100 protein-coding genes and 1 tRNA gene (2 of these 101 cut by a window edge) are annotated in these 115,343 nt (G+C 55.0%); 49 read left to right on the top strand and 52 right to left on the bottom strand.

The window, feature by feature from the left end; translation table 11 throughout:
* A protein-coding gene (locus J0A66_RS01615) for an ArsR/SmtB family transcription factor (protein ID WP_206572013.1) crosses the window boundary here: on the bottom strand, positions 1-284 show its 5' portion. Its footprint begins 43 nt before the window's first position; 284 of the gene's 327 nt are visible here — the first part of the coding sequence; the start codon lies at positions 282-284; its stop codon lies off the left edge, out of view.
* Between the two features lie 179 nt (positions 285-463).
* Positions 464-829: a hypothetical protein gene (locus J0A66_RS01610; protein WP_206572012.1), complete on the bottom strand. Its 366-nt coding sequence runs from the start codon at positions 827-829 to the stop codon at positions 464-466.
* 646 nt (positions 830-1,475) lie between these two features.
* On the opposite strand from J0A66_RS01610, the gene J0A66_RS01605 reads away from it, so the two are divergent.
* The 3 genes from J0A66_RS01605 (at position 1,476) to J0A66_RS01595 (ending at position 4,304) form a co-directional block, all read left to right on the top strand.
* Entirely contained in the window at positions 1,476-3,263 is a 1,788-nt protein-coding gene (locus tag J0A66_RS01605; protein ID WP_206572011.1) for a thiamine pyrophosphate-requiring protein, read from the top strand.
* Positions 3,264-3,376: 113 nt separating this feature from the next.
* Positions 3,377-3,793 carry a VOC family protein gene (locus tag J0A66_RS01600; protein ID WP_206572010.1) on the top strand — a complete coding sequence of 139 codons (417 nt, stop codon included), beginning with the start codon at positions 3,377-3,379 and terminating at the stop codon, positions 3,791-3,793.
* Positions 3,794-3,797: 4 nt separating this feature from the next.
* On the top strand, positions 3,798-4,304 hold the full coding sequence (locus J0A66_RS01595; protein ID WP_206572009.1) for a GNAT family N-acetyltransferase: 507 nt from the start codon (positions 3,798-3,800) through the stop codon (positions 4,302-4,304).
* A gap of 173 nt (positions 4,305-4,477) precedes the next feature.
* On the opposite strand, the gene J0A66_RS01590 is transcribed toward J0A66_RS01595, so the two are convergent.
* A complete protein-coding gene (locus tag J0A66_RS01590; RefSeq protein ID WP_206572008.1) occupies positions 4,478-6,610 on the bottom strand; it encodes a TonB-dependent siderophore receptor in 2,133 nt (710 codons plus the stop codon).
* Between the two features lie 473 nt (positions 6,611-7,083).
* Here J0A66_RS01590 and J0A66_RS01585 point away from each other — a divergent pair, with 473 nt between their 5' ends.
* Positions 7,084-9,216 carry a TonB-dependent siderophore receptor gene (locus J0A66_RS01585; protein ID WP_206572007.1) on the top strand — a complete coding sequence of 711 codons (2,133 nt, stop codon included), beginning with the start codon at positions 7,084-7,086 and terminating at the stop codon, positions 9,214-9,216.
* A gap of 199 nt (positions 9,217-9,415) precedes the next feature.
* Positions 9,416-10,666: a glycoside hydrolase family 18 protein gene (locus J0A66_RS01580; RefSeq protein WP_206572006.1), complete on the top strand. Its 1,251-nt coding sequence runs from the start codon at positions 9,416-9,418 to the stop codon at positions 10,664-10,666.
* 18 nt (positions 10,667-10,684) lie between these two features.
* Here J0A66_RS01580 and J0A66_RS01575 read toward each other — a convergent pair whose 3' ends face one another.
* From J0A66_RS01575 to J0A66_RS01560, 4 genes are all read right to left on the bottom strand, one after another.
* Positions 10,685-12,190: a tryptophan halogenase family protein gene (locus tag J0A66_RS01575; protein ID WP_206572005.1), complete on the bottom strand. Its 1,506-nt coding sequence runs from the start codon at positions 12,188-12,190 to the stop codon at positions 10,685-10,687.
* 16 nt (positions 12,191-12,206) lie between these two features.
* A complete protein-coding gene (locus J0A66_RS01570; RefSeq protein WP_206572004.1) occupies positions 12,207-13,223 on the bottom strand; it encodes a cupin-like domain-containing protein in 1,017 nt (338 codons plus the stop codon).
* Between the two features lie 51 nt (positions 13,224-13,274).
* Positions 13,275-14,777 (bottom strand): tryptophan halogenase family protein, encoded by a 1,503-nt coding sequence (locus J0A66_RS01565; protein ID WP_206572003.1) that lies wholly within the window; start codon positions 14,775-14,777, stop codon positions 13,275-13,277.
* A 416-nt stretch (positions 14,778-15,193) separates the two neighbouring features.
* On the bottom strand, positions 15,194-18,460 hold the full coding sequence (locus J0A66_RS01560) for a TonB-dependent receptor (protein ID WP_206572002.1): 3,267 nt from the start codon (positions 18,458-18,460) through the stop codon (positions 15,194-15,196).
* Positions 18,461-19,050: 590 nt separating this feature from the next.
* Here J0A66_RS01560 and J0A66_RS01555 point away from each other — a divergent pair.
* Together J0A66_RS01555 and def are read left to right on the top strand one after the other, a co-directional pair.
* Complete coding sequence (locus tag J0A66_RS01555; RefSeq protein WP_206572001.1) at positions 19,051-19,935, top strand: TolB-like translocation protein; 885 nt, start codon at positions 19,051-19,053, stop codon at positions 19,933-19,935.
* A 114-nt stretch (positions 19,936-20,049) separates the two neighbouring features.
* A complete protein-coding gene (gene def / locus J0A66_RS01550) occupies positions 20,050-20,589 on the top strand; it encodes a peptide deformylase (RefSeq protein WP_206572000.1) in 540 nt (179 codons plus the stop codon).
* A gap of 85 nt (positions 20,590-20,674) precedes the next feature.
* Here def and J0A66_RS01545 read toward each other — a convergent pair whose 3' ends face one another.
* From J0A66_RS01545 to J0A66_RS01535, 3 genes are all read right to left on the bottom strand, one after another.
* The gene (locus J0A66_RS01545) at positions 20,675-22,378 is read right to left on the bottom strand and encodes a protein adenylyltransferase SelO (protein ID WP_206571999.1); all 1,704 of its coding nucleotides are present in this window, start codon (positions 22,376-22,378) and stop codon (positions 20,675-20,677) included.
* Positions 22,379-22,507: 129 nt separating this feature from the next.
* On the bottom strand, positions 22,508-23,248 hold the full coding sequence (locus J0A66_RS01540) for a TSUP family transporter (RefSeq protein WP_206571998.1): 741 nt from the start codon (positions 23,246-23,248) through the stop codon (positions 22,508-22,510).
* A 31-nt stretch (positions 23,249-23,279) separates the two neighbouring features.
* Positions 23,280-25,421 (bottom strand): TIR domain-containing protein, encoded by a 2,142-nt coding sequence (locus J0A66_RS01535; protein WP_206571997.1) that lies wholly within the window; start codon positions 25,419-25,421, stop codon positions 23,280-23,282.
* A gap of 258 nt (positions 25,422-25,679) precedes the next feature.
* On the opposite strand from J0A66_RS01535, the gene J0A66_RS01530 reads away from it, so the two are divergent.
* A complete protein-coding gene (locus J0A66_RS01530) occupies positions 25,680-26,930 on the top strand; it encodes an aspartyl protease family protein (RefSeq protein WP_206571996.1) in 1,251 nt (416 codons plus the stop codon).
* Between the two features lie 60 nt (positions 26,931-26,990).
* Here J0A66_RS01530 and J0A66_RS01525 read toward each other — a convergent pair.
* Positions 26,991-27,077 (bottom strand) — tRNA-Leu (locus J0A66_RS01525).
* A 358-nt stretch (positions 27,078-27,435) separates the two neighbouring features.
* Between J0A66_RS01525 and J0A66_RS01520 the strand changes: the two genes are divergently transcribed.
* The 3 genes from J0A66_RS01520 to J0A66_RS01510 all read left to right on the top strand — a co-directional run bounded on the left by J0A66_RS01520 (position 27,436) and on the right by J0A66_RS01510 (position 29,492).
* The gene (locus J0A66_RS01520) at positions 27,436-28,359 is read left to right on the top strand and encodes an SMP-30/gluconolactonase/LRE family protein (protein WP_241263944.1); all 924 of its coding nucleotides are present in this window, start codon (positions 27,436-27,438) and stop codon (positions 28,357-28,359) included.
* A 41-nt stretch (positions 28,360-28,400) separates the two neighbouring features.
* A complete protein-coding gene (locus J0A66_RS01515) occupies positions 28,401-28,916 on the top strand; it encodes an RDD family protein (RefSeq protein ID WP_206571995.1) in 516 nt (171 codons plus the stop codon).
* A 126-nt stretch (positions 28,917-29,042) separates the two neighbouring features.
* Complete coding sequence (locus J0A66_RS01510) at positions 29,043-29,492, top strand: c-type cytochrome (RefSeq protein WP_206571994.1); 450 nt, start codon at positions 29,043-29,045, stop codon at positions 29,490-29,492.
* 16 nt (positions 29,493-29,508) lie between these two features.
* Here J0A66_RS01510 and lptG read toward each other — a convergent pair whose 3' ends face one another.
* Together lptG and lptF are read right to left on the bottom strand one after the other, a co-directional pair.
* Positions 29,509-30,570 (bottom strand): LPS export ABC transporter permease LptG, encoded by a 1,062-nt coding sequence (gene lptG, locus J0A66_RS01505; protein ID WP_206571993.1) that lies wholly within the window; start codon positions 30,568-30,570, stop codon positions 29,509-29,511.
* On the bottom strand, positions 30,567-31,688 hold the full coding sequence (gene lptF, locus J0A66_RS01500) for an LPS export ABC transporter permease LptF (protein WP_206571992.1): 1,122 nt from the start codon (positions 31,686-31,688) through the stop codon (positions 30,567-30,569). Before lptF ends, lptG begins: the two co-directional genes overlap by 4 nt.
* Positions 31,689-31,927: 239 nt before the next feature.
* Between lptF and pepA the strand changes: the two genes are divergently transcribed.
* From pepA to J0A66_RS01485, 3 genes are read left to right on the top strand one after another with little or no spacing between them, the layout of a single operon-like run.
* A complete protein-coding gene (gene pepA, locus J0A66_RS01495; RefSeq protein ID WP_206571991.1) occupies positions 31,928-33,436 on the top strand; it encodes a leucyl aminopeptidase in 1,509 nt (502 codons plus the stop codon).
* Positions 33,437-33,460: 24 nt separating this feature from the next.
* Positions 33,461-33,925: a DNA polymerase III subunit chi gene (locus tag J0A66_RS01490; RefSeq protein ID WP_206571990.1), complete on the top strand. Its 465-nt coding sequence runs from the start codon at positions 33,461-33,463 to the stop codon at positions 33,923-33,925.
* Positions 33,918-36,689 (top strand): valine--tRNA ligase, encoded by a 2,772-nt coding sequence (locus tag J0A66_RS01485; RefSeq protein WP_206571989.1) that lies wholly within the window; start codon positions 33,918-33,920, stop codon positions 36,687-36,689. Before J0A66_RS01490 ends, J0A66_RS01485 begins: the two co-directional genes overlap by 8 nt.
* 64 nt (positions 36,690-36,753) lie before the next feature.
* Here the strand turns inward: J0A66_RS01485 and J0A66_RS01480 are convergent, their stop codons facing one another.
* The 3 genes from J0A66_RS01480 to J0A66_RS01470 all read right to left on the bottom strand — a co-directional run bounded on the left by J0A66_RS01480 (position 36,754) and on the right by J0A66_RS01470 (position 40,842).
* Positions 36,754-38,739, bottom strand: a complete 1,986-nt coding sequence (locus J0A66_RS01480; RefSeq protein ID WP_206571988.1) for an alpha-amylase — start codon at positions 38,737-38,739, stop codon at positions 36,754-36,756.
* A 165-nt stretch (positions 38,740-38,904) separates the two neighbouring features.
* Positions 38,905-39,855 (bottom strand): GlxA family transcriptional regulator, encoded by a 951-nt coding sequence (locus tag J0A66_RS01475; protein ID WP_206571987.1) that lies wholly within the window; start codon positions 39,853-39,855, stop codon positions 38,905-38,907.
* Between the two features lie 3 nt (positions 39,856-39,858).
* Complete coding sequence (locus J0A66_RS01470) at positions 39,859-40,842, bottom strand: DJ-1/PfpI family protein (protein ID WP_206571986.1); 984 nt, start codon at positions 40,840-40,842, stop codon at positions 39,859-39,861.
* Between the two features lie 253 nt (positions 40,843-41,095).
* On the opposite strand from J0A66_RS01470, the gene J0A66_RS01465 reads away from it, so the two are divergent.
* From J0A66_RS01465 to J0A66_RS01450, 4 genes are all read left to right on the top strand, one after another.
* Positions 41,096-43,210: a TonB-dependent siderophore receptor gene (locus J0A66_RS01465; RefSeq protein ID WP_206571985.1), complete on the top strand. Its 2,115-nt coding sequence runs from the start codon at positions 41,096-41,098 to the stop codon at positions 43,208-43,210.
* Between the two features lie 30 nt (positions 43,211-43,240).
* Positions 43,241-44,401 (top strand): PepSY-associated TM helix domain-containing protein, encoded by a 1,161-nt coding sequence (locus J0A66_RS01460; protein ID WP_206571984.1) that lies wholly within the window; start codon positions 43,241-43,243, stop codon positions 44,399-44,401.
* Positions 44,402-44,458: 57 nt separating this feature from the next.
* Positions 44,459-44,806: a RidA family protein gene (locus tag J0A66_RS01455; RefSeq protein ID WP_206571983.1), complete on the top strand. Its 348-nt coding sequence runs from the start codon at positions 44,459-44,461 to the stop codon at positions 44,804-44,806.
* Between the two features lie 72 nt (positions 44,807-44,878).
* The gene (locus tag J0A66_RS01450) at positions 44,879-45,331 is read left to right on the top strand and encodes a host attachment protein (RefSeq protein WP_206571982.1); all 453 of its coding nucleotides are present in this window, start codon (positions 44,879-44,881) and stop codon (positions 45,329-45,331) included.
* Positions 45,332-45,374: 43 nt separating this feature from the next.
* Here J0A66_RS01450 and J0A66_RS01445 read toward each other — a convergent pair whose 3' ends face one another.
* Positions 45,375-46,601 carry a threonine/serine exporter family protein gene (locus J0A66_RS01445; RefSeq protein ID WP_206571981.1) on the bottom strand — a complete coding sequence of 409 codons (1,227 nt, stop codon included), beginning with the start codon at positions 46,599-46,601 and terminating at the stop codon, positions 45,375-45,377.
* 288 nt (positions 46,602-46,889) lie between these two features.
* Here J0A66_RS01445 and J0A66_RS01440 point away from each other — a divergent pair, with 288 nt between their 5' ends.
* Entirely contained in the window at positions 46,890-47,597 is a 708-nt protein-coding gene (locus J0A66_RS01440; RefSeq protein WP_206571980.1) for a helix-turn-helix domain-containing protein, read from the top strand.
* A 9-nt stretch (positions 47,598-47,606) separates the two neighbouring features.
* Here J0A66_RS01440 and J0A66_RS01435 read toward each other — a convergent pair whose 3' ends face one another.
* Positions 47,607-48,200, bottom strand: coding sequence for a YdeI/OmpD-associated family protein (locus J0A66_RS01435; protein WP_206571979.1), 594 nt, complete (start codon positions 48,198-48,200; stop codon positions 47,607-47,609).
* A 134-nt stretch (positions 48,201-48,334) separates the two neighbouring features.
* On the opposite strand from J0A66_RS01435, the gene J0A66_RS01430 reads away from it, so the two are divergent.
* Positions 48,335-49,813, top strand: a complete 1,479-nt coding sequence (locus J0A66_RS01430; protein WP_206571978.1) for a sensor domain-containing diguanylate cyclase — start codon at positions 48,335-48,337, stop codon at positions 49,811-49,813.
* On the opposite strand, the gene J0A66_RS01425 is transcribed toward J0A66_RS01430, so the two are convergent.
* Complete coding sequence (locus J0A66_RS01425) at positions 49,806-50,363, bottom strand: YSC84-related protein (protein WP_206571977.1); 558 nt, start codon at positions 50,361-50,363, stop codon at positions 49,806-49,808. The two genes, J0A66_RS01430 and J0A66_RS01425, sit on opposite strands and share 8 nt — an antisense overlap.
* 142 nt (positions 50,364-50,505) lie before the next feature.
* Between J0A66_RS01425 and J0A66_RS01420 the strand changes: the two genes are divergently transcribed.
* From J0A66_RS01420 to J0A66_RS01405, 4 genes are all read left to right on the top strand, one after another.
* Positions 50,506-51,366: an SPFH domain-containing protein gene (locus tag J0A66_RS01420; protein ID WP_206571976.1), complete on the top strand. Its 861-nt coding sequence runs from the start codon at positions 50,506-50,508 to the stop codon at positions 51,364-51,366.
* A gap of 9 nt (positions 51,367-51,375) precedes the next feature.
* Complete coding sequence (locus tag J0A66_RS01415; protein ID WP_206571975.1) at positions 51,376-51,579, top strand: DUF4177 domain-containing protein; 204 nt, start codon at positions 51,376-51,378, stop codon at positions 51,577-51,579.
* A 9-nt stretch (positions 51,580-51,588) separates the two neighbouring features.
* On the top strand, positions 51,589-51,792 hold the full coding sequence (locus J0A66_RS01410) for a hypothetical protein (RefSeq protein WP_206572328.1): 204 nt from the start codon (positions 51,589-51,591) through the stop codon (positions 51,790-51,792).
* A 77-nt stretch (positions 51,793-51,869) separates the two neighbouring features.
* Positions 51,870-52,058, top strand: coding sequence for a hypothetical protein (locus J0A66_RS01405; protein WP_206571974.1), 189 nt, complete (start codon positions 51,870-51,872; stop codon positions 52,056-52,058).
* A 202-nt stretch (positions 52,059-52,260) separates the two neighbouring features.
* Here J0A66_RS01405 and rraB read toward each other — a convergent pair whose 3' ends face one another.
* Both rraB and J0A66_RS01395 read right to left on the bottom strand, forming a co-directional pair.
* Positions 52,261-52,608, bottom strand: a complete 348-nt coding sequence (rraB, locus tag J0A66_RS01400; protein WP_206571973.1) for a ribonuclease E inhibitor RraB — start codon at positions 52,606-52,608, stop codon at positions 52,261-52,263.
* Positions 52,609-52,641: 33 nt separating this feature from the next.
* On the bottom strand, positions 52,642-53,367 hold the full coding sequence (locus tag J0A66_RS01395; protein WP_206571972.1) for a 1-acylglycerol-3-phosphate O-acyltransferase: 726 nt from the start codon (positions 53,365-53,367) through the stop codon (positions 52,642-52,644).
* 323 nt (positions 53,368-53,690) lie between these two features.
* On the opposite strand from J0A66_RS01395, the gene J0A66_RS01390 reads away from it, so the two are divergent.
* Positions 53,691-54,842 (top strand): HD domain-containing phosphohydrolase, encoded by a 1,152-nt coding sequence (locus tag J0A66_RS01390; protein ID WP_206571971.1) that lies wholly within the window; start codon positions 53,691-53,693, stop codon positions 54,840-54,842.
* Between the two features lie 55 nt (positions 54,843-54,897).
* On the opposite strand, the gene parC is transcribed toward J0A66_RS01390, so the two are convergent.
* Both parC and J0A66_RS01380 read right to left on the bottom strand, forming a co-directional pair.
* The gene (gene parC / locus J0A66_RS01385) at positions 54,898-57,207 is read right to left on the bottom strand and encodes a DNA topoisomerase IV subunit A (RefSeq protein WP_206571970.1); all 2,310 of its coding nucleotides are present in this window, start codon (positions 57,205-57,207) and stop codon (positions 54,898-54,900) included.
* Between the two features lie 110 nt (positions 57,208-57,317).
* Positions 57,318-58,442, bottom strand: a complete 1,125-nt coding sequence (locus J0A66_RS01380) for a PQQ-dependent sugar dehydrogenase (RefSeq protein ID WP_206571969.1) — start codon at positions 58,440-58,442, stop codon at positions 57,318-57,320.
* A gap of 147 nt (positions 58,443-58,589) precedes the next feature.
* Between J0A66_RS01380 and J0A66_RS01375 the strand changes: the two genes are divergently transcribed.
* Positions 58,590-61,706, top strand: a complete 3,117-nt coding sequence (locus J0A66_RS01375; RefSeq protein WP_206571968.1) for a hybrid sensor histidine kinase/response regulator — start codon at positions 58,590-58,592, stop codon at positions 61,704-61,706.
* Positions 61,707-61,733: 27 nt separating this feature from the next.
* On the opposite strand, the gene J0A66_RS01370 is transcribed toward J0A66_RS01375, so the two are convergent.
* Positions 61,734-62,453, bottom strand: a complete 720-nt coding sequence (locus J0A66_RS01370; RefSeq protein WP_206571967.1) for a DUF2982 domain-containing protein — start codon at positions 62,451-62,453, stop codon at positions 61,734-61,736.
* 324 nt (positions 62,454-62,777) lie between these two features.
* On the opposite strand from J0A66_RS01370, the gene folE reads away from it, so the two are divergent.
* Positions 62,778-63,332: a GTP cyclohydrolase I FolE gene (gene folE, locus J0A66_RS01365; protein WP_206571966.1), complete on the top strand. Its 555-nt coding sequence runs from the start codon at positions 62,778-62,780 to the stop codon at positions 63,330-63,332.
* Positions 63,333-63,357: 25 nt separating this feature from the next.
* Here the strand turns inward: folE and J0A66_RS01360 are convergent, their stop codons facing one another.
* From J0A66_RS01360 to J0A66_RS01300, 13 genes are all read right to left on the bottom strand, one after another.
* A complete protein-coding gene (locus J0A66_RS01360; protein WP_206571965.1) occupies positions 63,358-63,585 on the bottom strand; it encodes a DUF4287 domain-containing protein in 228 nt (75 codons plus the stop codon).
* Positions 63,586-64,035: 450 nt separating this feature from the next.
* Positions 64,036-64,776 carry a ZIP family metal transporter gene (locus J0A66_RS01355; protein ID WP_206571964.1) on the bottom strand — a complete coding sequence of 247 codons (741 nt, stop codon included), beginning with the start codon at positions 64,774-64,776 and terminating at the stop codon, positions 64,036-64,038.
* A gap of 40 nt (positions 64,777-64,816) precedes the next feature.
* On the bottom strand, positions 64,817-65,215 hold the full coding sequence (locus tag J0A66_RS01350) for a nuclear transport factor 2 family protein (protein ID WP_241263943.1): 399 nt from the start codon (positions 65,213-65,215) through the stop codon (positions 64,817-64,819).
* A 141-nt stretch (positions 65,216-65,356) separates the two neighbouring features.
* Entirely contained in the window at positions 65,357-65,800 is a 444-nt protein-coding gene (locus J0A66_RS01345) for a nuclear transport factor 2 family protein (RefSeq protein WP_206572326.1), read from the bottom strand.
* Between the two features lie 118 nt (positions 65,801-65,918).
* Positions 65,919-66,257 (bottom strand): thioredoxin family protein, encoded by a 339-nt coding sequence (locus J0A66_RS01340; RefSeq protein ID WP_206571963.1) that lies wholly within the window; start codon positions 66,255-66,257, stop codon positions 65,919-65,921.
* A 599-nt stretch (positions 66,258-66,856) separates the two neighbouring features.
* Positions 66,857-67,399 (bottom strand): GNAT family N-acetyltransferase, encoded by a 543-nt coding sequence (locus J0A66_RS01335; RefSeq protein ID WP_206571962.1) that lies wholly within the window; start codon positions 67,397-67,399, stop codon positions 66,857-66,859.
* A gap of 45 nt (positions 67,400-67,444) precedes the next feature.
* Positions 67,445-67,732 (bottom strand): YciI family protein, encoded by a 288-nt coding sequence (locus J0A66_RS01330; RefSeq protein ID WP_206571961.1) that lies wholly within the window; start codon positions 67,730-67,732, stop codon positions 67,445-67,447.
* A gap of 105 nt (positions 67,733-67,837) precedes the next feature.
* Complete coding sequence (locus J0A66_RS01325) at positions 67,838-68,242, bottom strand: DUF1801 domain-containing protein (RefSeq protein WP_206571960.1); 405 nt, start codon at positions 68,240-68,242, stop codon at positions 67,838-67,840.
* An 8-nt stretch (positions 68,243-68,250) separates the two neighbouring features.
* On the bottom strand, positions 68,251-68,850 hold the full coding sequence (locus tag J0A66_RS01320) for a hypothetical protein (RefSeq protein ID WP_206571959.1): 600 nt from the start codon (positions 68,848-68,850) through the stop codon (positions 68,251-68,253).
* A complete protein-coding gene (locus J0A66_RS01315) occupies positions 68,843-69,400 on the bottom strand; it encodes an RNA polymerase sigma factor (protein WP_241263942.1) in 558 nt (185 codons plus the stop codon). Before J0A66_RS01315 ends, J0A66_RS01320 begins: the two co-directional genes overlap by 8 nt.
* 8 nt (positions 69,401-69,408) lie before the next feature.
* Positions 69,409-70,056: an energy transducer TonB gene (locus J0A66_RS01310; RefSeq protein ID WP_241263941.1), complete on the bottom strand. Its 648-nt coding sequence runs from the start codon at positions 70,054-70,056 to the stop codon at positions 69,409-69,411.
* Between the two features lie 67 nt (positions 70,057-70,123).
* Positions 70,124-70,759, bottom strand: a complete 636-nt coding sequence (locus J0A66_RS01305; protein ID WP_206571958.1) for a UPF0149 family protein — start codon at positions 70,757-70,759, stop codon at positions 70,124-70,126.
* Positions 70,743-71,633: a kinase gene (locus J0A66_RS01300; protein WP_206571957.1), complete on the bottom strand. Its 891-nt coding sequence runs from the start codon at positions 71,631-71,633 to the stop codon at positions 70,743-70,745. The genes J0A66_RS01305 and J0A66_RS01300 overlap by 17 nt, the downstream gene beginning before the upstream one ends.
* A gap of 185 nt (positions 71,634-71,818) precedes the next feature.
* Between J0A66_RS01300 and J0A66_RS01295 the strand changes: the two genes are divergently transcribed.
* Complete coding sequence (locus J0A66_RS01295; protein WP_206571956.1) at positions 71,819-74,050, top strand: TonB-dependent receptor; 2,232 nt, start codon at positions 71,819-71,821, stop codon at positions 74,048-74,050.
* A gap of 177 nt (positions 74,051-74,227) precedes the next feature.
* Positions 74,228-75,421: an HD domain-containing phosphohydrolase gene (locus tag J0A66_RS01290; protein WP_206571955.1), complete on the top strand. Its 1,194-nt coding sequence runs from the start codon at positions 74,228-74,230 to the stop codon at positions 75,419-75,421.
* Between the two features lie 25 nt (positions 75,422-75,446).
* Here J0A66_RS01290 and J0A66_RS01285 read toward each other — a convergent pair whose 3' ends face one another.
* Entirely contained in the window at positions 75,447-76,862 is a 1,416-nt protein-coding gene (locus J0A66_RS01285; RefSeq protein WP_241263940.1) for an alpha/beta hydrolase, read from the bottom strand.
* 172 nt (positions 76,863-77,034) lie between these two features.
* Between J0A66_RS01285 and J0A66_RS01280 the strand changes: the two genes are divergently transcribed.
* The 5 genes from J0A66_RS01280 to J0A66_RS01260 all read left to right on the top strand — a co-directional run bounded on the left by J0A66_RS01280 (position 77,035) and on the right by J0A66_RS01260 (position 82,743).
* Entirely contained in the window at positions 77,035-78,516 is a 1,482-nt protein-coding gene (locus J0A66_RS01280) for a LytR/AlgR family response regulator transcription factor (protein ID WP_206571954.1), read from the top strand.
* A 16-nt stretch (positions 78,517-78,532) separates the two neighbouring features.
* Complete coding sequence (locus J0A66_RS01275; protein WP_206571953.1) at positions 78,533-79,150, top strand: DUF1569 domain-containing protein; 618 nt, start codon at positions 78,533-78,535, stop codon at positions 79,148-79,150.
* A 157-nt stretch (positions 79,151-79,307) separates the two neighbouring features.
* Positions 79,308-79,979, top strand: coding sequence for a DUF4097 family beta strand repeat-containing protein (locus J0A66_RS01270; protein WP_206571952.1), 672 nt, complete (start codon positions 79,308-79,310; stop codon positions 79,977-79,979).
* Positions 79,980-80,019: 40 nt separating this feature from the next.
* The gene (locus J0A66_RS01265; protein ID WP_206571951.1) at positions 80,020-81,417 is read left to right on the top strand and encodes a winged helix-turn-helix domain-containing protein; all 1,398 of its coding nucleotides are present in this window, start codon (positions 80,020-80,022) and stop codon (positions 81,415-81,417) included.
* Positions 81,418-81,522: 105 nt separating this feature from the next.
* Positions 81,523-82,743 (top strand): outer membrane protein assembly factor BamB family protein, encoded by a 1,221-nt coding sequence (locus J0A66_RS01260; RefSeq protein ID WP_206571950.1) that lies wholly within the window; start codon positions 81,523-81,525, stop codon positions 82,741-82,743.
* 139 nt (positions 82,744-82,882) lie between these two features.
* Here J0A66_RS01260 and J0A66_RS01255 read toward each other — a convergent pair whose 3' ends face one another.
* The gene (locus tag J0A66_RS01255; RefSeq protein ID WP_206571949.1) at positions 82,883-83,032 is read right to left on the bottom strand and encodes a hypothetical protein; all 150 of its coding nucleotides are present in this window, start codon (positions 83,030-83,032) and stop codon (positions 82,883-82,885) included.
* 95 nt (positions 83,033-83,127) lie between these two features.
* Between J0A66_RS01255 and J0A66_RS01250 the strand changes: the two genes are divergently transcribed.
* Positions 83,128-84,060: a LysR substrate-binding domain-containing protein gene (locus tag J0A66_RS01250; protein WP_206571948.1), complete on the top strand. Its 933-nt coding sequence runs from the start codon at positions 83,128-83,130 to the stop codon at positions 84,058-84,060.
* A gap of 8 nt (positions 84,061-84,068) precedes the next feature.
* Here J0A66_RS01250 and J0A66_RS01245 read toward each other — a convergent pair whose 3' ends face one another.
* The gene (locus J0A66_RS01245) at positions 84,069-84,218 is read right to left on the bottom strand and encodes a hypothetical protein (protein WP_206571947.1); all 150 of its coding nucleotides are present in this window, start codon (positions 84,216-84,218) and stop codon (positions 84,069-84,071) included.
* 351 nt (positions 84,219-84,569) lie between these two features.
* Between J0A66_RS01245 and J0A66_RS01240 the strand changes: the two genes are divergently transcribed.
* Entirely contained in the window at positions 84,570-85,307 is a 738-nt protein-coding gene (locus J0A66_RS01240) for a substrate-binding periplasmic protein (RefSeq protein ID WP_206571946.1), read from the top strand.
* A 398-nt stretch (positions 85,308-85,705) separates the two neighbouring features.
* Here the strand turns inward: J0A66_RS01240 and J0A66_RS01235 are convergent, their stop codons facing one another.
* Positions 85,706-86,521, bottom strand: coding sequence for a LysR family transcriptional regulator (locus J0A66_RS01235; RefSeq protein WP_206571945.1), 816 nt, complete (start codon positions 86,519-86,521; stop codon positions 85,706-85,708).
* Between the two features lie 142 nt (positions 86,522-86,663).
* Here J0A66_RS01235 and J0A66_RS01230 point away from each other — a divergent pair, with 142 nt between their 5' ends.
* The 5 genes from J0A66_RS01230 to J0A66_RS01210 all read left to right on the top strand — a co-directional run bounded on the left by J0A66_RS01230 (position 86,664) and on the right by J0A66_RS01210 (position 93,861).
* On the top strand, positions 86,664-87,839 hold the full coding sequence (locus J0A66_RS01230; protein ID WP_206571944.1) for an acyl-CoA dehydrogenase: 1,176 nt from the start codon (positions 86,664-86,666) through the stop codon (positions 87,837-87,839).
* A 21-nt stretch (positions 87,840-87,860) separates the two neighbouring features.
* Complete coding sequence (locus J0A66_RS01225; protein WP_206571943.1) at positions 87,861-90,107, top strand: dehydrogenase E1 component subunit alpha/beta; 2,247 nt, start codon at positions 87,861-87,863, stop codon at positions 90,105-90,107.
* Positions 90,107-91,147: an ACP S-malonyltransferase gene (locus tag J0A66_RS01220; protein ID WP_206571942.1), complete on the top strand. Its 1,041-nt coding sequence runs from the start codon at positions 90,107-90,109 to the stop codon at positions 91,145-91,147. The genes J0A66_RS01225 and J0A66_RS01220 overlap by 1 nt, the downstream gene beginning before the upstream one ends.
* A gap of 88 nt (positions 91,148-91,235) precedes the next feature.
* Complete coding sequence (locus J0A66_RS01215; protein WP_338143851.1) at positions 91,236-92,792, top strand: amidase; 1,557 nt, start codon at positions 91,236-91,238, stop codon at positions 92,790-92,792.
* 238 nt (positions 92,793-93,030) lie between these two features.
* A complete protein-coding gene (locus tag J0A66_RS01210; RefSeq protein ID WP_206571941.1) occupies positions 93,031-93,861 on the top strand; it encodes a PEP-CTERM sorting domain-containing protein in 831 nt (276 codons plus the stop codon).
* 58 nt (positions 93,862-93,919) lie between these two features.
* Here the strand turns inward: J0A66_RS01210 and J0A66_RS01205 are convergent, their stop codons facing one another.
* The 8 genes from J0A66_RS01205 to J0A66_RS01170 form a co-directional block, all read right to left on the bottom strand.
* Entirely contained in the window at positions 93,920-94,972 is a 1,053-nt protein-coding gene (locus tag J0A66_RS01205; protein WP_206571940.1) for a peptidase M42, read from the bottom strand.
* A gap of 168 nt (positions 94,973-95,140) precedes the next feature.
* Complete coding sequence (locus J0A66_RS01200; protein ID WP_241263939.1) at positions 95,141-97,507, bottom strand: zinc-dependent metalloprotease; 2,367 nt, start codon at positions 97,505-97,507, stop codon at positions 95,141-95,143.
* 132 nt (positions 97,508-97,639) lie between these two features.
* Positions 97,640-98,566, bottom strand: a complete 927-nt coding sequence (locus J0A66_RS01195) for a chemotaxis protein CheV (protein WP_206571939.1) — start codon at positions 98,564-98,566, stop codon at positions 97,640-97,642.
* A gap of 251 nt (positions 98,567-98,817) precedes the next feature.
* Positions 98,818-99,618, bottom strand: a complete 801-nt coding sequence (locus tag J0A66_RS01190; protein ID WP_206571938.1) for a DUF1338 domain-containing protein — start codon at positions 99,616-99,618, stop codon at positions 98,818-98,820.
* 225 nt (positions 99,619-99,843) lie between these two features.
* A complete protein-coding gene (gene astD, locus J0A66_RS01185) occupies positions 99,844-101,313 on the bottom strand; it encodes a succinylglutamate-semialdehyde dehydrogenase (RefSeq protein ID WP_206571937.1) in 1,470 nt (489 codons plus the stop codon).
* Positions 101,314-101,315: 2 nt separating this feature from the next.
* Entirely contained in the window at positions 101,316-102,344 is a 1,029-nt protein-coding gene (gene astA, locus J0A66_RS01180; RefSeq protein ID WP_206571936.1) for an arginine N-succinyltransferase, read from the bottom strand.
* A 101-nt stretch (positions 102,345-102,445) separates the two neighbouring features.
* Positions 102,446-103,651, bottom strand: coding sequence for an aspartate aminotransferase family protein (locus tag J0A66_RS01175; RefSeq protein ID WP_206571935.1), 1,206 nt, complete (start codon positions 103,649-103,651; stop codon positions 102,446-102,448).
* 286 nt (positions 103,652-103,937) lie between these two features.
* Positions 103,938-105,107, bottom strand: a complete 1,170-nt coding sequence (locus tag J0A66_RS01170; RefSeq protein WP_206571934.1) for an HDOD domain-containing protein — start codon at positions 105,105-105,107, stop codon at positions 103,938-103,940.
* Positions 105,108-105,597: 490 nt separating this feature from the next.
* Between J0A66_RS01170 and J0A66_RS01165 the strand changes: the two genes are divergently transcribed.
* Genes J0A66_RS01165 through J0A66_RS01140 form a run of 6 tightly spaced genes read left to right on the top strand, consistent with a single transcriptional unit; the run spans position 105,598 to position 111,796 of the window.
* The gene (locus J0A66_RS01165) at positions 105,598-106,794 is read left to right on the top strand and encodes a 3-dehydroquinate synthase (RefSeq protein WP_206571933.1); all 1,197 of its coding nucleotides are present in this window, start codon (positions 105,598-105,600) and stop codon (positions 106,792-106,794) included.
* Positions 106,791-107,675: a UbiA family prenyltransferase gene (locus J0A66_RS01160; protein WP_206571932.1), complete on the top strand. Its 885-nt coding sequence runs from the start codon at positions 106,791-106,793 to the stop codon at positions 107,673-107,675. Before J0A66_RS01165 ends, J0A66_RS01160 begins: the two co-directional genes overlap by 4 nt.
* Positions 107,676-107,683: 8 nt before the next feature.
* Positions 107,684-108,331, top strand: a complete 648-nt coding sequence (locus tag J0A66_RS01155; RefSeq protein WP_206571931.1) for an EboA domain-containing protein — start codon at positions 107,684-107,686, stop codon at positions 108,329-108,331.
* 16 nt (positions 108,332-108,347) lie between these two features.
* A complete protein-coding gene (locus tag J0A66_RS01150; protein ID WP_206571930.1) occupies positions 108,348-109,232 on the top strand; it encodes a TatD family hydrolase in 885 nt (294 codons plus the stop codon).
* Positions 109,229-110,404 (top strand): metabolite traffic protein EboE, encoded by a 1,176-nt coding sequence (gene eboE / locus J0A66_RS01145; protein ID WP_206571929.1) that lies wholly within the window; start codon positions 109,229-109,231, stop codon positions 110,402-110,404. Before J0A66_RS01150 ends, eboE begins: the two co-directional genes overlap by 4 nt.
* A 6-nt stretch (positions 110,405-110,410) precedes the next feature.
* Entirely contained in the window at positions 110,411-111,796 is a 1,386-nt protein-coding gene (locus J0A66_RS01140) for an alkaline phosphatase family protein (RefSeq protein ID WP_206571928.1), read from the top strand.
* A gap of 14 nt (positions 111,797-111,810) precedes the next feature.
* Here J0A66_RS01140 and J0A66_RS01135 read toward each other — a convergent pair whose 3' ends face one another.
* Positions 111,811-112,416, bottom strand: coding sequence for an anthranilate synthase component II (locus J0A66_RS01135; protein WP_206572320.1), 606 nt, complete (start codon positions 112,414-112,416; stop codon positions 111,811-111,813).
* Positions 112,417-112,597: 181 nt separating this feature from the next.
* On the opposite strand from J0A66_RS01135, the gene J0A66_RS01130 reads away from it, so the two are divergent.
* Positions 112,598-113,290: a hypothetical protein gene (locus J0A66_RS01130; protein WP_206571927.1), complete on the top strand. Its 693-nt coding sequence runs from the start codon at positions 112,598-112,600 to the stop codon at positions 113,288-113,290.
* A gap of 14 nt (positions 113,291-113,304) precedes the next feature.
* Here J0A66_RS01130 and trpS read toward each other — a convergent pair whose 3' ends face one another.
* Together trpS and rpe are read right to left on the bottom strand one after the other, a co-directional pair.
* Entirely contained in the window at positions 113,305-114,309 is a 1,005-nt protein-coding gene (trpS, locus tag J0A66_RS01125) for a tryptophan--tRNA ligase (RefSeq protein ID WP_206571926.1), read from the bottom strand.
* Positions 114,310-114,328: 19 nt separating this feature from the next.
* Complete coding sequence (gene rpe, locus J0A66_RS01120; protein ID WP_206571925.1) at positions 114,329-115,006, bottom strand: ribulose-phosphate 3-epimerase; 678 nt, start codon at positions 115,004-115,006, stop codon at positions 114,329-114,331.
* Positions 115,007-115,329: 323 nt separating this feature from the next.
* Here rpe and J0A66_RS01115 point away from each other — a divergent pair, with 323 nt between their 5' ends.
* Positions 115,330-115,343: the start of a TorF family putative porin gene (locus tag J0A66_RS01115; protein ID WP_206571924.1), read on the top strand. The gene runs 664 nt beyond the window's last position; 14 of the gene's 678 nt are visible here — the first part of the coding sequence; it begins with the start codon at positions 115,330-115,332; its stop codon lies beyond the right edge, outside the window.

The raw sequence follows: 115,343 nt of genomic DNA, 5'->3' as shown, positions 1-115,343 counted from the left end.
CGGCGATGCCAGAACCCGGCCATTTGGGTGGTCCAGTCAAGCAATGGCTCCAGGGCATCTGGCTGGGCTCGGTAGTGGGTCTGGCGGCCCTGGTGATGATCGCGTACCAGGCCCGCCTGTTTGAGAATGCCCAAATGCTTGGAGACGGCAGGTTGTGATACGCCCGCGTCGGCGGTCAGCGCGCCCACGGTCAGTTCCCCGTCACGACAAAGCCGTTCGAAGAGGGCCCGCCGGGTGGGATCGGCCAGGGTTTTAAACAAGATATCTTGGGTTTGGGTTATCATAATCCATAACTCGTTGGTTATTGATTTATTTATAACCCAATAGTTATGAATTGGTCAACAGTCTGTTTGGGACGGGTATCACAGGCTGGGATGGTCTGCACCTTTGTGCGCTGCAAACTCAGATCCATAAGCGAATAACTGACAACGGCCATTAGCCCATGGTTATTGGCGTCCCGCGCTCAGGCGTAGGCACCGTAGAACGTCGCCAGCCCAATGGCAATAAACACCGGCCAGGCCAGATGCCGGCCTTTGGAGCCGAGCAGCGCCACCAGCCCGTGCAAGCAAAAGGTAATGCCCACTATGGTAGCGATGGCGCTTGCGTTGCTGGTATCTGTGGCCAGACAGAGCAGAATAGAGGCAAACCCAAACCACGCCAGCGTTGTGAGGTGCCAGGCAAAACGCAGGGTATTGCGGGTAAATTCTGTGCCGCCGAATAGTTTGGGCAGGTTATCCCGGCGAAACAGACGAATAAGAATGTAACGTTCCCCAAGATAGGAATGGGCCACCCCCACGACGACTAACAATATGGCTGCAATGTAGTACAAGAGAACCTCTCCCTGGCAAGACGCTGATCACACAATGATTCTAATATGATTCGGGAATGTTTTGCTCGTTAACAGATGTAACTCTTTTTCAACCTGGCATTTTCTTCCCGCGGGTTGCATTCGACCAGTAGTTTCCCTGCTGTCATTCAGCCATCAGTAACCAGTTTTTAGTTATATGTCTATCGGTCTTGTCGTAATTGACTGATTAACAAAAGGGCGCGCCACGGCAGACCAAAGGGGAAAAAGCCCCTGCCGTTGGCTTCCACGGAGCCAGACCGCCGAACACTCAGCCATTACGCCGGGAAGACTCTCTGATTGCCAGGCCAGACAAAACCCACTGGCCGGCTGATACGACCTTTACCGCAATAGGCTGCCATGCCGGGCGGGATCCAGGCGCACCTTATTTAGCTGTTTTCAAGCTGACTGACACCGCCCGACTGCCGTCAGGCGCAGACAGGTAATTTTTGCCCGCCGGCAAGAATATTTGTCTCCCTTTTTGCGCTACCCAACAGGTCAGTGTTACTGACAGAAACTGAGCCGAAGCCCGGCGCTGATCACACCTGAGGGCTGGCTGCTACCCCCCGCTAACTCGCTGGTATGGATGCTGCTTTGTAACCGGCATCCACACCAGTACATGGAGGCAATGATGAGCAAATCAGTGGCAGACTTTCTCGTGGAACGCCTGACCAAATGGGGCGTTAACCGCGTTTTCGGCTATCCGGGCGAGGGCATAAACGGCATTCTTGGTGCACTTGATAAACACCAGGACAGCATCCGGTTTATTCAGGCCAGACATGAGGAAATGGCTGCCTTTATGGCCTGTGCCCACGCCAAGTTCACCAGCCAGGCCTCTGTCTGTGTGGCCACTTCGGGAGGGGGTGCGGTGCATTTACTCAACGGTCTGTATGATGCCGCCAAGGATCATCAGCCCGTGGTGGCCATAGTCGGTCAGCAAAGCCGCAATGCGCTGGGTGGCACATACCAGCAGGAAATCGATCTGCCTGCCCTGTTTAAGGACGTGGCCGCCTACGTGCAGATGGTGGTGGCCCCTGCCCAGATGCGCCATGTCATCGATCGGGCCATGCGTATTGCCCAGGCGGAACGGACGGTCACCTGCGTCGTTATCCCCCTTGATGTGCAAAGCATGGAGGCGGTGGAAACCCCGCCCAGAGAGCACGGCACGGTACATTCGGGAGCAGGCTACCAGCCGCCCAGGACTGTGCCCGCCGCTGCGGACCTGCAACGGGCGGCCGATATCCTCAACCAGGGTGAGAGAGTCGCTATGCTGGTAGGCGCCGGCGCCCTGGGAGCTGGGGACGAAGTGCTGCAGACCGCAAACCTGCTCGGGGCAGGGATTGCAAAAGCGTTGTTGGGTAAAACGGTCGTTGCGGATGATGAACCCAATGTTACCGGCGCCATCGGATTGCTGGGCACCAAGCCCAGTTGGCAATTGATGAAGGAATGCGACACCCTGTTGATGGTTGGCTCAGGCTTTCCTTACTCGGAATTTCTGCCGGAAGAGGGCCAGGCCAGGGGCGTACAGATTGATATCGAGCCCCGCATGCTTAACCTGCGCTATCCCATGGAGGCGAGCCTGGTGGGGGACAGCAAGGCCACCCTCAGGGAACTTATCCCTTTGCTGGAACACAAGGAGGAGCGCGCCTGGCAGGAGCAAATCAAAGAGAATGTCAGAGACTGGTGGAAAATACTCAAGGCCAGGGCGATGAAATCCGCCAATCCCATCAATCCCCAACGGGTGTTCTGGGAGCTGTCTTCCCGTCTGCCGGACAACTGCATCATCACCACAGATGCCGGTTCAGCGGCCAACTGGTACGCCCGGGACCTGAAGGTCCGGCCCACTATGATGGCTTCCCTGTCAGGAGGACTGGCGAGTATGGGATCTGGCGTACCCTATGCCATTGCAGCCAAATTCGCTCATCCGGAGCGTCCCGTTATCGCCCTGGTGGGAGACGGTGCCATGCAGATGAACGGTAATGCTGAGCTGGTCACCGTACAGAAATACTGGCAGAGCTGGCAGGATCCTCATTTCGTGGTGCTGGTCCTCAACAATCGCGACCTTAACCAGGTGACATGGGAGCAAAGAGTGCTGGCCGGAGACCCAAGGTTCAAGGATTCCCAGGCGTTGCCGGATTTTCCTTATGCGGACTACGCGAAGCTGCTGGGTTTTGAGGGTATCCTTGTGGACGATCCGGAAAAGTTAGGCTCCGCCTGGGACCAGGCCCTGAATGCACGGCGGCCCGTCCTTATTGAAGCCCGCACCGACGCCGATGTACCCCCTCTTCCTCCGCACCTGACGCTGGAGCAGGTAAAGGCCTACCTGTCGGCTTTACTCAAAGGCGACCCTGATGCGGCTGGGGTCATCGCCTCCTCGATCAAACAGGCTTCGGGAAACTGGCTGGGGAAAAATACCTGACAGACTGGCAAAAAGAGTCACCGGGAGTGGCGGATTTTGGTTGTGGCAGCAAGTTGATGGCTTCATTATCTTCGTCAGAACATGTTAATCAGCAATATGTAAAGTATATCAATATGACCGTTACCCTAAATCACACTATCGTCGTCACCCGGGACAAGCAGGCAACGGCGAAGTTTTACACTGAGATTTTTGATTTAGCACCACATAAGATGCTGGGGCATTTCGCCGTGGTGCAGGTCGATGACACCTCACTGGATCTGGTCGAGACGGATGACGAGATTGACCAACGCCATTTCGCTTTTCTTGTGAGCGAGGCGGAATTCGATGAGATTTTCCGACGCATCAAACAAAGAGGCTTGACCTACTGGGCCGATCCGTTTCGCAAACAACCTAACATAATCAATCATTGGGATGACGGACGGGGTGTCTATTTCGACGATCCCAACGGTCATCTGCTTGAGATCATTACCCGCCCATATGGGGCAGGCGGCCTCGATGCAGAGCATCCCAATCCGCTGCTGACGAGGTGAAGCAATGACTAGGGAGGAAACCAAAGGTTCAGGCCGTATAACGATTCGCGACGCAAAGGATTCCGACATCCCAACCCTGGCCCAGATCTGGTTTGACGGATGGCAAGATGCCCATGCTGAAATATTACCGTCCGGGTTGGCGCGCCACAGAACACTTGAATCCTTTGCCGAACGGTTAGTCCACGCACTGAAAAGCGTGCGTGTTGCCGACTCAGCAAATGGCTTGTTAGGCTTTAGCATGGTCAAAGACGACGAGTTGTATCAACTCTACGTGGCAGCCCCGGGGCGCGGTGCGGGGGTAGCAGCAAGCCTGAATGCTGACGCCCTGAGCCGGATAAAAGAGCAAGGTTTTCAGCTCGCGTGGCTTGCTTGTGCCATTGGTAATGCACGGGCCGCACGATTCTACCAAAAGTCGGGCTGGAATCGGACCGGCACCATGATCAGTGAGCTGGAAACGCCTGAGGGAATATTTCACCTTGAGGTATGGCGATATGAGATTCAGTTGTCCTGAAGCATGCACAGCCTTAACACAGTTGCATCCGCATTTGCGGACAGCCCTTTACACCTTCCCAGTTCCTGAAGGGTAAACGCCCGTTATACCAATCGGATTAAGACACCGGGCGTTTTGAGTCCAAGCCAGCCGGCTCAGCGCTGCGGGGGCGCAACGCTGATGCAGGACAGAGGTTAATAGTCCCAGTTCAGGGTCAGGCTGTAGTTAGTGGGTGAACCGTAGAATGCCTGCTCGGTTCTGACCGAGCTGAGGTACTCTTCGTCTGTGACATTATCCAGGTTCAGACTCAGGGAAAGCTGCTTATTGAAACGATACTGAACATAGCCGCCGAGCAATCCGTAGCTGCCCTGAGAGATGCGTCCGTACGCGGAATCAAAATAGATTTCACTTTGCCAGCGTAGCGAAACACCCAGGTTCAGTTTCTCTTGCCAGTCAGGGGAATAGTCCGCCAGCAGCTTGAAGGTTCTGCGTGGAATGAAGGTCCGGGCGTCCTCACCGTTTTTGTCGTCCATGGTCAGCAGGGTTAAACCACCCTGCAGCGACCATTCGGAGGTTATTTTCCCTGACACTTCAAGCTCGATGCCGTTCGAATCCACCGTTACCCCCTGGTAAAGGGCGTAATCGAAGTCATCCGAATAGTCATCGTCCTCGACACCATCGCCGTCACCGTATTCGATAAACTCATACAGGTTTTCCTGTTCGGTTCTGAACAGGGCCAGGCTGACCAGGAAATTGTTGGCAAAACGCTTCTTCACGCCCACCTCAAGGCTGCTTCCTTGCGCAGACCCTAAAGGCTCAAGATCTTCGTTCAGATAGTACTGAGGCTGGTAAATGTCGCTGTAACTGCCGTAGAGATTAACATCCTCCGTGACCTCCCAGGTGAAGCCCAGATAAGGGCTGCTGCCGTCTTCTGTTGTCGACGTAGAGGCTCCCCAGGCCTCCCCCTCGTTTTCATAATCAACGAAGCTTGCCCCCAGCACCAGATCGACATTTTCCGACACGGCCAACTGCACTGCACCATAGAAACGGTTCAGGGAAATATCAGTAAAGCCGGCTTCATAGGGTTCGGCCCAGGCCGGCCTTGCCACTTCATTACCCACCCAGCCGGGGAAAGGGGGCATGACATCGAAACCGCTTAACGCACCTGAATCTAGGTCGCTGGTTTTAGAATCTGCCAGGCTGATGCCGAGGTTGAATGTATGCAGCCTGCCCCAGCCCTCAAAGGTGCCCTGAAGGGTATTGTCCCAGATTAGCGTTTCGTCCTCCGCCGAGAACTTACCCGGGTAGCCAAGCATGCCCAGCCCGGTTTGCCGCTCCAGGCCGGTGTTTGAGTAGGTATAAAATAACTCAGACTGATCTTCGTACCGGATATGGTTCAGCTTACTGGTGAAATTGAGGTTGTCATTGATGTACCAGCTCAGCTCTGCGAAGGCCGTCTGGTTCAAAGTATCCCAATAAGTCCAGTCCATCGCCGTAGTGGTGGAGACAGAAAAATCCAGCTGCTTGCCGTCAGAATAAATTAACGGCACCGCTCCCCAGGTCACCCCGTCACTGTTGTTGTCCTGATGGCTATAGCCAAAGGTCAGCGTTACCGAATCACTCACCTGCCCATCGACTACACCGTAGAGGACGGTTCTGTTATTTTCGTAAAGATTCAGCCAGCTTTCCTTGTCCTGATGAACCACCACTGCCCGTGCAGCCCAACTGCCCGATTCGGTTAAGGGGGTTGAGACATCGGCAACCGCCCGCACGTTTGACCAGCGCCCCAGGGTTAACGCGATACTTGCCTGCGTGTCGTTGCCCGGGCGTTTTCTGACGTAGTTGACCGTTCCTGAGGGGTTTCCTAACCCGGTAATCAGTCCGTTGGAGCCACGAATGAACTCGACTTTTTCATAGATAGCGGTATCCAGATCGCCCACAAAAATGTCACCAAAAGGTATGCCAGAACCATCAATGTGCATACTCGTAATGTCAAAACCCCGGGCATTGAAATAAGTACGATCGGTTTCGCTTTGGTCAACATTGATACCCGTGACCTGTTTGAACAGGCTGTTGATGTCACTGAGGTTGTAGTTGGAAATGGTTTCCTGTTCAAGAATCGACAGGGATTGAGGGGTGTCGAAACTATCAAGGCCCAGACCCGTCGCCCCTGAGCTGAAGCGCTGGGTGCGGCTTTCGACAATACGGATGACTTCCATTTCCTGGTTGTCCGCCTGGGTCGCCGCTTTGTTAGCTGGTTGTGCATGGGCATGAACGGCAAACGCCAACATTACAGGGGATAACGCAAAGAGCGGCTTGTTGGTCATAATGTGTTCTCTGATGGTTTAGTGTGTTTGAGCAAGGCGACATTATAAAGATCACAAGTCTAACTTCAAATAGTAATTATTATCATTTGTCATTCGTAACGGATTCATCTCACATACCACCCTCCCGTTCCTTCTGCCTAACCAACCTCGGTTAATCAGCTTCTCAGATCGGGTTTGGTCACTCCTAGACACAGACAGGTTTCAACAGGAAGTGGCAGCACGTGGTTAACGCGAGGGCTGAAACGTATCGCAACAGGCTCGAGGCTTGGTAATCGATCTGTCACTTATCACGCACAAAAAGCAGACCCGTATGAATCGTATACATGTGGCGCCTTCCCTATTGAAGCTCAGTTAGAGACAAACATTTTTAATCTGCCGGAAACACAGGAAAGCGGAGAACAATCAAAATATTTGAAAATAGAAATTATTATCATTAGCATGTGTGGCACAAAAATGCTCACATCAGGCTATAGATGAACACATTCGCTAGACACCTTATCGGCTTGGCGGTTGGCGCTGCATTGCTACCGTCAATTGCATGGGCTCAAACTCATGACAATGAAAACAAAGACAACGAAGTTAAAGAAAAGATATTTGACCATATCGAAGTAACGGCCAGTCCCCTCGACCGCGCAACAACAGCAACCGGCCTACCGTTAACGTTGCGTGAAACCCCACAGTCTATTTCCGTTATCGACAGAACCTTCATTGACAGTTTCTCCCTTGATACTGTTGCTGACGTTATGCAGTTCGCCCCGGGGATCCAGGCGCAACAGGCAGAAACTGATCGATTCTTTTTCCGGGCCCGTGGCCGGGATGTGACGAACTTCCAGTTTGATGGCGTTCCCATTGGCTACAACAGTTTCTTCAGTGAAGCGCTGGCAGATTCAATCGTGTTTGAGCGGGTGGAGGTGGTGCGTGGTGCCACCGGCTTGCTAACCGGCGCGGGCGAACCCTCAGCGGCAATCAACCTGATTAGGAAGAGGCCGCGCATTGAGGATAGCGGCTTCGCCAGCGCCAGTGTCGGCTCCTGGAATAACACTCGTGTGGAGGCGGATCACTCACAAACACTCACCCAAAACGGGTATATAAAGGGCCTGGTGGCGGTAGCACATGAACAGGGCGACAGTTATGTGCATTTGTCAGAGAAGGACAATACGCAAGTTTATGCCGTCATTGCGGCCGATTTGACATCACAAACCCGGGTGACGGCTGGGGCGGACTACAGTGAGCGAAATCCGAAAGGCAGTATGTGGGGCGCCTTGCCCTTGTTCTATTCCGATGGCACTCAAACCGATGATTTACCTGTCAGTACGACCACTGCCTCCCCATGGAACACTTGGACCCGCAAGAGCACCAATGTGTTTTTACAGTTGGAACATGCCTTCGATAATGGCTGGGACATACAAGTTGATGTGGAGCACCGTGAAGGGGAAATGGACGGCTATCTGTTGTATTTCTCGGGCTTCCCGGATAAAGAAAGCGGTGAAGGACTGGGCGCCTCCCCTAACCATTATGTGTCCGACCGCGAGCAGACCTCTTTCAGAATTTTAGCCTCCGGCCCGTTTGAATTATTTGGCCGTGAGCACCAACTAACCGCCGGCGCGCTGTATGCGAAGCAGGACGTGGATGCCGCTTCCTACGGTACAAATGATACCATTATGGTGCCCAGCCTGTATGAATGGGGCAACGGGGTGCCCGCACCGAACTTCAGCGCTACACCGCAATATTCCACCACAGACTCCCATTCACAAAAAGGCATATACGCGGCGGCTAAATTGAACCTGACGGATAATCTGACCGCCATTCTGGGTAACCGCATTACTGACTACGAGACCCGGGCTACTGCACCCTGGACCAGCAGTGAGTATGAAAACAATAGCGTCAATACTCCCTATACTGGTGTGGTGTACGCCATTACCGACCTCATCTCTGCCTATGCCAGCTACACTGAAATTTTTCAGCCTCAGGACGCGCGGGATAGGAATAACCGGCTCATCGGTCCCATTGAGGGGGCAAATGCGGAACTGGGTATTAAGGGCGACTTCTTTAATGAAGCCTTAAGCGCAAGTTTTGCCGTATACGAAGTGGAAGAGGGCAATTTAGCCATCCCCGACCCTGACAATACTGATCCGCTTCCTGGCACCACCCTTTTCCCGTCTATTGGCGTAGAAGGCGCGAAAAGCAAGGGTTTCGAAGCAGAATTGACCGGCAAGCCAACGAAGCGGCTGAATCTCTTACTCAGCTACACCTACAACCAGGCAGAAGATGCCGATGGCTCTGACTATGCGCCGTACTTACCCCAGAGAATGGTAAAAGCCAGCGTATTATACCGTCTGTCTGATTCGCTTATGGTTGGTGTCAATGCAAACTGGCAAAGCGAAACGACCAATCCTGGGGCAGGCCCCAATGGTGAGACCTTTGTTCAGGACAGCTATGCCGTAGTGAACCTGATGGCCCGATACCAATTTGCCCGGGCCTGGAAACTCACTGCCAACCTGAATAACCTGTTTGACGAGAAGTATTTCTCAAGCATCGATTTCTACAACCAGGGTTACTTCGGCGCTCCCCGCAATGCAGAGGTCAGCATCAGCTATAGCTGGTAATGACTGTCGCCCAAAAGCGGCCGCTTGCGCCTGTAGGCTGAGGCGTATAGTTTTTTGCCGAGATGGATGCCAGAAAGGTGACAAACACGGGAAACGCTTAAAATCACATCAATTCCAATTCAACATGCCGTATTATCAGAGGCTTGAATTTGCCAAAAGATAGCACTCGCATCTGCACAACAGGGTATGAGGTAATTGGATGAGAAGGATACTGCAAGATCAGACACAGCCGTTATCCGGGGTGAAATATGCGCTGTGCCTGATTTTATTTTGTTGTTTACCCGCTCAGGCCAAGCAGCCTGTTGTTGCCAGCTACTATATGGCCAGCGGAAATCCCATGGCGGTGAGCAATCTTCCTGCAGAAAAACTCAGCCATATTCTGTATGCCTTTGTCGCCTTGTGTGGTGATAACAGCGGCGCCGATGAGAAAACCCGTCAGGCCATTGAGATTGCCTGCAGGGACAAAGCACCTTATTCAGCGGTTTTCTATAACGAGAAGGAGGTGGTCGTTGAATTGGCCGCCTTCAGTAAGTTAAAGCAGCAGCATCCGCATTTGCGTATATTGCCTTCCTTTGGAGGTTGGACCTTATCCCACCCCTTCCACGGTATGGCCAAAAGTGAAGCGGCAAGGAAACATTTTGTGCAGTCTGCGGTTACGTTAGTCGCACAGCATGACGTATTCGACGGTATCGATATTGACTGGGAGTACCCCGGTGGTGGGGGCAACAGCCAGATCCTGTTGACAGGGCAGCAGGCCCAGAACGAAAAACAGGTATTTGCCCTGCTGATGCAGGAGTTACGGGCAGCCTTGAACAACCTTGGACACAGCACGGGCAGAGACTACCAACTTACGGCGGCGGTCAGTGGCAGCCGCGACAAGACCCGGGCAATTGACTGGCAACAAGCCGCTCCTGTGATGGATTATATCTTCGCCATGACCTACGACTTCGCCGTGGGGGACGGTCAGGCGGCACACCACACCAACCTGTTCAGTAGCGACCAAGACACCCTCAGCACGGCAGGGATGATCAACAATCTTCTCAATGCGGGCGTCCCGCCTGAAAAACTGGTCGTCGGCGTCGCCTTTTATGGCCGGGGCTGGAATAACAGTGATTGGCACGGAACAGGTTTTGGTGGACAGCAGCTGGCTGTTTCGACGGGAAGCTACGCCTATAAAGAGTTAATCGCCACCCCGCCTGCTGGATACGAATACGGCTATGATACCCGGACCGAAGCCGCTTACTATTTTAATTCTGCCACAAAAGGGTTTATTTCGTTTGACGACACCCGCTCGGTCAGGGCGAAGGCTAAATGGTTAAAAGACCAGGGGCTGGCCGGGTTATTTTCATGGCAAATAGTGCACGACAACGGCGACCTGCTTGATGAGATGTACAAGGCGATGCAATCGCAGGAAAAAGACGGGGTCCCTCTTGAGCGCAAGCCGCAGTAAAGGAACAGGATTAAATAATTACTGTGTCAGCAGTTCGTTGTGTGGCTTGAAATTCAGTCCACAACGCCGGATAAAGTCATGCAAGGCCTCGAGTTCCTGTTGATGCATTGAACAATCAAACGACTGCGGCATGGCCAGCCTGGGGAAAATCCCATAGCCTGCCAGCAGACAGGCCCAGGATTTGGGTTGATAACTGCCCATCAACTTGTACTTGAGCATATCCCCGGCGAAATCCGGACTCTTGTGCCAAAGGGTTAAAATGGCCCGTAAGGTATCAGAGATATTGGCATTGGCCGCGTTATCCAACCAGTAGGCGCTGTCAGTTCGCTGATTCACTTTATAATGACAGACGATATAGTCGCGGATGCCATCAAACCTGCCGTTAATATTCTGATTGAATGCTTGCTCATACTGGTTGGTAAATTTTCCTTCCTGAAAATACTGCATAAACTGCGCAATGGTGTTAAACGAAAGGGCTATCGCCGTGGCCTCCAATGGCTCAATAAAGCCCTGTGACAGCCCTACGGCAAGACAGTTTTTGTGCCAGTGTTTTTCAACCCGCCCTACCTTCATCTTCAGATGCCTGGCTTGGACATCCCCTTCCAGTAAGCCCAGATGTTGTCTCAGCTCCGTTTCGGCCTGGTCTGCATCGATATAATCACTGCTGTACACATAGCCATTGCCAAACCTGTTCCGTAACGGGATTTTCCACGCCCAGCCGCTGGACAGCGCCGTGGAGCGGGTTTCCACCGGCAGTACCGAAGAAATAGCACTTGGCATCACCACGGCCGAGTCATTAAATAAATTGTCTTTAAAACTCTTAAAACTCACCTTCAAGCTCTGCTGCATCAGCAGTGAATTAAACCCCGAGCAGTCGATAAAAAAGTCAGCCTTTAACCGCCTGCCGTCACTCAGCATAACCGCACTGAGATCGCCATTTGGGTGCACCTCAACCTCTGCCACATTGGCGACAATTCTGTTCACTCCCTGGTTTTGCGCATGCTCGGCCAGAAACTGCCCCAGCAGGGCCGAGTCGAAGTGATAACCGTAGGCTATGCCAAAAGGGAAAGACTCGGCCGGTATCGGCCCTAAATGATTTCGGGTCAGATAAGTCTCCAGAAAATACTTGTCCGGATGGGCATCCACCTCATGCCCCTGCATTCTGGCGCGGATATTCCTGAAAAACAGCGGCAGGGTGAAGGCATCATCGGTTTGCGCGGCAAAGGGGTGAAAGTAGGACTCAAAACCGGCAATGGCTGACCAGTTATCAAAAGTGATGCCGTTTTTGTAGGTGGCATTGCAACGGGGCATCCATTGCGCGTCAGTGACTTTGATGGCATCAAAAAACAACTTCAGGTGAGGAGTGCTGCCTTCGCCGACCCCGATTATGCCTATGTCTTTGGATTCAACCAGGCTGATTTCGCTGCCCTGCCATTTGCTGGCCAGCAGACTTGCAACCATCCAGCCTGCGGTGCCGCCACCCACTATCAGTATTTTCTTCGGCTGACCTTCGCTGTTATTCATGGCTGTCTTCGCACCTTTATTTTTGTAGCTTTTTGATAAAGTAGTCTTTGACCGTCCTGATGTAATCAGACGACAACGTCCCCAGAATATGCTGTTGGTGGGTGGGTATATAAGAGGCGGGATCCACTCCTTGTTTAAATAAGTAGTGGTCAAACATACAGCGCCAGGCCTCGCGCTGCTTTTGAGTTAGATCACGCATTGCCAGCAACGCGAGGTTCAGACTGTCAATGGCACTGGGGGGGACGGCCCCGGGTGCCGACGAGCCGTTCCACCAGTAATTCACCAGTGCGTTAAGCTTCTCCAGGGATTCAACATGGTGCCACCAGAGCATGGGAATAAAGATGGCATCCCCCGGTCCCAGCTCTGCGCTGTAAGCCCCGGCCAGCGCCTGTTTAAACAGGGGGTAGCGGGTAAAATCCGGGTTATTGACATCCACCAAACTGGTCGGGGCCCCTGCCGGGGTAAAGTTAAGCGGACCGGGATACAAATGGCAGGTTTGCTCTGGGGGAAACAGGATAAAGCGCCGGCGGCCGGCCACCACGCAGGCAAGGTTGTCTGAGCCGTCGTAATGGGTGCTGACAATACCTTCATTGCCGACCCAAAGACGAGGCTCCAGATCGGTAAAGAAGTCGCTGCGGTTGTCCTCCGCCAGACCCGGCAGGATTTCGCCGAGCATGGCGTTTTGCATGGAGATCGCCGGATACACCTCTCTGTCCATCAGCTCCAGCAGGCGGCCCAAAAACAGATCGACGCGCTCGTCACCACTCAAGTAGTTAACGTCGGTCATGTCCTCATTGTAATAAAAACGCTTATTGGCGGCAGGCGGCGCTACCACCATTCTGGCTTTCCGGCCCTGATAAAACTGAAGCAGGTAGGCGACAAACTCTTGCGGCGTTTTTCTGGCTGACGCCACCAACGGCCAGTCACTGGCAAATCCCCGTATGACCACCGGCTCTTGCTCAGGGGCTATCTGATTAAAGAACTGCCCTGCGCTCAGCGTTGAATACTCTGCAATGGCTTTAAATTCTCTCATGGACTTGTCCGCCCCCGTATAAGGCATCACGCGGCATTTTCTGTCCGTTACTCAACGGGCCGGGCAATGGGCCTGGATATAGTCATAATGCTTGGGCATTTTCTGCACCTCTGTGCGGATACTTTGCCTGTTTTCACTCAGTGTACTGGCCAGCCCCTGAGGATGAAACGCATCCAGCAAGGGATGATACTTCTGCGGACGAATATTCATGCCCTCTAGAATGGCGTACCAGCTGTCACTGGTAAAAAACTGCCCCGGGGAATGCTCCATCTGCCCTCGTTTTCGAAACAGGCGTAACTTTTCACTCAATGCATCCGGCACCGGCATCGTCTGGCACCAACGCCAGAACTCAGTGTCCCGACGACCCGAGGTGCAGTAATGCAGAATGATAAAGTCACGGATTTCCAGGTAATCCGTATCGATCTTCTGATTGAAGCTGTGTTCATTGTCCGGATCAAAATCCCTGTCGGGAAAATGCCTGATAAAGTGCACCAACGTCTTATACACAAGATGAATGGCGGTAGACTCCAGCGGCTCCAGAAATCCTCCCGCAAGACCCAGTGCCAGACAGTTGTTGTGCCAGATCTTGTTCCGTTTACCGGTCACAAAAGGAATAACCTTTGGCTCACTGAGTAGTTTGCCCCTGACGCTGTTGACCAGCGTAGCCATGGCTTTATCGTCGCTGCAAAACCCGCTGGAGAACAAATAGCCGTTGCCGGTCCGGTGCTGCAGGGGAATGGTCCAGGTCCAGCCGGCCTCACGGGCAGTAGCGACCGTATAGGGCACGGGATTGCCGACATTTTCTGTTTGTACCGTGACTGCGCGATTACAGGGTAAATAATCCGACCAATCCTGATAGCCCACCTGCAGGGCCTCTTGGATTAAACGCCCTTTAAAGCCGGTGCAGTCGATAAAAAAGTCGCTGTGGATACTTGCGCCGTTCTCCAGCTCCAGCCCCTGAATAAAGGATTTTTCATCAACCTTCACCTTGTTGACCGTGGCTTCTGTGCGGGCAACACCCCGCTTCAGGCAAAGGCCACGTAAATAATCAGCGACCTGAACGGCATCCAGGTGCAAGGCATGGGCATAGCTTGCCAGTACCCAGTTTTGCGGCTGGCGGGGGCGCAGCATAAAGCGCTGCTGCTCGGCCATGATGGCACTGGGGGAATAGTCCAGCCAGCGGGATTCGTCTCCATTTTCCACTGACTTTAACCAGGCCTGATAAAAATCAAAGCCATTGATATCTTTTCCTACCCTGCCAAAGGGATGGAAAAAGCGCTGCCCGACAGTTGACCAGTCGTCGAAGCGAATACCCAGCTTAAAACTGGCGGAGGTGGCCTGGATAAACTCCTTGAGATCAATCCCACTGGCCTGGATAAAATCCATTATTGAAGGGACGGTAGACTCCCCCACCCCTATGCTGGCGATATCCGGGGATTCCACCACTGTGATCTGAATCTTGCTCCCCCTTAACGCGCTTGAGAGCAAGGTGGCAGCCATCCAGCCGGCTGTGCCGCCACCGACAATGCAGATGGACGTTAAGGCATTTTGCATAATAAAACCGTCTTAAGACTCATCAGCGTCCTGCGCCGTCAGGTAAAACATTCGATCCGGCCCCTTGCGTCTGTCGGTCCCAGGATTAAGTAAACTGCGCAGTATTGCCAGGGCATGTTTGTCTTTCATATTGGTCTTTGTTGAGAGCTAAAATTCTCTCAATCAAGGGGCGAGTAACGCCGTTTAGCCATCTAAACAAGTTGGGAGCAACGCCGAATGAGGGAACTTTAGCCTCAACCCTTAGGGCTGGGGTCATTTTTCCGCCCAACGGCGTCATCAGTCACTTATTTAGGCCCACTAAACCGCGCTCCTTCTTCCTTGCTGGGCCAAAAAATGGCCTCCAGCAAAGTGTCAATATGAAAGACAAACACGCCCTAGTGCACAGTTTATGTTACCCGTCCTGCCGCGATTAGCTATCAGAACGTCGCGCGAACGGTCAACGCATAACGACGGTCCGTGGTGAAGGTAAAGGCATCGGTCAGGGTGCCTGCCTGGTTTTGCTGGTATTGGGTTTCTGTATCCGCACCCAGCACATTACTGATTTGCAGGCCCACTTTAACGTTCTCATTAATGTTGTAGAACAAACTGGCATCCATCATTCCCTGCGCCTTTGAATAGGCCGGCACAAATTCTTCCGATTCACGCAAGGTCAACAAATACTCAGAACGCCAGGTGTAGGCCAGGCGGAAGGAGATATCGTCCTTCTCATACATGCCGACAATATTGAGGTTCTGGTCAGAGTAACCTTGCAACGGCAAGCCAGTAAACTGGCGGAAGGTATTACGATTATCGCTGATCGGCACGCCTGCACCATTGAACTGAATGGGCTGTATGGGGTTGGTATTGGGGTCTTCCAGGCCATCCTGGTCGATATAGGTATAGTTAAACTGCAGACCCAAACCGCTCCATATTCCCGGTAGCATGTCGTAAAACTGGGAGTAGGAAAGCTCTGCCCCCCGAATGGTGCCCGAGCCCGTGTTATCCGGGCCATAAGCCGACACTGGATAGCTGGTTCCGTTGATATCCACTTCTGTGGAAAACTGCCGGTTGCGGATAATGTTCGACAGCTTTTTATGGAACAAGCCAAAGGTCAGCGAGCCCGCCGGCGCAAAGTACCACTCTGCTGACAAATCCAGATTGACGGACTCTTCCGGTTCCAGGAACGCGTTCCGGGCATTGGCACTGATTTCAATATTCTGCAGATCGACAGTGGGGTTGGTTTCTTCATCCTTGGCTTCGTTGGGGTTTTGATACACCTCTTCGTAGTCCAGGCTGATGACCATTTTGTTGGCCGCATCCACAAGACTTGGATAGTACAGCCCCTTGGACGCGCCAAATCGGATAATCACATCATCGGTAAGACCAAAACTCAGGTTTAAGCTCGGCAGCACCGTTGAATAATCCGTACCCTCTATTGTGCTGGCGAAGGACTCGCCGGACGCCAGGGCAAAGATACTGGGGTATTTGTTCAGCATGGTTTGATACAAGGAGCCGGTCTCGTCGGTACCACGCCGTGAAGTGGCAGGCAGGTTAATACCGCCGGTCGACTGCAACTGATAATTTACATAGCGCAGGCCGAAGTTACCTTTGACCAGAATATCTGACATCTCAACGTCAAAGTCGGCGCGAATATAGAATTCAGTGCGATCAGTTTTGCTTGAACTGATATGGCGTGGGGCAAAATGACTGAAAGCACGATCCTCCAGGTCTTCATAGGGAAGAGCGCAAGCGCCGCTTCCATCCATGGCATTGCCCAGGGCGCTCCAGGTTCCACATCCCTCACGCAAAGTCTGGACGTAATTTTCTGCCAGATCCATACGTGGAAACAGGAAGCTGTTGTAAGGCCCCATCAGCGTATCGCCGTTGTAATGGTCGGCGAAGCTGATGCGGTTATACAGTTCCGGAACCACCTGCGGCGAGGCATTATAGGACGCCTGCGCATTCCAGGGTGTACCCAGAGCCTGCCAGCCCTCGTAGTCGGTATTACGCACTGTCAGTTCTTTTTCAGAGTAGTAAACTCCCGTCATGACTGAGGTAAAAGCCCCGTCCAGTAAGTACTTAAAGTCGAGCTGGTAAGTGTCAGCGGTGGCCTCGTTGTGCTCTTCCTGTTGCATGCCACTGGCGATACGCAGAATCGGATTGGTATTCGCCTCCACGTCCGGGGGCGTTGAGGTGTTGGGGTTTAAATACTCAAGCGTCGGGGTGGACCCTCGCAAATCCAGGAAGAACGGGGCATGCTCGGCGGTTTGATTACCGTTGATTCGCGACGTAAGCGAGTTGTTGTGAACAATCTGCTCAGAGTCCACGTGCTGATAATCTGCCATTACCGTTAAACGGTCTGTGGCTTTAAATTTCAGATTGAATGAGGTGTCTTTGACCGTGCTCTCATTTAAGTTATAGCGGGAGCGGAACTGCAATGGCAGCTCCGGCTCATTTGAGCGGCCGACACCCGAGGTCAGATAGCCGTTTTCATCCACGGTCAGAGGACGGCCCTCTTCTTCTTCATCAAACCACTGAATAGCATTAGGCGCATAGGGCAGAAACCCGCGATCACCAGAGGCAATCACATATTCCCGCCATTCCAGAGAGGCCTTGGAGCTGATATGTTCCAGGGTGGCGGTAATTCTCTCATCCGTGCTCTGCCACTGTAACGATGCTGTGAGGCCCTGACGTTTACGGTCATTTTCTGCGGAAGACATGGTGTAGCTCGCCGGGGCATACCAGGTTACACCATCGGGTTGCCCCTCAAGGGCCTGGCCATCAAATTCCGGCACATAGGCGGCCTGGTCTTCATCTGTATACTGAACCGTATCTTCAAGATCGGGACCGCAGGCCCGCCAGTCTGAGGCACCGGGAATACAAGGGTTGGAATACATCCCTGCAACCACGCCCGGCGTCGGCGTACCCCACTCATCATAGGAGAAGGTATCCACCGGGCCACGGCTGTGGTAGTTGCCCAAGCCGAAGCCATCACCGCGGGTTCTGTACTCAGAATCTGATGCGGCTACCAGCACGCCGAACTTGCCCGAATCGGTATCCCAGTTGTCAGAGAAAAGGGCACTGAATGAGGGGGTGGTTTCTTCGCGGTAATCGCCGTAGTTTGCCTGTGCGCTCACCGATATCAGGCGGTTATCAGAATCAAAAGGCTTGCGGGTAATCAGGTTGACGGTGCCGGCGATACCACCGGAGATCAGATCAGCGGTCTGGTTTTTCACCACCTCCACCGCACCTAACAACTCGGCGGGAAAATCCTCATAGCTGAGCCCGCCATAAGGGTTGGCGCTGAAGCTGTCACGACCGTTTATTTCGCTGCGCACCCGATCCAAACCGCGCACCAGCACGCTGGTGCCTTCATCCGCATAATGTTTGGGATCATCCGAGGCGGCGAAACGCTCGATGGTGACACCGGGTACACGCTGAAGGGCTTCAGTGACTGATCTGTCCGGCAGCGCGCCGATGTCTGACGCCGTAATCACGTCTTTAACCGTATCGGCGAACTGTTTCAGGTCCTGCGCAGTCTGGATACTTTGACGAATACCCCTGATCTCAATGACTTCCGTCGCCTCGTCGAGGCTCTGCACCTCATTGTCCTGCGACTGGGCAAAAACTGCAGCAGACAGTGAACAGGTGATCGCAGCAGATATTGCTGTTGCCAGACGTTTTTTCTGAAATTTATTAGACATGTCTAACCCTCAGTGTGTTTTGTATTCCTGGCTATTGTCATAGCCTTATCTCAGCTCTTTCTTGAAACCCCGCTTCACCCTTCCTATAGGCACTTTGCATGACAACGCTGTCATTTCAAAAAAGTACCCTATTGGAGGCAACCACAGCTATATTGCCAACTGCTTCGCTGCAAGAGTGCATGCAGCGGTGAATTGAGTCACCGCATCTACTCCGTTAAAGGCTTGCACCAGGCCACTCATCTTGGGCAAGCACCTCTTTGTCACGGCGGAAAGTTACAAAGTAACATTATGATTTACACTATATGTTATTTTTTAACATCGCAATGATTATTAAATCAACAACTTTCTGCAAGGGACGAGGATTTTTTACAGGATCAGCCAATTTGCTGAAGGCCGGCAGAGGGATTTAGCCGCTGTGAGGGCCTGGAATCACATTTTCAGAAAGGCTCTGGGTGAGTGGGCTTTGGGCAGTGCCGGGGCGGATAATAGGGGACGTCAGCAAAAAGTCAGCAATATTTCATCGGTATTTCAGGTGATTTATCCGCCCGGGATCTAGCTTGTTCGCTCCATCACTCAAAGTTACGACAAGCATGAATATAAAACGCCTTTTTGTACTCACAGCCATACTGCTGCTTTGCACTCTCACCTTAAGACCAGGTTACGGCCAGGAAGAGTTTCCTGTGCTTGAGGGCTCTTATATGGGGCAAAAACCACCCGGCATGGTGGCCGAACCCTTTGCGCCTGGCATCATTTCTAAAGAAGGCTGGGAATTGGAAGGGGTATTCGCCCCAGGCATGCAGGAGTTTTACTTCACCACCAGAGGCGGTGAGCGCAGCCGTTCAACGGTTATTGGTTTTCGTCAGCAAAACAATGTTTGGAGAAAGTTTACTGAGTTCCCCCGTACCGGCGAACTGTCATTCTCCCCTGATGGCAAGCGCATGCATATGGCAAAAGGCTACAAGGACCGCCAGGGCGATGGTTGGTCGGAACGTAAGGGACTGGGGCCCATGTTCGAGCGGGAAGACTGGGGCATTATGCGCTTGTCAGCCTCTGCAAAGGGGACCTATGTGTTTGACGATTATAAGAGCAAGGATGTGATTCGTATTTCCACCTTAATAGAAGGTAAACGTCAGGTGCCTGAGCTAATGGGAGTTGAAATTAACAGTGGGACATACACGGCTCACCCATTTATCGCCCCGGATGAAAGCTACCTGATATGGGACAGCAAGAGGGAAGACGGCTATGGTGATTCTGATCTTTATATTAGTTTCAGGCAGCAGGATGGCTCATGGGGACCGGCAATTAACATGGGCGACCGGGTCAATTCCTCCAGATGGGATGCCTATGCCAGCGTCACACCCGATGGCAAATATATACTGTTTAACCGTGGCATAGATGAAGATAACGAGAACGTCGACATCTACTGGGTGAGCACAAAGATTCTCGAGACACTCAGAACAAGCTCAGGCAACTGACACCATACAGGAATACCGCCAGGCCTTGTCACTGCAACCCTTTGATGGCAATGTGTCACTGCGAGAAGGCGAGCGCCTGGCGACAAGCCTGCGCGGCATAACCTGGAATACGACATGCACATTGCCCAGATTGGCGAAGCCGTATTAAAACAGCAGGCCCATGATGTGCCCGCTGAAGCGTTTGGCACCACCGAACTTAAAGGCTTTACCGAGGGCCTGCTGCAAACCATGCTGGATGCTAACGGTGTCGGCATTGCCGCCCCACAGGTATTTGACGGGCGTGCCATGATGTATGTCGCCTCAAGGCCCAGTCCGCGCTACCCCGACGCCCCGCAGATGGAACCGCTGCTGTTAATCAATCCGCGCATCATTAGTCAGTCAGATAAGTGGGTATGGGCGTGGGAAGGCTGCCTGTCAGTGCCGGCCCTACGTGGTTTTATCCAGCGTCCCGACCAGGTGGATGTCAGTTACCAGGACATCGACGGCAAGCATTGCCAAATCCACTTTGAAGGCTTTTTAGCGCGTATTTTCCTGCATGAGCACGATCATCTGATTGGCAAAACCTGGCTTGACCATGTAACCAGTACTGAGCAAATCATGGCTGAGTCGGTCTGGTTGCAGCAGGTCGCCGGGGTGAGCGGGACGGCCCATTAAGGGGAAAAAAGCCGGCATAACAGGCTAAGGGAGCGGAGCCTGACTCTAATGGCCAAGCCCATCGCGAAGTGCGATTGACTGACAATCAGGACGAACAGCTGTAATGGGAAATACCACCGGCTCGGAAATATTCTGCTGGTCGCAAGCGATAATATTTACTTTCCACCTCAGCGGATTGTTCATCGTAGGGTCTGGTTAATACCTGCTGTAGCTCTTCAATCAGGGCATAGTTGCCCTTCTCCGCTTGCCGGTATGCAGGAACAATAAGCCACTCCCGCCAGCTATATTTTGGGTTGACTCGTTTCATCTTTATTGAGGTTCCTTGCCTATCCCCCTGTTTTTCAATCTGCTCGCGCCAGGCTTTCAGCCATTTGTTCCATTGGGTGCTTAACTCCTCTGTTGGAGGCATATAGAAGCTTTTACTGACGCCGGATAGGTCGGCTGGGATCCCCGACAATTCGCGAAAGAAAATAGTGTAATCAACAGAGGTTTGTACCATTAGCTGCAATAAAGATATAACAAGCTCTGAGTCAAATACTTCCAACCCCAGCTTGGATGCCCACATTCTTTCCATCTTTTGCTGCATGAGAGTGGAAAACCCACTGCGGATGCTATCCAGTTCCTGCCTTTTACCGGGCTCCTGTGCCAGCAGTGGTGCCAGGGACCGGCAAAACATCTCAAAGTTCTTTTCTGCTGCGGTGGGCTGATTAAGAAAGGAAAAGTGGCGGCCTCCCCCTGTCCAGGGTTGATACATAGGCTCAAACCGCTCGCAAAACCCGAAGGGCCCATAGTCCAGGGTAAAGCCGCCCCCTGCGCAGTTATCGCTGTTGAAGTTGCCCTGGCAGTAACCCACCCGAATCCAGTCGGCAACCAGAGAGATCAGACGATCACGAAAGGCCAACGCCAGTTGGATTAGTTGGTCTGCCGTTGACAGGCTCTTATCCACTTCGCCGCTGTACTCGCGCTGAATTAAATGCAGCGCGATCGCTTCTAGCTCTTGCAATGCACTGGGATGAGCCTTGCTGCGGGCCCTGCGGCCAAACAGCTCAAGCTGCCCTATCCGCAAAAAAGACGGCGCAACCCGTGTTGAGATAGCTACCGGGTTTGCGCCCATAATGTCTGGATCGAAGGAATCAGAGCCTTGCCGATACCAGGGGCGGTCTACCGTCTCTGACTGAGAAACAAACAGGCAAAGTGAGCGTGAGGTAGGCACTCCCAGCCCATGCATATGCTCCTGCGCCAGAAATTCTCTGACGCTTGAGCGCAAAACCGTCCGGCCATCGGCACCGCGGCAGTAGGGCGTGCGACCTGCCCCTTTGAGCTGCATCTCCCAGCGTTTGCCGTTGATTACCGCCTCAAGCACCGAGATGGCACGGCCATCGCCATAGCCATTGCCGGTCTGAAACGGGCATTGCTGGGTATATTCGGTACCGTAAATGGACAGCGCATATCCTGTCGCCCAACCCACTTTGCGCATGGGAGCCGGCACCTGTGACAGGTCACCTGAAAACAAGCGCTTGAACGCTTCTGTATGGGCCAGGCTATCGTCAAACCCCAGTTCCCGGAAAAACGTACTGCTGTGCGCCACATACTCGGGATGTTTGATGGGCGTGGGTTTGACTGGCACATAGTGCCCGGAGAAAACCTGTCTTGGCTGATGCTCCATCCCGGAGGCTTCGGCTTGCGGATCCGGGGCCAGGGTATCCATCAATGAATAGTCAACCAACCCTGCAAGATCGCCAAGTGTCTGCACAGTGCCAGGTGTCTTATCCGACTGCCTATTGCTCATGAAGTATCACACCTCTTTTTTGACAATTTTTGCAAAACCTCTTTGCAATGCCTATGACATTGCCTGGCAGCCAAATGCTCAGCACAAACTCAAAGCTGCTTTTCGCTTTAACAGCGAATCGATCTCCGGTTAAGAGAGTGACGTCCATAACAAGTGCAGGGACAGCAGGGTGAGCAACCATTTAAAGGCGGTTCTGAACGCCTTCTCTGGTAGCTTACCCAAGCACAGCAATCCCAGCCGGGTTCCGGCAAATACCCCTAACAGCATTAACCCCACCAGGGGGAGCCATTGCCAAAAGCTGAATCCTGCGGCAACAAAGACCAGGACTTTGAGAAAATGCTGAAGCGTCATACAGGAAGCGAAGTTAGCGGTGTACTGCCAACGAGACACGCCCTCCCTTCCCAGCCAGGCTGCTAATAAGGGTCCTGTTGCCCCTACCAGCATCGTAGCAGCGGTGGTGACCAGTCCGCCGGCCGCTAATCCCATCTTATTCTTGCCAAGCCCCAGCGCCGGCATTGTCCCCCAGCACAGCCAAAGTATAAAAACAGCAATAAGCGGCTTGATAAAGTTCATGTCGAACCAGCCAATCAAGGGAACGGAAAACAAGGCGGCGATAACAGCGCCCAGAGCAAACCAGCCAAACACCGCACAGCTGAAATATTGGCGCGTCATGATTGCCCGGCTGGCATTCGATCCCATTTGCACCAGACCATGCAGAGGAATGAGTGCCATCGCCGGCAAGTAGCCTGCCATGACGGCCAGAAGAAAGGCCCCACCCCCGACCCCAAAGGCAGCGGTGAATACCGCCCCCATAAAGCTGGCTAGTGTCAGTATCAGGACATCTATCAAAGGGAGGGGAAAAAGCGCCATCCACCGTCCTGGACAAGGTAATGTCCTCTCATTATGCTGTTGCTGCCTGCCATTGCTGACACGCGGTTTGCATCGCTTGGTAACGAGGTTGTGATTGCAACAGCCGATATTGAGGCATGATAGAGATCGCTAAATAACTGGCAGGTCCAAATATATTGGCGAGCTTTTCCAAATAGGTCAAAGCACTGCCGGTATCATCACAGAATAAGAACGCCGTGCTGATGCTGTGGTAATGGTACAAGGTGGCAAACTGATCGCGCTTTGCATGGGCATGATAGTCTTCTACCGCGGCTTTTACCTCTTCCAGATTGCCCATTAATCCTGGCAGTGTGACTGGATAATAGGCTGCTTCAGGTAGCCAGCCACCGGGGTAGGGGTCATCCATTGCGGCAAGCCGCTGCTGAATTTGCGGCAGTATTGCCGCGAGTTCGTTTTGTTTACCGAGCACTTTGTACGCCGTGGCCTGATACAGGCTGAAAGTTTCCGGAAACATGGGCGTGCTTCGGTATTTTTCTGGCCAGGTGGTAAAGGATGACTCAATAAGTTGTGGTTCAGCGGTATTCAGCGCATGAAAAGCGCGGCGGTAATAATAAATAAAGTCTTCCCGATCTACTTCTGCACTGGCTGCCTCGTAGGCCTGCTGCGCCTGACCAATTAAATGGAACACATCGGCCGCGGCGATGGCGGTGAAGTTAGATTTTGGCGCTAAGGTTCGAACCCGGTCTGCCATTTCCCTGGCTTGCCTGATGTGACCGATAGCCCCTAATGTGCTGGACAGCTCCATCGGCAGATCGACCAGCATGGGATCCAAACGCATAGCTTTTTTCAACGCTGATATGGACTCGGTGAAGCGGCCTGTGCGACGAATCACGTAACTCTTGCACGCCCAGGCCTCGGCGTTTTGCGGGGCGATATCCAGGATTCGGTTGAGTACCCGCTCCGCCTGCTCTAAATTCAACTCGCCCCAGTAATAGCAGTAGGCCTGCGCTAACAGTGTTTCGATTGAATCTGGGGCAAGCATAACCGCACGCTCAACCGATAATTTCGCCATGTTCAGCCAACGGGTATCCCAACCGAAAAACCAATATAGCGTTAAAAATGCGCGAGCCTTATTGGCATGGGGTTCTGCAAACTGGGGGTCCACAGCAATAGCCTGGTCAAACTCCTTGATTGCCAGATGAAAATCCTCTTCTCCCGAAGCTTCCGAGCGCATTTTTTGTTTGCCCCGCAAAAAGGCATCATAGGCCGCCAGATCATTGGTGGGAGCGTCGCCGCTCAGCAACATCTCATCTTCCGGGGTCAGCGCTGCCTGCATGGCATCGGCAATTTCCCGGGTGATATCGCTTTGAATATCGAAGATGTTTTCTGGTGTGAGTTTCCGATCGTAGATTTCCGCCCAAATGTGCGTGTCGGTCTTGCCATCGATTAACTGAACGTTGATTCGAACACGCTGTCCTGCACGTTGTACTGAGCCTTCCAGAATTGCCGTTGCACCGAGTTCTGAGGCGATTGCAGGAATGCTTTTGCTACTGTCTCGATAGCCCATTACCGATGTGCGTGAAATGACCTGAACGGCCGTTAACTTGGAAATCTGGGTGAGCAGCTCTTCATGCACACCGTCAGCAAAAAATGCATCCTCTGGCAGGGGACTGCGATTGGCAAACGGCAATACAGCGACGACCTTCGCATTTGACGATGACGATGGATAGCGATCCGTCGAACGTCGATTTTTAGGCACGGCGGCACACTGTGCTGATGCGTTAAGCAAATCGTGCATCTCTGTGGGTGATAGTTTGGCACTGATGGCGCGAGTGATATCCACAAAGGCAGGATCGTCTGATTTTCCCTGCCACTTCGACAAGTCAACACAATGAAACTGCCGAAAGCCGATAGGTGGCATCGAACCATCAGTGGAAATCGCAATTAAGGTTCCGGCATCGGCCGCCACCGACGCTTCATCTCTCACCCATCGACTTTTTGAGCCTGACTGAGACCATCCCACAATCACGGCCTTGGCCCGTATTAACTCCCGTTCGATATCATCTGCGAAGTTATCCCCACCCAGTAGCTCGCGATCCCACCATACAGAAAAGCCGTGGTCTTCCAGTGTTTGAGAAAGGCGTTTAATGATCGGTTGATCAATGCGAGAGTAGGAAATGAAAACGTCCGCCAACAGCATTCTCCCGGTGCTGTGGCACCTGTGTTATCCGCTGTGCAAAGGTTAGCACAAAAAAGCATCACCATCGGCGCATGCAACATAACCACACGGGTAAATAAAAGGGGCACCCAAAAGTTGGAAAAATCTCATTGAAGGGTTGGTACCAATCTCGAGGGAAGGTCAGGAGTAGAGTCAACGAAAAAGCGCAATCGACATGCGTCACTTCACACCAATTTCACATGATGCCCAATACCCTCATCCGATGTTTTCCTATTGAGTAATACTGTAGTGCAAATCCACCACTTAAAATTTCTCTTTATCTCTGTTTTTGCCGTCTTCCATTTGGCTGGCTGTAATATCGCTAACTCGTTGCGAATGATGCAGATTAACTCTGATGTTGAGCCGGTTTTCACCGGTGACAATCGCCTTGCGCTGGATGCCCAGTACCAGGGAGAAAAGCCCTATATTCATGCCACCGTCAATGGAGAGAAGCTGTTGTTTCTGGTAGACACAGGTGCGCGATTCCTGATTCTGATGGATACACCCAAAGTCAAGCAGTTGGGACTCAAGCGTGGCTTTGACCTGTCTATGGGGGGCTGGGGCGAAGAGGGCAAGAGTGCCGCTTACCAGACCGATATTAAACGTATTGATCTGGGCGGGGTGTACTTTGACAATATGAAAGCCGCATTAATTCCGGTGTCTGAAAGCTACTATTATCTCCGCGAGGATGAAGCTGTTTTTGATGGCGTGATAGGCCATGACATGATGCGTCACTTCATCTGGGAATTTGATGCCAGCGCCAATGAAATCATCCTCTCCACAGAAAAATACCAGCCGCAGGACCATGCTCAATATTTAGAACTCAGTGCCTTTATGAACAAAATCAGGGTAAACGGCGATTTGGCTTTCAACGAGGAGCATGTAGTGGAGGGAGAGTTTATTGTTGATACAGGCAGCCGCCATTATGTGAAGCTGAGTGCGCTCTACGTGCAAGAGAATGAGATAGAGATTGCTTCACCCAGAGTGCGAGCAGCAGACTTTGGTTTAAGCGGCAAAGTAGAACATGATCGGGTATCTCTCCCCTGGCTATCCTTTGGGGACCTGAAAATTGACAATGTAAAGGTGAACTTAATACCAGGTGATGATGAAGATGACTGGTGGGTAATAGGTAACGCATTGATGAACCAGTTTAAAACGGTAATTGATTACCCAAACGATGCGTTTTATCTGGTTCCTCAACAGCCCTTTGTGACCGACTATAACTTACTGGGGTTGGAGCTTCGCAAAATCCGCAGCGGCGACTTCGTCGTGCGCTATGTGTTCCCCGACCTGCCCGCCAGCCGCACCAACATCAAAGAAGGTGACATTGTGACCCATCTGAATCAACAGCCGACCTCCGAAATCTCATTAAGCCAGTACAATGATATTGCCTCACAAGTCGGCGAACATCAGGTTTGTCTCGCCTCCCATAACCAATGCTTTGTGCTTAATGCTGTTGATATTAAGGGCTACTCCATACACTGACATGGATTAAGGGGTCAGAGATCTTGATAATATTTTATAATTCAATGAATTAGAGGGATATGGTGCCTGGGGTCGGACTCGAACCGACACAGTGTTACCACCGGCGGATTTTGAATCCGCTGCGTCTACCAATTTCGCCACCCAGGCATGAGGGGGGTCTTGTAACAGATTGTCTTGCTTTGAGCTTGTATTCAGGGGATTGGGTGCCCTCGCTCAGAGAGGCAGGCATTATAGCCACTGCAATTTACCGTGCAAGTGTTTTGTCGGAGAGCCAGGGAGATTCGTTTAAAAAACAATCTCTTCAGAGGGTTTCACTCGCTTGCTGGTTGCATTCTGATGCAGGGTGCATTGCCTTGCTAGGGGCCTCTGCCGCCTCTGAGTGCTGGTTGATGCTCCTCAGAAAGTTAGTAAATAACAATTGCCTATTAAAATATGGTTATTTATTAACATAGCGTCTTTATGGTATACGTCTGTCACGTGTTTTTTCAATGGGTTGGACCTGTCTATGTTGTCTTTAACACGCTCTGCCAACGCCCGGCAACTGTGCAATATCGGAACTATGTTCGCTATGCTGTGTGCGTTGTGCGCAATGAGTACGACCAGTCTGGCTCAAAGCCGTGATCTGGTTGCCGAGGGGACCTTTACCCAGGGGGTGGAAGGACCGGTGGCGGACAAGGCCGGTAACCTGTATGCGGTGAACTTTGCCGAGCAAGGAACGATTGGCCGGGTGGACGCCCAGGGCAACGCCGAACTGTTTGTGCGCCTGCCAGAAGGCTCAGTGGGTAACGGGCTGCGCTTTAACAGCCGGGGCCAGTTACTGGTGGCTGACTACACCGGGCACAATATTCTGCTGATAGAGATGGATACCCGGACGGTCTCCGTACTGGCTCATCAGCTGCAGATGCACCAGCCCAATGATATCGCCATCAGCGCCAATGATATTGTCTACGCCAGCGATCCTGACTGGGCCAATAACAGTGGTCAGTTGTGGATGTTCAGCCCGTCTGGTGAAGTGACTCTGATAGAGAGCGGCATGGGTACAACCAATGGCATAGAAGTAAGCACTGACGAACAGTATCTGTACGTGAACGAGAGTGTGCAGCGCCGCATCTGGCGCTACCGCCTGGATAAGACAGGAGTGCCGTCAGGTAAACAGCTTTTCTATCAGTTTGACGATTTCGGCCTGGACGGCATGCGTTGCGACAGCCAGGGTAATCTGTATGTGGCCCGCTATGGCGCAGGACAGATAGCGGTCATTTCACCTCAGGGAGAGTGGGTGAAGACGCTGACCCTGAAGGGGCAGCATCCCACTAACCTGGCCTTTGGCGGCGAGCAGGGCCGCACCCTTTATGTCACCATGCAGCAGCGCGGCGCTATAGAGGCGTTGGAGGCTGAGTATCCAGGCCGGGCCTTTGTTCTAAGCCAATAGGCTGATAGACTCCTGCCACCTCCCATTAGACCCGCTCACCGATGGCTGAACAGACTGAGACTTTTCCCCGCGCCGGCTTTTTCCGCCGTCTGGCCGCCATGATTTACGACGCCCTGGTGGCGGTGGCTGTGTTTATGGTGGCCGGCATCCTGGTTACTGTGGTGCTGATCCTGCTGCTGGAAAATGCCGTGCTGGACAAGCAGGGCTATCAGCACAGTATGGAAGTGATCGGACAGTCACACCTTTACCGCGGCATTATCTTTGCCTGGTCCGTGGCATGGGTGCTGGGTTTTTTCCTGTGGTTCTGGCGTAACGGCGGCCAGACCATCGGCATGCGCGCCTGGCGCCTGCGTTTGTTCAGCACCGATGACAGGCCGCTGGGCTATGGTCGTGCGCTGCTACGCCTGGTCTGCTCACTGGGCGGTCTGGGTAGCCTGCTGGTTTTGCTGGACTTCAAGCACAAACAATCCCTGCAGGACAGGCTGGCCGGCACCGAAATGCTGGTACTGAGCAAAGATGCCAATCATCACAAAGCCTGGCAGGATCTGCAGGGCTGATTGACCCACTCTTCGCACCCGGACTTGATCCGGGTCAATATTTGACCACCCTACCCAATTTAGTCTATCCCTAACCTTCCACGTCCGCCAGAAACGTCCAGGCTGACCCGAATCCAGGAGATGGATATGCGTGTTTTAATGATGCTGATACTGACCGCCTTGCTGGCAAGCTGTGAACAGGGAGCGGATTCCCCCCGGGGCTTCAGTCTGCCTGCAGGCGATGTGGCTAAGGGTGAAGAGGTGTTTCTGACTTATCAGTGCCTGGCCTGCCACAGTCTTAAAGGTTTCGAAGAGCAGGAACTCGAGCTGGACATTGCCAAACGGGTGCGGCTGGGTGGAGATGTCACCCGCATCAAGACCTATGCGGAGCTGGTAACGGCAGTGATTAACCCCTCTCACAAGATTGCCACCAGTTTACCGGCCGAACAGCTCACCGACAGCTCAGGCCAATCCCTGATGCGCAATTATAATGAAGTGATGACGGTGGCCGAGTTGACGGATCTGGTGGCTTTTTTGCAACCCCAATATCAGCTTAAGCCCTTTAACCGGACCAACTATCCGACCTACTTCCCCTGATGCCTTCCCGGCCGGGCTACTTACGCAGCAGATGGGCAGCCAGGCCGGCAAACAGCAGACTGGGCAGCAGGGCCCCAACAAATGCGGGCATCTGATAGACCAGGCTTAAGGGGCCGAACACTTCGTTGGCGATAAAAAAGCCAAAGCCGGTCAGTACGCCCATAATCACCCGGGCGCCCATCGTCACGCTGCGCAGCGGCCCGAAGATAAAGGACAGGGCGACCAGCAGCATCACCCCCACCGTCACCGGCTGGATAACCTTGCGCCACAGGGCCAGCTCGTAGCGACTGGCATCCTGACTGTTGTTTTCCAGATAGGTCACATAATCGTTCAGGCCCCTGACTGACAGGGCCTCAGGCTTGACGGTGACCACGCCCAGCTTGTCCGGGGTCAGGCTGGACACCCATTTGGACTGCTTGTCGGTACGGCTAGCAATGCGATCCTCACTGATGTCCATGGTACGCACCCGGTTCAGCCGCCAGCTCTGGCCGAGGAAGTTGGCCTGTTCGGCGTTGACGATCTGTACCAGGTTTAGGTTCTCATCGAATTTATACAGGCTGATATTGAGTAGTTGGTCCTTACTCACCACTTCACCGATACTGACAAAATCCCGGCCATCTTTGGCCCATACCAGTCGCTCGGACGAAAACAGGCTGCCGCCGGAGATGGCCTGAGTGCGGATCTCCTTGGCATGGGTCTCACTGACCGGCGCCACCCATTCTCCCAGCGCCATCACAAACACCACCATCAGCAAGGCAGATTTCATCGCCGAGGCAATGATATTCCAGCGGCTCATACCGGCTGCCTGCATCACCACCAACTCACTGTTGCTGGCCAGCATCCCCATGCCAATCAGGCCGCCAATCAGTGTCGCCATGGGAAAAAACTGTTCGATTTCACGGGGCACACTGAGCAGCACGTAAATACCCGCCACCATCATGTCGTAGTTTCCGCGATCCAGATACTTGAGCTGCTCGACAAACTTGATCAGGGAAGACAGCCCCACCAGCACCAGCAGGGTGATAAAGGTGGTGCCAATCAGGGTGCGGGCCAGATACAAGTCCAGAGTCCTGATCATGTCCTTGCCCCCCGCTGACCATTACCTTTTAGCCTGGCTCTTACCCTTACTCCCAGGGGTCTGCCCCTGGCCAGCAGCAGCACGCCGATCAGCAGGATGACGCCGTGGACCCACCACAGGCCCAGTTCGGGAGGCACCTTGCCGTTTTCCAGCACTTTACGGCCGGCCATCAGCAGCAGGTAATAGCCCAGATACAACAGCAGGGCAGGAAAAATCTTACCGAAACGACCCTGGCGCGGATCCACTGCCGACAGAGGCACCGCGATCAACACCAGAAAAGGTAACGAAAGCGGAATGGCCAGCCGCCATTGCAGCTCAGCGGTGGCGTCCAGACTGTCCTCGCTCAGCAATTGCGCCGTGGTATAGGCGGCCATTTTGCGTGCCCGGTGTTCCGGGGTGCGCTCGGCTATCTGAATCTGGTATTCATCAAATTCCACCTTGCGGAAACTGAGCTGGCCCTTCTCCCCTTCATACTGGACCCCCCGGTTCAGGGCCAATTGCTCGGAGCCGTCATTTTCCTGGCGTACACTGCCACTGTCGGCGTAAATAATCCGAAAGGCCGATTTATCCGCCCCTTCCTCCTGCTGGGCGAGAAACACCCGCTCCAGTTGGTTCTCGCCGCTGCCGATATCATGGACGAAAATCACCGCTTTTTGGTTGGCGCTCTGCTGGAAGCGGCCGGGGATCAGGCTGGTCAGCCCGGACTCCGCACTGAGCTGCTCTTCGAGCCGGTATTCCACTTCCATGGACAGGGGGGCAAGCCACAGGGTCAGGGCGCCGGACACCAGGGCGATCACGGCCGCCAGCACCAGCATGACCCGGGTCACGTACCATTCGCTGACGCCGCAGGCACGCATCACCGCCATCTCGTGATCCACATAAAAACGGCCATGGGCCAGCATGATGCCGAGAAACAGGGATAAGGGCAGGATCAGGGAAGCCAACACCGGCATGTTCAGCGCCAGAAAGCCCAGCACCAGTCCGGCGGGAATGTCGCCGTCAGTGGCTTCGGCCAGTACCCGGACGAATTTCTGGATGACAAAAATGGCCATCAGCACCAGAAAAACCGCAATCTGCGACTTAAGGGTTTCTCTGAGCAAGTAACGGAAAATCAGCACATGGATCCCAATGGAAAAGTGGCATTTTTAGTGGAATGCTATAAATTTTTAAGTAAACTTAACGTTTTCACAAGTTTAATTTGCGATTGCGGCCTTTTTTAACGGCTTGTGGTGCAGGACATTTCAAGAATTCTGATCTGTTCCCGTTTGCCGGATCCAAGTCATCATTTGTCGGGCCAAAACGCAGTAAAAAGGCTAACGCACCCGATGCGTCAACACCAGTCAAAATGGGGTGAAGAATGGAATTTAGCGTAAAAAGTGGCAGTCCGGAAAAGCAGCGCAGTGCCTGTATTGTGGTGGGCGTGTTTGAGCCTCGCCGTCTGACCGCCGTTGCCGAGCAATTGGATGAAATCAGCGGGGGCTACATCAGCAACCTGCTGCGCCGCGGGGACCTGGAAGGCAAGGCCGGTCAAATGCTGCTGCTGCATCATGTACCCAATATCCTCAGCGAGCGGGTATTGCTGGTGGGTTGTGGCAAAGAACGGGAGCTGGACGAGCGCCAGTACAAGCAGATTATCGCCCGCACCATCAGCACCCTGAATGAAACCGGCTCCATGGAAGCCGTGTGCTTTCTCACCGAGTTGCATGTCAAGGGACGCGACACCTACTGGAAGGTCCGCCAGGCAGTGGAAACCACCCAGGACAGCCTGTACACCTTCACCCAGCTAAAGACCAAGAAAGAAGAGCCCCGCCGTCCGCTACGCAAGATAGTGTTCAATGTGCCTACCCGCCGTGAACTGCCGGTGGGCGAGCGTGCCATCTGCCATGGCCTGGCGGTGGCCACCGGCGTCAAGCTGAGCAAGGACGTGGCCAATATGCCGCCGAATATCTGTAATCCCCAGTATCTGCTGGATCAGGCCAAGGAACTGGAGCAGAAATATGCCAGCCTCAGCGTGGAAGCCATCGGTGAAAAACAGATGGAAGAACTGGGTATGCAGTCCTATCTGGCCGTGGGCCGCGGTTCGGCCAACGAGTCCATTATGACCATCATCCGCCACCAGGGTGGGCAGCCCAACCAGGCGCCTGTGGTGCTGGTGGGCAAGGGCCTGACCTTCGACTCGGGCGGTATCTCCATCAAGCCGTCCGAAGCCATGGATGAAATGAAATATGACATGTGCGGCGCTGCCTCGGTGCTGGGCACCATGGCGTCCATTGCCGAACTGAATCTGCCCATGAACATTATCGGCATTCTGGCCGGCTGCGAAAACATGCCCGATGCCAGCGCCTATCGTCCCGGCGACATCCTTACTACCATGTCAGGACAGACGGTGGAAGTGCTCAACACCGATGCCGAAGGCCGCCTGGTGCTGTGCGACGCCCTCACCTACGTGGAGCGTTTCAATCCCGATACGGTACTGGATGTGGCGACGCTGACCGGCGCCTGTGTAATTGCCCTGGGCAAACATGCCACCGGCGTAATGAGTACCCATAACCCCCTGGCCCATGAACTGCTCAACGCCTCTGAGCAGAGCAGCGATCGTGCCTGGCGTTTGCCGTTATGGGACGAGTATCAGGAGCAGATCGAAAGCCCCTTTGCCGATATGGCCAATATCGGCGGTCGGCCGGCGGGCACTATTACCGCTGCCTGTTTCCTGTCCCGCTTTACCAAGAAATACAACTGGGCACATCTGGACATTGCCGGCACCGGCTGGACCAGCGGCGGCAAGGGCAAAGGCTCCACCGGCCGTCCGGTACCCATGCTCACCCAGTTTCTGATGAACCGCGCCGGTGTGGAGATGGAGGACTGATGCTGTCAAGGGCACGGGCCAGCCATGGCTGAGGTGGTTTTTTACCTGCTGGAGCAGGACAGCATCGACGACCAGCCAGCGCCCTTTGCGCTGGCTTGTCAATTGGCGGCCAGGTCATTTCGTGACAAACAGGCCTGCCTGGTGCTCTGTAAAGATCAGGCCCAGGCCGAAGCCTTCGACGAACTGCTCTGGCAACGTCCCGCCGAGGCTTTTATTCCGCACAACCTCACCGGCGAGGGGCCGCCCAAGGGCACCCCGGTGGAAGTGAGCTGGATCGGGGCCAGCCCGGGCCCGGGAAAGCCGGTACTTATTAATCTGGCCGATGAACTGCCCCAAAATCATCAGCGTTTCCGGAAGATATTCGATTTTGTTCCCGCTGCAGAACAACCAAAACAGCAGGCCAGGGAAAGATATAAACAATACCGCGGCGCGGGCCACCAGTTGGATACCCGCCCCGCCACCAGTCTGAATGAGAAGAGCGATGGATAAGACTTTTGATCCGCAGAATATCGAACAGGCCCGCTACCAGGCCTGGGAAGAACAGCATTGTTTCCGGCCCTCCGGTAAAGGCGAATCCTATTGCATCCTGCTGCCGCCGCCCAATGTGACCGGCAGCCTGCATATGGGCCATGCCTTCCAGCACACCATTATGGATGCATTAACCCGCTATCATCGCATGAAGGGCGACAACACCCTGTGGCAGTGCGGCACCGACCATGCGGGCATCGCCACCCAGATGGTGGTGGAGCGCCAGCTCAATGCCCAGGGCAAGACCCGCCACGATCTGGGCCGCGAAAAGTTTGTTGAGAAGATCTGGGAATGGAAGGAGCATTCCGGCGGCACCATCACCTCGCAGATGCGCCGCATGGGTACGTCCTGCGACTGGGACCGCGAAGCCTTTACCATGGATGAGGACCTGTCCAATGCGGTACAGGAAGTCTTCGTGCAACTGCATGAAGAAGGCCTGATTTATCGGGGCAAGCGCCTGGTCAACTGGGATCCGGTGCTGCACACGGCAGTGTCGGATCTGGAAGTGCTGAACGAGGAAGAGGCCGGCCATATGTGGCATATGCGCTATCCTCTTGCCGACGGCAGCGGCGAGCTGGTGGTGGCCACCACCCGGCCCGAGACCATGTTGGGCGATACCGCCGTGGCCGTGCACCCGGATGATGAACGCTACCAGGCCCTGATCGGCAAAGAGATCAAGCTGCCGTTGACCGGCCGTCTGATCAAAATCATCGCCGATGACTATGTGGATCCGGAATTCGGCACAGGCTGCGTGAAGATCACCCCGGCCCATGACTTTAACGACTATGAAATCGGCAAACGCCATAGTCTTGAGATGATCAACATCTTCACCGCCGATGCCAAGATCAATGACAATGCCCCCGCAGCCTACCAGGGCATGGACAGATTCGTTGCCCGGCAAAAAGTGGTGCAGGACCTGGACAGCCAGGGCCTGCTGGTGAAAGTCGAAGACCACAAGCTCAAAGTTCCACGTGGCGATCGGACCGGGGCGGTCATTGAACCCTACCTGACCAACCAGTGGTATGTGGCCGTAGAATCCCTGGCCAAGCCCGCCATCGAAGCGGTGGAGTCCGGCGAGATCAAGTTTGTGCCGGAAAACTGGAACAAGACCTACTACCAGTGGATGTACAACATCCAGGACTGGTGTATCTCCCGGCAGCTCTGGTGGGGCCATCGCATTCCAGCCTGGTATGACGACAATGAGAACGTCTACGTGGGTCGTGATGAAGCCGAAGTGCGTGCCAAACACAGCCTGAGCGAGGATGTGAAACTGCGCCAGGACGAAGACGTACTGGATACCTGGTTCTCCTCAGCCCTGTGGCCCTTCGCCACCCTGGGCTGGCCACAGAAGACCCCGGAACTGGATACCTTCCTGCCCACCTCTGTGCTGGTCACCGGCTTTGACATCATCTTCTTCTGGGTGGCCCGGATGATCATGATGACCAAGAAGTTTACCGGCAAGATCCCCTTTAAGGAGATCTATATCACCGGCCTTATCCGTGACGAGCAGGGCAACAAGATGTCCAAGTCCAAGGGTAACGTGCTCGACCCCATCGATTTGATCGACGGTATCGATCTGGAAACCCTGGTGGAGAAACGTACCGCCGGCATGATGCAGCCGCAACTGGCCGAGAAGATCGCCAAGCGCACCAAAGAACAGTTTCCGGATGGCATAGCTGCCTACGGCACCGATGCCCTTCGCTTTACCTTTGCCGCCATGGCCTCCACCAGCCGCGATATCAACTTCGATATGGGCCGGGTGGAAGGTTACCGCAACTTCTGCAACAAGTTGTGGAATGCCTCACGCTTTGTGCTGATGAATACCGAAGAGCAAGACACCGGCAAAGACGGCGGCGAGCTGGAGCTGAGCCTGGCGGATAAGTGGATCTGGGCACGCTTTCAGCAGACCCTGGAAACCTTTGAATCGGCCATTAAGGACTACCGTTTCGATCTGGCCGCCCAGGCAGTGTATGAATTCACCTGGAACCAGTTCTGCGACTGGTACCTAGAGCTGTCCAAGCCGGTACTCAGTGCAGAAGCCAGCACGGATGCCCAGAAGCGTGGCACCCGTCATACCCTGGTCAACGTGCTGGAGAGCCTGCTGCGTCTGATGCATCCCTTTATGCCCTTTATCACCGAGGAAATCTGGCAGCGGGTGGCCCCTCTGAGTCAGGGAGGCGTGGGCGGCGCCCATCTTATGACCCAGTCCTTCCCTGTGCAGGACGACAGTCTAGTCGATGAGCAGGTGCTGGCAGATATCGAATGGGTCAAACAGGTGATAGTCGGGGTGCGTAATATCCGTGGTGAGATGGATATCAGCCCCAGCAAGCCTTTGTCGGTGCTACTGCGCAATGCCGGAGACGAAGACAAGCGCCGGCTGGCCGACACCGAACTGCTGCTGTCCAGACTGGCACGCCTTGAGGAAATCACAGTCCTTGCCGCCGGTGACAAAGGCCCGGCCTCGGCAAGCGCCATTGTCGGCGAGATGGAAGTGCTGATCCCCATGGCCGGCCTTATCGACAAAGACGCGGAACTGGCCCGTATCAGCAAGGCGCTGGAGAAGCTGCAGGGCGATATGGCCCGTACCCAGGGCAAGCTCAGCAACGAGAGCTTTGTCAGCAAAGCCCCGGAGGCGGTCATCGACAAGGAAAAAGCCAAACTGGCCGAATTCCAGACCCAGGTGGACAAGCTGATGGAGCAGAAACAGACTATCGAAAGCCTGTAGCCGGAAGCTGTTCAGAATAAAAAGGGCAACTTAGGTTGCCCTTTTTGCTATATGGCCAGCAGACTCAGAAGTCCCGAATCGACGCCGCTCCACTGCTAAAGTCAAACTGATTGATGCGTCCGCATTGGGCAAAATGGTTATTGGAAGCATAGGGGGTGCCGGCCTGACTGATATCCGACTCCCAGCCCTGGCCGTTTTTCACATAGGCCTTAAGCTCGAACCAGCCGTTGACCGCCTTGCTGCAATCCATCTGCACGTCGAGCATCCAGTAGTGCGGGCCCCAGATATTCAGCGGCTCTTCGCCATAACCATCCACCGCCACCGTGCGCGCTGTCCCCCAGCTAGTCGGCCAGCTGTTGCTGGTCCAGTCCATGGCCGTGCCCTCGGCTGCGCTGCTTTGCCCCGCTTCAACACCATACCAATCCAGGTAGTTGTCGCTGGCTTTCCACGGCGCTGTGGTGACGTTACGCAGGTTGTTATGACGGATAGGCATGGCGCAGTCGAAGTTGGAGGTCTGGCAGTTGCGGCCCAGGTTGGCATTGGCGTAGGCATGGTCGATACCGCCTCGGACAAACATATCCTGGCCGGACTGGGTCTGCGCCTGGATAAAGATCACTGTACGTTGCCAGTCGCCCTGCCCCCCTGTCGTCAGCCTGGCCTGGTGGTGAATGGCCATGGCGTCCCAAGGGGCCAGAGTCAGGCTGACGCTGCCGTCACTCTGCACCTGTATGGTCTCGGAGCTGCATGACTGCCCCTCTGCCGACAGGCGGCCCTTAAGTACATTGCAGTAAGTGCCGGGAGCCATGTCTGTCTGCAGGCTCACCTGCATACTGTAACTTTCCTTGTTGATGGCCATGTGGCCTTGGCTGCCGCGGCCAAAGGCAATCTGATTATTGCCATTGTCCCACCAGCGGGTCACGGTCCAGTTGCCCGTGGTGTGATTGCGAAAATCCACCGCACCGGCGATATAGGACCAACGATGCTCACACTGCCAGTCACTGCCAAAGCATTCCAATGAGCCGTTGTTGTGCACCGCTACCGAAGGACCGCCGGCATCCGTATCGCCATGATAGTCATAACTCGACATGACCTTGGGGTAGCCGTAGGGGTAGGCCAGCATAAATACATTGGCCAGATCATAGAGACGGCCGTCTTCATGGGTGATCACTGAACCTCCCCCTCCATGACCGCGCTGATTGTCGTGATTGTCCACAAACACCACCGCCGAGGAGCTGGGCATAAAGCCCCAGGCTTCACCGAAATTGCTCAGCCAGGCCAGTTTGCCGCTGCGGAAAGTTTCGCCCAGTTTGGTGCTGTACTTAAACTCGGTAACCAGACCGTTCTGGGTATACTCCGGCGCGGTGACCGCCTCGCCGCCCCGGTCTATGACCTCCTGGAAAATCAGCGGCGAGCCGCTGACCTTGGACAGCACCGCCTGGATATCACTGGTAGACATATGTTTTGAGGCGTCCAGTCTGAAGCCTGCCACACCGAGACTGCCCAGATCATTGAGATAGGCCGCCAGGGTATCCTGTACATACTCAGATCCGGTATTCAGGTCCGGCAGCCCCACCAACTCGCAGTTTTGCACCCGCCAGCGATCACTTCCGTAATCCTCAGGATTAATGGTGCAGGACGTATGAAAATCCTGGGGTCCATAGACAGGATATTGCCGGTTACCGTAAGCACTGCCTGCCACCCCGGTGCCGCTGCCGGCGGCCATGTGGTTGATCACCGCATCCACATAGATGGCCACACCGGCTGCCTCACAGCGCTGCACCATGTCGGAAAACTCCGCCCGGCTCCCGCCGCGGCTTTGCAACTGATAACTGACCGGCTGATAACGGGTCCACCACTGGCTGCCCTGAATATGTTCGTTTGGGGGCGATACCTGAACCGCAGCGTAGCCGTTGGGACCGAGGAAGTCCTCACATTCTTTTGCCACATCCTGCCAGTTCCATTCAAACAGATGCACAAAGGTGGTGGGTGCAGCCTGAGCCTGCCAGCTCAAGGCCAGTCCCATTGCTGCCAATACAGTGGTTATTTTCATCGAATAGCGCCCCATCATTAAGTTAACATTTGGTTACATGTTGTTAACAACGGGCTGCAGTGTCGTTGCTGAGAAAAAGTACGTCAATTGAATACGTATGCAATGGACACAAGGGTTTAGAGCATGAAAATCAGCCTGCTCTCTGGTCTTGAGAGAGGTCAGGCCTTATTCAAACCGGGCCCGGTACTCTCCCGGCAGCAGGGCGAAGCGGCGCTCGAACGCGCGGCGAAATACGTCCTGACTCTGATAGCCACAGGCCTGCGCAATACGCGCCAGCGGCCAGTCGTTATCGGTCAGCAACTGGCGGGCATAGTCCAGACGCAGATTTTCCACATAGCGGCCCGGACTCTGACCCAATTGCTGCTTGAAGCGGCGGCAAAAGTTACGTTGACTCATGCCAGCCTGTTCGGCGAGATCGGCAACGGCCAGTGGCCGGTGAAGATTCTGCATGATATAGGCCGTGGTATCGGCAAACTGCCCCCTGGCCTTTTGCTGGAATTGCAGGGGTTGAGAAAATTGCGCCTGATTGCCGACGCGCCGGTAATGCACCACCAGATAACGGGCAACCTTAATCGCAATCTCCACGCCACAGTCATCTTCCACCAGCTTGAGCGCCATATCGATACCCGAGCTGATACCGGCCGACGTGATAATCTGGCCGTTATCCACATAAAGGGCATCGCCGAGCAGATTTACCTTAGGGAAGCGGAGTCGGAACTGAGATTCATAATGCCAATGCGTGGTCGCCTGCAGTCCATCCAGCAGACCGGTGCTGGCCAGGAGAAAGGCGCCGGTACAGATGCTGGCAACACGTCGCGTATCCTGTTCCCTGGCACTAATCCAGGGACCAAACCGCGCCTGGATCGCCGCATCCCGGGTACCGCTGCCGCCGGGAATGACCAGGGTGTCCAGACAGGGGGAGTCGGCGAGGCTGGCCTGGACAACCAGTTCGATACCGGACTCGGCCCGGCAGGGGCCGGGTTCCTGCCCAATCAGCAACAGGCGATAATCCCCCCCACCCAGTTGGTTGGCCGTATTAAAGACTTCCAGGGGACCACTCACATCCAGCAGGTTGAACTGGTCAAACAACAAAAAGCCGATAGTACGGCCCGGCATGGCTTACTCCTGTGCGGTTACCCGGCGGATTTGCTGGTGCAGAAGATAAGTATCAGGTTTATCACCCGTCTCCACCCAGAATTCATGTACCCAGGGTTGTCCTTCTATGGTGGCGGCCCAGCTCAGATGTTCGGCAATGGCGGCTTGCGGAGCCCAGTCCTTATGAGCAGCCATGGCCTTAACATAAGTCGCCTGCAGATCTGCAGCGCCACGAGTCGTTTTCGCCAGATAGCGATTCTGCCAGCTTTGCTGGTCGCCAAAGGATGCCTGACGCTCAAACTTGATCCCTTCCGGCCATTCGTAATCATTATCCGGCAGGTGTCGGTCTGCCATGGTTCCCCGTACAAAGCCCTGTTTCGGATCCCAGTCGTACTCTATATGCATGGCCAGGGTCCTGGCCGCTTCCACACCCTTGATGGTCGACACAAGATGCAACGCGCCATCCATGCCTGAAGACAAGCCCGCGGTAGTGATGATTTGACCGTTATCCACGAAGCGCCTGTCCCTTAACACTTCCACATCAGGATAGTCTTCAGCCAAGCCGTCCAGAGCGCGGTGAAACGTAGTGGCCTGCAGGTTGTCCAGCAGCCCTGCCTCGGCCAGGATATGTGAACCGGTGCAAACCGACATGATATACCGGCTGTCCTGTCTGCGTTGTTTCAGCCAGGCTTGCACATCGGAACGTCGCATCACATCATGCACCTCACCACCCGGCACCAACACCACGTCAACCCCTGGAAGATTATCAAAGCTGTAGCTGGGATTGACCGACAGGCCCATCACTGTCGTGACGGGTCTGCCATCGGCAGACACCGTATAGACCTCGAACCCAGCCTGGCCGAAAACCTCAAAGGGACCGGCAAAGTCGATAATCTGCACGTCATCGAACATCAGTATCGCAACTTTAACCGGTTGCGCCTGAGCCAAAGCCGAATGACTGACCAACAGGGTCAGAATTAAGAGTAAACAGCTTGAGATGTGTTTCATAGAGCCTCCGTTAGTGTACACAGACTAACTCAATCGGATACTGGCAGAATGACATCTTTACGATGTTTTATGCCAAATATTGAAATACCCGCATCTGGCGCGAAGCCGGACACTGCGGCCGGACGATATTGCTCCTGCCCGGCTGATGATGTGTGCAGACTGCAATCACGGTTATTATTGATAACGATTTGCATTTGCAATTATATTACATCTCCCTATAATCCCGCTGCACACAACAGATACAGGGGAAACCATGAACATCAGAACCACCACTTTAAGCCTGGCAATAACCGCCACATTGCCTGGCGGTGTGCTGGCGCAACAACCGCAAAGTGATGAAAACATTGAACGACTGACCGTTCAGGGCCGGGCGGCGCAGTTCTATTTCGTCGGCGAGTCCACCATGGCGACCAAGACCCCTACGGATTACATGGATATCCCTCAGTCGATTCAGGTGCTGAGTCGTGAGCTGATCGAAGATCAGGCCGCTCGGCAGACCACCGACCTGTATCGGTCTATTTCGGGCATCACCCAGTTCAGCTACTCAGGCATCACGGCCAGAGGATTCCGCCAGGATCAGGTTCGTTACGACGGTGTTCAGGGTGACCCCTATGGCGGCTTCTCCATCCCACAGTTATTCAATATTGAGCAGGTTGAAGTGCTCAAAGGCCCTTCCGGCATGCTATACGGCGGTGGCCAGCCCGGAGGTTTGCTTAACTACGTGACCAAAAAGCCCAGGTTTGAATCGGCCCATGAACTGGCCCTGTTTGGCGGGAATTACGACCTGAAGGGTGCCTATGGCGACAGTACCGGCAGCCTGAACGAAGAGCAGAGTCTGGCCTACCGGTTGGGAGGCTTTTATCAGCATACCCAGCCCTATCGCAACAACACGGACGAGACCAACCTGCTGCTTTCTGCCGGCCTGAGCTGGATGGCTTCTGACGCCACCCAACTGAGCCTTCAGTACGACTTTATCGATCAAGACCTGGGTGGCCACAGATTGCGAGGCGTGCCGGTGGATGACGATGGCAACTTCCTCACCGACATCAGCTACAACCCCAATGAAAAAACCGACTTCCAGCGCGTTGAGGCGGATGTCTGGCAGGCCATCCTCCAGCATGAATTCTCTCCCAACTTTACCAACCGCACTGTGCTTCGTTACCTGGATAATGAGCGGGGCCAGAATTACCATGAAAACCGTGGCCTTCAGAGCGATGGACGCAGCATGATTCGTGAGTTCCGTGATCAGGTCAGGGAGAACCAGGAGCTCAGTCTGACCACGGACTTTGTTTACCAGACCAACTGGGGCGGGCTGGAACATACCCTGCTGGTGGGGGGAGATTACTTCGAGGTGGACTCCCACTTCGAGTACAAGGTAGGCCGTGGCGCGGCGGCCAATATTCCGGATATCGATATCTTCGATCCCCAGTACGGCTCTGATCCCTCTACTTATATTTTGCAGCAACGCCCTGATTCTGACACCAGTTACAACAGAACCGGCTTGTACGTGCAGGATCAGATCAACCTGACCCAAAAGTGGATAGCCGTGCTGGGCGCCCGCTATGACCACTTCGAAGATAAAGATCTCAACTCAGAATATGCCTTCTCTGACAGCGATATCTCGCCCCGGCTTGGCCTGATCTACAAGCCTTCCGAGAATACTTCCATTTTCGCCAGCCGCAGTGAAGGCTTTGAGCCCCAGAGCCTGAGCGCCCAGCTTAGCGAGGACTCGGATGTGGACAGCGGCGATGCGCTGGAGCCGGAGCAAAGCCGTCAGTATGAACTGGGCATCAAGCATCGCTGGCTGGACGGGCGATTGCTGTCCACCGCCACCGTCTATCAAATCAGTAAACAAAATGTGGCCGTCGGAAACCCCGATGACAGCGGCGAGGGCGATGGACAGCCCGGCATCCTGCAGATTGGCGAGGTGACCAGCGAAGGCTTCGAGCTTGATCTGGTGGGTGACCTGGCCCAAAACTGGACTGCAACCCTCAGCTATGCCTACAACCAGGCCAAGATCACCGGAGGCGCACCCGGAGCAATCACCAATTCGGTCGGCGATGAGTTTGTTAATGCCCCTGATCACACGTTGGGACTCTGGAGCCGTTACGATTTTCCTGAGCTGGATTCGGCTTTTTCCCTTGGCATGGACTATGTCAGCGAGCGCATCAGCTTCGATGGTCAGAAAGTCCAGCCCTATACGGTCTGGGACGCAAGCTGGCGCTCACACATCGGCGATTTCGACCTGCAGGTCAATATCAAGAATCTGTTCGACAAGGAATATGCCTCCAGCGGATTCAGCAAGCGCAACGGCCACTTCCCGGGTGAGCCGCGTACCTTTCTGGTGCAGCTTAGCCGCTCATTCTGAAGCATAAACGTGCCGGATAAGTGATAGCAGATGGACAGAGCCAATTGGTACAAAGTACATAGCTGGGTGGGCCTGAAGCTGGCCATATTGCTGTGCTTTATACTGGTCACCGGAACACTGGCGGTGTTGTCCCATGAGCTGGACTGGCTGAGCAATAGCGCCATGCGGGTGGATACGGGCAGCAGCGGCCCGATGGACTGGCCCAGAGTCTATGAAATGGCCGACCGGCACTTTTCCGGTGCCCGCCTGACCTCCCTCAGTGCCCCGCCGGATCCCTGGTTTGCGGCCGAGGCGGTGTATCTGGATGAGCACGGAGAACGCTTCCGCGGATTTTTTCACCCGGTGAGCGGCGAGTTTCAGGGCACCGGACGATGGCATAACTGGCAAAGATTTTTTCGCATGAGCCACCGCCATCTGATGCTGCCCCTGCCATTAGGGATCACCCTGGTCTGCCTTGTCGGCCTGCTGCTCACCGGATCATTGCTGTCGGGGACGGTAATTTACCGTCATTGGTGGCGTGGCTTTTTCCGCCGGCCCAGAACCACCAACGCCAGGGTATTCTGGGGCGACCTTCACCGGCTGGCCGGTCTGTGGTCGTTCTGGTTGATCCTGATTATCTGCCTCACCGGTATCTGGTATCTGATTGAACAATGGGGCGGTCGGGCCAGTTATCCTGCTAATGCCAGACCTGCCCATCAGCAAGTCTTTAACCCGGTCCCCGGACAGCTTACCCGGATGCTGTCGCAGGTGGCCGCCGAACGGCCAGAGCTGACACTCAGCACTATCTTTTTCCCTACCGCCAACCGCAATGCAGTGGTGATGGAAGGACAGGCCCGGGAACTGCTGGTCAGGGACAGGGCCAACAATATGGTGTTCGACCCCCTCGACGGTCAGCTCCTCTCCAGCCGTTACGGCAAAGATCTGTCATGGCATGTACGGATTTCCGAGGCGGCCGACCCCCTGCATTTCGGCACCTGGGGAGGATTTGCCAGCAAGCTGTTGTATTTTACGTTCGGGGTGGTGATGTCAGCCCTGGCGGTTATCGGTACTTATCTTTACGGTCTGCGTGCCAGCCGTCGCACCCGCCCCGGCAAGATGGGCAATATCTGGCGGGGAATGCATTGGGGCGGCTGGCTTTCAGTCCTCTTCGTTGTCCTTTGCCTGTACAATACGGCCATCCTGTTCAGCTAACCGGCTCCGGGACTCTTTCCGCCAGGTCAGGCTGAACCCATCTCACCAGGAAGGCCCATGAATATCATCCGCATCAATCCGGGCAAGCGTATGTCCGATATCGCTATTCACAATCACACCGCTTACTGGGCTGAAGTGCCCGAGGACCTCAGCCAGGATATTGGCGGACAAACCCGAGAGTTACTGGCGCTGGCCGAAGGCACGCTCAATCAACTGGGGGTCGATAAAAGGGCCCTGATCAGCGCCACAATCTTCGTCAAACGCCGGGAATTGGTGGATGGGATGAACCAGGAGTGGGATGCCTGGCAGTTGGATGGGCAGGTGCCGGTCAGGGCCTGCGTGATTGCGGAGCTGGTCAATCCCGATATGCTGGTCGAGATACTTTTTACCGCCGCAGTACCCTGAAGGAAACCGTCCCTGCATTCTTGCTCCACGGCGACTAGACTGATAGGGAGTCTATGGAAAAAGGAGGATAACATGATCGGACACTCCTATCTGGTCGTCGCCAATCGCAATAAAGCTAAAATTTTTGAGTTAAAGGATCACGCCAGCTCTATGTTGGAAGTGGAAAATATCGAGAATTCTCACGGTAAGGCGTTGGACCAGGAGATGGTGACGGACAGGCCCGGAAGGATTTCGGCTCCCAGTGCGCAGGTGGAAGGGGTCGACGCCATGACGGGTACGGATCAGAGAGAGCATAACCTGAATCTGTTTGCCGCGCGGGTAGCGAAGAAACTCGACCAGCGGCGAAAAGAGAGTAAGACCTATCATTTTAATATCATTGCCGAGCCGCAGTTCCTGGGCGCGCTGCGCAAAAAAATCGACAAGCAGACTGAAAAGCTCATCCGCACCACGGTCAATAAGGATCTGGTGAATGCCAGTGACGACGAACTGCTCAAATATATGAAAGACGCCGAGCGACAGGTTTAACCGACAAACCAGAAAGGCTGCCGTCGGCAGCCTTTTTTACTCCCTACAACGCCTTTTTGGTCGGCATCACCACGTTGGCAAAGATCAAACCCGCCACCAGTGACATAAAGATCAAAAAGGTTTCCTGTCCCACATGCTCTGCCTGAACAAAATCCTGTCCCGAAACAAAGGAGTTTAGGCCGATATAGGTCTTGGATCCCGGCACCAGTACAATGAGTCCCTGCATCACCACAATGCTGGCCGGAGCATTGGCCAGACGGGTAAAAAGATTGGAATAAACCCCCACGGCAAAGGCTCCCACAAAGGTCGCCAGGCCGAATTCCAGGTAAGGGGCACTGAGGATACTGGTGCCATAAGCAATAAAGCCGGATAGCAGGGCCCAGGGGGCATGCTTGAGCCGGATACGAAAAATCACCACCAATGCGGAGCACAACAGCAGGATGGCGCACCAGGCCGTCCATCGCGGCAGTGGATCGGGCGCGACAAATTCGCTCTGGCCGAACAGGCCAAAGCCCAGGGAGACCCCCAGAAAGGCGCCGAAATACAGTTTGAACAGCAGCATCAGGGCATCCATCACCCTGGCCGTCCCTGATACGAGGTGGCGGGAGGACAGTTCGGCCAGGCCCAGGGCCAGAGCCAGACCCGGGATAAACACGATAATGGATGACAGTACCACCAGACGGATATTAATGCTGGCGTCCAGGTAACTACTGATGGCGCAGGCCAGCAAGCCTGCCACCAAAGCCACGGCAGGCTCCAGCATGTGGGTGACCCGTTTGGATTTGGTCGCCCAGAGCACCCACAGATAGACCACCAGGCCAATGGCGCCGGACCAGAGCACATCATTCCAACTGGATCCCAGCAGCATGGCAAAGGCGCCGGTGGACAGGCAGAAGGCACCGCCGGTGGCCAGCCTGCCGTAGGGGTTGGGCAGAGCATCGATCTCATCCAGCAACCTGTCGGCTTCGCTCAGGGTGAGCTTGCCCTCCAGCAACTGTGTAACCAGCTCATCGGTACGGGCCAGGGAGCCCAAATCCAGATCGCCCGGTTGCACACGGGCTGCATGGGTATATTCGTCCTCGTGTTTGTCACTCCACACTACGAACGTCATGGAGGTGGGCGTAGAAATAAAAGAGGCATGCACACCCAGATAGGTGGCCACCTCTGTCAGGTGGGCTTCCTGGCGAAACGCAGGGGTACCGTACTTGTGCAGCATCTTGCCAAGCTTAACGATAAATTTTCGGATCTGAACGAATTCTGCCTTATGCACCCTGTTTACTCTGCTGGTTGTCGCCCCACGCCGGGTCGAATCGGCGCGGATTGTAGTGGCAAGACCAACCTGGAACAACGACTATTTTTTGTGCGGAATGGATTAGCCCAGATTATCCGAATCGGTCCCGTTCACCCTCACTACCGTCACGAATTCTTCCCCTCAGTTACTATTCACGCTTATTCACCCATATTCCACTTTATATTTCTCCATGCATAACCAAGAATGTCCCTCGCACTCAAGGCCCTGACTGCTTGTTCACAACTATTTTCAGCACAAGGATTTTTTATGACATTAGGTGAAAGAATCAAGCAACTGAGAACCGAAAAGAATCTCAGCCAGCCCATGTTGGCAGAGGCAGCCGTCATCGAACAGTCTTATCTGTCGAAACTGGAGAATGATAAATCCCAGCCTTCCAACGAGGTGCTCAGGCGGCTGCTGACAGCCCTGGAGATCGATTTGGGTAGCTTTCTTAGCGGGTTTGAGCCTGATTACGTGCAAACCCAGCTTGGCAATATCGCCGACGTGGAAAACTGGCTGCTCAGGCAAAGAGCCACCGTCTATCTCAACAGCCGCCGCTGGCTGCTAAGCAGCAGTCTGTTGGTGGTACTGGCGGCCACGTTCTTCTATGCGGGCTTCAGTAAAATCCTGTTCGGTGAAACACATTACCGATATGAAGCCAAGGGGATAGTATTACCGGGAGAGCCGGCGGACTATTTTGAAGGGGGGATGCACAGTTCCACACCTCGGGAAGAGTGGGACAGCAAACGCAGTGAGCTGAGCTCCCGTTATCAGCCGGATCAACTGATCCTGGCACAAAACCAAGGTGCCTTTTTTACAAGACCTGTCGATGGCGGCAGCCGGACTTACTATCAAAAGGAAACGTTTATTCAGCCCAGGGCGGAGAATACCTGGCTGCAGATCGCCGGCGTACTGCTGTTTACCTCCGGCATCACAGGGTTCTTGCTTGAGAACAGATTGTCCAGACGCAGATAGTCAGGAGACTCAGCAAGGGCCACGGTATTGATCGTTCAGCCCCTGCCCCGCCAGGATCAGGGGAGTTATTTTCTGCAGGCGGGCGATTCTGGTGGCCTCTCGTCTGGCCGCCTGGATATAGTCAGAGTACTCTGACTGCCGGCCGGGGGTGAGGGATTCAAAAGCGCTTTTCAACTGTGGATTGCGTTCCAGGGCGGCCGTTAGTTCTGCCGCCAGAATCACCGGCTCGCGTCGTTGAGGTGAGACTGCTTTTCTCTGTCGGTGAAGGCTAACGGCTTCCTGGATATACTGCTTTACGAGGGCAGTATTGACTTCTTCCCCCGCCGCAAAACGCCACTGTCGCATGCCCCGTGTTTTGCCCGGTTGGGCATTGGTCAGCACGCCTGCCGGATCAGACAGAAAACAGCCCTGGAAAAACCACAATCCTGCATAGCCCTGGAACGCAGCCAGGCCGATGAGGTTCTTATTGTCCTGGCAGTAAACCGGTGCCCCCCATTTGATTGTCTCTTCAAGGCCCGTCTCCAGCAGCAGACGTCGCAACGGAGCGATCAGGTCGCCCCACTGCGATTTTGCCTGTAGGTAGTCTTCTATGGTTTTTGCCATGCTGTCTCCTCCATTGCATCAGCCGGTTTGGCCCGGTAGAAGTCCCCGTCTCCTATGAGAACCGGACCTCATGGGGTATCATCAATATATTGATACCCGCAGTAATCCGCAAAGTCTGACGGAAGGGTAAGCCGATGAGCATGTACAGATTGCAACAACTCCTACTCAACAGAGATTCCGCCTCCGGCGACAAGCCCAAAGATTCCCGGTCTCTTGCTACCCTCCTGTTTCGCCATTTGTTGCTGCTGTTTATCTGGCTGGGATTATGGCGTGTCGCGGTCCTGATGGAATATGCTCCCCATGCCAGCATCTGGTTTCCTCCGGCCGGGTTGAGTTTTGCGGCCTTTCTGGTCATGGGTCTGCGCGCCCTGCCGGTATTGATGGTAGGCAGCATCCTGTCCACCTTTTGGGTGGACAATATGTACCAGATGCAGCAGGGCTGGCAGCAGCTCCTTTACTCCGGCCTGATGTTCGGTTTTGCCCACTGTATGTCCTATTGGCTAGGGGCAGCGCTGCTCAGGCGTTGGATAGGACAGGGGGTATCAGAAGGACTGCCCCGGATGATTACCGGCTTCCTGGTGCTGGGTGCCCTGACCTCACTGCTCGCCGCCTTGACCGGGACCCAGATCCTGGCAGCCAGCGGCATGATTGGTATGCAGGAAGCCGGCAGCATCTGGTTGCCCTGGTGGATAGGCGACCTGGCCGGCACCCTGGTACTGACGCCACTTTTCATCGGACTGCTGAGCTGGCGCTACCCTGATATTCAGTCCTGGCTTGGAGGCCTGAATTTTCAGGCCAGCAACAGTGAACGTTCCGGCTTTATCGGTAAGCTGGCCTTGTGCGCCTCCCTGCTCAGTCTAATCATGCTGCTTGCCAGCCACTTCCCTTATCCTGAAGTCTCTTTTGCTGTGTTTTTCCTGATCATTCCGCAAATGTGGATCGTCTGCACCGAGTCGGCCTTCAGGGCCGCCATCAGTCTGGCCGTCTTCAGTATTCTGACCGCTGTTTGGGTGGCCTCACTGGGACTGATGGACCAGGCGCTGGTCTATCAGTTTGCCATCTGTGTGATTGCCGCCAGCGCTTACTTCGGTCTTGCCGTACCGGTGCTGATGGCCCGTAACCAAATGCTGCAGAGACTGGCATTCAGAGACAGCCTGACGGGTATCATGAGCCGGCAACACTTCTTTGACCAGGCCGGCGAGGAAATTCGCCGCTCCCATCGCTACAGGCATCCTGTCTCGTTATTATTGTTCGACATCGATCATTTCAAACAGATAAACGACCAGTTTGGTCATGCCTGCGGCGATGAGGTGTTGCAAAAAGCGGCCAGTTGCATTGAGCAAACCCTGCGTGAGTCTGATTTGTTCGGTCGCTTTGGCGGGGATGAGTTTATGTTGCTGCTGCCGAATATCGACTTTGCCCGGGCCGTGGAAACCGCCGAACGCTTGCGCCGCCTATTGGGAGATATCCGGATAGACAAGCTGGAACTTCGGCTGTCCGGCAGTTTCGGCGCCATTCAGTTGCAACAGGATGAAACGCTGACACAGGCCCTGGAACGTGTGGACAGCAAACTCTTGCAGGCCAAACGTGCCGGGCGCAACAGGGTCAATTAAGCTCCCGGTCCTTCCAGAATTTGGCCCCCTTGATAGTGGCCTGCAGAGCCAGCCCTGCTTCTGTGAGCTGATAAATATCCACGTCCTCCAGGGCGATTTCCGCCGCCGCCGCGCCCCCCTGGTCACCCGCCTTGGCCGCTGCATCGGCGTGGGCGCCTACCATCCAGCCATGCTCGACAAAGTCTTCAAAGGCGTCGCGGTTCTTAAACACCATCACGGCGCGAAAATCTTTCACGCCCAGCCCCAGGCCCAGGCCGGCTTCACCCATTTTCATGTAGATATCCCGGCCTGTCCGATTGTCATGGGCCACCCCGTAACCACCGGCAAAACTGGCAAAAATTATATTTACATTGGCGTTACTGAACACCGCATAGCCAGGCGAGCGGGCCAGTTGCTGCCGGATATCCGGCTGGTGTGTAGCCACAGCTGCAATAGTTTCGGTGCGCATTTTTTGCACCTCAGCCCGCTGCTCGGCAAGGGTCTGGCCGCGATCTGAAGCGCAGCCACTTAGCAGCAACAACAGCCCGAGCCAGTATACTTTGTTCAACATTATTCTCTCCGAGGGTTACCGGTTGGTCTGTTGAGAATAGTCAGTCTGGCCACAACTGGATCTTTTTTGCACAGATCTATTGCCTGAACTGAAAAACAGATCTATTGTGATATCACTTTGATATCACTCTATGAGTATTGCTATGCACGAGAAGAACGGATTTTCACTGAACGGCTATCTGGCTTTGTTATTACAGATTGGCCTGACACTATTGGCCATAGCCCTGCTTAACCAGGTCACAGCCCCCTTTAACGGCTACGAAGTGTTGAAGATAGTCGGCGCATTGATTCTGTTGTCCCTGTGGGCCGGATTCTTCATGGTCCAGCCAAACCAGGCCAAAGTGATGACCCTGTTTGGTGCTTATGTGGGGTCGGTAAAAACGCCAGGACTGCGTTGGACCATTCCGCTGTATATCCGCCGGACGATTTCCCTGCGTATTCGCAACTTCGAAAGCGGCAAGCTAAAGGTGAACGATAATCAGGGTAATCCCGTGGAAATCGCCACCATAGTGGTCTGGTCGGTGAGCGACAGCTTCGACGCCATGTTCGAAGTGGACGATTATGAAAGCTTTGTCAGCATCCAGAGCGAGTCGGCCCTGCGAAATCTGGCCAGCAGCTATCCCTACGATCCCGCAGATGAAGAAGGCATTGCCCTGCGCAGTCATCCGCAGACTATTTCTGAAAGCCTTAAAAATGAAATCCAGGACAGGCTGCACAAAGCCGGGGTGACGGTGCACGAAGCCAGGATCAGCCATCTGGCCTATGCCCAGGAAATTGCCAGCGCCATGCTGCAACGCCAGCAGGCCTCCGCCATCGTCGCCGCCCGCACTCGTATCGTCGAGGGTGCAGTGGGCATGGTGGAAATGGCTCTGGAGAAGCTCAGGGAACAGAACGTAGTGGAGCTGGACGAGGAACGCAAGGCCGCCATGGTCAGCAACCTGCTGGTGGTCCTGTGCGGTGATAAGCATACACAGCCGGTGATCAATACCGGTAGCCTGTACTAAGGAGAAACCGTGCAGTTTGAATATAAGACCCTGCAGCAAAAGTTGCCGACTAAAGGCTGGTTGAGCCAGAGCCTTGCTCAGCAGCCACTTGAATCCCTGTTGAACGAGCAGGGACGTCAGGGCTGGGAGCTGGTCCAGTTGGATATTCCCAGACACCAAGGGGTGTGGGGCAAGGCCGAAGTAACGGCCATACTTAAACGCCGAAAAGCTTAGTCAGAGGAAATTTTGTCGAAAAAAGCCTACCCCCTGAGAATCAACGCCGATGTGCTGGCGGCCATGCAACGCTGGGCCGACGACGAGTTGCGCAGCCTCAACGCCCAGATAGAATATGTGCTCAGGGACGCCCTGGTCCGCCAGGGCCGGGTCAAACTGGTGCAGAAGGTCATCACCGAAGTGAAGGATAATCCCGATCCGCCGACGGACTGAGACCAATACTGGTACGGCTCTTGAATAGTCAAAGAAGAACGCCTTCGGGCAGCAATTTTTTGACACCGGGAAGCCGTATGAACAACCAGACCCTGATCCGCAATATTGAAACGCTCAGTGAAGGCCTGACGCCCAAGCAGCTCAGCCAGTTCCTCGACATAATGGACGCCATGGCTGCCCTGATTGCCAAGGCCCAGGAAAACCCTGCCACGCCGATTCGCAACAAGCTGCCCGAGCCGACGCATCCACCTGTTGGGGTACATTGATTAAGTGAAGGGCCGACCTATTAAGGCCCATCCGGCGCTGCCCTTCGTCTTCCACTTTCCACGAAGGCCACCAAGAGCATAAAGGCAAAAAAAGAGAAAACCGGTCCCCTTCGAGCCCCGGCGCCGACAAGAGGGCTTTTGCTGGGTTTAACCAAAAAAAGGTCTGAACCATCAGACCCTGCAAGCGTTGCCGGGATTGCGGCTACTCCACAAAATACGTACCCCAGCCGTCATAATGCACATCGTGCTTGGCAGCAATGGCAAAGAGCGTGTCGGTATCGGCGTTGATCACTTCCAGTTCCAGTGGCCTTTCCACCACCGCATCGAAGCAGAACAGAGAGCCTCCGTCATCCAGGGTCAGTTCCTCGGCATCGCCGACCTCGAAGCCCGCCTTGAAGGCATCCACAGCGGCCTTTTCCAACTGGTCAAAATCGTCACTGGCGAAATGGTACTCGATGGAATGGGGTAGGCTGGCATTGCTGCCGTCATCGAGCAGGGCCTGGATGGTTTCTTCGTTAAACTGGTACCACTGGCTCAATTCATCACTCATGAAGCGTCCTTAAAAAGCAGAATTGCAGCAAGTCTATCCTGCTTTTTCCAGCTGTGCGACTTCTGCATCCAGGGCGTCGATGCGCGCCTGCATCTGCTGGTGAAAATACTGGGTCCAGCCTTTCAGATCCCGGCTGTCGTCCAGCATGACCGGCGCTGTGACATCCACCAGCACAATGCCGTTGTTCCATCGATTCCAGCGTACCTTGCCGTGCAGGTTGCTGGCGCAGATCATGGAAACCGGTTCTTTGGTCTCCCTGGCGATGCGAAAAGCGCCGGTCTTGAACGGCAACAGACCCCGGCCGTAACTGCGTGTGCCTTCGGGGAACAGCCAGACCGAGATGCGCCGCTGGCGAATTTTACGGATGGTCTGCTTAAGGGTGCCCTGGGCTTTGCTGGTATTCTGCCTGTCGATCAGAATATTGCCCGATAACCAGTAGACCTGGCCCAGCAAGGGGATCCACATCAGACTTTTCTTGCCCACCGTGACCGTGCCGGGCTGGGTAGCGGCGCAGATGGTTACCAGATCGTAACTGTTCTGATGGTTGCCGATAAATACGCAGGGGCCGCCCGATTTGACTTCGTCTGCCACCCTGACGATCACCTTCAGCCCGAAAATCTTCGACATACTGCCAAACATCCTTGCGCCATAATGCACATTGTCACGATGAAAGGGTCGCATCAGACAAATCAGAAACAGGGCCAGGTTGATGAGAATAAAATACGGCAGCAGGACAACGGCTCGAAGCAGGGCAAGCATTCCATTTCCAGTCGGTTTAACAGGTGGCAGAGTATAACTGTTTTCGCCGGTAAGGATATCTGATCAGTCCCCCGGTGTGTCGGGCCGGCAGCCCAGAGAGCGCAGAGATTGAGCAGATTTTTGTTATGAATCAGGGAATAACGTCGATAGACTGGTTACGGGGACGGGTAACTGACAGGAATTGATGCGATTGAGCTGGATCTCTTGGCCGTGGCGATTAAAATTCCAGGCACGAACGCGTCTGAACTTTACCATTGCCGCCAACTCGATCGGCATACAGGCCCCACTACTGACTGTTTTGCAGCACAAAGGCAACCGGACCCATGCAAATATTCCGACACGATGAACTGGACGACGATATTCTCAACGACCTGCTGGATGAGATAAACGAGCTGTACGAAGCCAGTGAACAAACTCTCATGGAACTTGAGTTGCAGCCGAAGGACAACGAATTACAGCGCGCCCTTTTTCGATCCATCCATACTATCAAGGGCGATCTGGGGCTGGTCAATTTCAGCCCCATGATTCCGCTACTGCAACACGTGGAGGATCTGCTGGATTTTCTGCGCAAAGGTCAGATTCGTTATACCAGCACCATGAGCGATCTGGTGCTGCTGACCATGGACAGGGTTAAACTCTTCGTGCAGAGCTGTATCAAATCAGGCCAGGCCGAATACGACGATTTACTCTACAGCCTGCTGGTCAAACAGATTGCCCGCATCCGCCCCGACAATCCACAGGAACATGACAGACTGCTGTCTGAATCCGTACTGCTGCTGGACCCGACCCTGGACGCCCGGCCGGAACACCAGGCACCCCAAGCCAGTGCACCCGACAAAATCACCGAACAGCCACTGGATGATATCGGCCTGACCGGCGAAGCGGACGATGCCGAACACCGGGACATTATGTTCTTCCGGGAACTGATGGAACCGGTGGAGAGGCGTTCCCAGTACTGGGGTGGCAGAGGTGACCGAATCGCCCGCCTGGCCTTGTACCTGAACAAGCTCAATGGCACGCCCATAGCTCCCAACCAATTGGCCGTCGCCTGCTACGTGCATGATTTCGGCATGGCCTTTATGCCGCTGGAGCTGTTGCACAAGCCGGAACCGCTGGAGCAGGCCGAGTTCAATCTGATGCGCTCCCATGTGTACAAGAGCGCCAGACTGCTGGAGCATCTGGATCAGTGGAACGATGCCAGAAAAATTGTCATCCAGCATCATGAACGGCTGGACGGCTCAGGCTATCCCCTGGGTCTGAAAGAGGAAGATATCTGCGAGGGGGCCAAGCTGCTGGCCATTGTCGATACCTTCGATGCCCTGACCCATGCCCGGGCCCACGAGACACACAGAAAACGACCCAAAAAACGCGCCGTGATGGAAATCAACAGGGTGGCCCCGGGGCAGTTCTGCCCCAAATGGCTGAAAGTGTTCAACCAGGCCATGGCCAACCTGTTGGTGCGCCAGGACGCCTGATCTGTCCTGAATACCACAGAACAGATCGCGCAGAGGACACTGTGGCGGACACTTTTTAGCTTTCGTTGTCCGCAGCAGGCTCGTCATCGGCAGGTGCCGATACGCCTTTATCGGGCAGTATCACCTCAATATCATCCACCCGCTGCAGGCCCCTGGGCAGCTTGTGGCCACGTCGGCCGCGCTCACCGCGGAAGTGCGCCAGATCCTCGGCACTCAGGCTCATGCCACGTTTGCCGGCAAGGATCTTCACCTGTGCGCCCTCAGGCACCACGGTCAGCACTTTCACATACTCTTCCCTGGCCTGAGCCTTGGCGGAAGGAATGCTGATAATCTTGTTACCCTTGCCTTTGCCCAGTTCCGGCAGGTCCCTGAGGGGGAACATCAGCATCCGCCCTTCGGTGGACACGGCCAGACACCAGTCAGAATCGATGTGACGGACCGGCCGGGGCGGCAGCACCCTGGCACTCATGGGCAGGCTCAGATAGGCCTTGCCGGCTTTGTTCTTACTGACCATATCGGCAAATTTGCCGATAAAGCCGTAGCCGGCGTCCGAGGCCACCAGGTACTGGTCGCTGTCGCTGCCCATCAGCACATGTTCGAAGCTCTCCCCGCCGACAATATTAAAGCGCCCGGTCAGGGGTTCCCCCTGGCTACGGGCCGAAGGCAGGGTATGGGCGTCGCAGGCGAAGGTGCGTCCGGAGGTGTCGAGGAACACGGACGGCTGGTTGCTTCGGCCCTTGGCGGCGGCCAGGAACTTATCACCGGCCTTGTAGCTCAGGCCTTCAGCATCCACATCATGGCCCTTGGCGCAACGTGCCCAGCCTTTTTCTGACAGCACCACTGTGACGGACTCGGAAGGCACCAGTTGTTTTTCGGACAGGGCCTTGGCTTCCTGGCGCTCGATAAGGGGGGAGCGGCGATCGTCACCGTATTGCTCGGCGTCAGCCTGGATTTCTTTCTTGATCAGATTTTTCAGCTTGGTACTGGACCCCAGTATCCCCTGCAGCTTGTCACGCTCGGCGGCCAGTTCATCCTGTTCGCCGCGGATCTTCATTTCTTCGAGCTTGGCCAAATGCCGCAATTTCAGTTCCAGAATGGCTTCGGCCTGCTTGTCGGACAAGCCGAACCTTTGCATCAGCACAGGCTTGGGCTGATCTTCGGTACGGATAATGTGGATCACCTCGTCGATATTCAAAAAGGCGATCAGCAAGCCTTCCAGAATATGCAGACGGGCCAGCACCTTCTCCAGCCGGTACTGCAAGCGTCGGGTCACCGTATCGCGGCGAAATTCCAGCCACTCGGACAAAATCCCGGCCAAGTCCTTAACCTTGGGCCGGTTGTCCAGGCCAATCATATTCAGGTTGACCCGGTAGTTCTTCTCCAGATCAGTGGTGGCGAACAGGTGCTGCATCAGTTGCTCGGTATCCACCCTGTTGGAGCGCGGCGTAATGACCAGCCGGGTCGGGTTTTCATGGTCAGACTCGTCGCGCAGGTCGCTGACCATCGGCAGCTTCTTGGCCTGCATCTGGCCGGCAATCTGTTCCAGGATCTTAGCCCCGGACGCCTGATGCGGCAGGGCGGTAATAATGATCTCGCCACTGTCCTCCATATATACAGCCCGGGTCTTGATGGAACCACGGCCCGTCTCATAAATCTTCTGGATCTCGTCCCTGGGGGTAATAATCTCCGCCTCGGTGGGATAATCCGGTCCCCTGACGAACTGCATCAGTTCGGCCACGTCGGCCTTTTGATTGTCCAGCAGATGGACGCAGGCCTGGGCCAGTTCACGCAGGTTGTGGGGGGGAATATCGGTGGCCATGCCCACGGCGATACCGGTAACCCCGTTCATCAGGATATGCGGCAATCTGGCCGGCAGCACCTTGGGTTCTTTGAGGGTGCCGTCAAAGTTTGGTACCCAGTCAGCGGTGCCCTGCCCCAGTTCACTCAGCAACAGTTCGCTGTAGCGGGACAAACGGGCTTCAGTGTAACGCATGGCGGCGAAGGATTTGGGGTCGTCCGGCGCACCCCAGTTACCCTGTCCGTCCACCAGCGGATAACGGTACGAGAACGGCTGGGCCATCAGTACCATGGCTTCGTAACAAGCCGAATCACCATGGGGATGGAACTTACCCAGTACATCCCCCACTGTCCGGGCGGACTTCTTGTACTTGGCACTCGCGGTCAGGCCCAGGTCCGACATGGCATAGACTATACGACGTTGAACCGGTTTGAGGCCGTCTCCTATGTGCGGCAGGGCCCGGTCCATGATCACATACATGGAATAGTTGAGATAGGCGTCTTCGGTGAAGCGCCGCAGCGGAAGCTGTTCTATGCCGTCGGCGCTGATACTGATTTCATGGCTCATAGATAATGTTTAGCCCGTTGTTCTAATTGTTCGGGATACTGGGCACCGGCCTGGTTTGCCATCTTGCCTGGAAAAGCGGGCCTGACTAAAAAGGCCCTGGACGTCATGCGTCACTCGCCAGCAAAGGTTACCCGATAAATGGCGTCAGCGAAATCATCAGAGATCAGCAAACTGCCGTCCGGCAGGGTTAAAAAGGCCACCGGACGGCCATGGACCTGGTCGCCGTCCAGCCAGCCGGTGATAAAAGGTTCATAGTCCATTTTACCTTCCTTGTTCTGTGTAGCCATCATCACCCGGTAGCCGGACTTGTCGGAACGGTTCCAGGAACCGTGCTCTGCAACAAACAACCTGTTCTGATAGGTCCCTGGGAACTGGCTGCCGGTGTAAAAATGAATGCCCAGAGGTGCCACGTGGGCACGCAGGCGGATTTCCGGCTGCACATAATCCTTTGCCTGCTTGTCCATGCCAAACTCGGGATCGGCCACCAGGCCACCGTGGAAATAAGGGAAGCCGAAATGTTGTCCTTCCTCTGTGACCCGATTAATTTCACAGGGCGGCAGTTCCTCCCCCAGCCAGTCACGACCATTGTCGCTGAACCATAATTCATTGGTTTTCGGGTGCCAGTCAAAGCCCACCGAATTGCGCACCCCTTTGGCCACCCAACGCTTTTCACCGGTCTGCAGGTTGTATTTGAGAATACTGGCATAGACGGGATCGTCGAACTTCTCGCCGCCCAGAGTCTGGCAAATATTGCAGGGTACGCCCACCGGCACATAGAGCCAGCCGTCAGGGCCGAAGTCGATATATTTCCAGCCGTGGTGACGCTCGCTGGGCAGGTCGCCAATCACCACTTTGGCTTTGGGCGGATTGGCCAGGTTGTTCTCTATATCCTCATACATCAATACTTCGCTGATGGCCGCCACATAGAGATTTCCGTCCCGATAAGCCAGACCCGATGGCATGGTCAGACCGGAGGCGATTTCGATAACCTTGTCGGCCTTGTGGTCACCGTCGCTGTCTACTACCGCATGAACCAGCCCCGCTTCGCGACTGCCTACAAACAGGGTGCCCTTTTCACCCAAGGCCATCTGCCTGGCGTTCTTGACGCCGTCTGCATAGAGTTCAATTTTGAAGCCCTCCGGCAGGGTCAGCTTATCAAGCGGCAGGGCAGTGACGGTAAAACTGCCCAAGCAGGCCAGCACCATCGCCCCTTTAAGGGCGTATCTGATAATCATCCGGTTCTCCTTTTCCGGGCAATGCCCGGAGAATCTGAATAAAATATTCGGTTGTTGTGTTATTAAGGCAACTTAGCATTGGTATCCCCCCTCGGACAATGCTTAAATAGGGGGTCGCAAGCCCGGTTGAACGGATTCAGAGATAACATGCCAAGCGTCAAGCTGTTGCTATTCTGTCTGCTGCTATGCCTGAGCGGTCAAGCTTTTGGGCAGGCTGTGCTGCAGCTTATCGACAGTGAGAAAAGCCATGATCTGACCAGCCAGTTGCTGCTGCTCAGGGATCCTTCCTCCCGCCTGACCATTGAAGAGGTTCTGGATCGCCAGGATCAGTTCACCTGGCCCGACAGCCGCAATCCTAATCATGGATTTGGCTCCGCGGCCTTGTGGTTTCACACCAGCTTCAGCAATGTCAGCCAACGATCCGAATGGTTCATCGATATTGCCTACGCACAAAATGACCAGGTCGATCTCTATCTGGTGGCCAATGGCCGGTTAATTGCCCAGAGCCTTCAGGGCAAGGCTCGTCAGGACCAGAATTATCGTTTCCCCACCCTGGAGGCCTCGCTGCCGTATGCCACCCGGCTCGACCTGTACGTCCGGGTGCAAAGCGAAGGCGAAGCCAGGATAGTGCCGGTGACCCTGACCGCCAAGCCCTTGTTCGAACGTCTGCAAAGTGGTGAAAACCTGTTATGGGGCATTTTCTACGGAGGGTTGCTGGTCCTGGTATTGTATAGCCTCAGCCTGTTTGCCAGTGTCCGCGAAACCAGCCTGCTGACCTATTGCCTGTATATGGGTGCGGCGCTGGCATGGCAATTTGTCTGGGGCGGACATATACAGGTTTTCTGGCACTCTGCCACGGCCGACTGGCTTAGCCAGCACACCCATCTGCTGTTTATCCTGGTCCTGCTCGGAGCCGCTGTCTTTACGCTCACTTTCCTCAATGCCAGGCAGACCGCACCAAAGACAAGACGCCTGATCCACCTGATTGCCGGCGCCGGGGCGCTGCTGGGTGGACTCTCGCTCTTTGATGTTGTACCTCCGGTCTGGCAACGCGGCCTGGTCGATTTACTCAGCCTGCTGGCCATCGCCAGTTATCTGTACGCCGGCTACGAGAGCTACGCCCATCACTTCCGGCCGGCCCGTTATTTTATCTTCGCATGGAGTATCCTGCTGACTGTTGCGCTGGCCAGCCTGCTAAGCCGGGTCGGCCTGCTGCCGAACAATGTCATCACCAACTACTGCTTTCAGATCGGGTTGTTTCTTGAGGCGGGATTGTTCTCGCTGGCCCTGGTGGAAAAAATCCGCAGCCAGATGGCCCAGTCTGTGGAGATGGTGACCAATGATTTGCGCAACAATATGGAAATCATTGAAGAGCAAAACGCCAGGCTGGATATCGCCCGCAAACAGGCCATCCAGGCCAGCAAGATAAAGTCACAGTTCCTGGCCAATATGAGCCATGAAATCCGCACGCCGCTGAACGCCATTCTGGGCTTCAGCCAGGAGTTGGCCCACACCCCTCTGCCGGCCGAAAAGCAGGACCATGTGAAGATCATCAATGCGTCTGCTACCAATCTGCTCAATATCATCAATGATGTGTTGGATTTTTCCAAGATCGAAGCCGGTAAGCTTCAGATCAACAATGATCCTTTCTGCCCTACTGAATTGCTCGAAGAGCTGACCGGATTGATGGCCCGCTCGGCCCATGCCAAGGGGCTGGAATTTGTCTGTGATCTGAGCCCCCTGCCAAAAAAGCTGCTTGGCGATGCGGTGCGCATCCGCCAGGTGCTGACCAACCTGGTCGGCAACGCCATCAAGTTTACCCGCTTCGGCCATGTACGCCTGGCTGTGGAGGGGGAAGAAAAAGACAACGGCCTGTACGAACTGATCTTCTGTATTGAAGATACCGGCATCGGCATCAGCCAGGCCGACCGGCACAAGCTGTTTTCCGCCTTCTCGCAACTGGACGGGGCCATCAACCGTGAATATCAGGGCACCGGCCTGGGTTTGGCCATCTGCCAGGAGTTGGTCAAGTTGATGCGTGGCAACATTGAACTGCACAGTGAACCGGGGGCCGGCACCCGGTTTGTGGTGCGTCTGCGCGCCAATAAACTGAGCCATAAGATGTCGCTGTCGCCGCAAAGCCAGTGGCAGGACAAGGAAGTGTTGCTGTTTGACGGCTATCCCCCTTCCCGCAGGGCAGCCGCCACTATGCTCCACGCCCTGGGGGCGAGGGTTACCAGCGTCGACAGCTTCGGTTTCCTGGCCAGTCTGCACCAGAACTTCGATTATCTGTTTGTGTCCTCCCGCGATATCGGGAAGTCGGGCCTGGAGCATCATCTGGGCATACTGGAAGCCGTGCAGGCGCAGCAGAAAGTGCTGCTGAGTGCATCCCATCAGCCCCACCAGCAGGATATGATTGCCGCCATCTTCCAGCGCCGCATGGACAGGCCCCTGACGCCCAACAAACTGGACAGCCTGCTCAGCCAGCCGCTGATGCTGCAGGATGACAGTTTTGGCAAACGCCTCAATTCCCTGCCCCGGTCCCGGATACTGGCGGTGGATGACATGGAGATTAACCTGCGCCTGCTGGCCACCTGGTTGCGCGGCTCCCCGGTGGAGCTCTGCCTGAGCTTTAACGGTCAGGATGCGGCCACCCGATGCGAGAAAGAAGCCTTTGACCTGATTCTTATGGATGTGCAGATGCCGGGCATCGACGGCCTGGCGGCCAGCCGTATGATCCGCAAGACCCATCTGAACAAGGGGACGCCCATTATTGCCGTCACCGCGCACGCCTTCAGGGAAGAGAAAGAAAAGCTGCTCAACTCCGGCATGGACGACTACCTGCCCAAGCCGGTCAATTTTGACGATCTGATTAAGCTGCTTAAACAATGGTGTCAGCCGGCTTCAGAGGAAAGCCTGGACTGGTCACTGGCCATGCAGCAGGCCAATGACAATCCCCACCATGCCCGACAAATGCTCGATGCCTTTGTCCAGCAGTTACCGGCCATCGTTACCCAGATCAAGCAGGCGGCCCGTGAGCCGGATTTTGATACCCTTGAACAACTGGTGCACAAGCTACACGGGGCTTGCTGCTATACGGGAGTCCCCAGGCTCAGGGCCTTATGCCAGCAGATTGAGGAAAAGCTGAAGACGGGCGAGCATGAGGCGGCCCTGGCGCTGATGGACGATTTCAGGGCCGAGGCACTGAAAGTCGAAGAACAAGGGATGGAATTCCTGCAGGGGCAGAGTCGGGGCAACGGCTGACTTGTCCGGGTCGCTCGGCAGCCGGCCTTATTCATCAAGGGTTTGCCGGTCAACCCCATGGCCGTCCGCGGTCCGTTGCTGAACCGCCTGCTGCTGACAGGCCCTTAGCAGGTTAATAAATTCGCTTTCCGGCCTGTCCAGCTCCGAAGCATAGATGTACAAATCATAGCCCAGCGTCGCCCGCATCTTCTGCATACGATTGGCCAGCATGGCCCGGATCCCCGTGTAGATGCGATCGCCCAGTCTGAACCTGTCTTCTTCTATCAGACTCTCGCTGTAGCATTGCCCTGTCTGGCAGTTATCACGGCTGGCCTGCAGCAACAGGGGCCGCTGCTGCATCAGGATATTGCTGGCCAGGCGCACCGAGATGCTGTCCAGCAAAGGACCATAATCTTTAATGCGGATGCCCACCAGTTCCATCTCAATGTGGTCCAGACCGGATTGGACCCGCGGTATGTCAATGCGCTGAATATTGTCCCAGCCCAGTTGCCAACTGCCGTACCGGTGCCGGTACAGCAGTTGCCGGCGGGTGAGTTCCAGACTGAAGACCGGCTCCCTGACTTTAAACCAGCCGATGAGGATAGTAACCAGGGATGCACTGACCAGGAAAATCCCTGCCAGTCTGAGCCACTCCGGCATCCAGGCCAGCCAGGCAGATGACAACAACAGGCCGATGATGCCGAAAAAACAAAGTGAAAAACCATTGCGCTTGGCACCTGCCCGGATCTGGATCAGGTCCTGTGCCATCACAGCCACCACCATTGAAACAGCAGATACATGATCACCCCCCACAGGATGGCAGCGCGGAGGCGGCGACATTTAACACAATCTGTAGCCAGCCAACTGCGCCAGCCTCGAATATCCCTGGACATAAAACCTCTGCTTAAGCCGATACCGTTACCGGGCAAACGGTGCCAAACGGGGCGGCTGTGTTATACTCCGCGGATTTTCCGCAGGTGGGAAATCCAAACGGGCAACCCGGCGCGTACTCAGTCTTTGTATTGCGCTTTGCAGACGATTGCTTTTCGTCCGGCGAGGTAGTCTGACCACCCCTAGTTATGAGATAACCCGATGTCCGATGAACTGAAACACCATTACGAGCAAATCATCACACTACTGGGTGAAGATGTCACCCGCGGCGGCCTGCTGGACACCCCTAAACGGGCTGCCACTGCCATGCAGTTTCTCACCGACGGCTACACCAAGAACCTGGAAGAGGTGGTCAATAATGCCGTCTTTGAATCTGACATGGACGAGATGGTCATAGTTCAGGATATCGAGTTTTACTCATTGTGCGAGCACCATATGCTGCCCTTTATCGGCCGCTGTCATATCGCCTATTTGCCGGACGGCAAGGTGCTGGGCCTGTCCAAGTTCGCCCGCATCGTCGACATGTACGCCCGCCGCCTGCAAATTCAGGAAGGTCTGACCAAACAGATCGCCGAAGCAGTGCAGAGCGTGACCGGTGCCAAAGGCGTAGGGGTAGTCATGGAAGGTAAGCATATGTGCATGATGATGCGCGGCGTGCAGAAGCAGAACTCTTCCATGGTCACTTCCATGATGCTGGGCGGTTTCAGGAAATCCCAGGCCACACGCGACGAGTTTTTGCGCCTGATTGGCAAGTGATCCGCACCGACCCGGCACGTTAACTTTAAGGGCCGGGTCCGCTTTTCTGCTGGCGTCGATAGTAAGCAACCAGCGCATTGGCATGGCCATGGCCCAGCCCATGTTCATTTTTCAGGTGGGTGACCATTTCCATGTGCTTCAGCTCTTTCAACCCTTCTATAAGGTCAAGCCAGTGCTTGACGGGCAATCCGTACTTCTTCTCGATGGAAGGGAAATAGGAGGCAGGGCCCTGGACTTTGTTCTGTTCAGCCATATTTGTTCTCCACATTGATCCGGCTTACTTGATACCTGTTAGTCGAACAGAAACCCATCAAATAGACCGGTACAATAAAGTATTTTCGGTATCTGATTCTGCGCAGCCTAGAGCGTGTTTATCTTTCATATTGGTCTCTGTTGAGAGCTAAAAATCCCTCAATCAAGGCGCGAGTAACGCCGTTTAGCCATCTAAACAAGTTGGGAGCAACGCAGAGTGAGGAATTTTTAGCCTCACCCCTTTGGGCTGGGGCCATTTTTCCGTCCAGCGGCGTCATCAGTCGCTTATTTAGGCCCACTAAACCGCACTCCTTCTTCCTTGCTGGGCAAAAAAATGGCCTCCAGCAGAGTAACAATATGAAAGATAAACACGCCCTAAGGCCTGCCCTGGAAAATGTGGGATTGCTCCATAAAAACCTTCACATGGTGGCCAACCGGATTCAGATTTTGCTCAGACGTGAAAGGCATAGGCGATTAGCAGGGTAATCGCCATCCCAATGCCAAAGCACCCGAAGTGTATGGCGGCTGCTCCCAGGCTTTTGTGCAGTTTGATTTCCGGCACCAGGTCCGAGGCGGCGATATAAATAAAGGTGCCCGAGCCGAACAATACCAACCCCGATACCTCCAACTGCCGTGAAAGAAGATATGCCAGCAGTGCGCCGATAGGAAAGGTCAGCGCGCAGATGAAATTCCACAGCAAGGCCCGGCGGCGTTTGAAGCCTCCGTGTACCAGAATGCCAAAGTCCCCCAGCTCCTGGGGAACTTCATGAGCAGCGGCGGCGATCCAGGCGACAATCCCGGCCGATGGATTGATCAGAAAAGTGCTGGCGACACTCAGGCCGCCGACAAAATTGTGGATGGCGTCGCCGGTAAGTATCAGGTAGGTAACAGGCTGCCCTGCATCGCCCGGTGTCCTGTGAGTCTGATGCCACTGTAGAAACTGCTCCAGAGCGAGAAAGGTGGAAAATCCCGCCGCCACCCACACCGCGGCAGTCAAAGGTTCCAGGGCAGCACTGCCGTTGGGGATCATATGGAAGAGCGCGCCGCCCAGCAGGGTGCCTGCGGCCAATGCGATAAGGGGCAACAGCAGACGCTCCAGCGTCGCGGGTTTGAGCAGGGTGGTCACCCCACCCACCAAGGCAATGGCGCTCATAAGCAGTCCGCCTGCCAGGATCCAGCCCAGGGTATCCATTTACCCGGTCCCTGCCCTGCCGAGGCCAGGGTCGGTTAGCCTATCTTTGCTGTTTTTTCTCATCGAGGTAGGCGTCCGGTACGTCCAACCCCTGAGCGCGAAAAAAGGATAACTGGTCAAAATAGCCACGCTGGAACAGGATCTTGCCATCCCTGATATGAAAAAAACCACAGCCGCGCAACCCCAGGGGATCCGACCATTCCATAATGGCCCAGTCTCCTGCTTCATGGATCATCTCCACCTTGCAATGCATGGTCGCCCGGGCAAACTCCACCTCGAACAGTGACCGTATCGCTTCAATTCCGACAAGGGGATCTGTGACTACCTGATGGTTAACGGCATCCTCATGGTACAAAGCACAAAGCCCTTCAGTATCGGCCCGGTTAAAGCAGTCCACCCAACGCTCCACCACGGCTTTAGGTTTAATTTGCTGATTCATCTGCTTGTTCCATTCTGGTTAAAGGCTTTTTCTCAACTAACGTAAGAATAAGAAATAAACGAACAAAAACGTCAAACTGCCTCAAAAAGGAGGTATTGGCGTACAGGTTGGCAAGCCTCCTGCCCGGCCTAGAAAGTGCGGTTACTCATGATACTTACGTATAACTGCCACTTTGCCATTCTCCATTTCCAGAACTTCCATCATTGTCTGGGCATAGACAATAGGTTGGCTGTTCTGAGGATGTATACCCTTGACGTTGTTCCTATAGCGTATGGCAACGGCTGAATTATTAAAGGTAAATACGTCCAACAGTTCGGCACGATATTCGGTATGGGCCCCAAGATAATAGGTCATGCCCTTGCGCATTTGCTCCTTACCGTCGGGCTGGCGGGAATCGTCGGTAACATAGGGCAAATGGGTATGGCCGATATCGTCAGTGAGCAGGGCGAGGTAGTTTTCCAGCTCTTTTTCAGTGGCAGCCGGTGCCTGAGTGGCGATCATGGCAGCGAAATACTGCTGTGCAAAGTCGTGCAGATTAATCTCAATCTCTTCGCCCCATAAGGGACCGGCAGCCAGTAACGCCATAGTGAAGGCAAAGATCTTGTTCACAGCTCACATTCCTTTTACATGGACATACTGATTCAACCTATCCTCAGAGCCAAAACAAGTCAACATTCCTTTATTCATCATATGCTTATACTAATTAACCCAACTTGGACAGCAACTGGCGGACCTCGTCTGTCTCTATTGGCCGAACAAGACGAGACACTTCGTTACCATCGCGCAGCAGTATCAGGGTCGGCCAGAGTTTTACCTTAAAGGCGCGGCCCAGTCGTTTGCCCTTGCCGTCATATATCTTAATATGGCCCAGTCCCGGATATTCATTGATGGCTTCTTCCACCGCGGCTCTGGCCGCCCGGCAATGCCCCCACCAGGGCGTTCCGAACTCCAGTATCGCATCGCCCTGTATCTGGCTGATCTCTTCAAGGGTGAGGGCTTCTTCAGAATAGTCTGGGTTAAAACCTTGATGGTGTATGTTCATGCTGTTTTACTCCCTTAGGTGCACATAACCTGTGTTAAACAAAGCAGGTGGAAATTTTTGTATAGCAATGTCAGAGCTATAGCCTAAATATCTGAGCTGTTGCAACGTTTCAGCCGCCACCTGTTACAGCAGATGGTTTGACGGCAACCTCTTAATACAGATAGAGAAATGGTTGGGAGGCATCGTCGGGTTGGCCTTCACAGATCTTTTACAGCAAGCATGCCCTGGAAGAGCCTATAAAGGTAAAAGGCCAAAACGGCGATGCCTTCCCTCTTTTTAAGTTATTCACCACGAAGAAGGCCAAGAGTCCAAAGGGAATTGCTGGGGAATGGTCTGAGAGTCGGTGTAACGGCTTGCCTGACCACACCCTCGCTGCACATTTTCCTGGTGAAGCGCCTCGAACACTTTCAGCATCCCCTTAGTATTTATCAGAGCCCATCGCGATGAATTTTCGCTCCAAGTTACAGGGACACATCGACATGCTTTCGAGCAGGACGGCCAAAATATTTTTCAGGATAATCCTGGCTGGAAAACTCCCCGGATAAATTTGTGATGACAAAAGCAAAAGCTTACCGCAATTCTCTTGGCTGCCTGCGGATCTACCTGGCAGCGGCCAGCCATGCCCACCGGTTACAGCCATACAGATACTCCTGAGCAGGCTCTCCTTTAAAAATCACCTGCCGGGCTTGCCCTTGCTGTTTGAAACCAACCGATTCCAGCAATCTAATGGAAGCCAGGTTACGAACATCAGTCACAGCCCGGACAGTAAGATGTCCCCGGGTATCGAAAAGATACCCCAGCAGAGCATTCAGTCCCTCCCGGCCATACCCCCTGCCCTGATGGAGTGGGTCGATGGTAAAACCCACCTCCGCCATATCCGGGCCGACCAGACACAGCGCCAGATCGCCCAAAAGCTTGTCGGTATGCCTGTCGGCAATGGCTATCTGATACCAGATTCCTGCCAATCCAAACCCCTGCTCCTGCATGCCCTGATATAAGGCGAGGGCTTCAGCATAGGAAAAATTTGTCCAGCTCTGGTATCTGGCTACGTTGGGATTATCCCGGTAGGCGGTAAAAATTGTCAGGTCTTTGTCTTTAAAGGGTCTGAGCAGGCAACGCTGCGTTTCTAATTCCCTGAACATGGACGTCTCCTTTTGCACAATTTTGCAGCCGGCCTCTTGCCGGACTCATTCCATCAGCGCTTCCAGACCAGGCTTGGTCCGGTTCGGAACAAACTCGACAATCTCATAATCGGCTATCCCCTCGCGCTTGAAGGGGTCGAGATCCAGAATCTGTGTCAGACTGACCTGGTCGACCGATATAGCCAGAATGACCCCTCCGGTTCTTGGCACCCGGCGGCCGGAAGCAACAAACACCCCCGCCTGGTACTGGGCATCCAGAAAGTCGATATGCTCAGCCAGATGCCGCTCAACCTCCTCAATAGGACGCCGGTAAGTCAATACCACCACAAACATAGATGACCTCTTTATCAATAAGCCAGCCTGGGCAGAGCCCCATTTCCTCTTCATTGCCGTGACAACAGGTCTTCTGACGCACACGCAGACAAGGCCGTGTTGGTATCATGCGCCCAGTAAGGGCAAATGTTTCAGACTATGATACTGCAGGGCAAGTGAAATGCAGTGCCGCAGCGCTTGTTCGTTAACCGGCCCGTCAAGGGGTAACACTATCGCCCTGTTGCCCTGGTACTCAAACTCATAAGGGTACAACTCCCTGAAGGTGTCCACCAGGCAAGTCTGGCAGTGAAAAAAAATCTGGATAGCTCGGGGCCGTTTGGCTTTCCAGGCCAAGCGAATGGCAGTGCCACCTTTGACCCGATAACTGGCTTCACCCCATTTCAGCGATTCCTGCACCAGTCCCAGCGACCGGCCGGCCGCTTCCTGATAAATCAGTTCGCGCGCCCATAAAAGCCACCGGACTGCTGTTTGCGGGTAGGCTTCAAAGCTGGCTGAAATCTCAGGATTCATTGGAGTCTTCAGCAGCTTTGCCCGGTATGGCGGCCCTTGATTGCCAGGATCCTGCCGCTTTGATCGAAGGCTATTTCAATCTGATCGCCCCGTTTCAGATCCTGTTCAAACAGCTTCCGTTGCTGCATCTGGTCCACCAGCTCCCGGGTCAGCACCAGCAGTTGCTGCTCGCAGGTTTCAATCTGCCAGCCATCCTCCGTATTCATCAGCCTGGCGTAATTGCTGTGATGGGTACTGAGCAGTTCCCGGTTATCCATGTATCTGGCGTAGTTATCAGCCAGCTCGATCCGGGTCTGTTGCTTCATCTGGCTGATGGATGCCAGCAAAGAATTCTGTTCCTGATTAAGCCGATGCAGTTGGACCGTCTGTGCTTCTATGGTGGGTCTTTGCATCTGGTAGCGGTAGTCCCCCACAAAACGAAACAGCAACAGTACGGCTGCGCAAAGCGACAGACCCAGGGTCCAGTTCCAGACGTTGAACTGCAGTCTGGCCCCTGCCTTGCGATCCTCTGCCTTGGCCAGAATATAGTCCCGGCTTTGCCTCGGTGCGTTGGTCCGGTGCTTTCTGTGCCGGTAAAGGGAGGCGAAGGGATCCTTCTGGTCAGTCATGGTTAATCTCCAGCAGTTGTCTGAGCTGCTTTCTTGCATAGCGAATACGACTCTTGATGGTTTCCACCGGCTCACCCGTGATAGCGGCGATATCCTGCAGACCAAAACCTTCCTGTTGCAGTACAAAGGCCTCTCTTTGTAAAAAAGGCAGGGCGGCCAGAGCCTGATCGAAACGCCCTTGTATATCCGAATCCGTGAAATCCATCTGGGTGTCAGGCGTTTCCAGGTATTCTGACACTGGCTGTCGCTGCAGGCGGCGGAATTCATCCATCATCAGGTTACGGGCCAATGTAAACAGCCAGGCCCTGAACTGACCGTCGCTGCGGTACAGATGGCGTTTATCCATGACCCTGAGCCAGGCTTTCTGGCTGATATCTTTGGCCAGTTCCCTGTCTGTATGGCTGACCAGATAATGAAACAGGTCATCTGCGCAATTGTCGTATAGCCGGGTCAAAAGAGCGCTGTCGCCGCTTACCACATAGCGGCGCATCAGTTCCTCGTTGCCGATCTCCAGATTAAAGATCGATTTGATGACAATACTCAGGGTCATCTGCGTCCTTAACTGCTCAGATTAAAACTCAGCATTACCCTCTGGCCTGTTTGCCTGATGGCCCTGCCTTCCACTACTTTGGCCTTGTACTTCCATCTGAGCAAGGCTCTTCTGGCTTCACGGTCAAAAATCCTCGCCGGTTCGGCGTCCAACACCTGCACATTCTCCACCTGACCCAGCGCATTGATATCAAAAGATAATTTCACCCATCCCTCAATCCCATCGCGGGCCGCCTCCATGGGATATTTGGGCTCAATTCTGAGTACTGGTACCGCACTCGCATCGGAAGGGGCCAATACCGTCAGTTGGTCCATGCCCGGCCCACCGCCAGGAGTCACCGGGTGGTACTCGTTGCCGATACCAGGCCCGCTGTTTTCCTCAATGGGCTCCAGCTTATGCTGTTCGGGTGCGGTCATGACTTTTGGTGGCTCGGGCAGCGCTTTGCGGATAGGCTCTTCCAGCTCAGGCTCCTCCATAAACGGCTGGACGGGCACATAGGCTGTCGGCTCCACCCGCTGCGTTTCATCGATACGGGTCAGAGCGTCCATCAGCACAAAGAGCGCAAAGGTCACCATTGCGGCCATCGCAACAAAGACCAGTGCACGGCACACTACTGCCAAAGGACGGGGAGACACAGAGGGTTGCAGGGCTTGCATAATCACACTCCTTTTTATGGTGTTCATCCATACAACGCCTCGGAGCGGGCAACGGGGTTAAAAAATGTTAAGAAGTGAAGGTCTCAAATTGATTGGGCAGATAAGCCGCCAGTTCACCGGCCAGATCCACATATTGCTTCAGGGCGCGGGGCAGGGTCTCGGCAATGGCCGGCAACTGATGTTCCAGCTCAGGGTTGCCTCTTTCGACGGCCTGCTCAAGTGCCAAAGGGATATTGGCGAAGGTGCTGAACAGACGTAACAGGTGGCTCAGGTCTTTCGCTGCCTCTGGTGCCCGGTCAGGTTTCTGTCGCTGCATGGCCTGCCAGGCTTTTTGCCAGCGATCCTGCAGATGCTGATGGGCGAGCAGACAGCCGCTGAACCACTGGCTCATGGGCTCATCCAGGGTCAGGCCGCCGTGGTACCGGCAATTCGGTGGCAAGGCCAGTTGCTCGTCACGCATGGCCTGCAGTTGCAGCTTAAAACAGTCCATCAGCAACCCGGTCAGGCTGTCGGCCAGGTTCTGATCTATCCGATCCGGCTCAATCACCACCCAGCCCATCCAGATTTGCGGCGGCGGGATTTCCGGGGCCGCCGCCACCGCAAAGATGAGTCCCTGTATTTCGCAGGGCGCACGCAACAACTCGCAGTACTGGTCGCAAAGCGTCTGCAGATTATTGAGACAGGGCTCAGATTTGCCAGTCATGTTGCTCTCCCTTTGGCACAACTTCATGAATATGCCTGTGTTTGTCCAGCCGGTAGAGGCAGTCCACCCGTTGTGGCGCCTTGTTCAATTGCAGCTCGGTGAGCCGCTGATAGTAGAGCATAAAATGGGCGAGTTGGCTCTCGTCCATGCCCTGGCCACGGGTCTTCTTCAACTGCGATTCCTGCTGTGCCCGCCACTGGATCACCGTCGACCAATCGGGTGCTGCCAGCATCAGCAGACTGTCCAGTTGATCAAACAGCCGCTGGTATTCTCCGCCCAGGCACTGGTTTACGTAACGGCGCCAGGTACCGTCCATGTCCTCCCTGGCCTCCAGATCATTGACCGGGACGGCCAGTTGCTGTTCGCTCTGCGGGTCCGCCCCTAAACACCAGCCTTCCAGAATCAAGAGGTCGATAGGCCCTTCCAGCCATTGTGGCTCCAGGCTTCGATCGTCCGAGGCTTTGTCGAAACGCGGCAGGCTCAGGGCCTGACCGGCCCTGCAGCGACGGACCAGTTCCAGGCCCAGGGTCACGTCATGGGTGCCGGGGACTCCGCGTGTGGCCAGTAAAGGGTGAACTTCCCTGGCCAGCCACTGGCGGTGAACTTTGGGGTAGTACAGATCGTCCAGGGACAGTGTGGCCACCTGTAAGCCGTATTCCTGACCCAGAATAGCCTGCAGGCAGGCGGCCAGGGTGGACTTGCCACTGCCCTGTGCACCGTTCAGGCCAAGGATATAGGGCTTATCTCTTGCAGCCAGTTGGTTGGCCAGGGGCAACCAATGGTGGGAAAAATCTGCCAATGCCATCTGCCCCATTCTGAACCGCTGTGCCAGTTGGGTACATAGGGATTGCTGCAAGGGGGATCGGGAAGACATCAGGCCTCGGGGGACTATTGGGTTATAGCTATTAAAACAAAAATAGCTGCCAAGAGTAATAAGAGGGAAAAAGAATTCCCACCGTCATTTATCTTCCTTTGCGGTGATTTCGTCCCGGCCCCATTGACTCGGCGACAAAAAGAGATGTTATACTGTAACAAATAAAATTACTGGACCGGATCTCCATGCTGAAGTACTCCCCGCTGTTTATTGCCATGTTGCCAGGGCTGAGCCTGGCCGCCGACAAACCCACTCAGAAAGACGAACATGATGTGGAAAAGATGGTAGTCACCGCTTCTCCCATCAAGCGTACCGTGCTGGAGTCGGCCACACCGGTCAGTATTCTCAGCGGCGAAGCACTAGATCAGAACCAGTCGGCCACCCTGGGCGAAACCCTGAAAAATACGCCGGGAGTACATAGCTCGTATTTTGGACCTGTGTCCAGCAGCCCCATTATCCGAGGACTGGACGGTCCCCGGATCAAGGTGGTGCAGAACGGCCTGGATGCGTCTGACGCCTCCCGTGTAGGGCCGGATCATACGGTCTCCACCGAAGTCAGCACCGCCACGCAGATTGAAGTCCTTCGCGGCCCCGCCACCTTGCTTTATGGCAGCGGTGCCATCGGCGGCGTGGTCAACGTGGTGGATAACCGCCTGCCCCTGCAAGCTCAGGACGGCCTCAGCGGTGAAGTCATGGGCCTGTACGACTCTGTTTCCAATGAAAAAACCTTCTCCACTGATCTGAACGGCGGTGCTGGCAATTTTGCCTGGCACCTGGATGCCTTTGATCGCCGGACCGACAATTATGAGATCCCCGGCGCGGCCGAGCTTCACGGCGAAGAGGAGCAGGATGATGAGGAGCCCGAAGAAGAAGCTCATACCGGGGTGCTGGATAATTCTGCCATCGACGCCAACGGCTTTACCCTGGGTGGTGGCTGGCTGACCGAGGACTTCCGTCTGGCTATGTCCTACGGACGGCTGGAATCGGAATACGGGGTGCCTGGTCATGCCCATGGTCACGACGACCATGCGGAAGACGAAGATGAGCACGAAGAGGAAACGGCTGAAGAAGCAGTGTTCGCCCGGCTTAAGCAGGACAGATTCCAGGCGGTGGCCGATTGGATGAACCTGTCAGGGCCGTTCAGTGCGGTGCACTGGCATAACGGCTATACGGATTACCAGCACAGCGAAATCGAAGGGGGGGAAACAGGCACCACCTTCGAAAATCAGACCCTGGAATCCAGACTCTGGGCAGAACACAGGCCAGTGGCGGGCTGGCAGGGGGTAGTGGGCCTGCACTACAACAATATCAAATTTTCCGCTGTCGGCGAGGAAGCGTTCACCGCCCCCACTGACAGCGACAGCCTCGCCCTGTTTGTGCTGGAGGAAAAACGCAGCGGCGATCTGCTGTGGCAACTGGGCATGCGGCTGGAGCGGGTCAGCCATCAGCCTGACAACCTCTTTTATGAGGCCCTGGCCCATGAACACGAAGGAGAGGAAGGCGAAGAAGAAGGACCGGAGGATCATGAGGTCCACTTCGACGAACAGTCTTATACGGCGGTCAGCGCCTCCGCAGGTGTGGTCTGGACCCTGGATGAGCAACAGTCACTGGCCTTTAACTATGCCTTTTCAGAGCGCGCGCCCTCGGCAGCCGAGATTTTTGCCAACGGGCCCCATATCGGCACCGGCAGCTATGAAATCGGCGGCGGCTTTACCATCCACCAGCATGATGACGAATATGTACTTGAACAAGCCGAAAGCAAGATGGAAAAGGAGATCTCCAATAACCTGGATCTGACCTACCGCTATCATGCTGAGCAGTGGAGCGCCTCAGTTAGTCTGTTCTACAACCAGGTGGACAACTATGTCTTCCAGCAGGATACCGGATTGCTGATTGCCGATGGCCACCTGCACGGCGAAGAGGTGCATGGCGTAGACGATGAAGACGAACATGACCATGGCGAAGATCTGCCGGTCTTTTTGTTTCAGCAGCAGGACGCCGACCTGTATGGCTTTGAGGTGGAAATGGACTGGCATTTCCACGACAACTGGCGTCTGGATGCCTTTGCCGATTATACCCGTGCAGAGCTTGCCGATGGCAGCAATGTGCCCAGAATCCCGCCATTCCGCCTGGGCACTTCACTGCATTTCGAGTTGGATAACTGGCACGCAGAGGCCGGCGTGACCCGCTACGCCAGCCAGGACAAGATTGCCCGCTTTGAAACCGAAACTGACGGTTATACCCTGGTGTCAGCCAGTATCAATTATTACCTGCCCACTGAAATCGCTGACCTGACCTTCTTCGTCAAGGGTGACAACCTCACCGACGAAGATGCCAGGGTACATTCGTCGTTCCTCAAAGACGTGGCGCCCCTGCCGGGCCGCTCCATTAAACTGGGTATCAAAGGCAATTTCTAACCTGGTCCTGGCAGAAGCGCAAGCCCGGCTTCTGTTGTTCCTCCCAACCTGTTGGGGGTGAAGGTATTCACCCCCATTCACAGCACAAAGCGGCCACAGTATTGGTTGCCGTTCCCTCCCCTATCGGTTATTTTTTGAATCAAACAACAATAAGAATACTGTTTAAGGTACTTCTTTGTGCTTAAAACGATCGGCATAGATGAGCTGGAACCCGGTATGTACGTGGATTCCATTGCCCGGCAAACCGGCAAGATAAAAATCCGCAGCCAGGGACGCGTCTCCTCGCAAACCATGATCCACAAGCTCAAAGAGCAGGGGATCCTCGCGCTGGTCATTGATGCCGGTAAACAGCTGCCTGCCGAGCCAATCCCTGTGGAACACTACTCGTCTGAACCGGCCAGCGTTTCCCGGCTGTCGGGCAAAAGAGTCTCCTTTGACGCAGAGATAGAGCGGGCCAAGGCCTTGTATGCACAAGGTAAGGCACTGCAGAAAAAACTGTTTAACGGCGTTAAACGGGGTCTGCCACTGGATCTGGCCATTCCGGCAGAATTCAGCAATAAGCTGGTGGAATCCCTCGACAGGCATCCCGACGCCCTGCTGTGCCTGACCCGTATCCGACAGAAAGACAGCTATCTGCTTGAGCACTCGCTGAACGTATCCATACTGCTGGCCCATTTCGCAAAACAACTGGGACTGCCCTCCCATCAGGTATCCGAGCTGACGCTGGCCGGATTCCTGCACGATATCGGCAAGATCCAGATCGCCGATGCGATACTGCACAAACCCGGCAGGCTGACGGATGAGGAAATGCAGATTATGCGCGGTCATGTCAGCGAGGGTGTACAGGCCCTGGAAATGACCGGACTGCCGGGGGATCTTATCCGCACCGTCGCCGAACACCATGAAAGACTGGATGGTGGGGGCTATCCCAAAGGGGTGGGCAGTGAAGATATCAGTCTGTATGGTCGCATGGTGGCCATTGTCGATACCTATGACGCCATTACCGCCGACCGCTGCTACAAAGCGGGCCAACCCGCCCAGACCGCACACAAGATCCTGTTAAAAGCGTCGCCGCGAGAGTATGACCAGGTGTTGGTGCAGAAATTTATACGCTGCATGGGCATCTATCCCGTTGGCAGCCTGGTCAGGTTATCCAATAGTCAGGTAGCCATGGTTTGTGAACAATGCGAAGACAACCCACTCAAACCAAGAGTGAAAGTTTTCTTTTCACTCAAGGCCAACCATTACCTTCCGCCCAGGGACATCGCCCTGTCAGAGTCAGACAACAGCCTGAAAATAGACCAGGCGGTCACCGCCGGTGAGCTTGGCCTGGACTTCAATCGCTTTTTCGACCAGGCCATCGCTGTCTGACCGCCTCCCGAAGGAGCCGGCGTTGTCAATGGCTCAGCTCTAACGGCACGCTTAATTCAGCGCTGAACAGGGCATCCCCCCGCATAAACGCCTGGATCGTCGTGGTAACCTCAGGCGAGGCCATAAACAGATTGTGGCCGGCATTGTGTACTGTCACCTCGACCCTGTTGGCCAGCCCCTTCACTGCCTCTCGCTGACTGTCGAGGTAGGTGCGACCGTCGAGGGTGCCGCTCAGGATCAGCGCCGGAACCCGGCTGACTGGTTCTTGCCTGAAGCCCTGGCCCAGGTCCAGTTCCGGTGCGACCCCGTCCAGAAACAGGGTGGGATTGAGGTAGGCTCCCAGCAAAGCGGCCGCTGCCTGTTGATAGACCAATGCCTTTCTGTCCGGGTCGATGCCGGACGCCACATCCATCAATACCCCCATGGGTGCAAAGGTGATTTTCTCTCCTGCCGTGTAAAAGCGGCTCAGTATCTGGGCAACGGGCTCGGTGACGTCGGCATCCAGCGCCTGATAAAGCTGTAACAGTTGCCATGCCCGTCCCGGATCAGAGATCATGGCCGACGCCAGGCGTTGCATATCCTTGCGCTGCAACAAAAAATCGACTGTGCCGCCTTGTTGGTCAGTCAGCGTCAGCCCTACCGGCTTGGCCAGTAACTTGTCATGCACCCTTCTTATCAGGCCGGACGCATCGGGCATTTGCTGTTTAAGCTCATCCCGTGTGTTGATGGCCTGCTGCAGCCGGACAAAATAGGCGTCGGTTCGCGCAGGCATTTTGATGGTCTGGGTCAGGCCTTCGATACTCGACAGCACCAGTCTGTCGATACGATCCTCCATTGTCTGCAGGGCCGCCAGGGCCAGATGACTGCCGTAGGAAGTGCCCCACAAGACCAGCTTGTCGGCGTTAAGATGCTCGCGCAGATCATCCAGATCGGCCACGCTCTGGACAGTGTTGTATCCCCGCACATCCACACCCTGTTTTGCCCAGAACCCCAGGCAGTCGGCGAAGGCCTGGCGGTAAAGGCGGGCGAACTCGGCATCGGAATAGGCCTGTGTGGCGGGAAAGGAAAGGTTCGACTCACAATCCGGCAGGATATTGCTCTGTCCTGTGCCGCGCTGATCCAGGGCAATCACGTCACCAAACTCTCGCATGGCCATGAACAGGGGAAAGCGCCGCCACTTTGCGGTATCGATACCGCTGCCGCCCGGCCCACCGGCCAGATAGACGATGGGCGGCCCCGGATTTTCACCGGTAGCGGCAAACCGCACATAGCGCAGAGGGATCTTGCGGCTTTTTGGATCCAGCCGGTTTTCCGCTACCCATAGTTCACCCTCAAAGGCCCCGACGCTGTCGCCGGACTGTGACTCAAAAATAATGGGCTGTTCAGCGGCAACAGAGACTGTGTATAACAACCCCATGAAGAACATCAATGTAGGTAACAATATATTCACTCCAGTTAATTCTATCCGGATTAACCTAAAGGGATTAACGGCCCTGTGCCGCTTAATTTCTGCAAACGGCAGGGATCATTCTGCGTTCGGCGGGCAAACTGCCTGTATTTGTCCAGTCGCCGTCATACAATATCCATCCATTGATTAACGCCAGGGGCATATCTTGAGACTGCTGTGGTTATTGCTGCTTTTTTTACCCGGCCTGCAGGCGGCCCCGTCATCGCTTGCCGGGGCACAAGTGCGGGTGTGTCCCGCGCAAAGTCTGCAGCCGCCGGACTTTTCCCAACCAAATTGCAGCACAGAGCCGGCCTGGCGACTTAACCCACATCGGCGTTCACTTTGGATACAGGGCCAGTTGGCCGTGCCAACAGAGCTCTGGCGAAAAGACGAACCTATAGGTCTGTTTGTCTCAGGGAAAATGGCCAGCCGGGTTTACCTCAATGGAGCCCTGCTCGGGGAAAACGGCAGGCCAGGCCTTTCCTCCGATGAGGAAACAGCCGGGCAGATGGATGTGGTATTTCATGTTCCCAGGACCCGGCTGCGGGCCGGTGAGAATGACCTGGTCCTGCTGATTTCCGGACATCACAGCCTGCTGGAGCTGGTCGCCCCCATCCACGCAATCAATTTCGCCCCCTACCGGCAACCCACCGACTACCTGATGAGCCAGTACTGGCAGTCCTATGCCGTGCTGGGAGCCCTGGTGCTGGCATGCATCTATCTGGGGGCGCTGGCATGGCGTAGTGCCCCTTCCATGGCGATCTGGACGCTGGCGCTGATGACACTGTTCAGCGCTGCACAGCTCCTGTTTGAGGTCTGGCGGGCCACCGAGCCCTATTCGTATCCCTTTCATGACATCAGGCTGCTGCTGATCCTGGCCTGCTCAGTCGGCTTTGCCCTGGCTCTGTTGTCCCACCTGCTTGACAGGTTTTCGGGCCGCCAACGATGGAAAACCTGGCTGGGCTGTTCTCTTCTGATACTGGGAGGCGGACTGACCCGGACGGGCTTCGACAGTAAAAGCAGCATGAGCATTCTGATCGCGTGCGGGTTAGGAGCCGGTCTGTGCGCCTACTGGCGCTGGCGGGGCAACCGCCAGGCCACCTTGCCGGCTCTGGTGCTGACAGGCTATATCCTTGCCCTGGTCTTTTCACCATCCCGTTTTCTCGATGCCTGGTTCTACTTTCTCAATGCGGCCTTCCTGTTGTTTTTCGCTTCGGTACAGGCGGCCAGTTTCGCCATTGAGCAGCGTCTGCGGCAGCGGGAGCAGCAAAGGGCTGAGCGCCTGCAACTGGCCCTGGACCGGCTGGCCCAGGACCAGTCCCCACAGAGCCTCTCCATCAGCAGCGCCGGCCAGCTGCATACGCTGGATACCCGGGAGCTGGAATACTGCAAAAGCGACCGGGATTATGTGGAATTTGTCCCTATACAAGGTAAGCCCATGCTGGACTCAAACACCAGTCTGGGCCAGTTGGAAGCAGCACTGCCCTCAACCTTTTTGCGAGTGCACCGTTCCTTTATCGTCAACACCAGCCAGATACGAGCGCTGGAGCGGGATACCAACGGCACGGGCCGGCTGATTCTGGCCTCAGGCCGGCATGTGCCGGTAAGCCGTCGTATTATGCCCAGCGTCAGGAAGGTGCTGGCCTGACGCCAGAGCACAAGACTTGATTGGTAGTCGTTGTGGCTGCAAACTCAGACTTAACCGGATGCCACTTTGCCATACCATGCACAGTAACCTGACCCGACGCACCTTCATAAAAACCCTCTCTGCAGGGGCCCTGGCAGCCGGGCTTGGCGGCTGCAGCCAATCAGGGGACCGGGGACTGCACTTTACCAGTCTCCACGAGGCGCTGGCTGAACTGAACAGGCTGACCCAGGCTGCCTCCCTGTCCAGCCTGACGGAATGGAGCTGGCCTGAGACCCTGATGCACTGCACCCAGAGTATCGAGTTTTCCCTCAGTGGGTTTCCGCAGGAGAAATCAGCCCTGTTCCAGCAGACCTTGGGTGCTGCTGCTTTTAATATTTTTTCGCTGGCCGGACGTATGCAGCACAATCTTGCCGAACCTATTCCAGGTGCCCCGGCACTGGATGCCGGGCTGACTGCCGGGGCAGCAGAGCATCAGTTGCGTCAGGCCATACCCCGCTTTGAAACCCATCAGGGCCCTCTGCAGCCTCATTTTGCCTACGGCCGGTTGAATAAAGCCGACTATGAGCGGGCCCACGCCATGCATCTGGCCGACCATTTTTCTGCTTTTGTCACAAATATTGACCCCAACTCCTGACGAAAATAACCGCACAATTGGTCAGCCACACCAACACTTGGTACAAGTGGCCAGGCAGTCAACCATCCAAAAATAATTAATTAATTAAAATCATAGGGTTAGCTGTTGGCCAGGAATTTGCTGATGCAGGTAATTGTCGCTCAATAAGGAAAATACAATGAAAAACATTAAGTTCGCCTGTTTTGTCCCGCTTCTGGCCAGTGCCACCTTACTTTCCGGCTGTATCATTCATGTGGACGGCCAGGGCCGCAATGGTGATGTCAGTGGCGTATTCGGCAGTATCGAACTGGATGAGGGCAGCCAGGCAAATAACCTGTCCACCGTTAACGGCGGCATTGAGATAGACAGCCGCAGCAAGGTTCGGCATGTCAGTACCGTCAATGGCGGGATTGAGCTGGGGGATGAAGTCAGCCTGGCCAGTGCAGAGACGGTCAACGGCGGTATCGAGGCGGGAACTCAGCTCCGGGTTGAGGAAGATCTCAGTACTGTTAACGGCGAAGTATTGCTGGGCAAGGGCGCCGATGTTGGCGGCAGCATCAGCACGGTTAACGGCGACATCAGCCTTGATGACAGCCGGGTAGGCCGCAATCTTGAAACCCAGACAGGGGATATCCGTCTCAGCGGCAATACTCTGGTCGAAGGCGATATTGTCTTTACTGCCCGCCGGGACAACAGTTTCTTCAAGTGGGGATCTGATGAAACACCTGAGCTGCACATCACTGCATCCGCCTCTGTGGGTGGACAGATCATCCTGCAACGCCCGGTCAATCTTCACTTTGAGAATGCCGCTCTGCACGACAAGGTAGTCAGACGCTTCAGCCGCGAATAATAGCGGGCGGGGCTTTACCCCCGCCAGGTTTCCCGCTTTAATGTGGTCCGTTTTATTCCTTCAGGTCGATGGTCACAAGCTGATGCAGGATTTCAATCTGGGTGAATGGCGCATTAGCCCACAGCAGAACCGGGTCAGCAACAAGCATGACCATCGCTCCCTTGAACATACTCCCATGCAGTTGTTGCTGTTTCTGGCAGCAAATCCGGGCAGCATTATCAGCAAAGGTGAACTGCTGGATCATATCTGGGCGGGCAAAGTGGTTGGCGAGGAAGTACTGACCGTGGCGATCAGCCAGATCCGCAAGGCACTGGATGACAAACCCAGACACCCCCGCTTTATCAAGACCATCCCGGGCCGGGGTTATCAGTTGATCATGACTCCCCATCAACAAACCACCCGTGCCAGGTTACCCGGCCTTTTCCGCCTGCTGGCGCTGGCCGGGTCTGCCCTTGGGATCCTGCTCTGGCTGTGGATTGATCACAGGCCGCAGCCCAGGTACCCAAACGAAGCCCTGCAGGCCTATCAACAAGGTCGCTACCTGTTGAGCCAGCAGCGTGAAGCCTCCGTCCGTGCGGCACTGACACGCTTTGACCAGGCGCTGGCACTAGCGCCAGAGATGGGTGAAGCCCGCTGGGGTAAAGTACAGGGACAACTGGCTCTGGACAACCCGCCAGACATCGGGCTCCTGATTACAGAGCTGCAAAGAGCCGTAGAGCAGTCACCGGATTTCGCCCCGGCCCATCTGAGCCTGGCGCAGTTACTCTTTACCCGCCGCTGGGACTTTGCCGGAGCCGGGCGTCACTTCAGGCAGGCGCTTGAGCTGGACGGGTCCGACCCCCTTACACATTTTCTCTACTCCCAGTTTTTACTGGCGCAGGGTCGCTTTGAACCCGCCATGACCCATGTGCGCCGTTATGTCGAACTGTCACCTGAACAATACGCTGCTCCTGTGGTGGCCTGGATCTATGCCATGACGGGCCATTACCAACTGGCCGGCCTGGAACTAGATAAGATTGCCAGCGTCAGTGAGCCGGATCAGGCTTTCCATATGTCGGCCCAGGCCATCAGGAAACACCTGGGAGATGAACTGAGTGCCTTCACCCATCTGTACAAGGTGATGGACATGCAGGGTTATGAGCCGAAGGTACTGCAGCAGGCCAGCTCTGAGTTCCAGCACCAGGGACTGCAGGGACTGTTCCGTTGGTTGCTGGAGCGACAGGACAGGGTCAATATCGGCCATTATCAGCCCCCTCTGTCCTGGGCCCGCTATGCCATCGCCGCCGGCGACCAGCAGGCGGCATTGACCTGGCTGCAACAGGCGGTGCAACAGCGGCAAACCGAGCTGTTGTGGATGGCTGTCGATCCCTGGTATGCCCCCTTGCATTCGCTGCCGGAGTTTCAGAAGCTGCTCAGAGAAATTGGTATAAACAGTTGATCTTGCTACTTATTTAGAATCCCTTATAAAGCTTTATGTCCGGTTCAGGACAAGACATTATGCCTGGCTTCATGCTGTGCCCTGTTTCAAAACGGAGGTTCGCACATGAGATCACTATGTTGGCTTTTTTGCCTGTTGTTCCCCCTTGCCGTTGAGGCTGAGTTGCTCTGGGAATACCAGTCCGGTGGGCCGGTCACCGCCCCACCTCTGATCACAAACAAGGGACTGTTCCTGGCTGCGGGACAGGCAGTCCATCACCTGGATAAGCGGGGGGCGCTGCTTAACCGGTTGCCACTGGACGAAGACGTCCGCTCCACCCCTGTTATCCACCAGGGGCTGTTGCTGGTGCATGGAAAGGGCGGTCTGTTTGCCTTTTCGGCAGACGGCAGCCAGCTCTGGCATCACGCCAGCCAGGACGGCCCCCTGATGGTAGCTGGCGAAACCTGGGGCTGGGGAGAAGGGGTGTATGCCGATCCCTGGGCCTGGTACCGCTCCGGCGTGGCAGTTAAGGATAATACCGCCTTCTACAGCGATAGCGGCGGGACCTATGCCGTGGAGTTAAAGACCGGTAAGCGGCTCTGGCACCGGGATACCGGCCAGACCCATACCACGCCTGTGGTGGGGGACGACGCCGTGTTTGCAGCCAGTTGGAACAACAGCCTGTATGCACTAAGCCCTGCCAATGGTGAAATCCTGTGGCGGTTCGACGCGGATCTGCCGGCTGGACAATTCTCCGGCTGGGCAGGCTGGCAGGGGTTGAACCTCACCCCCACCCTGAACGGGAAGGCTATCTACCTGGGCAGCCGCGGTACTTACCTGTATAAACTGGCCGCCAGTTCAGGCAAGGAGATCTGGAGGGTCAAGCATGCCAGCACCTGGATAGGCTCTCCGGCAATGGTTTTTGACAATACCCTATACTATGGGCTCTCCGACGGCACTGCCCTGGTGGGCCAGGCCCTGGATTCAGGCAACCTGACCCACCTGGTCCAATCGCCGCACCTGATTTTCGCCCCCCCGGTGCAGGTCGATGGCAGGATCTACTTTGCCACGCTGTCAGGGGAACTGTTCGAATATATGCCCGGCACCGGCCAGCGGCGCCGCCTCTATCAGACCCGGGCCAGCGCAGATCATTATCCCCGTCATGTTAAAGCCGGCGGTGGTCCCAACTACCTGCCTGCCGATCCGCAACTTTCACCCCATCAGGCCACGGTAAAACAAGTCCAGGTCATGCTCAGAGAAATGGACAGTATTCTCAGTCTGACCACGGACGGTCAGCAACTCTACCTGGGCACGGCAACGGGTCGGCTACTGGCAATCCGGATCTGAGCAGATGGTATTAGGATCGTCATACCGCCGTCCGCTTACCAATTGACACCGGTGCCTTGTAAAAGGCGCCGGGCTTCTGCCGCTACTGTTGGCACGCCAGTCCAGGTGCACTTAAAGATAAGTAGTACTTAACAAATACTTACTTGAAGTTAACCAGATGGGAGAGTGCCAGCTCTTTGCTGATGGTGGTCAGCAGGCGTTGCCACCAGGCTGACTTTATTTTATCCACCTCTTTCAATTCACTATTACCTATACATTTTTTCTCGTAGACTGTGTTCAGAGTCGACATAAAAATTTCCTCCTTTATTTGCCTGAGTGGAATTATCTTCCTCAGCCAGGGGAACAGCGAACGATCATTACTTCTCATATATATAAGTTTGAGTTATGGATAAAAGACTGCGACACCTGCCCTCATTACGCTGCTTTGCTGCCGCCGCCCGCCATCAGAGTTACAGTCGGGCCGCCGAAGAACTGGCCATCAGCCAGGCCGCGGTCAGCCAGCAAATCCGTTCACTGGAGCAGGCCTTGGGGGTCAAGCTGTTCTTCCGTCAGGGCAGGCAGATGCAATTGACCTCCAGGGGCCATACCCTGGCCAGACATGTGGAGCAGGCATTCGATACATTGCTGACCGGGCTGAACAAGTTGCGCTGTGAGCAGGAAGCGGGGGTCTTGACTGTCACCACTACAGGTTCTTTCGCCTCAATGTGGCTGATGCCCAGACTGTGGAAATTTTCCCTGATGCACCCGGGTATTTCAGTCAGGGTGATGGCTTCCCCGCAACTGGAAGATCTGCGCCACGCGGATATTGACGTGGCCATACGCCAGGGTGAGCGTCTGGCGGAAGGCCTGCACCAGGAAGTGATAATTCAGGATCCTGTGTACGCGGTGTGCTCCACCCAGTTTATGCGTGAACAGCAACTGAGCCACCCGCAGCAGGTTCGGGATTGTCTGTTGGTTGAGGGCCATGATCCCGGCCCTTTCAGTTGGCGGCGATGGTTCGAACTGGCAGGAGTGGCTGTTGAACCGGACAAGCTGCGTTCAGTGGTAGTGGACACCTGGGAGATGAGTATCAATGCTGTTGCAGCCGGGCATGGCTTGTGTCTTTCAGCCACCTGCATGGCCGGCGAACTCATCAGCCGGGGAATTCTGATCAAACCCTTTGCCATTGACATACACCCGGGCGTACGGTTTTCCCTGTTACACGATCCCGAATCCCCCCGCCTGATGAGAATTCAGGCATTTACCCATTGGGTGAAAAAAGAATTGGCGGGTCAGGGCGCCGACTGCCTGGCAGAAACCGGCTTGCCGGCGGCCTGAATTTATCATTACTTCAGGTTAACCATCTGTTGCAAGTTCATATTGCGGGACATGGTAGTCAACCATTGCTGGAAGGTTGCCCTGCGACGTCCGGCCTTTTTCTCAGACTCTTGCTTATCAGGATGATTTACTGAAACTTTTTCTATAGATACCGACATTACCCTTACTCCATCCATTTTGTGACCCTGGATATTATCGAATAATTATTGGGCAGCATCGAGCGACTTAAATTTAGCCACCTTAATTAGTTTATCTAATGAAAGAATGCTAAATGTCCGGCTCAATACAAAGACTGACTTCCTCATCTCAGGTTTATAATTTGATACCAATTGTGTCAATTAGACACACAACGGCCCTTTGCCCAGGCGCGCAATCTTATATGCTGATGTCTGACCACTGTCCAAAGCCAGCCTGTCGCCCGGCGAGAGGTGCGTAGCGGACCCATTTGATGTGGCAGCCACTGATAACCAACTTCAGGTCATAATGCGTTACGATCCGGGAATAACCCCTTGAAAACACTGTGGTTTGCCCTGTTGCTCCTGAGCTGGCAGGCGAACGGCAGGGAACTTTGTCCTGAACCCCTCACGCTGGTGTTCAGCGGTGACTGGTACCCCTACATCTATCTGGATGAGCAGGGAGACTACCGGGGTGAGGACCTGACGCTGCTCCGGGACACCTTGGCGGCGATGAACTGTGAACTGTTTATTCTGCCCCTGCCCGAGCGCCGGACCCGCCAGGATCTGCAAAGCGGCCGGGTTGATATTGCCCTGTCGGCAACCCGCACGGCAGAGCGGGAAAAGCTGTTTCTGTTCTCCAGGCCCTATCGGCTGCAGAGCATTGTGATGGTGCATCGACGCGATGACAGGACCACCGCCGCCCTGGACAATCTCACCGATCTGGTGAAACAGAACAAACTGGTCGCACTGAACCGTATCGCCTGGTATGGGCTGGAGGTGGACGCGCTGCTGCGCTCTGCCTGGAGTCGCCAACTGATGCATGTGGAAACCTTCGCCTCCCGCCTGGAATTGCTGCGCCGGGGCAGGGTAGACGCCTTTATTGACGACAAGGGTGCGGTGCAGGCCGAGATTCTGAGGAGCCACCTGCAGGATCTGACCATCAGTCCCCGTCCCGTGGATGTGAGCGAACAGCATTTTATGTTCAGCAAGGCCAAGGTGAATCAAGCCTTTGTGGATGAATTCAATCGTCAGTTAGCCGGGCGACTGCAACCGAATTACCCAGACCCCTAGGGGTGTTTGTCTTTCATATAGATGCTCTGCCGGAGGCCATTTCTTTGCCCAGCAAAGAAGATGGAGTGCGATCTAGTGGGCCAAAATAAGCGACTGACCAAAGGGAATGGATCCCATTGGAACAGCGAAGTTGGCCGCGAAGCGGTGAAATATAGGGATATATTTCATCTCACGCCGGTGGCCGGAAAAAAATGCCCGGAGCATTTTTTAACAGCTTGGCTGGCCGCTTTTCGGCGAGTATTACGGATGATACGAGTAAAAATGCCCCAGCCCGAAGGGTTGAGGCTAAAAATCCCTCACTCTGCTCCCATCTTGTTTTGATGGCAAAACAGCGTTACTGGCGCCTTGATTGAAGCTCTTTCGCTCTCAACACAGACCAAGAGAAATATAAGCACGCCCTAGCTCAACAGCTGCCTGAGCATTTGCACGATTTCGGTCTCCTGGCGGTAAGCCAGACCAATTTCCCGGGCCAGTTCCAGTCCCTGTAGCGTCTGAAAACGTATATCCTGTTGTTCCAGCTCCGGATGCACCGGGATCAGGGCGCAACCTAGCCCGGCACTGACCAGGCCCAGAGCATATTCGATGGTCTGAATTCTCGCCCGGATGTCCAGGCTGATACCGGCCTTGCGGGTCTGATCGCGCAGCAGGGTCCAGGCTTCACAGGGTGTGCGTTGGATAAACGCCACATCGGCCAGATCTTCAAGACAGATTCTGCCCAACAGGCTGAGCGGATGGTTAACCGGAATGGCCAGTTGATACTGTTCGCGCCAGACCAGTTGGAACTTCTCTCCCGGAAGCAACAAATCCCGGGTGATGATTCTGGCATCGCAGGCGTCTTCCGGCGGCACCAGGGTCAGTTCAAGGGAGTCCCTGGCCGCCGTCAGCTCCTTAAGCAGGGAACTCATCCTGACCACTCCCAGCCCCTTGCTCAGACCGAGTCTGAAAGGCTCCTTAACACGACTGCCAACAAACATGGCCTGGATGGCATCGGCCTGCCCGAGCAATTGCTTGGCAAGGGGATAGAGCTGCTCAGCCGCTTCGGTGGCCTTCACGCCACGTGCGTGGCGGTTAAACAATTGCCGGCCCAGTTCCCCCTCCAGTTGCTTCAGAGCAGCCGACAGGGAGGGCTGGGCAATAAAGCGGCTGCGAGATGCAGCGCTCAGGCTGCCCTTTTCATACACGGCCACAAAATGGGCCAGGGCCCTAAGGTCCATTCCTCACTCCTCAACTATCGCTGGTCATCTATCCTCAGGCCATAGTCTACACCTATATCTCTTAAAGAAAATCGGTACTATTCCTTCAGGTTATTTACCCTTATTATCATCCTGTTAACAACCATCAAGCAGGTATCTTCCTATGTCTCGACCCAACTTTAACTGGCAGGACCCCCTTTCCCTGGAATCCCTTCTGACTGAAGAAGAGCGCATGATTCGTGACAGCGCTCATCAGTATTGTCAGGAAAAACTGATGCCAAGGGTACTGGAAGCCAACCGCCATGAGATCTTCGACAGGAAAATCATGAACGAGTTGGGTGAACTGGGCCTGCTTGGCGCCACCCTGCCGGAAGAGTACGGCTGCGCAGGCGTAAACTATGTCACCTACGGCCTGGTGGCCCGGGAAGTGGAACGGGTGGACAGCGGCTATCGCAGCGCCATGAGCGTGCAATCCTCGCTGGTGATGCACCCTATCTATGCTTACGGCTCAGAAGAACAGCGCAAAAAGTACCTGCCGAAACTGGCGACCGGGGAATGGGTGGGCTGTTTCGGCCTGACCGAACCCAATGCCGGTTCCGATCCGGGCAGCATGGCTACCCGTGCGGTGAAAGTGGATGGCGGATATCGCCTTACCGGCACCAAGATGTGGATCACCAACTCCCCTATTGCCGACGTGTTTGTGGTGTGGGGCAAGCTGGACGGCGAAATCCGTGGTTTCGTGCTGGAAAAAGGCATGGAGGGACTGAGCGCGCCCAAGATTGAAGGCAAATTCTCCCTGCGCGCCTCCATCACCGGCGAGATTGTGATGGACAACGTCTTCGTCCCCGAAGACGGTCTGCTGCCGAATGTGAGCGGTCTGAAGGGGCCATTCGGTTGCCTGAACAAGGCCCGCTACGGTATCGCCTGGGGCGCCCTGGGTGCCGCTGAATTCTGCTGGCATGCGGCCCGCCAGTACACCCTGGACAGGGAACAATTTGGCCGCCCCCTGGCCGCCACCCAACTGATTCAAAAGAAGCTGGCCGACATGCAGACCGAAATCACCACCGGCCTGATGGCCTGTGTGCAGGCAGGCCGCCTGATGGATCAAGATCTGCTTGCGCCGGAAGCCATCTCACTGATTAAACGCAACTCCTGCGGCAAGGCTTTGGATATCGCCCGTATTGCCCGGGATATGCACGGCGGCAACGGGATCGCCGACGAGTTCCATGTGATCCGTCATGTGATGAACTTAGAAGCGGTGAATACCTACGAAGGTACCCACGATGTGCATGCCCTGATCCTTGGCCGTGCTCAGACCGGCCTGCAGGCCTTTTCCTGATAAGCAGTTAAGGAGTCGCTGATGCTGGACCGCAACACCATTGTCAGACAAAACCTGATCCGGGATGTGCAGGAAGATCGCCTGCCAAAGGGCAGTGTCAGGGCTTCCCTTCAGGATGCGGGTCTCAGTCCCGAACAATTGATTGATCTGTTCGAAACCCAGGTGATGAGTCGTCACCTGGATTTACAGTCACGTAAGATGCAAAAGGAAGGCAAAAGCTTCTATACCATCGGCAGTGCTGGCCATGAAGGCAATGCTGCGGTGGCCGCCGCCCTGCGCCCGGATGACATGGCGTTTTTGCACTATCGCAGCGGCGCCTTTGTCATCCAGCGCAGCAAGCAGAAGCCTGGCACCACCCCCTTATACGATATGTTGCTGTCATTTGCGGCGTCCAGCGAAGATCCCATTTCAGGGGGACGGCACAAGGTCCTTGGCAGCAAGGATCTGTTTATTCCACCTCAGACCAGCACCATTGCCTCTCATCTGCCCAAAGCCATGGGGGCAGCTTACAGTATCGCCCTGACCAACAAGCTGGGCATTGATTCGGTGATGCGACCGGACGGTGTAGTGCTGTGCAGTTTCGGCGATGCCTCGGCCAATCATTCCACTGCCCTGGGAGCCATTAACGCGGCGTCCTGGGCTTCGTATCAGTCCATCCCCATGCCGATACTCTTTGTCTGCGAGGACAATGGCATCGGCATCTCCACGCCCACTCCGCAAGGGTGGATCCACGCCAATTTCGCCAACAGGGCCGCTCTGGAATATCGCTACTGTGACGGGCTGAACCTGGTGGATACCTACCAGACGGCCAAGGCGGCCGCAGACTGGGTCAGACGACGCCGTAAGCCCCTGTTCCTGCACGTGCGTACCGTGCGCCTTTTGGGTCATGCGGGGTCGGACTCGGAATTTGCCTACCGGCAACTGGCTGCCATCGAAGCCAGTGAACGGCAGGATCCGCTACTGTACAGTGCAGGGTTACTGCTGGATAACCAGATATTATCGGGTGACGAAATTATTCAGCTCTATCTGGAGGTGGAGCAACGAATCGCCAGGATCAGCGAGCGGGCCGCCAGCCGGCCCAAACTGACTCATGCGGCGCAGATCAAGGCCGCCCTCATACCGCCAAAACGCCATGCATCGGTGCCAAAGCCGGTAGATCGGAATACACTGTTCAGCCATGAAAAACATAACCTGGGCAAGCCCCAGCACCTGGCCAAACTGATCAACTGGGCGCTGCTGGATCTGATGGCCCAGCACGAGGAAATCGTCATGTGTGGCGAGGACATCGGTCGTAAGGGCGGCGTATACAATGTAACCGCCAAGTTATATGAAAAGTTTGGTGCGCCCCGGGTCACCAATACCCTGCTGGACGAACAGTCCATTCTGGGTATGGCCATCGGCATGGCGCACAACGGTCTGCTGCCCATCCCTGAGATTCAGTTCCTGGCTTACGTACACAATGCCGAGGATCAAATCCGCGGCGAAGCCGCCACCCTGCCGTTTTTTTCTAACGGGCAGTACAGTAACCCCATGGTCATACGCATTGCCGGCCTGGCCTACCAGAAGGGTTTTGGCGGACATTTTCACAACGACAACAGCTTTGCCGTGTTCCGCGATATTCCGGGACTTATCCTGGCCTGTCCCTCCAACGGTGCCGATGCGGTAGAGATGCTGCGCGAATGTGTGCGCCTGGCGAGGGAAGAGCAGCGTCTGGTGGTATTTCTCGAACCTATCGCCCTGTATATGAAAAAAGACTTGCATGAAGAGGGTGACAACCTCTGGTCTTTCCCCTATGTGCCGCCTGAGCAGGCTGGTCGTCTGCCTCTGGGCGAACCCGGAGTTTATGGCGAAGGCGAGGATTTGTGTATTGTCAGTTACGGCAACGGTTATTACCTGAGCAGACAGGCAGAAAAACAACTGGCTGAACAGGGCATTCGCTGCAAAGTGGTGGACCTGCGCTGGCTGGTCCCCCTCAACGAGGAGGCCATCATCGAGCAAACCCGGGGTTATAACAAAGTGTTGATTGTCGATGAGTGTCGTCAGACGGCCTCAGTCAGCGAAGCCCTGGTTACCTTGATCACCGAAGCCAGACAGGCACTGGGGCAGGCTTTACCACAGCTTAAGCGTCTGTGTGCAGAAGACTGTTTTATTCCCCTGGGCAGTGCCAGTTATGAGGTGTTGCCTTCCAGCGATGAGATTGTGGCCCTGGCGAGAGAGATGGTGGGTAAACCCGACCAGAATGCCGCCAGGTACCGGGAGGTAAGCTGATGACAGATAAGCAGACCGCTGTGGTCATCTGCCCTGGCAGGGGGACCTATAACAAGGACGAGCTGGGCTATTTCGGCCGTTACCATTCTGACAAAAGCCACATCCTGCAGGTTATCGATGCTTATCGCACCGGGCAGGGCCAGGTGCCGGTGGCAGAGCTGGACGCCATGCCCGCGTATAAGCTGCCCATGCATACAGCGGGAGAAAATGCCTCGGCCCTGATTTATGCCTGTGCCCGCGGCGACTTTGACGCCATTAATCGTGAAAAGTACGAGATAGTTGCGGTGACCGGCAATTCCATGGGCTGGTATATCGCCCTGGCCCTGGCCGGCGCCCTGGGCGAAGAGCAGGCTATCAAACTTATTAACAGCATGGGCTCGATGATGAGCGGCGGCCTCATCGGCGGCCAGATGATCTACCCCACCTGTAACGAGGACTGGGTGGAAGACAGCGAGCTCAAAGCCCGGATCTTGCACTGGATACAGGAAGTGAACACCCTGCCCGGAGCTGAAATCTATCCGTCCATCTTCCTTGGCGGTTTTCTGGTAATGGGCGGCAACGAAGCCGGTATGAAAGCCATGGAGCAGCGTCTGCCGCGGTTACAGGACCGCTATCCCATGCGCCTGTATAACCACGCGGCGTTTCATACGCCAATGTTAAAAGGCATTTCTGAGAAGGCCAGACAGACCCTGCCACAGGCGCTGTTTTCCAGGCCACACCTGCCCATGATCGACGGCGAAGGGCGGATCTGGCAGCCGCACAGCACTGACCTGTCGGCCTTATATCATTACACCCTGAATACCCAAGTGGTGGATCCTTACCATTATGACAAGGCCATCGAAGTGGCTATCAAGGAGTTTGCACCGGATAAGTTGATTATTCTCGGCCCCGGCGCAACCTTGGGCGGGGCCACGGCCCAGTCCCTGATCCGGCATCACTGTTGGAAGCTGGCTGGTAAGGCCGATTTTATTGCCCGGCAGGAAACGGACCCCGTGTTGCTCGCCATGGGTATGGAGGCCCAGCGAAAACTGGTAGTTTGATTGGCTCCGCAGTAGGAAATCCGCTGGTATCGGCTAAGTTTGCTGATAAAGTAAACACAATCAGGTGCTTATCATTCCAGGTGAGATCGTGCTGAACCGACTGTTTACCGGCTTGCTGCTGGCGGTGTTACTTACCGCCTGCCAGACTTATGCCCCTACCCGACCCGATCTGCAGGAAGCCAGTCTGCCGGCCCTGCAGGTTTACCTCCAGGAAGGCCGGCTGAGCAGCGAGGAACTGATAGTTTACTATCTTGACCGCATTGCCAGCCTGGACAAACAGGGGCCGATCCTGAACGCCGTAATCAGCCTTAACCCCGAGGCTGCCAACGAGGCCAGACTTCTGGATGAGGAACGCCGGACCGGACAAGTACGGGGCCCCTTACACGGTATTCCTGTGCTGCTTAAGGACAATATCGATGCCGTCGGTATGGCCAATTCGGCAGGCTCAGTGCTGCTGAAAGACAACCAGCCACCTGATGATGCTTTTCTGGTACAGCAACTCAGGGCCGCAGGGGCAGTGATCCTGGGCAAAGCCAATCTCAGTGAATGGGCAAACTTCCGTTCCAGCCGCTCCAGTTCGGGCTGGAGCAGCCTTGGCGGCCAGACCCGCAATCCTTATGATTCCAGCCGCTCCACTTGTGGATCCAGTTCCGGCTCAGCGGTAGCGGTGGCCGCCAATATGGTTGCGGCAGCCGTGGGCACTGAAACAGACGGCTCCCTTGTCTGTCCGGCAGCAGTTAACGGTATTGTCAGCATCAAGCCCACCCTGGGCCTGATCAGCCGCGATGGTATTATTCCCATCGCCCACAGTCAGGATACTACCGGCCCCATGGCACGCACAGTAAGTGGGGCGGTGATCCTGCTGGAAGCCATGGCGGGTGAAGATCCGGGGGATTCGGTCTCCTATGCAGGGGGACTGGATTTTAGCCGGCATCTTAAGATTGACGGACTGGCGGGCAAGCGCATCGGTATAGTGCGTAATCTGACCGGATACCATGATCTATTGGACAGGCAGTTCGACGCCCAGTTGGAGATACTGAGAAGACAAGGGGCCATTCTGATTGACAAAGTTGAACTGCCAACCCTGGATCAATGGGATGATGATGAATTCACCGTGCTGTTACATGAATTCAGACAGGATCTGGCCGCTTATCTGCAGGCCAGTCAGAGTCCGTACCGGTCCCTTGCCGATTTGATTGTTGCCAACGACAAGCATGCGGCTGTAGCCATGCCATTGTTCGGCCAGGAACTGTTTCTGATGGCCGAAGACAGCAGCGGCGAAGAGCAACAACTGAAATATGAAGAAGCTTTGCAACGGGCAAGACGCCTGGCCGGTGCTGAGGGGATCGATGCGGCAATGGATCAGCATCGGCTCGATCTGCTGATCGCGCCCACCACAGGGCCGGCCTGGAAGATCGATTATCTCAACGGCGATCATTTCCTGGGCTCAGCCAGTTCCGCGGCGGCAGTAGCCGGCTATCCCCATATTACCGTGCCCATGGGCTTTGTGCAGGTAGCAGAAGAACCCGCCCTGCCTGTGGGAATCAGCTTTTTTGGCCGGGCCCGCTCAGAAGCTGTGCTGATAGAGGCTGCCTACGGCTATGAGCAGGCCACTCAACACAGGGTCCCGCCATCCGGCTACTGACAACCGTAAAGACTGAAAGTGGCGTCGAATTATTTAACAACCTCCGATGCCTCACAAATAATATTTTATTATCTTTTTGTTCTACATGGGTTTTTATCTATGGCCCGCGTCTTGCTTGTTCATTTTTTCGACATTCAGGGTCGCCCTATGTCTTCGCTTGCATTAAAGGGAAAGGCAATGCTCTGTGATGTTTGCAGTATCATCTTCAAACCTCAGGAAATGCTCTTCAGGAGATAAAATGAAAAATAAATTATCCGCCCTGCTATTGGCGACATCCCTGGTCTGCGGGTCGTCCCAAGCAGTAATACTCTATGACCAGGACATCACGCCGGATGTCATCTTTGGCAGCGGCAATGCCAATGGCAGCTTTACCACAGAGCAGAATAACGGCATCGAACTCGGGCTGCGCGGCAAGCTCAGACATAATGCAGCCGGTCAGCCGGAAAATACTTTCAACAGTAATGGTGACGGGACATATAGCTTTAATGCCGGTGTCGCCCCCACTCAGTCCGCACCCACTGCACAGTGGAGTTTCGAGTGGTCGATCAACAGCGATTATTCGGGTGACGACAACTTTAACTTTATGCTTGCGGATCTGAGCTTTGTACTCGGCCTGGACACTGATCCTAGCCTGTCTACCGACTTTTTGACCTTCGATCTCATCCATGGCATTGAACCCATTGCCAACTCGGTATGCTGGGATCATTCCATGGGTGACAACGGCACAGGTAATGGCGCAGGAACAGAGGTCAGTGGATGCCGCAGTGCAGACGCGGGGGTGGCAGCGGCAGCAACAGCGGCCTATGCCACGAACCTCACCGACTTCAATGTGGCCCAGAACTCTTGGAAGCCCCATTGGTTTATTCCCGGTTTCGACCCCACAATTGATGCGACTTACGATTTCTATCTGGCCGCATTCGATGCCCAGGGACAACAACTGGCCAGAACACAGATTCAGATCATTGTAGGAAGTGGTGGAGCGACACAGGTACCAGCGCCTACCCCATTGTTACTGCTTGGTATCGGTCTGCTGGCTGTGCTGCTGAGCCGGAAACGGGTGTTCAGTTAGATCCTATGCTGGGCAGCTAATCAAGGCCGCCCAGCTTCCCCTTTGTTGGTGAAAATTCCTACTGAACTTCTGCCACACGCTTCAGCACGGTCAGAAAGGCCCGGCAGGAATCCAGGGAAGCGGTTTCTTCCATGGTGTGATAGCCGGTAGTGGGAATTTGCAGGGTACTGCCGGTGACCATGCCGTTGGAAGCTGCAATGATCCGGCCCATCTCGGTGCTGCCGTAAGACTGTACCGCCTGCCCTTCGCTCAGTTGGGCGTTCTTCTTATCAATATACTCGTCCTTGTAACTGCAGGTATGGCCATAAACCTCGCAGATGGCCTGCAGTTGTTCGGTCAGCACTGAATCAAACTGGGCATTGGCATCCCGGTGCCTGAGCACAAGATGCTGTTTGTCTGCTTCATTCCTGTCAGGATAGGGGCTGGTGTCCACCACTATCAGGCGGTTAGTACGACTGCCAAAGCGACGGAACCATTCGAGGAGATAGCGCCAGCTCTTACCGGCTTCTTCCTGGGCGGTGAAAAAGGCAGTGCCCTGGAATCCCCGGCTGAATAAATGAACCAGAAAAGCCGCCGTCAGCACATTGTCCAGCTGTCCGCTGATGGTATCGCTATTGACAGTGAGTCGATCTGCAAAGGCCACCGGGGTGCCGGCCACCAGGTGCTCCAGTCCTTCGAGGGTAAAGATAAGGTTGTTACGCCGCTCACAGACATAGCTGCTGGCAATTCTGCCCTTACCGCGATAGGCCCCGGACCAGGGCTCATAGGCGATGACAGGCGTGGCGTCGAACCTGTCGACTATCTTGCTGATCAGTTGCTCGGACACTGAGTTACCGAGCAGATCGGAACGGTTGCCTGCCACGAAGGCCGCGTACTGGAATTCATTGGGACCGGTACAGATCAATCCGTGCCTGTCGATATGAGCCGAAAACATGGCCGAAAAAGGCTTGCTGCCCTGCGCCACCAACACCCCTTCATACCAGGTCACATTGGCACCCCGCTCTTCCAGTTCACGCTGCAATACCCGGAAGAAAGAATGTTCGGCGCCCACCACCGCAGGTTCCCGAATCAGGGTTTTCAGCAGATCGATGATTTCATTTAGTTCGGACATGGTTGGCTACGTTAAACAAAGGACAATAGTCATAAGGATAATGTTGGGCAGCGGGATGACGCCAGTAAAATCGGCTGGCTGATTAACCGCCAGGGCACAGAACACAAAGAGTTTTCCGGCTCAGGGTCTTCTCTTTGTGTCACTGTGGTGGCCATTAAACTTCGCGTTTTAAATGGGCGACCCCGGTGGCAGCGCCAGGGGCGTATACTTTGGCTGCCACTGGCCGGACTCAAGATACCAATGCAACTCACGGGCAATCAGGCGGTACTGGGCCTGTTCCTGGTGATCTTCCAGCCACTCCCTAAGTCCGGTCAGACTTGTCAGTAGTTCGGCACGGGCCACAGGCGCCAGGTCGGGATTCTGCATCGCCTGCATAAGGGAATAAAATACCAGGTAATCCGTACGCTGCCGGATCAGGCTCTCCACGCCCCTGGAGGCTGGCTGCTTGAAGCTCTTCTCCAGCAGCTTTTTCAGCATCTGTTCAATATTAAGCTCGCCGGTTGCCATCGCCAGACGATTCAGTCGCTGGGGATGCAACAATAAGCTGAGGGTATGATTAGCGGCCGCTTCTGCAGCACTGATGGGATCAAATGCCAGCCCCGTACGGCCCTGGAAACTCTCCCGGCCGTCTGTATCGCCATATGCCCTGGGCGGGATCAGAGTCAGCAGGTCGGCCGGCAAGGTCAGTACGTCAGGGGAAAGGGTGGCCAGCAGGCTCTCCAGCGCCCGGCGCTGCTGATCGGCGCCGACATGCTTTAATCCCCTGGGCTTAGGGTGATCCCCTTTAAGTTCATATTCATATTCAAGCCCCCCCACCAGTTTGGCGACAGCTTCCACCTGATAGCGATGCAGCAGATAGATGGGCACCAGCGTTTCCTGCAGGCTGGAGAGGGGCGCCTGGTCAGGGATACTGGCCAGCCCCAGATTATTCAGCGCTACACGGCGTACCGCCAGCAACCGCTTGAGTTCGGCTACCGGGTCGGCGCCATTATCCCATAAGTGTCCCCTGGCACTGACGCCGCCTGCCGGCCTGGCATCGCGATCGGCTATATATTCCAGCCCTTGCTCTTTGGCCTGGCTGACCAGTTTACGCAAGGCGTCTTGTTCGTCATCGCCGAACTCACCGTAGCCATATTCGATGGCGTACAGATCCCATTTTCCCAGCCCTTCTGTGTAGGCATTTTTTAATGAGATTTTGTCATTTTCGAGAGTCACGAGGGGATGGGGATAATCCATCACCGATGCCCGATCATTGGCGCTGGCCGCAAAATTGTGAATCAGTCCCAGGGTATGGCCGACCTCGTGGGCGGACAACTGTCGAATTCTGGCCAGGGCCATATCCAACTGGGTCTGGGTATCGTTGGCGCCGCCATCATAAGGGCTGGTCAGGCCGGTAGCGATGAGGAAATCCTGGCGCACCCGCAGTGAGCCCAGCGTCACATGCCCTTTGAGGATTTCGCCGGTGCGCGGATCCGTGACCGTGGAGCCGTATGACCAGCCCCGGGTCGCCCGGTGCACCCACTGTATGACGTTGTAGCGCACATCCATGGGATCTGCGTCGGCTGGCAGGGGCTTGACCACAAAAGCATTTTTATAGCCCAGCTTCTCAAAGGCGTTATTCCACCACATGGCACCATCGTACAAGGCGCTGCGGACCGGCTCAGGGACGCCCGGGTCCAGGTAGTAAACGATGGGCTCCACAGGCTCGCTGACCGACGCGCCGGGATCCTGCTTCTGCAGACGATGGCGGGGAACGAAACGCTTCACCATGGACTGATCAATTGGAGCAGCATAGTCCATATACTCCACTTTCCAATAGCCGGAGTAAGGATGGAATGCCCTGGGTTGATAGCCTTCCTCGGGCAGTGCAATCAAGGAGTGATGCAAATGCACCGAAATGGCATCCGGGGCGGGGGCCACCTGTTTCACATGGTCGCCGGCCTTGCTACCTGCGAAGGTAATCAGGGCCTCCAACTCGGTGTTGCGGGGAAAGGCTTTGCTTCGCTCCAGGAAAATTCCGCTGCGCTTGGCATCCGCCTTGTAGCTGCCCTGATTGGTCTGGGTCAGACGTTCGGCGATCTGGTGGATATCACTGAACAGAAACTCCGTATAGTCCACTAGCAACCGGTTGCCATCGGACGCCACCACCGGCAGACCGGCCAGTACTGAACTGGCAAAGGCTTCATCGACACTGGCCTGCTCTGCCGGATTGTCGCTGGCAGCCCGGTAATAGCTGTTGAGTTGCTTTAAAAAGACTTTGTTGCCAAACCGCTCAAACTGCACCAGCCGGGTCTCCCCCAGTTGCCCGCGATCCAGACCAATGTCGTTGGAGCCCATGCCCCGTGGCAGGCTACTCTGGAAAATAAAAGGCTGATCCAGCTTGTCCACCAGCAGATACAGCTTGTCTTCTTCGCTTTGGTAGTAGAAGTCGAAATAGCCGTCCCTATATTGCATACCCTTGCTGAATTCGGCTATGCCGGTGGCCCAGACTGCAGGCGTTAACAGTAGGAGTACAAGCGCGATTCGCAATCTCATGGTGTCCCCGATTCTTTTTAAAACTCAGGGCGTTACCTTATATGCTGGAAGGGATTTAAGGAAGGGGATAAAGAACAGTTGGCTAGAGGGCGGGTTATCCGGACCGCCCCAGAGCAATCCGGATCGGTTAAATCAGTGACTGGTCATCCATTTACGCACAGCCGAGGCCAGTTCATCCGGGTGGAACTTGGCAATAAACTGATCCGCCCCCACTTTTCGCACCATGGCTTCATTGAAAACACCGCTCAAAGAAGAATGCAAAATGATGTGGATCTTGCGCAGGTCGGGATGGGCCTTGACCTCGGCAGCCAGGGTATAGCCATCCATTTCCGGCATTTCGATATCCGAGATAATCAGCGGGACCTTGCTGGTAATGTCGCCACCCATTTCCTTGGCCTTGGCTTCCAGCCACTTGAGGGCTTCACGACCGTCATTGACCAGTTCCACATTAACGCCAATGGAGGACAGAGCCCGTTTAACCTGATTGCGGGCCACCGAAGAGTCGTCCGCCACCAGTACCGTCATCTGGCTGACATCCACATCGGCACCCTGGCTCTTGACCGCTTCGCTGACTTCTTCATCGACGGGGGAAATCTCGGCAAACACCTTCTCCACATCAATCACCTGGACCAGCTTGTCGTCGACTCTGGTCACGGCGGTCAGATAATGGTTCGCACCGGCCCCTTTGGGTGGCGGCATGATCTGTTCCCAGTTGATATTGACGATGCGGTCCACACTGCCGACCAGAAATCCCTGGGTGTTACGGTTGTATTCGGTGACCAGTACGTAGGCGGTTTTAAGGTCTTCAATGCGTTTGCCGCCGGTGGCCTGACTAAGATCGATTACGGTAATGGGGACACCACGCAGATGTGCTATTCCCCTCACATGGGGGCTGGCGCCCGGCATCTCAGTCAGCTCAGGGCACTGCAATACTTCCCTGACCTTGAACACGTTGATGCCGAAGGGTTGTTGGCCAAGCAGCCTGAAGATCAGCAGTTCCAGTCGGTTCTGACCGACGATATTGGTCCGCTGATTGACCGAATTCATTAAGTTACTCATGACTGCTCCAGATTCTCGCTGTCATTATATCGGGTATGGACTGCGCCTTGTCCCCTGATGGTGAAGGCTTCATGCCATTCACAGCTACCTGTTAAAGCTACACCTAATACAATAGCAACAACAGGGATTTACAGGAATTTTTTCGCCCATTCCCCCTGCTGTGCCGATCTGCCCGGCCGTCTGTAAACCGGATACCCGGCAATAACAAAAAGGCCCGCTGTAGCGGGCCCTGGGAATGAGTGAAAACAGCCTTACATGCCGACGTTGGTGCTTTCGAAGATCTTGTCGGCAGAGGCCGCCACAAAGCCCGTATAGAGTCTGCCATCTGGCAGCGGGAAGCGCTGGGCAAACTCATAGAAACAGCTTGGGATGGTCAGTTTGGCATCGCTGAACTGCACTTCCATCTTGTCCGCCATGGTCGAAGACTGGGCCAGATGCACCTCAGGACCCCCCTTGATTTCACCCCCAGAGGTATTCAGTTCAAAACCCGCTTCCTTAAGCTTGTTATTGACCTCTGCCAACTGGCTGTATTGTTTCAGGTGATTCAGGCTGACGGTAAAGTGATTGGCACGAAACCCCCAGGCGGAAACCCAGGCCGCGTACTCGGACTCGTTGAGCAGCGTCTGGTAATCACTGCTGCTGACTTTCCAGTGGGTGCCGGAATAGAGAAAGTCTTCTTTGTTCACCGCATCGGCAGGAACGGCATCGACCATTTTGTGGATGATGGCCTGTACGGGTGCGGAGAAAGCCTCCACCAGCAACTCACTGATAAACACCTTGGGTTTGGTTTCGTCTGCATGCTCGAAATGTCTGGCCTTCAGCTTTTTCTGTTCGAAATCATACTGACCTTTTTCTTCATAGCCCAGAGCGAGAAAATGGGCGGCCAGCTTGTCCAGGTTAACCTTCTCAATGTTGAATGTACGAAACGCCACATGATCGTTGATCAGCTCATCACCGTCACCAAGCAGTTGGTGAACTTTCTGAGCCGAAGGCGTCATGGCGACGTAATCCTGCCATAGACTGGCGAATAAGGTTTCAACGTTGTTATGCATGATTTTGGTACTACTTCCTATCTTCAGATTAAAACATTGTGAATTACTCAGAACCCGTCACTCGAGTAATCACCAAAGCCTTGTGTGACGGATTATACAGGATCCGAGAACAAAAAACATACAGCCAGATAAAAACAACTTATCTCTCCTGTAGAAGGCTGTTTTCTCATATTTAAGATACAAAAAAGGTGGCTTAGCCACCTTTTTGTTAAACAAATGTAAATTTTAGAACTTCAGACCTGGATTAAGGCTGTCAGGCATGTCCGATTTCTCCAGTTCCACCGAAGCGACCGGGTAGGCACAGTAGTCCGCCGCATAGTAGGCACTTGCCCTGTGGTTACCACTTTCACCTATGCCGCCAAAGGGAGCGGCACTGCTGGCACCTGTGATGGGACGGTTCCAGTTGACGATGCCGGCACGGATACGCCGAAAGAAATGCTGATACAGTTCGGCGTCATCCGACAACAAGCCTGCTGACAGGCCAAATACGGTATTGTTGGCCTCTTCAATAGCCTGGTCGAAATCGCTATAGCGAATCACTTTGAGCAGGGGACCGAAATGCTCTTCGTCGGGCATCTTGTCCAGAATGCCGGTGACATCGATAATGCCGGGGGTCACAAAGCCTGACTCAGGATCCAGGTGTTGCATTTCCAGCAGCGATTCTGCACCAAGGTCCTGTAACTGTTTTTGCGCCGCAACCATTTGCTGGGCCGCTCGGGAGGAAATCATCGCCCCCATAAAAGGTTGGGGCTCGGCATCATAGTCACCCACCTGAATCTGCCGAGTCACTTCCAGCAATCTGGCCAGGATGGCATCACCCTGCTCATTCTGTTCCAGGAAGAGTCGGCGAGAACAGGTACAACGCTGTCCCGAGGTAACAAAGGCCGACTGTACTATGTCATGCACAGTGGCATCGATATCCGATACACCCCTCACCAGCAGCGGGTTATTGCCGCCCATTTCCAGGGCCAGGATCTTGCCCGGATGGCCGCCAAACTGTTCGTGCAGCAACTTACCGGTGCGTGAACTGCCGGTAAAGAACAAGCCGTCGATACCGGGATGGCTGGCCAACGCCTTGCCGGTTTCCACTTCGCCCTGCACCAGGTTAATCACCCCTTGTGGCAGACCGGCCTTTTCCCACAGTTCAACCGTTTTTTGGGCCACCAGCGGCGTCAGTTCGCTGGGTTTGAATATCACCGTATTGCCCGCCAGCAGGGCAGGCACTATATGCCCGTTAGGCAGATGACCAGGGAAGTTGTACGGGCCGAAGACCGCAACCACCCCATGGGGCTTGTGGCGAATATAGGCTTTGCCCAGCGGCATGGGATTTTCTACCGTACCTGTACGTTCCTTATAAGCCCGCTCTGAAATGGCCACCTTGCCGATCATGGCGCCCACTTCTGTGGCCGTTTCCCACAGGGGTTTACCGGTTTCCCTGGCGATGGTCAGGGCCAGCTCATCCTTGTGCTCACCGAGCAGGGCGGCGAAACGCTTGACGAAGACCAGACGTTCCTCAAAGCTGAATTCTGACCAGGGCAGGAAAGCCTGCCGGGCGGCGCTGACGGCCTCGCCAACCTGGGCGGGGCTGGCCGATTTGGCCTGCCAGATGGTCTGTTTCTTGGCCGGGTCCTGAGAAGCGATGTCATGGCCCTGGCCCTCAAGCCACTGGCCGGCGATAAATTGTGCTTTGGTCATTGTTACCCCTTCAATTTGAGTGGTGCAAAACGCACCTTGTCGCCCTCGTCTATCTGCAGGGCATCGGCCGCCTGTCGGGACAATATGGCGACCTCCTGTTGTTCATCGATACGCAGCGGTGCTGCGATCCCGCGGAATCCCTGGATACGGGTATTGATAATCTGGAAAGTATTAGCGCCTTCCGTGTCGCCAATCCGCACCGGCAGTTTCCGGCTGTTCTGGGCCGTGCGGATATGTTGCAGATCCGCTTCCACCGTGGGGCCGGCATCGAAGATGTCTACATAGCCGCGGCAACGGAAACCTTCTGATTCCAGCAGTTGCAGTGCCGGTCGGGTTTTTTCATGTACCTTACCAATGACAGCCTGGGCCTCTTTGGACAGCAGGCTCACATAAATCGGATACTTGGGCATCAGTTCGGCAATAAAGACCTTCTGGCCAATGCCGGTCAGATAATCTGCCGTGGGGAAGTCCATGGAAAAAAAGTGTTCCTCCAGCCACTGCCAGAACGGCGAACCGCCATTTTCGTCCGAAACCCCGCGCATTTCGGCGATCACCGTCTCAGAAAAACGTTTCTGATGCTCTCGGATAAACAGGAAGCGAAACTTGGACAGGAAACGGCCGTTATTGCCTTTTCTGGCCTGCTCCCGCAGGAACAGGGTGCAGATTTCGGTGACGCCCGTGTAATCGTTACAGAAGGTGAGAATATCCACCATGTTATAGATATTCAGCTCACGGGACGCATGGGCCACCTTACCAATATGGTAATGATAAAAGGCGTCATCTTTACCCACTGCCGCCTGGATGCCGCTGGTTCCCACCACCTGTCCGTTTTGGGTATCCTCCATGACGAACAGATAGCTTTCCTCGCCAGGTTTCTCCACCGTGCGACCGAAGGACGCTTCCGAAGAGGCAATCTTGTTACGCAGTAATTCCTCGTTGACCGGCAATGAGGTGAAACCTATGCCAGACTCAACGGCTATTTCATGCAGTGACGGATAGTCACTGGCCTGGATTGGGCGAATTACCATCATGGTCGCTTACTCCCGCTCTTGTAAAAGGCTGCATGCCTGTAGGACAGAACGCCGGATGAACCGGCTTGGAAGCAGGGGCTGATCAGCCCCTGCCTGTTCATTCAGCCGTTGACGACCCTGGCTACGGCCCGCTCGAAACGCGCCAGACCTTCCTTAATGTCTTCGTCGGGAATGATCAGCGACGGGGCGAAGCGCACCACATTGGCGCCAGCCACCAGACACATCAGTTGTTCCTCCACGGAGGCGACCAGAAAATCCCGGGCACGGCCCTGATACTTCTCGTTCAGCGCTGCGCCGAGCAGCAGGCCCTTGCCGCGAATTTCGTTGAATACATGATACTTGTCGTTGATGGCGTTCAGACCGTCACGGAACATCTGCTCCTTGCGCTTTACCCCGTTGAGCACTTCGTCAGTATTGACGATGTCCAGCACACGTTCAGCCACGGCGCAGGCCAGGGGGTTACCGCCATAGGTGCTGCCGTGGGTCCCGACTTTGAGACTGGCGGCAATGGCTTTGGTGGTCAGCATGGCCCCGATGGGGAATCCGCCACCCAGGGCCTTGGCCGTAGACAGGATATCCGGAGTCACACCCAGCCCCATGTAAGCGTACAGCTGACCGGTACGACCCACACCGGACTGCACTTCGTCGAAAATCAGCAGCGCATTGTGCTTGTTGCACAGTTCGCGTACGCCTTGAACGAATTCAGGAGTGGGGCTGATGATACCGCCTTCACCCTGGAGAGGCTCCATCATGACTGCACAGGTATTGTCAGACATCAGGGCCTGCAGGCTGGCGAGATCATTGTATGTGGCGTGGTCAATGGCGCCGGGCTTGGGTCCAAAACCATCGGAATAGGCAGGCTGGCCACCTACGGTAACGGTGAAGAAAGTGCGACCGTGGAACCCCTGCTTGAAGGAAATAATCTGGTTTTTCTGTTCACCATAATGATCAAGAGCCCAGCGGCGGGCCAGTTTCAGTGCGGCTTCGTTGGCTTCCGCACCAGAGTTGGCAAAGTACACATGCTCGGCGAATGTCACATCGGTCAGTTTCTTGGCCAGACGTAAAGCCGGCTCGTTAGTGAAAACGTTACTCAGATGCCAGAGCTTCTGACTCTGTTCATTGAGGGCGGCCACCATTTCCGGATGACAATGTCCCAGGGAATTAACCGCAATACCGCCGGCAAAATCCACATACTCCACCTCATTCTGATCCCAGATGCGGGACCCTTTACCCCGAACCGGGATCATATTGGCCGGGTTATAGTTGGGGGCCATGACTTGATCAAATAACTCACGAGTGACTTTCATTCTATCTACCTCTTGCTTTGCTGGTGGCCCCTTGTTTTATATGCGGCCACGGGGCAATGGCGAAAATGGCGCCATTATTCCAGATTTCATCCCTTATGTCTCCCTGCAACACCTTCAAAACCCTTGATTTACAAGGGCTTGGTCTATTATTGCAGGAATAGTGAATAACTATATCAAGAGCACTGCCCGTAAGGGCACAATTGCTCTCGCCATATCGGAAGTCAGCCCGCTATTGTAGCGCCCAAATGGGGGCTGCATGAATATGTAAAAATATTTTTTACTTTTGTCAGGAAGCTTCCTGATCTTCATCGAAGGTCAGGTTCAGATGGCGAAGATCCGTCGCTTTCAACAGGGAGAGGGCGCCGGCCGGCATCATCAGGTCTCGCAGATACATCTTGGCTTCATCCATGTTGATCAAACGGTAGGTCTTGAGCATACGATATTTGTTGTAAGCATCCCCCTGCCTGAGCACCTTTCCCATGGGGGACATCTCCCTGACCGGCAGATTGGCGGCAAACTCCTCCATGGCAGGGGCTATGCAAACCCTGCGAAAGTCCATGCGTTTGATCAGACGACTGCTGACCGAAGCGGCATACTTATCATAGATGGCCAGCAAGCCCGTTCCGGAGGGAGTGAGTTCGGTCAGGGCGCTGTGCTCTTCCTTCATCCTGGCTTCATGAGCCTCGTGTACGGCATCACGCACCACCTCGTCGAACAGGCGAAAGTACAAGCGGGTCAATACCAGCTTGCCCACCTCATGAAACATACCCAGGGTAAAGGCGTGACCTTCATCCAGTTGGCAGACCTGGGCAATTTTCTTGCATGCCAAGCCGGTGCCAATGGCCTGCTCCCAGAGGCGGGTCTTGATACTGGGATAAGGATCGGTAATTTGCGGGATCCAGCGGCGGAACACCAGGGACGGAATCACCATTTTGAGATTTTCCAGCCCGAGAAAGCTCAGCGCCACACGCAGATTATCCACAGGGATGACCTTGCCCTTACTATTGGTGCGACGGTATTTGGGCATATTAATCATCTTAATGAGATCCGTGGACAGCCAACTGACAGTGGCGACCAGGGGCTCCAGCCTGCCGATGGAGGCTGCCCGCACCGACATCACATCCAGAATGTCCGGCAGGTTTTCATGCACTCCCAACAGCTTGTTGTAAAGATGCTCGGTATCCTGAAGACGATCATCCAGGCGGATCAGTATTTCGTCCTGGATCCTGTCCTGAAGCTGGTCGAGAAAACTCTGATGGGAACTCTGATTCAGTTTCTTGTCCCGACGGGCCACCTTCTCCACCATCAGCAACTGACGGCCGTCGCTGTCTGTGGCAAAGGCAGGCTGATCCTCATTCGGTTCACAGAGGCTCAGTTGCTTGGCCAGCTCCAGCCCCAGCAGCAGGGCGCTGAATCTTTCCTCAATTTGTTGGGCGATAGGTTTCTGCTCGCTCATTCAATCACTTATGGACAAGGGTATGTCATTGTTATCGGGCTCAGGCCCAGATCATAAAGGAAAAAGCCCGCGGCGGTAAGTTTTCCCGTTGTGCTGCCCTCGCCGCCAAGGGGCCGGCATGCAGTAAACTCTCGGCACTGCGCTCCCCCCTCCGGCTCACACCATCGAGGTAAGAATCACGGACACCAGCAGATTGAGCAGCGGCCATCTCACTTGTTGCCGGTAATGCCAATGGCCACCTCAGCTAATAGATTCGGTAAAAATTCTTAAATGTGCGAGGGCTTTTCCAGCATGGATCCGACCACAGCTTTGCTTTTTGCCAGGTCTGTCAGTAACGGGGCTGAAGTTCCCGGGTTCAGCGTCGGTCTTCGAGGAACCGGCCGCTTCACAGGCAGTTGAGCCACAAGTTAAGCTGGTTGCGCAATGAAATAACTTTTCTGGTATCTTTTGCCCCCAATAGTAATGCCGCTGATGAGAATAAGCACTTAAAATGGATGTCGCACAACGCTTGGCCAACTCTTCGGCAGAGCAAATGCCGGGCGATCTAGAGGCCGCCTTTCAAGTCCCCTTCCACTTTGCCGTGCGTTTTACCCGGGAGGTCTTCTCCCCGGCTAATTCCACCCTTTCCCGGGAGCTGTGCACAGAAGACGGGGCACCGGGCAACGTACTGTTTTTCGTCGACGACAATCTGTTGCAGGCCCTTCCAGGTCTGACCGCCAAGGTCACGGCCTACTGCAGCTTTCACCAAGTGAGGTTGTTGGCGCCGCCCGTGCCGGTAAAAGCCGGCGAGGTGGGCAAACAAGGTGATGAATTGGCTAAGCTCCACCAGCAACTGCTGGATCTGGGTGTGGACAGGCACAATTTTGTTTGTGCCATAGGCGGTGGCGCGGTGCTGGATCTGGTTGGTTTTGCCTGTTCAACATTTCACCGTGGCGTCCCCCTGATCCGTATTCCCACGACAGTGCTGGCCCAGAATGATGCAGGGATCGGGGTGAAGAACGGCATCAATGCACTGGGACACAAGAATCTGCTTGGCAATTTCTGCCCGCCGAAAGCGGTTATCAACGATTTTGGACTGTTGGCAACCCTCTCCCGCCGGGACAAGCGGGCAGGGCTGGCCGAAGCCATCAAAGTGGCCCTAATTCAGGATGCCGGCTTCTTTGCCTGGCTGGAAGGCAACGCCTCTGCCCTGGCAGCCTTCGAGCCAGAAGCCAGCCAGTTCGCCATATATCGTTGCGCCCAATTGCATCTGCACAAGATCACTCTGGGGGGCGATCCTTTCGAGCGGGGCAACGGGCGACCGCTGGATTATGGGCATTGGAGTGCCCATAAGCTGGAAGTACTGTCGAACCATCGCATCCGCCATGGTGAAGCCGTAGCGGTGGGCATGTTGCTGGACGCATTTTACGCCAACCTAGTCGGCCTGCTCCACGAGCAGGCCCTGGCACGGTTGTTGAGTCTGCTTGTCAGGCTGGAGTTTCCCCTTTGGTATCCTGAATTGGCTGACCAGGAGGCCATATTGCAGGGACTGGAGGACTTCCGCCAGCATCTGGGGGGCGATCTGTCGATTCCGATGCTCACCGGTATTGGCAGCGCCCTGGATGTGCAGCAGATAGACCGAGGGCAAATGATCAGCGCCCTTGAAAGACTCAGAACAGCGGAAGAATCTGCTCCAGGATGCCGATGACCCCCCGTACTTTCTTAACCCTGGCCCGCGCCTCCAACCTTCCGTCAGTCTGGACCAATGTCCTGGTAGGGGGCTCCCTGGGATTGGTGGCCGCCAGTGGGTTGCCAGTGTGGCAATGGATAATGCTGCTGGTGGCCATGTCGGCCTTTTATACAGGTGGCATGTTGCAGAACGATGCCTGCGACGCCACCTGGGATAAACAACACGCCAATCCCCGTCCAATAGCACAGGGGCTGGCTGACCGGCAAACAGTCGCTTGGCTGGCGATGGCCTGTTTTGCCATGGGTATGCTGCTGCTTGTCGTCCTGACCTGGGTACAGGGAGGACGGGAAGTCGTATCGGCGCTGATCTTGGGTGGCCTGCTGACTGCCACTATCTGGACCTACAATCGCTGGCACAAGGAGCAACCCCACTGTGCCTGGCTGATGGGCTTGTGTCGTGTCCAACTCTATCTTGCCAGTGGAATATTGCTTGGCCAGGCTAGTTGGCTGCTGCTGGCCTGCGCCCTGATACTGGCCACCTACATCGCCGCCGTCACTTACCTGGCTCGTGATGAGCATCTGGCCCCCACCGCCATGTCCGTACGTCGGCATTGGCCCCTGTTGCTGCTCTTCGGTCCACTGGCTTTGTCCGCCATGGATCCCGGCTGGCTTTACTACGCTCTGGCCCTGGTCTTCTGCACCTGGATTGCATGGCATTTTATTCAGGTACTGGTTGTCAGGCGTGCTCCGCCCAGGAAGCTGATCGGCGCACTCCTGGCCGCCATCAGTCTGATCGACGCCATGGTCCTTGCGGCACTTGGGCTGTCCTGGCTCAGCCTGTTGTGTCTGGCGGCTTTTTGCCTGATGCCAGTCTTACAGCGTTGGATCAGCGCCACCTAGGAGGTTGTATGCAACTGGCAGAAGATAAACTGGAGCAAGCCCTGGCGGAATTCTCCGTCCAACTTAGGGATCCGGCCAGACAATGGTTCATGCAGGCACTGCAGGGAGTGAATTGTGGGGAAAAAGGCCTGCAAAACACAGCCCTGTACAGTGCCATGGCCCGCAGAAAACTGGGCGAGGAGGTCTACCCGGGATTTCCCTTACCTGGTCACTGGACAGTCGCCCACGTCGGCCGGGTCTTCCTTCTTTACCGAATTTTGTTACATTATAACAATGAAAGCCGGGCTTTGGTCTTTACCCGGCTCTACCGTGAGGGTGACGAACAGGAGAAAATAGCCTGGCTGAAGGCTATGAGCCTGATGGATACTCAGGGCCTGATGGTGGAGCATATGGTCCATGCCGCCCGTACGAACAGCCAGGAGGCTTATGCGGCCATTGCCCTGTATAACCCTTACCCGGCAAGGCATTATTGCCAGGAGGCCTTTAACCAACTGGTTCTCAAGGCCCTGTTCATGGATCTGGACATTCGCCAGGTTCAGGGCATCCTGCAACGCATGAACCCGACAATGAAAAGACTGGTGACAGATTTGAAAGAAGAACGCAGGGCAGCGGGCCGCGTGTTTCCCCAGGGCATCGACTGGTTACTTAGCCAGTGAAATCAAGGAATTCCTAATGACAGTATATTTTGATCCTCACATTCATATGATTTCCCGCACCACTGATGATTATCAGAACATGGCTGCCGAAGGTATTACCGGGGTGATAGAGCCGGCCTTCTGGCAAGGTCAGGTGCGGACCAGCTTGGGCAGCTTCATCGATTACTTCGACAGCCTGATTGGCTGGGAAAGGTTTCGTGCCAGCCAGTTCGGCATACATCATTTCTGCACCATGGGCCTGAACCCCAAAGAAGCCAATGACAAGGGGCTTGCAGACGAGGTACTGGCCGTATTACCCCGCTATCTGGCCAAAGACGGCGTAGTGGCAGTCGGAGAGATAGGCTACGACGACATCACCCCCCAGGAGGAACTGTGTTTCGCCACTCAGTTGGAACTGGCCAAAGAGTTTGAGCTTCCGGTTCTGGTCCACACCCCCCACAGAGATAAAATCGGCGGCACCAAACGCACACTGGCGCTGATCAGGGAGGTTGGCGTGAAAGAGTCAATGGTAGTGGTGGATCATCTGAACGAACTGACTTTGCCGCTGGTGCTGGAAACCGAATGCTGGCGTGGCCATTCCATCTATCCTGATACCAAAATGTCGGAGCAGCGGATGGTGGCGTTGCTAAAGCAATATGGCACGGACAAGATGATCGTCAACAGTGCCGCAGACTGGGGCGTGAGCGATCCGCTGAAAGTCCCCAAGACCGGCAGGGCCATGCTGGACGCAGGCTTCAGTACAAAAGATGTGGAAAAGGTTTTATTTGATAACCCCATCGACTTCTTTTCCCAGAGTGGGCGTATGCAAAAGGAGCCGCTACGCACTCCTTTACCCATTGATCAACGCAGGTTGTGGCAGGAAAACTCCGCCCTGCGAGGCCAGAACCCAGTCGTTCAATGAGGTACCATGCCCGTCAGTTGGGATACTGCAGTAATGTCCACCCGGGAGAATCCCTGGCTGGCGTAACGGGCAATATGCGTTCGTACCTGGCGGCCGTGCGGCGCGCCAGGGGACTGGACAGCATGCATTGCGGCCTGTGGCTGAGTGCCGAAGCGGCAGATACTTTACAGGACCATAGCGCCATGGGGATATTCAAGCAGTGTTTGCAGGACGCAAAGCTGCAACTGACCACTGTCAACGGTTTCCCTTATGGCAACTTCCACCGGGCGCCGGTCAAAGCTGACGTCTATTTACCGGACTGGAGCGAGGACGCCAGGCGTCTATACAGCCTGAATCTGGCGGCCATTCTGTCCGGTTGCCTGGAATCTGAATATTCCACCGGCACCATCTCAACACTGCCGCTTGGCTACGCCAGTGCCTGGACGCCCGCAAAGCACCGGCAAGCCCTCCATCAGCTTGTACGCTTAAGCGAAGAGTTGGCCACCCTGGAAGAACAGTCCGGCAAGCGGATCCTGCTGTGCCTGGAAATGGAGCCTGACTGTGTGCTGGAAACCACAGATGACTGTCTGGCTTTTTTTACCGAGTTAAAACAGCAGGGGGCCCGGCTTCGCTATCTGGGGATCTGTCTTGATGTCTGCCACCAGGCCGTCATGTTTGAGGATCTCTATCAAAGTCTGACCCGCTTGCACCAGGCGGGGATAGAAATCGGCAAAATTCAGCTTTCCAACGCCCTGCGTCTGCCCATGAGCCAGCCCCAATCCACTGCGGGCCTGCAGCGCCTGGGTGAATTTGCCGACTCCACGTACCTGCATCAATGCAAAGGCAGGCCGGCAGAGGGTGGTATCAGGCACTGGGCCGACTTACCGGCTATGTTGGCGGATAAGGCGGACTTGGCCAAACTGGAGGAATTACGCGTCCATTTCCACGTGCCCCTGTTCTGGCAGGGCAGCGAAGATCAGAGCCTGCTCAGCACACAGTCGTCTTTACAACAGGTGATGGATTTCCTTTCCGACACGCCACAATGCCGCCCTCACCTGGAGGTGGAAACCTACAGCTGGCAGGTGTTGCCTGGCGCGATTCGCCCTAAGGACAGCAGCGGCCTGCTGGCCGGGATCAGCCACGAGCTGCGTTGGCTGGAAGACCAACTCAGTGCCCGTCACCTACTGGATTAAATCAAAATGAACTCTCTGACTCCCCTTCTGGTTGTCGACGTGGTGGGTTTAACCCCAGGCCTTCTCGGCAAGCACAGCCCCAACATCAACCGCTTGCTTGAACAAGGAGAGATGAGCCATCTGCAGGGCACCTTCCCGGCCGTGACGACCACGGCGCAAGCGTCAATGTTAACCGGTCTGCTCCCGGCGGAGCATGGGATTGTCGGCAATGGCTGGTACTTCCGCGATCTGGCTGAAGTCAAATTCTGGCTGCAGCCCAACCAACTGGTCCAGGGGGAGAAGGTCTGGCAGACTCTGAAGCAACAGATTCCCGACTTCAGGTGTTCGCAGCTGTTCTGGTGGTACAACATGTATGCAGACGTGGAGGCGGCTATCACCCCCAGACCCCACTACCCTGCCGACGGACGGAAGGAGTTCGACCTCTATTCGCAACCGCCTGGACTTCACCAGAAAATAGAAGCCGCCATCGGCAAATTCCCTTTTCATACTTTCTGGGGGCCGGCAGCCGGTATTCAATCCAGCCGCTGGATTGTGGATTGCGCCATCGCCGAGTTCGAACTTAACCGGCCGCACCTGCAACTGGTGTATTTGCCCCACCTGGATTACAACCTGCAGAAGCTGGGGCCCTCGCACCCTGATATTGGCCAGGATGTCCAGGCCATAGACCGGGAAGTTGGACGACTCTGGGATTTCGCCCGCAGCCAGGGGGCAGAAATGCTACTGGTGTCAGAATACGGTATTGAAGAGGTGAAGCGTTCAATTTCCCTTAACCGCAGCCTGCGCGAAGCAGGTTATCTGAGTGTCAGACAATCACTCGGCTGGGAACTGCTGGATCCAGGCGCCAGCCGGGCCTTTGCCGTGGCTGATCATCAGGTAGCTCATATATACGTACGTCAGGCACAGGAGATTGCCGAAATAAAATCCCTGCTTGAGGCGATCCCGGGGGTGGAGCGGGTGCTGGATCAGGACGCCCAGAAAGAAATGGGCATTGCGCATCCCAGAAGTGGAGAGCTGATCGCCGTGGCCGAAGCCGGCGCCTGGTTCAACTATTATTACTGGCTGGATGACAAGCTGGCCCCCGATTTTGCCCGCACCATTGATATCCACCGCAAGCCAGGATATGACCCGGTTGAGATGTTCATCGATCCGGCTATCCGTTTCCCTAAACTGCGCATCGCCAATCGCTTGTTAAAGAAGAAATTGGGCATGCGCATGCTCATGGATCTCATCCCTCTGGAACCCCGACTGATTAAAGGCAGTCATGGTCGCCCTCCGGCCAACAGGGAAAGCGGACCCGTCCTGATCAGCAGCTATCCTATGGGTCTGGCAGAAGAAATGCACATGACAGGGGTCAAGTCTGTGATCCTTAAACATTTTCTTTCCAGGGGCTGAACCACGTCTGGCCGTCAGGCTAACCGGCCAGACTGGGTGCCTGGCCTGGCCTGCAGGAAATTGCTCAGTATCTGATGGCCGGCCGGTGTCATCACCGACTCAGGATGGAACTGTACACCGCAAAGAGGCAGGGAGCGGTGTTCTATGGCCATGGGTGTGCCCTGCTCTGCGGCATCTTCCACCCAGGCCGTCACCCTGAATTCGTTGGGGATGCTCTGGCTGGCCAGAACCAGCGAATGGTAGCGTGTGGCGAGGAAGGGATTATCAACCCCCTGGAACAAGGGAGAGTGGGCATGGCCCAGTCGTGAGGTTTTGCCGTGCATCACTCGTTCTGCCCTGACCACTGAGGCGCCGAAAACCTGTCCGATGGCCTGGTATCCCAGACAAACACCCAATATGGGGATCACGCCGGCATATTTATCAATGGCGGCCAGTGTAATGCCTGATTCATTGGGCGTGCAGGGGCCGGGAGACAATACCAGGTAGTCGGGACGACGGGCTGCTATCTGCTCGACGCTCAGTTGATCATTGCGAACGACTTCCACCTGCTGACCCAGTTCCCGGAAGTAGCGGACCAGATTGTGGCTAAAGGAGTCATAATTGTCGATCATCAACAGCATGCAGGGGAAATTCAGTATTGGCTCTGGGCGCGCAATCATACCCGATTCCCGGCAGACAAATCCGCCCTCCGGTTAAAAAAACCTTCATCAACTCGTTCAAGAATCGTCACAAACGGATACAGATACCCACAGGCCTGCGGAGTTAAAATCTCGCCCAGCGTCTGAGTCATCCGGATCTGCCATGTTCACAAAAACTGCCGGCCTGCTGGCAAAAATGCTTGTCCTTGTTTCCACCCTTTACTACCTGGCTGCCTGCCAAAGTACACAGATGAGGCTGGCGGACGGACCGGTTCAGGACCAGTATCTGGTGACGGGTGCCAACCCTTACCGATGGGACACTCCAGTGCAGGCTGGCAAGTGGCAAACTACCGAGATGTCGGACGGTGGTTTGTGGAGCGCCGGTTTCCCGCTCTGGAAAGTGGAGCTTACCGGCCATTACCAGAAACGCCAGTTCATTACTAACAGCGGCGTACTGGCCGAATGCCGGGGCAAGTCCGTGGAGCTCAGCTACCGCTCTATCGGGCTGGATCCTACCTTTGGCCATCTGCCGTTGCTGGAATGTCGTTTTGCCGGCCCCAAGCCGTTCAGTTTTGCCCTGAGGGCGGACTATCTGAACCGGCTGTCAGCGGATTTTCAGTTTGATGATGTGCAGCTAAAGCTCGAATCGGTACATGAGCTGGAAGGCAGTCCTTTGATCAGTCCGGTTCCCCTGGGCTTTAGTATTAAACGGGACAGACAGGTACTCTGGTCGGTGGAAACCGTCAACCGCGGTCGCCTGTTGGTCTGGCAACCCCTGACCGAACAATGGCAGGACGCTTTCGCCGCCATCAGCTTCGCCCTGCTGCTGACAGATTTCGAAGCCTTGGGTGGCTAGCAGCCGCCCGTCTCTCAGGGACGGGGTATAAAACCTACCGCTTCGTACACGCGGGCCAGTGTACTGGCTGCTCTTTCACTGGCCTTGTGGGCTCCTTCAGCCATAATACGGTTCAATTCAGCCCGGTCATTACGCAACCGGACAAAACGCTGCTGGATGGGCTCGAGCAGCGCGACTACAGCATCCGCGACGTCTCCTTTGAGATGGCCATACATTTTGCCCTCATATTCGGGCACCAGCGACTCGATAGTGCGTCCGGTGGCGCCGGAGAGCAGGGTCAGCAGGTTGGACACCCCGGCCTTCTCCTTAGGATCGAAGTAGATACGTGCCTGTTCGTCGGAGTCGGTCACCGCCCGCTTGATCTTCTTGGCAACTTTCTTCGGCTCTTCCAGCAGACCGATGAAGTTGTTTGGATTATCGTCGGACTTGGACATCTTCCTGCCCGGGTCCTGCAGGCTCATTATTCTGGCGCCAAATTCGGGAATATAAGGCTCAGGCACGGTAAAGGCCTCGCCATACAGATTATTGAAGCGAATAGCAATGTCCCGGGCCAGTTCCAGATGCTGCTTCTGGTCATCACCTACCGGGACCTGCTGGGCCTGATAAATCAGAATATCTGCCGCCATCAGGATGGGATAAGTAAACAGCCCGGCGTTAATATTGTTGACGTTCTTCGCCGATTTGTCCTTGAACTGGGTCATTCGGTTTAACTCGCCCATCTGGGTATAGCAGTTCAGCACCCAGGCCAGTTGTGCATGTTCAGGCACCTGGGACTGGATAAACAGGGTGCTTCTGTTCGGGTCGATGCCACAAGCCAGATACAGGGCCAATCCATCCAGGGTCGCCTCACGCAAGGCTGCGGGGTCCTGGCGCACTGTGATGGCATGCAAATCCACCAGCATGTACAGGCAGTCGTAATCCTGCTGCATGGCCACCCACTGTTTGAGCGCTCCCATATAGTTGCCTATGGTCAGTTGTCCTGATGGCTGACAGCCGCTTAATACTACCGGGTTGCTCATACGAAGATATCCTGCTGATCTAATCTAGTTCTGCCTGGGCCAGTTCCTGGCGCATGGCCTGAATCACCTGACCATAATCGGGCTGATTGAAGATGGCTGAACCGGAAACAAACATATCGGCGCCAGCTTCAGCGATGGCGCGAATATTATCGACTTTTACGCCGCCGTCAATTTCGATTCGGATTGCCCGGCCCGATTCACGCACCCGTTGTCTGACCTGGCGCAGTTTGTCCAGGGTCGAAGGAATAAAGGACTGCCCGCCAAAGCCAGGATTGACCGACATCAGCAGGACATAGTCCAGCTTGTCCAGCATGTGATCCAGATAATGAAGCGGTGTTGCCGGATTAAGCACCAGCCCTGCCTTGCATCCTGCCTGCCGGATCAACTGTACCGAGCGATCCACATGGTCTGACGCCTCAGGATGGAAACTGATCATGGTGGCTCCGGCCTCGGCAAACATACCTATCAGGCTGTCCACCGGCCTGACCATCAGATGCACATCAATATCGGCTTTGATGCCGTAGTTGCGCAGTGCGCTGCAGATCATGGGGCCAAAAGTCAGGTTGGGCACATAGTGGTTATCCATCACGTCGAAGTGGATAAGATCGGCTCCTGCCTGCAGAACCTCTTCCACCTCCTGACCCAGGCGGGCGAAGTCTGCAGATAAAATGGACGGGGCAATAAGCAATGGCTGCATGAGCTCGATTTTCCTTTTTCTGGTTGTGTGATACCGATTCCACCAGTGGTTAACGGAATCGGTATAACATACCCAAAATAGCGGGTTTACAAAAGCCGCATCGAGTTGCACCAGTGCAACCCACCCCGCTCCATCTTGGTGCAAACCGTGAGCTCCCCTGCTCCTGTCCCAACCCGAACCGGTCGCTTCCATGACCGGCGACAAATAATTTAACTTTGTTTTTCATTACCTTACCGGCATTCAGGATGGATTTCTGCAGATTGTTCCACACCGGCACCAAGCTTGCTGAAACAGACAGCACAATCATAAACAGGAGAGCACACATGTTGCAGAAGAA

Origin of the sequence: Bowmanella dokdonensis, assembly GCF_017254865.1 — a bacterium.
GTDB classification, from domain to species: domain Bacteria; phylum Pseudomonadota; class Gammaproteobacteria; order Enterobacterales; family Alteromonadaceae; genus Bowmanella; species Bowmanella dokdonensis.
This window is presented reverse-complemented; position numbering and strand designations above follow the sequence as displayed.

Excerpts from the sequence above, each read along its gene's own strand:
- J0A66_RS01605 (WP_206572011.1), top strand. The coding sequence starts at position 1,476 with ATGAGCAAATCAGTGGCAGACTTTCTCGTGGAACGCCTGACCAAATGG.
- J0A66_RS01600 (WP_206572010.1), top strand. The coding sequence starts at position 3,377 with ATGACCGTTACCCTAAATCACACTATCGTCGTCACCCGGGACAAGCAG.
- J0A66_RS01595 (WP_206572009.1), top strand. The coding sequence starts at position 3,798 with ATGACTAGGGAGGAAACCAAAGGTTCAGGCCGTATAACGATTCGCGAC.
- J0A66_RS01590 (WP_206572008.1), bottom strand. The coding sequence starts at position 6,610 with ATGACCAACAAGCCGCTCTTTGCGTTATCCCCTGTAATGTTGGCGTTT.
- J0A66_RS01585 (WP_206572007.1), top strand. The coding sequence starts at position 7,084 with ATGAACACATTCGCTAGACACCTTATCGGCTTGGCGGTTGGCGCTGCA.
- J0A66_RS01580 (WP_206572006.1), top strand. The coding sequence starts at position 9,416 with ATGAGAAGGATACTGCAAGATCAGACACAGCCGTTATCCGGGGTGAAA.
- J0A66_RS01575 (WP_206572005.1), bottom strand. The coding sequence starts at position 12,190 with ATGAATAACAGCGAAGGTCAGCCGAAGAAAATACTGATAGTGGGTGGC.
- J0A66_RS01570 (WP_206572004.1), bottom strand. The coding sequence starts at position 13,223 with ATGAGAGAATTTAAAGCCATTGCAGAGTATTCAACGCTGAGCGCAGGG.
- J0A66_RS01565 (WP_206572003.1), bottom strand. The coding sequence starts at position 14,777 with ATGCAAAATGCCTTAACGTCCATCTGCATTGTCGGTGGCGGCACAGCC.
- J0A66_RS01560 (WP_206572002.1), bottom strand. The coding sequence starts at position 18,460 with ATGTCTAATAAATTTCAGAAAAAACGTCTGGCAACAGCAATATCTGCT.
- J0A66_RS01555 (WP_206572001.1), top strand. The coding sequence starts at position 19,051 with ATGAATATAAAACGCCTTTTTGTACTCACAGCCATACTGCTGCTTTGC.
- def (WP_206572000.1), top strand. The coding sequence starts at position 20,050 with ATGCACATTGCCCAGATTGGCGAAGCCGTATTAAAACAGCAGGCCCAT.
- J0A66_RS01545 (WP_206571999.1), bottom strand. The coding sequence starts at position 22,378 with ATGAGCAATAGGCAGTCGGATAAGACACCTGGCACTGTGCAGACACTT.
- J0A66_RS01540 (WP_206571998.1), bottom strand. The coding sequence starts at position 23,248 with ATGGCGCTTTTTCCCCTCCCTTTGATAGATGTCCTGATACTGACACTA.
- J0A66_RS01520 (WP_241263944.1), top strand. The coding sequence starts at position 27,436 with ATGTTGTCTTTAACACGCTCTGCCAACGCCCGGCAACTGTGCAATATC.
- J0A66_RS01515 (WP_206571995.1), top strand. The coding sequence starts at position 28,401 with ATGGCTGAACAGACTGAGACTTTTCCCCGCGCCGGCTTTTTCCGCCGT.
- J0A66_RS01510 (WP_206571994.1), top strand. The coding sequence starts at position 29,043 with ATGCGTGTTTTAATGATGCTGATACTGACCGCCTTGCTGGCAAGCTGT.
- lptG (WP_206571993.1), bottom strand. The coding sequence starts at position 30,570 with ATGATCAGGACTCTGGACTTGTATCTGGCCCGCACCCTGATTGGCACC.
- pepA (WP_206571991.1), top strand. The coding sequence starts at position 31,928 with ATGGAATTTAGCGTAAAAAGTGGCAGTCCGGAAAAGCAGCGCAGTGCC.
- J0A66_RS01490 (WP_206571990.1), top strand. The coding sequence starts at position 33,461 with ATGGCTGAGGTGGTTTTTTACCTGCTGGAGCAGGACAGCATCGACGAC.
- J0A66_RS01485 (WP_206571989.1), top strand. The coding sequence starts at position 33,918 with ATGGATAAGACTTTTGATCCGCAGAATATCGAACAGGCCCGCTACCAG.
- J0A66_RS01480 (WP_206571988.1), bottom strand. The coding sequence starts at position 38,739 with ATGAAAATAACCACTGTATTGGCAGCAATGGGACTGGCCTTGAGCTGG.
- J0A66_RS01475 (WP_206571987.1), bottom strand. The coding sequence starts at position 39,855 with ATGCCGGGCCGTACTATCGGCTTTTTGTTGTTTGACCAGTTCAACCTG.
- J0A66_RS01470 (WP_206571986.1), bottom strand. The coding sequence starts at position 40,842 with ATGAAACACATCTCAAGCTGTTTACTCTTAATTCTGACCCTGTTGGTC.
- J0A66_RS01465 (WP_206571985.1), top strand. The coding sequence starts at position 41,096 with ATGAACATCAGAACCACCACTTTAAGCCTGGCAATAACCGCCACATTG.
- J0A66_RS01460 (WP_206571984.1), top strand. The coding sequence starts at position 43,241 with ATGGACAGAGCCAATTGGTACAAAGTACATAGCTGGGTGGGCCTGAAG.
- J0A66_RS01455 (WP_206571983.1), top strand. The coding sequence starts at position 44,459 with ATGAATATCATCCGCATCAATCCGGGCAAGCGTATGTCCGATATCGCT.
- J0A66_RS01450 (WP_206571982.1), top strand. The coding sequence starts at position 44,879 with ATGATCGGACACTCCTATCTGGTCGTCGCCAATCGCAATAAAGCTAAA.
- J0A66_RS01440 (WP_206571980.1), top strand. The coding sequence starts at position 46,890 with ATGACATTAGGTGAAAGAATCAAGCAACTGAGAACCGAAAAGAATCTC.
- J0A66_RS01435 (WP_206571979.1), bottom strand. The coding sequence starts at position 48,200 with ATGGCAAAAACCATAGAAGACTACCTACAGGCAAAATCGCAGTGGGGC.
- J0A66_RS01430 (WP_206571978.1), top strand. The coding sequence starts at position 48,335 with ATGAGCATGTACAGATTGCAACAACTCCTACTCAACAGAGATTCCGCC.
- J0A66_RS01425 (WP_206571977.1), bottom strand. The coding sequence starts at position 50,363 with ATGTTGAACAAAGTATACTGGCTCGGGCTGTTGTTGCTGCTAAGTGGC.
- J0A66_RS01420 (WP_206571976.1), top strand. The coding sequence starts at position 50,506 with ATGCACGAGAAGAACGGATTTTCACTGAACGGCTATCTGGCTTTGTTA.
- J0A66_RS01405 (WP_206571974.1), top strand. The coding sequence starts at position 51,870 with ATGAACAACCAGACCCTGATCCGCAATATTGAAACGCTCAGTGAAGGC.
- rraB (WP_206571973.1), bottom strand. The coding sequence starts at position 52,608 with ATGAGTGATGAATTGAGCCAGTGGTACCAGTTTAACGAAGAAACCATC.
- J0A66_RS01395 (WP_206571972.1), bottom strand. The coding sequence starts at position 53,367 with ATGCTTGCCCTGCTTCGAGCCGTTGTCCTGCTGCCGTATTTTATTCTC.
- J0A66_RS01390 (WP_206571971.1), top strand. The coding sequence starts at position 53,691 with ATGCAAATATTCCGACACGATGAACTGGACGACGATATTCTCAACGAC.
- parC (WP_206571970.1), bottom strand. The coding sequence starts at position 57,207 with ATGAGCCATGAAATCAGTATCAGCGCCGACGGCATAGAACAGCTTCCG.
- J0A66_RS01380 (WP_206571969.1), bottom strand. The coding sequence starts at position 58,442 with ATGATTATCAGATACGCCCTTAAAGGGGCGATGGTGCTGGCCTGCTTG.
- J0A66_RS01375 (WP_206571968.1), top strand. The coding sequence starts at position 58,590 with ATGCCAAGCGTCAAGCTGTTGCTATTCTGTCTGCTGCTATGCCTGAGC.
- J0A66_RS01370 (WP_206571967.1), bottom strand. The coding sequence starts at position 62,453 with ATGGCACAGGACCTGATCCAGATCCGGGCAGGTGCCAAGCGCAATGGT.
- folE (WP_206571966.1), top strand. The coding sequence starts at position 62,778 with ATGTCCGATGAACTGAAACACCATTACGAGCAAATCATCACACTACTG.
- J0A66_RS01360 (WP_206571965.1), bottom strand. The coding sequence starts at position 63,585 with ATGGCTGAACAGAACAAAGTCCAGGGCCCTGCCTCCTATTTCCCTTCC.
- J0A66_RS01355 (WP_206571964.1), bottom strand. The coding sequence starts at position 64,776 with ATGGATACCCTGGGCTGGATCCTGGCAGGCGGACTGCTTATGAGCGCC.
- J0A66_RS01350 (WP_241263943.1), bottom strand. The coding sequence starts at position 65,215 with ATGAATCAGCAAATTAAACCTAAAGCCGTGGTGGAGCGTTGGGTGGAC.
- J0A66_RS01345 (WP_206572326.1), bottom strand. The coding sequence starts at position 65,800 with ATGGCGTTACTGGCTGCCGGTCCCTTATGGGGCGAAGAGATTGAGATT.
- J0A66_RS01340 (WP_206571963.1), bottom strand. The coding sequence starts at position 66,257 with ATGAACATACACCATCAAGGTTTTAACCCAGACTATTCTGAAGAAGCC.
- J0A66_RS01335 (WP_206571962.1), bottom strand. The coding sequence starts at position 67,399 with ATGTTCAGGGAATTAGAAACGCAGCGTTGCCTGCTCAGACCCTTTAAA.
- J0A66_RS01330 (WP_206571961.1), bottom strand. The coding sequence starts at position 67,732 with ATGTTTGTGGTGGTATTGACTTACCGGCGTCCTATTGAGGAGGTTGAG.
- J0A66_RS01325 (WP_206571960.1), bottom strand. The coding sequence starts at position 68,242 with ATGAATCCTGAGATTTCAGCCAGCTTTGAAGCCTACCCGCAAACAGCA.
- J0A66_RS01320 (WP_206571959.1), bottom strand. The coding sequence starts at position 68,850 with ATGACTGACCAGAAGGATCCCTTCGCCTCCCTTTACCGGCACAGAAAG.
- J0A66_RS01315 (WP_241263942.1), bottom strand. The coding sequence starts at position 69,400 with ATGACCCTGAGTATTGTCATCAAATCGATCTTTAATCTGGAGATCGGC.
- J0A66_RS01310 (WP_241263941.1), bottom strand. The coding sequence starts at position 70,056 with ATGCAAGCCCTGCAACCCTCTGTGTCTCCCCGTCCTTTGGCAGTAGTG.
- J0A66_RS01305 (WP_206571958.1), bottom strand. The coding sequence starts at position 70,759 with ATGACTGGCAAATCTGAGCCCTGTCTCAATAATCTGCAGACGCTTTGC.
- J0A66_RS01300 (WP_206571957.1), bottom strand. The coding sequence starts at position 71,633 with ATGTCTTCCCGATCCCCCTTGCAGCAATCCCTATGTACCCAACTGGCA.
- J0A66_RS01295 (WP_206571956.1), top strand. The coding sequence starts at position 71,819 with ATGCTGAAGTACTCCCCGCTGTTTATTGCCATGTTGCCAGGGCTGAGC.
- J0A66_RS01270 (WP_206571952.1), top strand. The coding sequence starts at position 79,308 with ATGAAAAACATTAAGTTCGCCTGTTTTGTCCCGCTTCTGGCCAGTGCC.
- J0A66_RS01265 (WP_206571951.1), top strand. The coding sequence starts at position 80,020 with ATGTGGTCCGTTTTATTCCTTCAGGTCGATGGTCACAAGCTGATGCAG.
- J0A66_RS01260 (WP_206571950.1), top strand. The coding sequence starts at position 81,523 with ATGAGATCACTATGTTGGCTTTTTTGCCTGTTGTTCCCCCTTGCCGTT.
- J0A66_RS01255 (WP_206571949.1), bottom strand. The coding sequence starts at position 83,032 with ATGTCGACTCTGAACACAGTCTACGAGAAAAAATGTATAGGTAATAGT.
- J0A66_RS01250 (WP_206571948.1), top strand. The coding sequence starts at position 83,128 with ATGGATAAAAGACTGCGACACCTGCCCTCATTACGCTGCTTTGCTGCC.
- J0A66_RS01245 (WP_206571947.1), bottom strand. The coding sequence starts at position 84,218 with ATGTCGGTATCTATAGAAAAAGTTTCAGTAAATCATCCTGATAAGCAA.
- J0A66_RS01235 (WP_206571945.1), bottom strand. The coding sequence starts at position 86,521 with ATGGACCTTAGGGCCCTGGCCCATTTTGTGGCCGTGTATGAAAAGGGC.
- J0A66_RS01230 (WP_206571944.1), top strand. The coding sequence starts at position 86,664 with ATGTCTCGACCCAACTTTAACTGGCAGGACCCCCTTTCCCTGGAATCC.
- J0A66_RS01225 (WP_206571943.1), top strand. The coding sequence starts at position 87,861 with ATGCTGGACCGCAACACCATTGTCAGACAAAACCTGATCCGGGATGTG.
- J0A66_RS01220 (WP_206571942.1), top strand. The coding sequence starts at position 90,107 with ATGACAGATAAGCAGACCGCTGTGGTCATCTGCCCTGGCAGGGGGACC.
- J0A66_RS01210 (WP_206571941.1), top strand. The coding sequence starts at position 93,031 with ATGAAAAATAAATTATCCGCCCTGCTATTGGCGACATCCCTGGTCTGC.
- J0A66_RS01205 (WP_206571940.1), bottom strand. The coding sequence starts at position 94,972 with ATGTCCGAACTAAATGAAATCATCGATCTGCTGAAAACCCTGATTCGG.
- J0A66_RS01200 (WP_241263939.1), bottom strand. The coding sequence starts at position 97,507 with ATGAGATTGCGAATCGCGCTTGTACTCCTACTGTTAACGCCTGCAGTC.
- J0A66_RS01195 (WP_206571939.1), bottom strand. The coding sequence starts at position 98,566 with ATGAGTAACTTAATGAATTCGGTCAATCAGCGGACCAATATCGTCGGT.
- J0A66_RS01190 (WP_206571938.1), bottom strand. The coding sequence starts at position 99,618 with ATGCATAACAACGTTGAAACCTTATTCGCCAGTCTATGGCAGGATTAC.
- astD (WP_206571937.1), bottom strand. The coding sequence starts at position 101,313 with ATGACCAAAGCACAATTTATCGCCGGCCAGTGGCTTGAGGGCCAGGGC.
- astA (WP_206571936.1), bottom strand. The coding sequence starts at position 102,344 with ATGATGGTAATTCGCCCAATCCAGGCCAGTGACTATCCGTCACTGCAT.
- J0A66_RS01175 (WP_206571935.1), bottom strand. The coding sequence starts at position 103,651 with ATGAAAGTCACTCGTGAGTTATTTGATCAAGTCATGGCCCCCAACTAT.
- J0A66_RS01170 (WP_206571934.1), bottom strand. The coding sequence starts at position 105,107 with ATGAGCGAGCAGAAACCTATCGCCCAACAAATTGAGGAAAGATTCAGC.
- J0A66_RS01165 (WP_206571933.1), top strand. The coding sequence starts at position 105,598 with ATGGATGTCGCACAACGCTTGGCCAACTCTTCGGCAGAGCAAATGCCG.
- J0A66_RS01160 (WP_206571932.1), top strand. The coding sequence starts at position 106,791 with ATGACCCCCCGTACTTTCTTAACCCTGGCCCGCGCCTCCAACCTTCCG.
- J0A66_RS01155 (WP_206571931.1), top strand. The coding sequence starts at position 107,684 with ATGCAACTGGCAGAAGATAAACTGGAGCAAGCCCTGGCGGAATTCTCC.
- J0A66_RS01150 (WP_206571930.1), top strand. The coding sequence starts at position 108,348 with ATGACAGTATATTTTGATCCTCACATTCATATGATTTCCCGCACCACT.
- eboE (WP_206571929.1), top strand. The coding sequence starts at position 109,229 with ATGAGGTACCATGCCCGTCAGTTGGGATACTGCAGTAATGTCCACCCG.
- J0A66_RS01140 (WP_206571928.1), top strand. The coding sequence starts at position 110,411 with ATGAACTCTCTGACTCCCCTTCTGGTTGTCGACGTGGTGGGTTTAACC.
- J0A66_RS01135 (WP_206572320.1), bottom strand. The coding sequence starts at position 112,416 with ATGCTGTTGATGATCGACAATTATGACTCCTTTAGCCACAATCTGGTC.
- J0A66_RS01130 (WP_206571927.1), top strand. The coding sequence starts at position 112,598 with ATGTTCACAAAAACTGCCGGCCTGCTGGCAAAAATGCTTGTCCTTGTT.
- trpS (WP_206571926.1), bottom strand. The coding sequence starts at position 114,309 with ATGAGCAACCCGGTAGTATTAAGCGGCTGTCAGCCATCAGGACAACTG.
- rpe (WP_206571925.1), bottom strand. The coding sequence starts at position 115,006 with ATGCAGCCATTGCTTATTGCCCCGTCCATTTTATCTGCAGACTTCGCC.